The 115,343-nt window shown below is 71.2% G+C and carries 100 protein-coding genes and 1 pseudogene (1 of these 101 only partly in view); 65 read left to right on the top strand and 36 right to left on the bottom strand.

The genetic code is table 11. The features are described 5' to 3' along the window. Positions 1-665 carry the 3' portion of an SCO1664 family protein gene (locus tag ACIBAE_RS11625; RefSeq protein ID WP_399284120.1) on the top strand. It extends 235 nt beyond the left edge of the window, so only the last 665 of its 900 coding nucleotides appear in the window; its start codon lies beyond the left edge, outside the window; its stop codon occupies positions 663-665. Positions 666-801: 136 nt separating this feature from the next. Further along, positions 802-2,031 carry a cysteine--1-D-myo-inosityl 2-amino-2-deoxy-alpha-D-glucopyranoside ligase gene (gene mshC, locus ACIBAE_RS11620; protein WP_399284118.1) on the top strand — a complete coding sequence of 410 codons (1,230 nt, stop codon included), beginning with the start codon at positions 802-804 and terminating at the stop codon, positions 2,029-2,031. 171 nt (positions 2,032-2,202) lie between these two features. On the opposite strand, the gene ACIBAE_RS11615 is transcribed toward mshC, so the two are convergent. Next, positions 2,203-3,267: a PAC2 family protein gene (locus ACIBAE_RS11615; RefSeq protein ID WP_399284116.1), complete on the bottom strand. Its 1,065-nt coding sequence runs from the start codon at positions 3,265-3,267 to the stop codon at positions 2,203-2,205. A gap of 287 nt (positions 3,268-3,554) precedes the next feature. Here ACIBAE_RS11615 and ACIBAE_RS11610 point away from each other — a divergent pair, with 287 nt between their 5' ends. From ACIBAE_RS11610 to ACIBAE_RS11590, 5 genes are read left to right on the top strand one after another with little or no spacing between them, the layout of a single operon-like run. Next, positions 3,555-4,874 (top strand): enolase C-terminal domain-like protein, encoded by a 1,320-nt coding sequence (locus ACIBAE_RS11610; protein ID WP_399284114.1) that lies wholly within the window; start codon positions 3,555-3,557, stop codon positions 4,872-4,874. Continuing rightward, complete coding sequence (locus ACIBAE_RS11605) at positions 4,871-5,665, top strand: SDR family NAD(P)-dependent oxidoreductase (RefSeq protein WP_399284112.1); 795 nt, start codon at positions 4,871-4,873, stop codon at positions 5,663-5,665. Before ACIBAE_RS11610 ends, ACIBAE_RS11605 begins: the two co-directional genes overlap by 4 nt. A gap of 59 nt (positions 5,666-5,724) precedes the next feature. Then, positions 5,725-6,798, top strand: a complete 1,074-nt coding sequence (locus tag ACIBAE_RS11600) for a sugar ABC transporter substrate-binding protein (protein ID WP_399284111.1) — start codon at positions 5,725-5,727, stop codon at positions 6,796-6,798. Positions 6,799-6,800: 2 nt separating this feature from the next. Continuing rightward, on the top strand, positions 6,801-8,351 hold the full coding sequence (locus tag ACIBAE_RS11595) for a sugar ABC transporter ATP-binding protein (RefSeq protein WP_399284109.1): 1,551 nt from the start codon (positions 6,801-6,803) through the stop codon (positions 8,349-8,351). Continuing rightward, positions 8,348-9,376 (top strand): ABC transporter permease, encoded by a 1,029-nt coding sequence (locus ACIBAE_RS11590; protein WP_399284108.1) that lies wholly within the window; start codon positions 8,348-8,350, stop codon positions 9,374-9,376. Before ACIBAE_RS11595 ends, ACIBAE_RS11590 begins: the two co-directional genes overlap by 4 nt. Before the next feature lie 92 nt (positions 9,377-9,468). On the opposite strand, the gene ACIBAE_RS11585 is transcribed toward ACIBAE_RS11590, so the two are convergent. The 5 genes from ACIBAE_RS11585 to ACIBAE_RS11565 form a co-directional block, all read right to left on the bottom strand. Continuing rightward, a complete protein-coding gene (locus tag ACIBAE_RS11585) occupies positions 9,469-10,140 on the bottom strand; it encodes a FadR/GntR family transcriptional regulator (RefSeq protein ID WP_399284107.1) in 672 nt (223 codons plus the stop codon). 140 nt (positions 10,141-10,280) lie between these two features. Then, a complete protein-coding gene (locus ACIBAE_RS11580) occupies positions 10,281-11,891 on the bottom strand; it encodes an FAD-dependent oxidoreductase (protein ID WP_399284105.1) in 1,611 nt (536 codons plus the stop codon). A gap of 50 nt (positions 11,892-11,941) precedes the next feature. Further along, complete coding sequence (glpK, locus tag ACIBAE_RS11575; RefSeq protein WP_399284104.1) at positions 11,942-13,486, bottom strand: glycerol kinase GlpK; 1,545 nt, start codon at positions 13,484-13,486, stop codon at positions 11,942-11,944. Between the two features lie 58 nt (positions 13,487-13,544). Beyond that, entirely contained in the window at positions 13,545-14,336 is a 792-nt protein-coding gene (locus tag ACIBAE_RS11570) for an MIP/aquaporin family protein (protein WP_399284102.1), read from the bottom strand. A 224-nt stretch (positions 14,337-14,560) separates the two neighbouring features. After that, on the bottom strand, positions 14,561-15,325 hold the full coding sequence (locus ACIBAE_RS11565) for an IclR family transcriptional regulator (RefSeq protein WP_399284101.1): 765 nt from the start codon (positions 15,323-15,325) through the stop codon (positions 14,561-14,563). A gap of 242 nt (positions 15,326-15,567) precedes the next feature. Here ACIBAE_RS11565 and metH point away from each other — a divergent pair, with 242 nt between their 5' ends. The 3 genes from metH (at position 15,568) to ACIBAE_RS11550 (ending at position 22,146) form a co-directional block, all read left to right on the top strand. Next, positions 15,568-19,089 carry a methionine synthase gene (gene metH, locus ACIBAE_RS11560; protein WP_399284098.1) on the top strand — a complete coding sequence of 1,174 codons (3,522 nt, stop codon included), beginning with the start codon at positions 15,568-15,570 and terminating at the stop codon, positions 19,087-19,089. 243 nt (positions 19,090-19,332) lie between these two features. After that, positions 19,333-20,034, top strand: a complete 702-nt coding sequence (locus ACIBAE_RS11555) for an HAD family hydrolase (RefSeq protein WP_399284097.1) — start codon at positions 19,333-19,335, stop codon at positions 20,032-20,034. 504 nt (positions 20,035-20,538) lie between these two features. Next, entirely contained in the window at positions 20,539-22,146 is a 1,608-nt protein-coding gene (locus tag ACIBAE_RS11550; protein ID WP_399284095.1) for an ABC transporter substrate-binding protein, read from the top strand. A 110-nt stretch (positions 22,147-22,256) separates the two neighbouring features. Here ACIBAE_RS11550 and ACIBAE_RS11545 read toward each other — a convergent pair whose 3' ends face one another. Continuing rightward, the gene (locus ACIBAE_RS11545; protein WP_399284094.1) at positions 22,257-22,928 is read right to left on the bottom strand and encodes a response regulator; all 672 of its coding nucleotides are present in this window, start codon (positions 22,926-22,928) and stop codon (positions 22,257-22,259) included. Positions 22,929-23,068: 140 nt separating this feature from the next. Beyond that, positions 23,069-23,995, bottom strand: a complete 927-nt coding sequence (locus tag ACIBAE_RS11540) for a RecB family exonuclease (RefSeq protein ID WP_399284272.1) — start codon at positions 23,993-23,995, stop codon at positions 23,069-23,071. 24 nt (positions 23,996-24,019) lie between these two features. Here ACIBAE_RS11540 and ACIBAE_RS11535 point away from each other — a divergent pair, with 24 nt between their 5' ends. The 3 genes from ACIBAE_RS11535 to ACIBAE_RS11525 all read left to right on the top strand — a co-directional run bounded on the left by ACIBAE_RS11535 (position 24,020) and on the right by ACIBAE_RS11525 (position 27,401). Then, positions 24,020-25,300, top strand: a complete 1,281-nt coding sequence (locus tag ACIBAE_RS11535) for a site-2 protease family protein (protein WP_399284093.1) — start codon at positions 24,020-24,022, stop codon at positions 25,298-25,300. A 392-nt stretch (positions 25,301-25,692) separates the two neighbouring features. After that, positions 25,693-26,595: a tRNA (adenine-N1)-methyltransferase gene (locus ACIBAE_RS11530; RefSeq protein ID WP_399284092.1), complete on the top strand. Its 903-nt coding sequence runs from the start codon at positions 25,693-25,695 to the stop codon at positions 26,593-26,595. Positions 26,596-26,804: 209 nt separating this feature from the next. Beyond that, positions 26,805-27,401, top strand: coding sequence for a hypothetical protein (locus tag ACIBAE_RS11525; protein WP_399284090.1), 597 nt, complete (start codon positions 26,805-26,807; stop codon positions 27,399-27,401). Between the two features lie 56 nt (positions 27,402-27,457). Here the strand turns inward: ACIBAE_RS11525 and ACIBAE_RS11520 are convergent, their stop codons facing one another. Further along, positions 27,458-27,778: a ferredoxin gene (locus tag ACIBAE_RS11520; RefSeq protein WP_399284089.1), complete on the bottom strand. Its 321-nt coding sequence runs from the start codon at positions 27,776-27,778 to the stop codon at positions 27,458-27,460. Positions 27,779-28,031: 253 nt separating this feature from the next. On the opposite strand from ACIBAE_RS11520, the gene arc reads away from it, so the two are divergent. The 5 genes from arc to prcA all read left to right on the top strand — a co-directional run bounded on the left by arc (position 28,032) and on the right by prcA (position 33,725). Next, positions 28,032-29,798 (top strand): proteasome ATPase, encoded by a 1,767-nt coding sequence (gene arc / locus ACIBAE_RS11515; RefSeq protein ID WP_399284088.1) that lies wholly within the window; start codon positions 28,032-28,034, stop codon positions 29,796-29,798. Between the two features lie 254 nt (positions 29,799-30,052). Next, entirely contained in the window at positions 30,053-31,564 is a 1,512-nt protein-coding gene (gene dop, locus ACIBAE_RS11510; RefSeq protein WP_399284087.1) for a depupylase/deamidase Dop, read from the top strand. 134 nt (positions 31,565-31,698) lie between these two features. Beyond that, positions 31,699-31,917, top strand: coding sequence for a ubiquitin-like protein Pup (locus ACIBAE_RS11505; RefSeq protein ID WP_108147781.1), 219 nt, complete (start codon positions 31,699-31,701; stop codon positions 31,915-31,917). A gap of 145 nt (positions 31,918-32,062) precedes the next feature. Continuing rightward, positions 32,063-32,908, top strand: a complete 846-nt coding sequence (prcB, locus tag ACIBAE_RS11500; protein ID WP_399284085.1) for a proteasome subunit beta — start codon at positions 32,063-32,065, stop codon at positions 32,906-32,908. A 52-nt stretch (positions 32,909-32,960) separates the two neighbouring features. Beyond that, positions 32,961-33,725 (top strand): proteasome subunit alpha, encoded by a 765-nt coding sequence (gene prcA / locus ACIBAE_RS11495; RefSeq protein ID WP_399284083.1) that lies wholly within the window; start codon positions 32,961-32,963, stop codon positions 33,723-33,725. 159 nt (positions 33,726-33,884) lie between these two features. Here the strand turns inward: prcA and ACIBAE_RS11490 are convergent, their stop codons facing one another. Further along, a complete protein-coding gene (locus tag ACIBAE_RS11490; protein ID WP_399284082.1) occupies positions 33,885-34,910 on the bottom strand; it encodes a LacI family DNA-binding transcriptional regulator in 1,026 nt (341 codons plus the stop codon). Positions 34,911-35,146: 236 nt separating this feature from the next. Here ACIBAE_RS11490 and ACIBAE_RS11485 point away from each other — a divergent pair, with 236 nt between their 5' ends. The 12 genes from ACIBAE_RS11485 (at position 35,147) to ACIBAE_RS11430 (ending at position 47,475) form a co-directional block, all read left to right on the top strand. Further along, complete coding sequence (locus tag ACIBAE_RS11485; RefSeq protein WP_399284080.1) at positions 35,147-36,406, top strand: MFS transporter; 1,260 nt, start codon at positions 35,147-35,149, stop codon at positions 36,404-36,406. Positions 36,407-36,415: 9 nt separating this feature from the next. Next, on the top strand, positions 36,416-37,777 hold the full coding sequence (gene pafA, locus ACIBAE_RS11480) for a Pup--protein ligase (RefSeq protein WP_399284078.1): 1,362 nt from the start codon (positions 36,416-36,418) through the stop codon (positions 37,775-37,777). Between the two features lie 223 nt (positions 37,778-38,000). Further along, the gene (locus ACIBAE_RS11475; protein WP_399284077.1) at positions 38,001-39,008 is read left to right on the top strand and encodes an FKBP-type peptidyl-prolyl cis-trans isomerase; all 1,008 of its coding nucleotides are present in this window, start codon (positions 38,001-38,003) and stop codon (positions 39,006-39,008) included. A 43-nt stretch (positions 39,009-39,051) separates the two neighbouring features. Further along, entirely contained in the window at positions 39,052-39,423 is a 372-nt protein-coding gene (locus ACIBAE_RS11470; RefSeq protein ID WP_399284076.1) for an FKBP-type peptidyl-prolyl cis-trans isomerase, read from the top strand. A gap of 121 nt (positions 39,424-39,544) precedes the next feature. Beyond that, entirely contained in the window at positions 39,545-40,501 is a 957-nt protein-coding gene (locus ACIBAE_RS11465) for a helix-turn-helix transcriptional regulator (RefSeq protein WP_399284074.1), read from the top strand. 17 nt (positions 40,502-40,518) lie between these two features. Continuing rightward, entirely contained in the window at positions 40,519-41,565 is a 1,047-nt protein-coding gene (locus tag ACIBAE_RS11460; RefSeq protein ID WP_399284073.1) for a helix-turn-helix transcriptional regulator, read from the top strand. A gap of 26 nt (positions 41,566-41,591) precedes the next feature. After that, positions 41,592-41,852 carry a hypothetical protein gene (locus ACIBAE_RS11455; protein WP_399284072.1) on the top strand — a complete coding sequence of 87 codons (261 nt, stop codon included), beginning with the start codon at positions 41,592-41,594 and terminating at the stop codon, positions 41,850-41,852. A gap of 19 nt (positions 41,853-41,871) precedes the next feature. Next, complete coding sequence (locus ACIBAE_RS11450) at positions 41,872-42,069, top strand: hypothetical protein (RefSeq protein WP_399284070.1); 198 nt, start codon at positions 41,872-41,874, stop codon at positions 42,067-42,069. Between the two features lie 282 nt (positions 42,070-42,351). Then, a complete protein-coding gene (gene tatA, locus ACIBAE_RS11445; RefSeq protein WP_399284069.1) occupies positions 42,352-42,642 on the top strand; it encodes a Sec-independent protein translocase subunit TatA in 291 nt (96 codons plus the stop codon). Between the two features lie 43 nt (positions 42,643-42,685). Next, entirely contained in the window at positions 42,686-43,636 is a 951-nt protein-coding gene (gene tatC, locus ACIBAE_RS11440; RefSeq protein WP_399284067.1) for a twin-arginine translocase subunit TatC, read from the top strand. A gap of 49 nt (positions 43,637-43,685) precedes the next feature. Then, the gene (locus tag ACIBAE_RS11435; RefSeq protein ID WP_399284065.1) at positions 43,686-44,591 is read left to right on the top strand and encodes a diacylglycerol kinase; all 906 of its coding nucleotides are present in this window, start codon (positions 43,686-43,688) and stop codon (positions 44,589-44,591) included. Between the two features lie 55 nt (positions 44,592-44,646). Further along, entirely contained in the window at positions 44,647-47,475 is a 2,829-nt protein-coding gene (locus ACIBAE_RS11430; protein WP_399284063.1) for a DEAD/DEAH box helicase, read from the top strand. 66 nt (positions 47,476-47,541) lie between these two features. Here ACIBAE_RS11430 and ACIBAE_RS11425 read toward each other — a convergent pair. The 3 genes and pseudogenes from ACIBAE_RS11425 to ACIBAE_RS11415 form a co-directional block, all read right to left on the bottom strand. After that, positions 47,542-48,011, bottom strand: a pseudogene (locus ACIBAE_RS11425) (ADP-ribosylglycohydrolase family protein); the annotation flags it as partial. 72 nt (positions 48,012-48,083) lie between these two features. Beyond that, complete coding sequence (locus tag ACIBAE_RS11420) at positions 48,084-48,737, bottom strand: fasciclin domain-containing protein (protein WP_399284062.1); 654 nt, start codon at positions 48,735-48,737, stop codon at positions 48,084-48,086. A gap of 72 nt (positions 48,738-48,809) precedes the next feature. Continuing rightward, complete coding sequence (locus ACIBAE_RS11415) at positions 48,810-50,477, bottom strand: molybdopterin-dependent oxidoreductase (protein WP_399284060.1); 1,668 nt, start codon at positions 50,475-50,477, stop codon at positions 48,810-48,812. 159 nt (positions 50,478-50,636) lie between these two features. Here ACIBAE_RS11415 and ACIBAE_RS11410 point away from each other — a divergent pair, with 159 nt between their 5' ends. The 5 genes from ACIBAE_RS11410 (at position 50,637) to ACIBAE_RS11390 (ending at position 56,233) form a co-directional block, all read left to right on the top strand. Then, a complete protein-coding gene (locus ACIBAE_RS11410; RefSeq protein ID WP_399284059.1) occupies positions 50,637-51,947 on the top strand; it encodes an NAD(P)/FAD-dependent oxidoreductase in 1,311 nt (436 codons plus the stop codon). Then, positions 51,944-52,678, top strand: a complete 735-nt coding sequence (locus tag ACIBAE_RS11405; protein WP_399284057.1) for a DUF1365 domain-containing protein — start codon at positions 51,944-51,946, stop codon at positions 52,676-52,678. Before ACIBAE_RS11410 ends, ACIBAE_RS11405 begins: the two co-directional genes overlap by 4 nt. A 149-nt stretch (positions 52,679-52,827) precedes the next feature. Continuing rightward, positions 52,828-54,087 (top strand): class I SAM-dependent methyltransferase, encoded by a 1,260-nt coding sequence (locus ACIBAE_RS11400; protein WP_399284055.1) that lies wholly within the window; start codon positions 52,828-52,830, stop codon positions 54,085-54,087. Beyond that, positions 54,084-55,433: a class I SAM-dependent methyltransferase gene (locus tag ACIBAE_RS11395; protein WP_399284053.1), complete on the top strand. Its 1,350-nt coding sequence runs from the start codon at positions 54,084-54,086 to the stop codon at positions 55,431-55,433. The genes ACIBAE_RS11400 and ACIBAE_RS11395 overlap by 4 nt, the downstream gene beginning before the upstream one ends. Further along, positions 55,430-56,233 carry a DUF1295 domain-containing protein gene (locus ACIBAE_RS11390; RefSeq protein WP_399284052.1) on the top strand — a complete coding sequence of 268 codons (804 nt, stop codon included), beginning with the start codon at positions 55,430-55,432 and terminating at the stop codon, positions 56,231-56,233. The genes ACIBAE_RS11395 and ACIBAE_RS11390 overlap by 4 nt, the downstream gene beginning before the upstream one ends. Positions 56,234-56,243: 10 nt before the next feature. On the opposite strand, the gene ACIBAE_RS11385 is transcribed toward ACIBAE_RS11390, so the two are convergent. The 7 genes from ACIBAE_RS11385 to ACIBAE_RS11355 all read right to left on the bottom strand — a co-directional run bounded on the left by ACIBAE_RS11385 (position 56,244) and on the right by ACIBAE_RS11355 (position 63,535). Then, entirely contained in the window at positions 56,244-56,705 is a 462-nt protein-coding gene (locus ACIBAE_RS11385) for a MarR family winged helix-turn-helix transcriptional regulator (protein ID WP_399284051.1), read from the bottom strand. Next, the gene (locus ACIBAE_RS11380) at positions 56,702-58,564 is read right to left on the bottom strand and encodes an MFS transporter (protein ID WP_399284049.1); all 1,863 of its coding nucleotides are present in this window, start codon (positions 58,562-58,564) and stop codon (positions 56,702-56,704) included. Before ACIBAE_RS11380 ends, ACIBAE_RS11385 begins: the two co-directional genes overlap by 4 nt. Before the next feature lie 236 nt (positions 58,565-58,800). Then, complete coding sequence (locus tag ACIBAE_RS11375; protein ID WP_399284047.1) at positions 58,801-60,165, bottom strand: cryptochrome/photolyase family protein; 1,365 nt, start codon at positions 60,163-60,165, stop codon at positions 58,801-58,803. Between the two features lie 10 nt (positions 60,166-60,175). Then, positions 60,176-60,931: an anti-sigma factor domain-containing protein gene (locus ACIBAE_RS11370; RefSeq protein WP_399284046.1), complete on the bottom strand. Its 756-nt coding sequence runs from the start codon at positions 60,929-60,931 to the stop codon at positions 60,176-60,178. Then, a complete protein-coding gene (locus tag ACIBAE_RS11365; protein ID WP_399284044.1) occupies positions 60,928-61,512 on the bottom strand; it encodes a sigma-70 family RNA polymerase sigma factor in 585 nt (194 codons plus the stop codon). Before ACIBAE_RS11365 ends, ACIBAE_RS11370 begins: the two co-directional genes overlap by 4 nt. A 224-nt stretch (positions 61,513-61,736) precedes the next feature. Beyond that, on the bottom strand, positions 61,737-62,579 hold the full coding sequence (locus tag ACIBAE_RS11360) for a siderophore-interacting protein (protein ID WP_399284042.1): 843 nt from the start codon (positions 62,577-62,579) through the stop codon (positions 61,737-61,739). 50 nt (positions 62,580-62,629) lie between these two features. After that, a complete protein-coding gene (locus ACIBAE_RS11355; RefSeq protein WP_399284271.1) occupies positions 62,630-63,535 on the bottom strand; it encodes a 5'-3' exonuclease H3TH domain-containing protein in 906 nt (301 codons plus the stop codon). Positions 63,536-63,814: 279 nt separating this feature from the next. Between ACIBAE_RS11355 and ACIBAE_RS11350 the strand changes: the two genes are divergently transcribed. The 3 genes from ACIBAE_RS11350 (at position 63,815) to ACIBAE_RS11340 (ending at position 68,538) form a co-directional block, all read left to right on the top strand. Further along, on the top strand, positions 63,815-64,951 hold the full coding sequence (locus ACIBAE_RS11350) for a glycine betaine/L-proline ABC transporter ATP-binding protein (RefSeq protein ID WP_399284040.1): 1,137 nt from the start codon (positions 63,815-63,817) through the stop codon (positions 64,949-64,951). Continuing rightward, on the top strand, positions 64,944-67,574 hold the full coding sequence (locus ACIBAE_RS11345; protein ID WP_399284038.1) for an ABC transporter permease/substrate binding protein: 2,631 nt from the start codon (positions 64,944-64,946) through the stop codon (positions 67,572-67,574). The genes ACIBAE_RS11350 and ACIBAE_RS11345 overlap by 8 nt, the downstream gene beginning before the upstream one ends. A gap of 244 nt (positions 67,575-67,818) precedes the next feature. Beyond that, the gene (locus ACIBAE_RS11340; RefSeq protein ID WP_399284036.1) at positions 67,819-68,538 is read left to right on the top strand and encodes a methyltransferase; all 720 of its coding nucleotides are present in this window, start codon (positions 67,819-67,821) and stop codon (positions 68,536-68,538) included. A 119-nt stretch (positions 68,539-68,657) separates the two neighbouring features. Here ACIBAE_RS11340 and asnB read toward each other — a convergent pair whose 3' ends face one another. Then, positions 68,658-70,508 carry an asparagine synthase (glutamine-hydrolyzing) gene (gene asnB / locus ACIBAE_RS11335; protein ID WP_399284034.1) on the bottom strand — a complete coding sequence of 617 codons (1,851 nt, stop codon included), beginning with the start codon at positions 70,506-70,508 and terminating at the stop codon, positions 68,658-68,660. Between the two features lie 251 nt (positions 70,509-70,759). On the opposite strand from asnB, the gene ACIBAE_RS11330 reads away from it, so the two are divergent. Both ACIBAE_RS11330 and ACIBAE_RS11325 read left to right on the top strand, forming a co-directional pair. Beyond that, entirely contained in the window at positions 70,760-71,317 is a 558-nt protein-coding gene (locus ACIBAE_RS11330) for a helix-turn-helix domain-containing protein (RefSeq protein WP_399284032.1), read from the top strand. Between the two features lie 8 nt (positions 71,318-71,325). Next, positions 71,326-72,042 (top strand): helical backbone metal receptor, encoded by a 717-nt coding sequence (locus ACIBAE_RS11325; RefSeq protein ID WP_399284030.1) that lies wholly within the window; start codon positions 71,326-71,328, stop codon positions 72,040-72,042. Here ACIBAE_RS11325 and ACIBAE_RS11320 read toward each other — a convergent pair. After that, positions 71,981-73,162 (bottom strand): TDT family transporter, encoded by a 1,182-nt coding sequence (locus tag ACIBAE_RS11320; RefSeq protein WP_399284028.1) that lies wholly within the window; start codon positions 73,160-73,162, stop codon positions 71,981-71,983. The two genes, ACIBAE_RS11325 and ACIBAE_RS11320, sit on opposite strands and share 62 nt — an antisense overlap. A gap of 70 nt (positions 73,163-73,232) precedes the next feature. Between ACIBAE_RS11320 and ACIBAE_RS11315 the strand changes: the two genes are divergently transcribed. Further along, entirely contained in the window at positions 73,233-74,171 is a 939-nt protein-coding gene (locus ACIBAE_RS11315; RefSeq protein WP_399284027.1) for a LysR family transcriptional regulator, read from the top strand. A 208-nt stretch (positions 74,172-74,379) separates the two neighbouring features. On the opposite strand, the gene ACIBAE_RS11310 is transcribed toward ACIBAE_RS11315, so the two are convergent. From ACIBAE_RS11310 to ACIBAE_RS11300, 3 genes are all read right to left on the bottom strand, one after another. Beyond that, positions 74,380-75,087: a gamma-glutamyl-gamma-aminobutyrate hydrolase family protein gene (locus ACIBAE_RS11310; RefSeq protein ID WP_399284025.1), complete on the bottom strand. Its 708-nt coding sequence runs from the start codon at positions 75,085-75,087 to the stop codon at positions 74,380-74,382. A gap of 83 nt (positions 75,088-75,170) precedes the next feature. Then, on the bottom strand, positions 75,171-76,646 hold the full coding sequence (eat, locus tag ACIBAE_RS11305) for an ethanolamine permease (RefSeq protein ID WP_399284023.1): 1,476 nt from the start codon (positions 76,644-76,646) through the stop codon (positions 75,171-75,173). A gap of 244 nt (positions 76,647-76,890) precedes the next feature. Beyond that, on the bottom strand, positions 76,891-77,628 hold the full coding sequence (locus tag ACIBAE_RS11300) for a FadR/GntR family transcriptional regulator (RefSeq protein ID WP_399284021.1): 738 nt from the start codon (positions 77,626-77,628) through the stop codon (positions 76,891-76,893). Between the two features lie 78 nt (positions 77,629-77,706). Between ACIBAE_RS11300 and ACIBAE_RS11295 the strand changes: the two genes are divergently transcribed. From ACIBAE_RS11295 to ACIBAE_RS11285, 3 genes are read left to right on the top strand one after another with little or no spacing between them, the layout of a single operon-like run. After that, the gene (locus tag ACIBAE_RS11295; RefSeq protein WP_399284020.1) at positions 77,707-79,077 is read left to right on the top strand and encodes a glutamine synthetase family protein; all 1,371 of its coding nucleotides are present in this window, start codon (positions 77,707-77,709) and stop codon (positions 79,075-79,077) included. A gap of 8 nt (positions 79,078-79,085) precedes the next feature. Beyond that, on the top strand, positions 79,086-80,465 hold the full coding sequence (locus tag ACIBAE_RS11290) for an aldehyde dehydrogenase family protein (RefSeq protein ID WP_399284018.1): 1,380 nt from the start codon (positions 79,086-79,088) through the stop codon (positions 80,463-80,465). 5 nt (positions 80,466-80,470) lie between these two features. Further along, a complete protein-coding gene (locus ACIBAE_RS11285) occupies positions 80,471-81,262 on the top strand; it encodes a 3-oxoacyl-ACP reductase (protein ID WP_399284016.1) in 792 nt (263 codons plus the stop codon). A 56-nt stretch (positions 81,263-81,318) separates the two neighbouring features. On the opposite strand, the gene ACIBAE_RS11280 is transcribed toward ACIBAE_RS11285, so the two are convergent. After that, positions 81,319-82,521, bottom strand: coding sequence for an amino acid deaminase/aldolase (locus ACIBAE_RS11280; RefSeq protein ID WP_399284014.1), 1,203 nt, complete (start codon positions 82,519-82,521; stop codon positions 81,319-81,321). Positions 82,522-83,143: 622 nt separating this feature from the next. Between ACIBAE_RS11280 and ACIBAE_RS11275 the strand changes: the two genes are divergently transcribed. Next, positions 83,144-83,935 carry a hypothetical protein gene (locus tag ACIBAE_RS11275; protein WP_399284013.1) on the top strand — a complete coding sequence of 264 codons (792 nt, stop codon included), beginning with the start codon at positions 83,144-83,146 and terminating at the stop codon, positions 83,933-83,935. 83 nt (positions 83,936-84,018) lie between these two features. Then, entirely contained in the window at positions 84,019-85,197 is a 1,179-nt protein-coding gene (gene mycP, locus ACIBAE_RS11270; protein WP_399284270.1) for a type VII secretion-associated serine protease mycosin, read from the top strand. A gap of 99 nt (positions 85,198-85,296) precedes the next feature. Here the strand turns inward: mycP and ACIBAE_RS11265 are convergent, their stop codons facing one another. Then, on the bottom strand, positions 85,297-85,953 hold the full coding sequence (locus ACIBAE_RS11265; protein WP_399284011.1) for a serine hydrolase: 657 nt from the start codon (positions 85,951-85,953) through the stop codon (positions 85,297-85,299). 41 nt (positions 85,954-85,994) lie between these two features. Between ACIBAE_RS11265 and ACIBAE_RS11260 the strand changes: the two genes are divergently transcribed. Further along, the gene (locus ACIBAE_RS11260) at positions 85,995-86,726 is read left to right on the top strand and encodes an SseB family protein (protein WP_399284010.1); all 732 of its coding nucleotides are present in this window, start codon (positions 85,995-85,997) and stop codon (positions 86,724-86,726) included. Between the two features lie 55 nt (positions 86,727-86,781). Here the strand turns inward: ACIBAE_RS11260 and ACIBAE_RS11255 are convergent, their stop codons facing one another. Further along, positions 86,782-87,165: a DUF1844 domain-containing protein gene (locus tag ACIBAE_RS11255; RefSeq protein WP_399284009.1), complete on the bottom strand. Its 384-nt coding sequence runs from the start codon at positions 87,163-87,165 to the stop codon at positions 86,782-86,784. Positions 87,166-87,525: 360 nt separating this feature from the next. Here ACIBAE_RS11255 and infC point away from each other — a divergent pair, with 360 nt between their 5' ends. From infC to ACIBAE_RS11205, 10 genes are all read left to right on the top strand, one after another. Continuing rightward, positions 87,526-88,221, top strand: a complete 696-nt coding sequence (gene infC / locus ACIBAE_RS11250; protein ID WP_399284007.1) for a translation initiation factor IF-3 — start codon at positions 87,526-87,528, stop codon at positions 88,219-88,221. 125 nt (positions 88,222-88,346) lie between these two features. Continuing rightward, positions 88,347-88,541 carry a 50S ribosomal protein L35 gene (gene rpmI / locus ACIBAE_RS11245; protein WP_388552261.1) on the top strand — a complete coding sequence of 65 codons (195 nt, stop codon included), beginning with the start codon at positions 88,347-88,349 and terminating at the stop codon, positions 88,539-88,541. 103 nt (positions 88,542-88,644) lie between these two features. Next, positions 88,645-89,031 carry a 50S ribosomal protein L20 gene (gene rplT, locus ACIBAE_RS11240; protein ID WP_114626556.1) on the top strand — a complete coding sequence of 129 codons (387 nt, stop codon included), beginning with the start codon at positions 88,645-88,647 and terminating at the stop codon, positions 89,029-89,031. 153 nt (positions 89,032-89,184) lie between these two features. Further along, positions 89,185-90,018, top strand: coding sequence for a TrmH family RNA methyltransferase (locus ACIBAE_RS11235; protein ID WP_399284005.1), 834 nt, complete (start codon positions 89,185-89,187; stop codon positions 90,016-90,018). Positions 90,019-90,109: 91 nt separating this feature from the next. Then, on the top strand, positions 90,110-91,300 hold the full coding sequence (locus tag ACIBAE_RS11230) for an ATP-binding protein (protein ID WP_399284003.1): 1,191 nt from the start codon (positions 90,110-90,112) through the stop codon (positions 91,298-91,300). Between the two features lie 115 nt (positions 91,301-91,415). Then, complete coding sequence (pheS, locus tag ACIBAE_RS11225; RefSeq protein WP_399284001.1) at positions 91,416-92,552, top strand: phenylalanine--tRNA ligase subunit alpha; 1,137 nt, start codon at positions 91,416-91,418, stop codon at positions 92,550-92,552. Then, the gene (gene pheT, locus ACIBAE_RS11220; RefSeq protein ID WP_399283999.1) at positions 92,552-95,080 is read left to right on the top strand and encodes a phenylalanine--tRNA ligase subunit beta; all 2,529 of its coding nucleotides are present in this window, start codon (positions 92,552-92,554) and stop codon (positions 95,078-95,080) included. The genes pheS and pheT overlap by 1 nt, the downstream gene beginning before the upstream one ends. A 307-nt stretch (positions 95,081-95,387) precedes the next feature. Then, positions 95,388-96,524, top strand: a complete 1,137-nt coding sequence (locus tag ACIBAE_RS11215; protein ID WP_399283997.1) for a PP2C family protein-serine/threonine phosphatase — start codon at positions 95,388-95,390, stop codon at positions 96,522-96,524. A gap of 301 nt (positions 96,525-96,825) precedes the next feature. Next, positions 96,826-98,166: a transcriptional regulator gene (locus ACIBAE_RS11210; protein ID WP_399283995.1), complete on the top strand. Its 1,341-nt coding sequence runs from the start codon at positions 96,826-96,828 to the stop codon at positions 98,164-98,166. Positions 98,167-98,218: 52 nt separating this feature from the next. After that, on the top strand, positions 98,219-98,749 hold the full coding sequence (locus tag ACIBAE_RS11205) for an NUDIX hydrolase (protein WP_399283993.1): 531 nt from the start codon (positions 98,219-98,221) through the stop codon (positions 98,747-98,749). Between the two features lie 128 nt (positions 98,750-98,877). Here the strand turns inward: ACIBAE_RS11205 and ACIBAE_RS11200 are convergent, their stop codons facing one another. Then, positions 98,878-99,738, bottom strand: coding sequence for a 3-hydroxybutyryl-CoA dehydrogenase (locus ACIBAE_RS11200; RefSeq protein WP_399284269.1), 861 nt, complete (start codon positions 99,736-99,738; stop codon positions 98,878-98,880). A 259-nt stretch (positions 99,739-99,997) separates the two neighbouring features. On the opposite strand from ACIBAE_RS11200, the gene ACIBAE_RS11195 reads away from it, so the two are divergent. Next, a complete protein-coding gene (locus tag ACIBAE_RS11195; RefSeq protein ID WP_399284267.1) occupies positions 99,998-101,254 on the top strand; it encodes a glycoside hydrolase family 10 protein in 1,257 nt (418 codons plus the stop codon). A 197-nt stretch (positions 101,255-101,451) separates the two neighbouring features. Here the strand turns inward: ACIBAE_RS11195 and ACIBAE_RS11190 are convergent, their stop codons facing one another. Next, complete coding sequence (locus tag ACIBAE_RS11190; RefSeq protein WP_399283991.1) at positions 101,452-102,348, bottom strand: DMT family transporter; 897 nt, start codon at positions 102,346-102,348, stop codon at positions 101,452-101,454. On the opposite strand from ACIBAE_RS11190, the gene ACIBAE_RS11185 reads away from it, so the two are divergent. Both ACIBAE_RS11185 and ACIBAE_RS11180 read left to right on the top strand, forming a co-directional pair. Next, complete coding sequence (locus tag ACIBAE_RS11185) at positions 102,347-103,783, top strand: PLP-dependent aminotransferase family protein (protein WP_399283990.1); 1,437 nt, start codon at positions 102,347-102,349, stop codon at positions 103,781-103,783. The two genes, ACIBAE_RS11190 and ACIBAE_RS11185, sit on opposite strands and share 2 nt — an antisense overlap. Positions 103,784-103,879: 96 nt before the next feature. Beyond that, complete coding sequence (locus tag ACIBAE_RS11180) at positions 103,880-104,455, top strand: histidine phosphatase family protein (RefSeq protein WP_399283988.1); 576 nt, start codon at positions 103,880-103,882, stop codon at positions 104,453-104,455. Between the two features lie 190 nt (positions 104,456-104,645). Here ACIBAE_RS11180 and ACIBAE_RS11175 read toward each other — a convergent pair whose 3' ends face one another. After that, positions 104,646-105,686, bottom strand: coding sequence for an NAD(P)-dependent alcohol dehydrogenase (locus ACIBAE_RS11175; RefSeq protein WP_399283987.1), 1,041 nt, complete (start codon positions 105,684-105,686; stop codon positions 104,646-104,648). Between the two features lie 94 nt (positions 105,687-105,780). Between ACIBAE_RS11175 and ACIBAE_RS11170 the strand changes: the two genes are divergently transcribed. Beyond that, positions 105,781-106,404 (top strand): TetR family transcriptional regulator, encoded by a 624-nt coding sequence (locus ACIBAE_RS11170; protein WP_399283985.1) that lies wholly within the window; start codon positions 105,781-105,783, stop codon positions 106,402-106,404. A 243-nt stretch (positions 106,405-106,647) separates the two neighbouring features. On the opposite strand, the gene recQ is transcribed toward ACIBAE_RS11170, so the two are convergent. The 3 genes from recQ to ACIBAE_RS11155 form a co-directional block, all read right to left on the bottom strand. Next, the gene (gene recQ, locus ACIBAE_RS11165; RefSeq protein WP_399283983.1) at positions 106,648-108,519 is read right to left on the bottom strand and encodes a DNA helicase RecQ; all 1,872 of its coding nucleotides are present in this window, start codon (positions 108,517-108,519) and stop codon (positions 106,648-106,650) included. A gap of 401 nt (positions 108,520-108,920) precedes the next feature. Beyond that, the gene (locus ACIBAE_RS11160) at positions 108,921-109,079 is read right to left on the bottom strand and encodes a hypothetical protein (protein WP_399283980.1); all 159 of its coding nucleotides are present in this window, start codon (positions 109,077-109,079) and stop codon (positions 108,921-108,923) included. 772 nt (positions 109,080-109,851) lie between these two features. Next, positions 109,852-110,613 (bottom strand): LysR family substrate-binding domain-containing protein, encoded by a 762-nt coding sequence (locus tag ACIBAE_RS11155; RefSeq protein ID WP_399283978.1) that lies wholly within the window; start codon positions 110,611-110,613, stop codon positions 109,852-109,854. Between the two features lie 59 nt (positions 110,614-110,672). Here ACIBAE_RS11155 and ACIBAE_RS11150 point away from each other — a divergent pair, with 59 nt between their 5' ends. Beyond that, entirely contained in the window at positions 110,673-111,065 is a 393-nt protein-coding gene (locus ACIBAE_RS11150) for a DUF5997 family protein (RefSeq protein WP_399283976.1), read from the top strand. 118 nt (positions 111,066-111,183) lie between these two features. Here the strand turns inward: ACIBAE_RS11150 and ACIBAE_RS11145 are convergent, their stop codons facing one another. Then, positions 111,184-111,990 (bottom strand): class I SAM-dependent methyltransferase, encoded by an 807-nt coding sequence (locus tag ACIBAE_RS11145; RefSeq protein WP_399283974.1) that lies wholly within the window; start codon positions 111,988-111,990, stop codon positions 111,184-111,186. A 156-nt stretch (positions 111,991-112,146) separates the two neighbouring features. On the opposite strand from ACIBAE_RS11145, the gene ACIBAE_RS11140 reads away from it, so the two are divergent. Next, complete coding sequence (locus tag ACIBAE_RS11140; RefSeq protein WP_399283972.1) at positions 112,147-112,725, top strand: helix-turn-helix domain-containing protein; 579 nt, start codon at positions 112,147-112,149, stop codon at positions 112,723-112,725. 147 nt (positions 112,726-112,872) lie between these two features. On the opposite strand, the gene ACIBAE_RS11135 is transcribed toward ACIBAE_RS11140, so the two are convergent. Beyond that, positions 112,873-113,739, bottom strand: a complete 867-nt coding sequence (locus ACIBAE_RS11135; protein ID WP_399284266.1) for a class I SAM-dependent methyltransferase — start codon at positions 113,737-113,739, stop codon at positions 112,873-112,875. Between the two features lie 47 nt (positions 113,740-113,786). Here ACIBAE_RS11135 and ACIBAE_RS11130 point away from each other — a divergent pair, with 47 nt between their 5' ends. Both ACIBAE_RS11130 and ACIBAE_RS11125 read left to right on the top strand, forming a co-directional pair. Continuing rightward, positions 113,787-114,098, top strand: a complete 312-nt coding sequence (locus tag ACIBAE_RS11130; protein WP_399283970.1) for a hypothetical protein — start codon at positions 113,787-113,789, stop codon at positions 114,096-114,098. A gap of 400 nt (positions 114,099-114,498) precedes the next feature. Continuing rightward, on the top strand, positions 114,499-115,068 hold the full coding sequence (locus ACIBAE_RS11125) for an SMI1/KNR4 family protein (protein WP_399283968.1): 570 nt from the start codon (positions 114,499-114,501) through the stop codon (positions 115,066-115,068). Positions 115,069-115,343 lie beyond the last annotated feature (275 nt).

Genomic DNA, 115,343 nt, shown 5'->3' with positions numbered 1-115,343 from the left:
TCTCCGAGGCGACCGGCTGGGCCCTCGTGCCGCCGACCGTCCTGCGGGACGGCCCGTACGGCCAGGGCATGTGCCAGCTGTGGATCGAGACGGCGGGATCCCCGGCAGAAGCCCCGGATCCCGCGGATCCCGCCGGTCCCGCGGATCCCGCAGAGGGAACGGACCCCGACGGCGCCGGCCCCGCGCCGCTGCTCGCGCTCGTCGAGGGCGAGGAGCCGGGCGAGGGCTGGAAGGCCGTCGGCTTCGCCGAGGTGGGCGAGGGCAGAACGGCCCTGCTGGTGCACGCCGACGACGAGCGGCTGCGGCGCCTCGCCGTCCTCGACGCCGTCATCAACAACGGCGACCGCAAGGGCGGCCACCTGCTGCCGGCCCCCGAAGGGCCGCTGTACGCCATCGACCACGGCGTCACCTTCCACGTGGACGACAAGCTGCGCACCCTGCTCTGGGGCTGGGCGGGCGAGCCGCTGACCGCCGAAGCGCTGGAGGTGGTGGCCCGGCTGGACGCGGCGCTGGAGCGGGGCGAGCCTCTCGCCACCCGGCTGGCCGAACTCATCACCCCGGCCGAGACCGAGGCCCTGCGGTCCCGGGTCCGGCGACTGCGCGTCACAGGAGTTCATCCGGAGCCCTCCGGCCAGTGGCCGGCCATCCCCTGGCCCCCGGTGTGAGGGGCTCCCTCCCTTCCCGTCCCGAGGCCGGCCGGACCCCCTGAACAGGTTCCGGCCGGACACGCAAGGGTGCCCAATCGGCCAGGACCACCCATCCGGTTCGTATCCGGAACATCCGTCCGGTTACGCTCATGACATGCATGCCTGGCCCGCTTCCGAAGTCCCCGCCCTGCCTGGCAAGGGCCGCGACCTCAGGATTCACGACACCTCGACCGATGGCCGAGTCACCCTTGAGCCCGGTCCCGTCGCCCGTATCTACGTCTGCGGTATCACGCCGTACGACGCGACCCACATGGGTCACGCGGCGACCTACAACGCGTTCGACCTCGTTCAGCGCGTGTGGCTCGATACGAAGCGGCAGGTTCACTACGTCCAGAACGTGACCGACATCGACGATCCCCTGCTGGAACGCGCGACGCGCGACGGGGAGGACTGGGTCGCACTCGCGGAGCGCGAGACGGCGCTGTTCCGGGAGGACATGACCGCGCTGCGGATGCTGCCGCCCCAGCACTACATCGGCGCCGTCGAGGCCATACCCGGCATCGTGCCGCTGGTGGAGCGGTTGCGCGAGACCGGCGCCGCGTACGACCTCGAAGGCGACGTCTACTTCTCGGTGGCGGCCGATCCGCGCTTCGGCGAGGTCTCCGGCCTCGACGCCGAGGCCATGCGGCTGCTCTCGGCCGAGCGCGGCGGCGACCCCGACCGGCCCGGCAAGAAGAACCCCCTCGACCCGATCCTCTGGCTGGCCGCCCGCCCGGGCGAGCCGAGCTGGGACGGGGGCAGCCTCGGCCCCGGCAGGCCCGGCTGGCACATCGAGTGTGTCGCCATCGCCCTCGACCACCTGGGCATGGGCTTCGACGTCCAGGGCGGCGGGAGCGATCTGGCCTTCCCGCACCACGAGATGGGTGCCTCGCACGCCCAGACGCTGACCGGTGAGCATCCCTTCGCCCAGGCCTACGTGCACGCCGGCATGGTCGCCCTGGACGGCGAGAAGATGTCCAAGTCCAAGGGCAATCTCGTCTTCGTGTCGGCGCTGCGCCGCGACGGCGTGGACCCGGCGGCCATCCGGCTCGCCCTGCTCGCGCACCACTACCGCTCCGACTGGGAGTGGACGGACCAGGTGCTCCAGGACGCGGTGGACCGGCTGGAGCGCTGGCGGGCCGCCGTCTCGCGCCCTGACGGCCCTTCGGCCGAGGCGCTCGTGGAGGAGATCCGCGAGGCGCTGGCGGACGACCTGGACGCGCCGGCGGCGCTCGCCGCGGTGGACCGCTGGGCGGCGCTGCAGGACTCCACGGGCGGCACGGACGAGGGCGCGACCGGTGTCGTGTCCCGCTCGGTCGACGCGCTGCTCGGCGTCGCACTCTGAGCGGCTGTCACGGGCCGCGCCGCACCACGTGATTCGGCCAAACACCCCGCGCGGGTGACCGGACACCCCGCACCGCGAAAGGGGCGGCGCCCGAAGGCGCCGCCCCTTTCCGATCGTTCCCGATCATTCCCCGGTCCGGCGCGCGGTCACGGCCGACCCCCGGGGGGCGTCTCAGTCGTCCGACGAATCCCCTTCGCCGTCCGGCCCGGGGCCCTGCTCGGGGCCCTGCTCGGGCTCGGAGTCCTGCTCCGGCTCGGGGCCCTGCTCCGGGTCCGTACCCGCCTCGGGCCCGCGCTGCGGCCTCTGCGGGCGGCCCAGACCGCCCGACGGGTCCCGTCGGTACGACGGGCCGTCACCGCTCTCCGTCGCGTGGCCTCCCGGCGCCTGTCCAGGACCGCCGTCCCGCCGGCGCAGATACCGCTCGAACTCCCGGGCGATGGCTTCGCCGGACGCCTCGGGCAGCTCCGCGGTGTCCCGCGCCTCCTCCAGCGACTGGACGTACTCCGCCACCTCGCTGTCCTCGGCGGCCAGTTGGTCCACGCCCAGCTGCCAGGCCCGCGCGTCCTCCGTCAGCTCACCCAGCGGGATCCGCAGGCCGATGAGGTCCTCCAGGCGGTTGAGGAGAGCCAGCGTCGCCTTCGGGTTGGGAGGCTGTGACACGTAGTGCGGCACGGCCGCCCACAGGCTCACCGCCGGTACGCCCGCGTGCGTGCACGCCTCCTGGAGGATGCCCACGATGCCGGTCGGCCCCTCGTACCGGGTCTCCTCCAGGTCCATCGTCCTGGCCAGGTCCGCGTCCGAGGTGACACCGCTGACCGGCACCGGCCGGGTGTGCGGCGTGTCGCCGAGCAGCGCGCCCAGGATGACGACCATCTCCACACCGAGCTCATGGGCGAAGCCCAGCAGCTCGTTGCAGAACGAACGCCACCGCATGGACGGTTCGATACCGCGGACCAGCACCAGATCGCGGGGTTTCTCCCCGCCCACCCGCACCACGGAGAGCCGGGTGGTCGGCCAGGTGACCTTCCGTACGCCGCCGTCCAGGTAGACCGTGGGCCGGTTGACCTGGAAGTCGTAGTAGTCCTCGGCGTCGAGCGCCGCGAACACCTCGCCCTTCCACTCCCGGTCCAGATGCGCGACCGCTGCGGAGGCCGCGTCGCCCGCGTCGTTCCAGCCCTCGAACGCGGCCACCATGACCGGGTCGATCAGCTCGGGAACCCCCTCGAGCTCGATCACCCAGTGCCTCCTTCCGAAGTTCCCTTTCGTACGGACCAACCTTACGGCTTTCCCGGTCTCCGGCCGCAGCTCTGTGCACGCCCGGGTGAACTTCGTCGTCGGCGGGCATAGGTCGGAGAGCCAAACCTTCCTCTGCCATCCCTCTGTCGTCCCGCTGCCAGCAGATTCATCCGAGCTGTGATCGAGATTTTCGGTCCTGCCCCTGGACGATCAGGCGTCAACGACGCTATACATCGGATGACCTAATGAGGTCCGATGTTCTGTACAGGTCTTTACAGGGGGCATGCATGAGTCAGACCGTCACGGGGTTCGAGGTTCACGACATCCGTTTTCCCACCTCGGAACAGCTCGACGGCTCCGACGCCATGAACCCGGACCCCGACTACTCGGCCGCCTACGTGGTGCTGCGTACCACGGACGGCGCCGAGGGACATGGATTCTGCTTCACCATCGGACGCGGCAACGAGGTCACCGCCGCCGCGATCGAGGCGCTGCGTCCCTACGTCGTCGGGCGCCCGGCCCCGCACAGCGCGGCCGATCTCGCCGCGCTCTACTTCGAGCTGACCCACGACTCGCAACTGCGCTGGCTCGGACCGGAGAAGGGCGTGATGCACATGGCGGCGGGCGCCGTCGTCAACGCCGCCTGGGATCTGGCCGCCAAGCACGCGGACAAGCCGGTCTGGGAGTTCCTGGCCGGCATGACGCCCGAGGAGCTCGTCTCGCTCGTCGACTTCCGCTATCTGACCGACGCGCTCACCCCGGACGAGGCGCTGGACATCCTGCGCGCCGCCGAGCCGGGCCGCGCCGAGCGCGCCGGACGGCTGCGCGCCGAGGGATATCCCGCGTACACCACCTCGCCCGGCTGGCTCGGCTACTCCGACACCAAGCTGACCACGCTCGCCGAACAGGCGGTGGCCGACGGCTTCACGCAGATCAAGCTCAAGGTCGGCGGTGATCTCGACGACGACGTACGGCGCATGAAGCTCGCCCGCGCCGCAGTCGGCCCCGGCATCAGGATCGCCGTCGACGCCAACCAGCGCTGGGACGTCGCCGACGCGCTGCGCTGGATGGAGGCGCTCGCCCCGTACGAACCGCACTGGATCGAGGAGCCGACCAGCCCCGACGACATCCTCGGCCACGCCGCGATCAGAGCCGGCCAGCCGGTCAAGGTCGCCACCGGCGAGCACGTCGCCAACCGGGTCGTCTTCAAGCAACTGCTCCAGGCCGACGCCGTCGACTTCGTCCAGATCGACGCCGCGCGTGTCGCCGGCGTCAACGAGAATCTGGCGATTCTGCTGCTCGCCGCCAAGTACGGGGTGCCCGTCTGCCCGCATGCCGGGGGCGTCGGGCTCTGCGAACTCGTCCAGCATCTCTCGATGTTCGACTACGTCGCCGTCTCCGGCAGCTGGGAGGACCGGGTCATCGAGTACGTCGACCACCTCCACGAGCACTTCGCCGACCCCGTCGTGATCGACGCCGGGCGCTACACCACGCCGAGCTCCCCGGGCTTCTCCGCCCGGATGCTTCCCGCGTCGATCGCCGAACACAGCTACCCGGACGGGCCCGTCTGGCAGGCCCGCCGCACCACCGAGGAGATCAGTTCATGACAGCGGTACGCGACCCCCGTGGCCCCCGTGACTTCGCGGGGCTGAGCGCCCTGGTGACCGGCGGCGCCTCGGGTATCGGCGCGGCCATCGCGACGCTGCTGCTGGAGCGCGGCGCCCAGGTCGCCGTACTGGACCGGGAGACCGCGGGAGCGCCGGCCGGGACCCTGGCCCTCCAGGCCGACGTCACCGACGACGCGGCGGTACGCGGCGCGGTGGACGCGGCGGCGGCCGAGTTCGGCGCGCTGCACACCGTCGTCTCCAACGCGGGTGTCGGCGCCATCGGCACCGTCGTGGACAACGATGACGACGAGTGGCGGCGGGTCCTCGACATCAACGTCCTCGGCATGGTCCGTACGGCCCGGCACGCCCTGCCCCACCTGCGCCGCGCGGCGGCCGACCGGCCCGGCCGCGTCTCGATCACCCAGACCTGCTCCATCGCCGCCACGGCCGGACTGCCCCAGCGCGCCCTCTACAGCGCCAGCAAGGGCGCGATCCTCTCGCTCACCCTGGCGATGGCCGCCGACCACGTACGCGAGGGCATCCGGGTCAACTGCGTCAACCCCGGTACCGCCGACACCCCCTGGATCGGCCGGCTGCTCGGCCAGGCCCAGGACCCCGCGGCCGAACGCGCCGCCCTCGAAGCGCGCCAGCCCACGGGCCGGCTGGTCGGCGCCGACGAGGTCGCCGCGGCCGTCGCCTATCTGGCAAGCCCCGCCGCGGCCGCCGTCACGGGCACGGCGCTCGCGGTCGACGGCGGCATGCAGGGACTGCGCCTGCGCCCCGCCAACTGAGGCCGGTCGGTCCCCGACCGGCCCGTCCGAGCCGACATCCACCGAAGGACGGGACAACCATGCCGCGACAGACCGGGGGACGCCCCCCACTGAGCCGACTGCGTACGACCAGCGCCTCGGCCTGTGTCTTAATCCTTGCGGTCACCGCCCTGGCGGGCTGCAACCGCGACCAGGGGAGCAGCGCCGCCGGCGGCGGCAAGGTCGGGATCGACCTGCCGCGCAGCGACAGCGACTTCTGGAATTCGTACCAGGGTTACATCGAGAAGGGCGTCAAGGCCGGTGAGGTCGACGCTCTCTCGCTGACCAACTCGCAGAACGACATCGGAAAGCTCGTCTCCAACGTCCAGGTCTTCACCGATCAGGGCGCCAAGGCCGTCATCATGGCCCCGCAGGACACCGGTGCGATAGCCGAGACGCTCCGGACGCTGAGCGAGAAGAAGATCCCCGTCATCAGTGTGGACACCCGGCCGGACAAGGGCGACGTCTACATGGTCGTCCGGGCCGACAACCGCGCGTACGGCGAGAAGGCCTGCCAGTACCTGGGCGAACAGCTCCAGGGCAAGGGCAAGGTCGTCGAGTTCCAGGGCGACCTCTCCTCCATCAACGGCCGCGACCGCTCCGAGGCGTTCAAGTCCTGCATGAAGGAGAAGTTCTCCGGCATCCAGGTCTTCGAGCTGGCGACCGACTGGAAGGGCGACGTGGCCTCGGCCAAGCTCCAGTCCACCCTCGCCGCCCACCCCGACATCAACGGCATCTACATGCAGGCCGGCGGTGTCTTCCTGCAGCCGACGCTGGCCCTGCTGGAGCAGAAGAAGCTGCTCAAGGCGCCGGGGGCGGCCGGACACATCACGATCATCTCCAACGACGGCATCCCGGAGGAGCTCGACGCCATCCGGGCGGGGAAGATCGACGCCACGGTCTCCCAGCCGGCCGACCTGTACGCCAAGTACGCGCTGTACTACGCGAAGCAGGCCCTGGCGGGCAAGACTCCCAAGGCGGGGCCGACCGACCACGACTCCACGATCATCAAGATCCCGAACGGCTTCGAGGACCAGCTTCCCGCGCCCCTGGTGACCAAGGGGAACGTGGACGACCCGAAGCTGTGGGCCAACCAGCTGGAGAAGAAGAGCTAGCCATGGAGTCCACGGAATCCATGGAGCCGGGGGCCCCGGCCGCGGTCCACGCGGAAGGCATCGTCAAGCGCTTCGGTCCCACCGTGGCGCTCGACGGTGCCCGGCTCACCGTGCGGCCCGGTGAGTCCCACGCGCTCGTCGGACGCAACGGCGCGGGCAAGTCCACCCTGGTCGGCGTCCTCACCGGGCTGCACCGGCCGGACGCGGGCCAGGTCAGCTTCGGCGGCGAACCCGCTCCCGCCTTCGGGGACACCACGGCCTGGCAGTCCAGGATCGCCTGCGTCTACCAGAAGTCGATGGTCGTTCCCGATCTGACCGTCGCCGAGAACCTGTTCCTCAACAACTACGGCCTGGAAGGCTCCGGGAGCGGCCGCCGCCCCATCAGCTGGCGCCGGCTGCGCGCTCGGGCGCGTGATCTGCTCGCCGGGTACGGGGTCGACGTCGACCCGAACGCCCGCGCGAAGGATCTCCCGGTCGAGCAGCGGCAGTTCGTCGAGATCGCGCGGGCACTGTCCTTCGGCGCCCGGCTGATCATCCTCGACGAGCCCACCGCGCAGCTCGACGCCCGGGGCATCCAGCGGCTCTTCGACAAGCTCCGGGAGCTGCAGGGCAAGGGAGTGGCGTTCCTCTTCATCTCCCACCATCTCCAGGAGGTGTACGACCTGTGCACCGCCGTCACCGTCTACCGTGACGCCCGCCATGTGCTGACCGCCCCGGTCGCCGACCTGTCGAAGGCGGACCTGGTCTCGGCGATGACCGGGGAGTCCGCGGGCACGGCCGCCGCCTGGCACGCCGGGCGCGCGGCCGCCCGGGACACGGCGGCGGAGCCCGTGCTGCGGACCGAGGGGCTCTGCCTGGACGGGGAGTTCGAACCGCTCGATATCGCGGTACGGCCCGGTGAGGTGCTCGGCATCGCCGGGGCCGCCGCCAGCGGTGCCACCGCACTCGGCGAGAGCCTCGTCGGGATGCGGGCCGCGACCTCGGGGCGCGTCTCCGTACGCGGCCGTACGGTGAAGCCGGGCAGCGTCCCGCACGCCCTGGACGCCGGGATCGGGTACATCCCCGAGGACCGGCACCTGCAGGGGCTCGTCCTGGAGCGCAGCGTCGCCGAGAACGCCACGCTCACGGTCACCGACCAGCTCGGCCCGTGGGGGACCGTACTGCCCTCCCGTACGCGGGAGTTCGCCCGGTCCATGATCGAGTCGCTGGACATCAAGACCCAGGGCCCCGAGCAGCCCGTCTCGGGCCTGTCGGGCGGCAATCAGCAGAAGGTCGTGGTCGCCCGCGCCCTGGCGCGCGGACCCAGCGCGCTGATCGCGCTGCGGCCCACCGCCGGGGTCGACGTCAAATCGAAGGACTCGCTGCTCGGCGTGGTGCGCCGGGTGGCCGACGAAGGCAGCGCGGCCGTGATCATCTCGGACGAGCTGGACGATCTGCGGGTGTGCGACCGGGTGCTCGCCCTGTTCCACGGGCGCGTGGTGGCAACGTTCGACAGCGGGTGGACGGACCGGGAACTGGTCGCCGCCATGGAAGGTGTGGGGGAGCGGGAATGACCGGGACCATGAGTAAGCCGGTGGCCGAGGAGACCAGGAGCGCGAGCCCGCTCGGCCGGCTCCGGCTCATCCGGTGGAGCGACTTCTCGCTCGTACCGGTGATCCTGGTGCTGATGGTGATCGGCTTCATCGTCTCGCCGGTCTTCCTCACCTCCAACAACCTGATCAGCGTCGTCCAGCAGTCCTCCGAGCTGAGTCTGCTGGTGCTCGGCCAGGCGCTGATCCTCATCTGCGGCCGGATGGACCTGTCGCTGGAGTCGACGATCGGCATCGCGCCGGTCGTCGCGATGTGGCTGGTGCTGCCCGCCGAGGGCGGCCGGTTCGGCGGCCTCGACGTGCTGCCGGTCTGGACGGCCATCCCCGTCTGTCTGCTGGTCGGTCTGGCCATCGGCGCGGTCAACGGCTTCCTGATGCTCAAGCTGCGGGTCAACGGCTTCATCGCCACCCTCGGCATGCTCACCATGCTGCGCGGCCTCCACATCGGCATCACCGAAGGCAAGTCGATCACCGACGTCCCGGAGTCCTTCCGCTACCTCGGCAAGACCGACTGGCTGGGCGCTCCGGCCGCCGTCTGGATCTGTCTGGCGCTGTTCGCCGCCGGCGGCGCGGCCCTGGCGTGGCTGCGGCACGGCCGTTCGCTGTACGCCATCGGCGGCAACCCGGAGGCGGCCCGGGCCGCCGGGATCCGGGTCGACAGGATCACCTGGATCGTGCTGGCCGTCGGCGGGCTGCTGGCGGCCTTCGCCGGCATCCTCTACACCGGCCACTACGGCTCGGTCGCGGCCACCCAGGGCAACGGCTGGATCTTCCAGGTCTTCGCGGCGGCCGTCATCGGCGGCATCAGCCTCAAGGGCGGGCGGGGCACGCTCTTCGGCGCGCTGACGGGTGTGCTGACCCTGCAGCTGGTGGTGAACGTGATGACGCTCGGGGGTGTGCCCGCGCTCTGGAACCAGTTCCTCAACGGCGCGATCATCATCGTGGCGCTCGTCATCTCCCGTTTCGCGAGCGGCGAGAAGCAGGACTGATCACGTCCGCCCCGGAGCCCGTACCGCTCCGGAAGCCGACGCCGGCCCCCGGAGCTGAGGCTCCGGGGGCCGGTCTGTCTCGACGCCCTGTTTCAGAGGGTCGACCTCAGCCACATCTCGACGCTCGCGATGTGTACCGTCGCCCAGGATCTCGCCGCCTCCGCGTCCCGGTCCCGCAGCGCCGCCAGGATCGCCCGGTGCTCGTGGATCGTGCGGCTGACGGCGTCCTCCTGCGTCAGACCGCGCCAGACCCGGGCCCGCGTGGTGGGCCCTGAGAGCCCGTCCAGGAGCGAGCAGAGGACCGAATTGCCCGAGGACTGCACGATTCCCCGGTGGAAGTCGAGATCCGAGGCGACCAGCTGCTCCACCGAGGGATCCGGCCCCAGGGCGTCCAACTGGGCCGCGAGCTTGTCCAGTTCGGCCTCCGTGATCCGGGCGCTGGCCATCGCCGTGGCGGCCGGCTCCAGGATGCGCCGTACCGCGAGGAACTCCAGCACCGTGTCGTCGCGGTGGAAGTCCACGACGAAGCTCATCGCCTCCAGCAGCAGTTGCGGATCGAGGCTGGTGACGTACGTGCCGTCGCCCTGGCGTACGTCGAGGATGCGGATGAGCGACAGCGCGCGCACCGCCTCGCGCAGCGAGTTGCGGGACAGCCCCAGCTCGGCGGCGAGCTCGCTCTCCTTGGGGAGCCGGTCGCCCGGGCGCAGCGCGCCGGAGACGATCATTTCCTTGATCTTCTCGATGGCCTCGTCGGTGACAGCCACGGGCGACCTCCAGACATCCGATGTATCGGCCTCCATTATGCGTCCAGGAAGGTGCGTGTGGTCCGTTTCCGTACGATCGGGAAAGGGCGGCCTCCCCGGTGGGAGACCGCCCCTGCGGACAGCGGGAAACCGGTGCGCCGTCAGCTCCGTCGGGCCAGCAGATCCTCGACCCCGCCGCGGATCTCGTCGGTCGCCAGACCCCGGATCGTCAGCGTCGTACGGCGGCGCAGGACGTCGTCCGCCGTCTCGGCCCACTCGTGGTCACGGGCGTAGACGACCTGCGCCCAGATCTCCGGGGCGTCCGGATGGATCCGCGCCGCCAGCTCCGGGCGCTCGTTGGCCAGCCGCACGACGTCGAAGGACAGCGAGCCGTAGTGCCGGGCGAGATGACGGGCGGTGTCCGGCGCCATGGACGGGCCCGACCCGCCGCCGTCGATCAGTAGCCGGTGGGCGACCGCGTTCGGGTTGGAGATACCCGGCAGCGGGAGCTTCTTCGGCAGCTGCGAGATCGGCTCCACGTTGTCGCCGAGCGGGTGCCCCGGCAGGGCGGCCAGCTTGTTCATCACCATGCGGCCGATGTGGCGGAAGGTGGTCCACTTTCCGCCGGCGACCGACAGCATGCCGCCGCGTCCCTCGGTCACGACCGTCTCGCGCTTGGCCTTCGTGGTGTCGCCGGGACCGCCGGGCAGCACCCGCAGACCGGCGAAGGAGTACGTGATCAGGTCCCGCGACAGCTGCTGGTCCCGGACGGAGAGCGAGGCCTCGTCCAGGATCTGGTGGATGTCCCGCTCGGTGACCGCGACCTCGCCCGGATCGCCCTCGTACTCCTCGTCCGTCGTACCGAGCAGCAGCATGTCCTCCCAGGGGAGGGCGAAGGTGATGCGGTACTTGTCGATCGGGGTCGCGAGCGCGGCCTTCCACGGGGCGGTGCGCCTGAGGACCAGGTGCGCGCCCTTGGAGAGCCGGATGGAGGGCGCCGCGCCCGCGTCCTCCATCGTGCGCAGATGGTCGACCCAGGGCCCGGTGGCGTTCAGCACCAGCCGGGCGTCGACACCGAACTCCGCCCCGTCCATCCGGTCGCGCAGCTCCGCGCCCGTCACCCGGCCCCGCGTGAAGCGCAGTCCGGTGACCTCGGCGTGGTTGAGGACGGTGGCGCCCGACTCGACGGCCGCGCGGACCGTCATCAGCGCCATCCGGGCGTCGTTCATCTGGTCGTCGCCGTACACGGCCACGGCCTTGAGGTTGTCCGTACGCAGTTCGGGCACGGCCCGCCGCGCCCTGGCCGGACTGATGACGTGTCCGACGCCGTCGCCGAACGCGGAGAGCGCGGAGTAGGCGAAGACGCCCGCTCCGAGCTTGGCCGCGCCGTGCGGTCCGCCTCGGTGGACCGGCAGATAGAAGGTGAGCGGGTTGGCCAGATGCGGTGCCACCTGTGTGGACACCGCCCGCCGCTCGAAGTGGTTCTCCGCCACCAGCCTCACCGCGCCGGTCTGCAGGTAGCGCAGTCCGCCGTGGAGCAGCTTGGAGGAGGCGGAGGAGGTGGCGCCGGCGAAGTCGCCGCCGTCCACCAGGGCCACCCGCAGTCCCGACTGGGAGGCATGCCAGGCGACGGAGATGCCCAGAATGCCGCCGCCGATCACCAGGAGGTCGTACGTCGCCTTCGACAGCTGTTCCCGGGTCTCGGCGCGGCTCGGCAGGGATCCGCCGGCCGGGTGCGTCCCCAGGGCGGGGGCGCTCTGCAGGGTGCTCATGCTTGCTCCTCTTCGGCTTGCGCCGTCTTCTTCGGCTCGTCAGCTGTCCGTCAGCTGTCGTCGTCGAGCCAGCCCTTGGTCCGCTCGACGGCTTTGAGCCAGTTCTTGTACTCGCGGTCGCGGGTCGCCGCCTCCATCCGGGGCGTCCACTCCGCGGCCCGGCGCCAGTTGGCGCGCAGCGTCTCGGTGTCCGGCCAGAAGCCCACGGCCAGACCGGCCGCGTAGGCGGCGCCGAGGCAGGTGGTCTCGGAGACCATGGGGCGCACCACGGGCGCGTCCAGGACGTCGGAGAGCGTCTGCATCAGCAGGTTGTTGGCGGTCATGCCGCCGTCGACCTTGAGCGCGGTCAGTTCGACGCCGGAGTCCTTGGTCATGGCGTCGCTGATCTCGCGGGTCTGCCAGGCCGTGGCTTCCAGCACGGCGCGGGCGATGTGCGCCTTGGTGACGTAGCCGGTCAGGCCGGCGATGACACCACGGGCGTCGGAGCGCCAGTGCGGAGCGAAGAGCCCGGAGAAGGCGGGCACGAAGTACGCGCCGCCGTTGTCCTCGACGGAGGAGGCCAGGGTCTCGATCTCGGGCGCGGAGCTGATCAGGCCCATCTGGTCGCGCATCCACTGGACCAGCGAACCGGTGACGGCGATGGCGCCCTCCAGCGCGTACACGGCCGGTTCGTCGCCGATGCGGTAACCGACGGTCGTCAGAAGGCCGTTGTACGAGTTGACCGGCTTGTGCGCGGTGTTCATCAGCATGAACGTGCCGGTGCCGTAGGTGGACTTGGCCTCGCCCTCGGCGAAACAGGTCTGGCCGAACAGCGCGGCCTGCTGGTCACCCAGCGCCGAGGCGACCGGGATGCCGTCCAGGACACCGCCCTTGGCGGTCCCGTAGACCTCGGACGAGGAGCGGATCTCCGGCAGCATGTTCTGCGGTACGCCGATCGAGGCACAGATATCCGGATCCCACTGGAGGCTGTCCAGCCGCATCAGCATCGTGCGGGAGGCGTTGGTGACGTCCGTGACGTGCACGCCGCCGTTCGTGCCGCCGGTCAGATTCCAGATGACCCAGGAATCCATGGTCCCGAAGAGGATGTCGCCGCGCTCGGCGCGCTCGCGCAGCCCCTCGACGTTGTCCAGCAGCCAGCGTGCCTTCGGTCCGGCGAAATAGCTCGCCAGCGGCAGACCGGTCTCGCGGCGGAAACGGTCCGGGCCGACGTTGCGGCCGAGTTCCTTGCAGAGCGCGTCGGTGCGGGTGTCCTGCCAGACGATCGCGTTGTGGACGGGCTCACCGGTGTTCTTGTCCCAGAGCATCGTGGTCTCGCGCTGGTTGGTGATGCCGATCGCCAGGACATCGGCGGAGGTGATGCCCGCCTTCTCGATGGCGCGGTCCACGACTTCCTGGACATTGGTCCAGATCTCGTTGGCGTCATGTTCCACCCAGCCCGGCTTGGGGAAGATCTGGGCGTGCTCCTTCTGGTCGACCGAGACGATGCGTCCGTCGACGTCGAAGACGATGCACCGGCTGGAGGTGGTGCCCTGATCGATGGCCGCGATGAACGGCCCTGGTCCGTGGGAGGAGGTTCCGGTGCTGGTGTCGCTCACGGTGTCAGCTCCTGCTCGGTGCGAACTCGGTGCGAAAGGGGAGACGAGCCTGCCCGGCTCACTTGAAGACCCAGTTGTAGTAGCCGGCGGCCGCCGCCGCGCCGATGATCGGCGCGACGACCGGGATCCAGGCGTAGCTCCAGTCGGAGCCGCCCTTGTTGGGCAGCGGCAGGAGCGAGTGCACGATGCGCGGGCCGAGGTCACGGGCCGGGTTGATGGCGTACCCCGTGGGGCCACCGAGCGAGAGGCCGATGCTCACCACGACGAAAGAGGTGATGAGGACGCCGAGAGTGCCGAGACCGTTGCCGGCGTTGTTCAGACCCTCGGTGAGGATCGCGATGACCAGGACGAACGTGCCGATGATCTCGGTCAGCATGTTCTGCGCCACGTTCCGGACCTCAGGGCCGGTGGAGAAGATGCCGAGGACCGGTCCCGCCTTCGGGGCCGTCTTCTGGTCGACGAGCCCCTCGACCTCGGGCTGCGCCCCGATGATCTCCGGGTCGGTCAGGTGGGCCGTGAACTGGCCCGCGTACGCCACCCAGACCAGAAAGGCGCCGGCCAGGGCGCCGCCCAGCTGGGAGCCGATGTACAGGGGCACGTTGACCCAGGTGATGCTGCCCGCGATGGCGAGACCGATGGTCAGCGCGGGGTTGAGCAGGGCACCGGAGACACCTGCCGAAAGGTAGGCGCCGACCATGACGGCGAAGCCCCAGCCGAAGCTGATGGCCAGCCAGCCGGCATTGCGCGCCTTGGAACGTTTGAGGACAACGGCGGCGACCACGCCACAGCCGAGCAGGACCAGCAAGGCGGTACCCGTGAACTCGCCGATGAAGATGTCGAAGCTGGACACCCGAGACTCCTTCGTCCAGGGGGGAGGCGCACCTCCGGCTCTCACCGGCGGTACGCGCCCTCAGGTAAGGGCGTACCGGCCCTCGGCGCTGTCGAACTCTATCCGTATTACCGAAATGTGTTCGACAATGCCGACCGATGCACGGCAGTTTTGTCCTGTGGTCAACACGCCGTCAAGGGTTCGGGACCGAAACCTCGATCAATACAGATGATCTGCCATCGGGTTCAGAACCGCCCGGCGCCGATGTCCCTGGAGACCGCGCGAGCGCACTCCCGGACCGCCGAAATCAGCTCGGAGCGCGGCTCTCCGGCGGGGGAGATCCGTTCCACCGCACCGGTGATGGCGATTGCTCCAACCGGCATCCGCCGCCGGTCGTGGATGGGGGCCGCCACCGCGGCCACCCCCTCCCAGGTCTCCTCGACGTCCGCGGCCCAGCCGCGCGCCCTGGTCAGATCGAGCACCGCCTCGAATTCCTCCAGACCGGTGACGGTCCGTGGAGTGAGGGCCGGACGATCGCCCTCGACGGCCTCGCTGTGCGCCACCGGGTCGTACGCCGAGAGCACCTTTCCCAGCGCGGTGGAGTGCAGCGGCTGCATCGCGCCCACCTCCAGCACCTGCCGGGAGTCGTCCGGCCGGAAGACGTGGTGGACGATCAGGACGCCCTGCTGGTGCATGACCCCCAGATGGACGCTCTCGCCGCTGGAACGGGCCAGATCATCCGTCCAGACCAGCGCGCGGGAGCGCAGCTCGTGCACGTCCAGATAGCTGTTCCCGAGCCGCAGCAGCTCGGCCCCCAGCTGATAGCGGCCGGACGCCGCGTCCTGCTCCACGAAGCCCTCCGCCTGAAGGGTCCGCAGGATGCCGTGCGCCGTCCCCTTGGCCAGGCCGACCGTGGAGGCGATGTCCGACAGGCCGAGCCGGCGCTCGCCGCCGGCGAGCAGCCGCAGCATCGCCGCCGCCCGTTCCAGCGACTGGATGTTCTTCGCCATCGGACCCGGACCTCCACCATGTTCGGCAGTGCTGAACAGTATCGGCCCATGCCGACTCCGTGCCGTGGAGTGAGTCTGCCAGGACCGCGTCACCTCATGATCCACCGGCGGGATGCGGACAGGATGCCGTCCATCGGCCGGGATGCCGCCCCGTAAGCGGCCCCGCACGGCTAGGCTGGCCGGGTGCGCCCGCCATCAGCGGGCGCAAAGCCGACAGCCGTCGCAGCCCCGGGAGAACTTTCATGTCCTCGTCGCCGACCCCTTCCCTCGACAGCCGGACCCGTATCGACGCCCTCCGCGAGGCGCTCGCCACCCGTGTGGTGGTGGCGGACGGCGCGATGGGCACGATGCTCCAGGCACAGGATCCGACTCTGGAGGACTTCCAGGACCTGGAAGGCTGCAACGAGATCCTGAACGTGACACGCCCGGACATCGTCCGTTCCGTGCACGAGGAGTACTTCGCGGTCGGCGTCGACTGTGTGGAGACCAACACGTTCGGCGCGAACCTCGCCGCGCTGGGGGAGTACGACATCCCCGAGCGGGTCTTCGAGCTCTCCGAGTCGGGAGCCAGGATCGCCCGCGAGGTGGCCGACGAGTTCACCGCCTCCACCGGTCAGCAGCGCTGGGTGCTCGGCTCGATGGGCCCCGGCACCAAGCTGCCGACCCTGGGCCACGCCCCCTACACCGAGCTCCGCGACGCCTACCAGCAGAACGCCGAGGGCATGATCGCCGGCGGCGCGGACGCGCTGCTGGTGGAGACCACCCAGGACCTGCTGCAGACCAAGGCCGCCGTCCTCGGCGCCCGCCGGGCGCTGACAGCCACCGGCACGAGCCTGCCGATCATCTGCTCGGTGACGGTCGAGACCACCGGCACCATGCTGCTCGGCTCGGAGATCGGCGCGGCCCTGACCGCGCTGGAACCGCTGGGCATCGACATGATCGGCCTCAACTGCGCCACCGGCCCCGCCGAGATGAGCGAGCACCTGCGCTACCTCGCCCGGCACTCCAGGATCCCGCTCTCCTGCATGCCCAACGCCGGCCTCCCGGTGCTCGGCAAGAACGGCGCGCACTACCCGCTCTCGGCGGGCGAACTGGCCGACGCCCAGGAGACCTTCGTCCGCGAGTACGGCCTCTCCCTGGTGGGCGGCTGCTGCGGTACGACCCCCGAGCACCTGCGCCAGGTCGTCGAGCGGGTGCGCGGAGCAGCCGTCACGGCGCGCGAGCCGCACCCCGAGCCGGGGGCCGCGTCCCTGTACCAGACGGTGCCGTTCCGCCAGGACGCCTCGTTCCTCGCCATCGGTGAGCGGACCAACGCCAACGGGTCGAAGAAGTTCCGCGAGGCCATGCTGGAGGGCCGCTGGGACGACTGCGTGGAGATGGCCCGCGGCCAGATCCGCGAGGGCGCCCACCTGCTCGACCTCTGCGTCGACTACGTCGGCCGGGACGGCGTCGCCGACATGGCCGAGCTGGCCGGCCGGTTCGCCACCGCCTCCACCCTGCCGATCGTGCTGGACTCCACCGAGCTGAACGTCCTCCAGGCCGGCCTGGAGAAGCTCGGTGGCCGCGCCGTCATCAACTCGGTCAACTACGAGGACGGCGACGGCCCCGAGTCGCGCTTCACCAAGGTCACCGAACTGGCCGTCGAACACGGCGCCGCGCTCATCGCGCTGACCATCGACGAGGAGGGCCAGGCCCGTACCCCCGAACACAAGGTCGCCATCGCCGAGCGGCTGATCGACGACCTGACCGGCAACTGGGGCGTGCACGAGTCGGACATCCTCATCGACACCCTGACCTTCACCATCTGCACCGGTCAGGAGGAGTCCCGCAAGGACGGCATCGCCACCATCGAGGCGATCCGCGAACTCAAGCACCGTCACCCCGACGTCCAGACCACGCTGGGCCTGTCCAACATCTCCTTCGGCCTCAACCCCGCCGCCCGTATCGTCCTCAACTCCGTCTTCCTCGACGAGTGCGTCAAGGCCGGTCTGGACTCGGCGATCGTGCACGCCTCGAAGATCCTGCCCATCGCGCGGCTGGACGAGGAGCAGGTCAAGGTCGCTCTCGACCTGATCCACGACCGGCGGGCCGAGGGATACGACCCGCTGCAGAAGCTCATGGAGCTGTTCGAGGGCGTCAACACCCAGTCCATGAAGGACGGCCGGGCCGAGGAACTGCTCGCGCTGCCGCTGAACGAGCGCCTGGAGCGGCGCATCATCGACGGCGAGAAGAACGGCCTGGAAGCCGACCTCGACGAGGCGCTCCGCACCCGGCCCGCTCTCGACATCGTCAACGACACGCTGCTGAACGGCATGAAGGTCGTCGGTGAACTGTTCGGTTCCGGCCAGATGCAGCTGCCGTTCGTGCTCCAGTCCGCCGAGGTCATGAAGACGGCCGTGGCGCATCTCGAACCGCACATGGAGAAAGTCGCCGACGGCGAGGAGGAGGTCGGCAAGGGCACCATCGTGCTCGCCACCGTGCGCGGCGACGTCCACGACATCGGCAAGAACCTTGTCGACATCATCCTCTCCAACAACGGCTACAACGTCGTGAACCTGGGCATCAAGCAGCCCGTCTCCGCGATCCTGGAGGCCGCCGAGGAGCACAAGGCGGATGTCATCGGCATGTCCGGCCTGCTGGTGAAATCGACCGTGATCATGAAGGAGAACCTGCAGGAGCTGAACCAGCGGAAGATGGCGGCCGATTACCCCGTCATCCTCGGCGGCGCGGCACTGACCAGGGCGTACGTCGAGCAGGACCTGCACGAGATCTACGAGGGCGAAGTCCGCTACGCCCGCGACGCGTTCGAGGGGCTGCGCCTGATGGACGCCCTCGTCGCCGTCAAGCGCGGTGTCCCCGGCGCCACCCTTCCCGAGCTCAAGCAGCGCCGGGTCAGGGCCACGGCCGGCGTGGTCGTGGAGGAGCGCCCCGAGGAGGGCGCGGTCCGCTCGGACGTCTCCGTCGACAACCCGGTCCCGACGCCGCCCTTCTGGGGAACCCGTGTCGTCAAGGGCATCCAGCTCAAGGAGTACGCCTCCTGGCTGGACGAGGGGGCGCTCTTCAAGGGCCAGTGGGGCCTGAAGGAAGCACGCAAGGGCGGCCCCAGCTACGACGAACTGGTGGAGAGCGAGGGCCGGCCCCACCTGCGTGGCTGGCTGGAGCAGATGCACACGCGGAACCTGCTGGAAGCCGCCGTCGTCTACGGCTACTTCCCCTGCGTGTCCAAGGGCGACGACCTCATCCTCCTCAACGAGGACGGCTCCGAGCGCACCCGCTTCACCTTCCCGCGCCAGCGCCGCGGCCGCCGGCTCTGCCTGGCCGACTTCTTCCGCCCGGAGGAGTCCGGGGAACGCGATGTGGTCGGCCTCCAGGTCGTCACCGTCGGCTCGAAGATCGGTGAGGCCACCGCCGAGCTGTTCGAGGCCAACGCGTACCGCGACTACCTCGAACTGCACGGCCTCTCCGTCCAGCTCGCCGAGGCACTCGCCGAGTACTGGCACGCCCGGGTCCGCTCCGAACTCGGTTTCGCCGGCGAGGACCCGTCCGAGGTCGAGGACATGTTCGCCCTGAAGTACCGGGGCGCCCGCTTCTCGCTCGGCTACGGCGCCTGCCCCGACCTGGAGGACCGCGCGAAGATCGCCGAACTGCTGGAGCCCGAGCGGATCGGCGTACACCTCTCCGAGGAGTTCCAGCTCCACCCCGAGCAGTCCACCGACGCCATCGTCATCCACCACCCCGAGGCGAAGTACTTCAACGCGCGGTGACCCGGTCCGGGCGTGCGGTGACCCGGTCCGGGCGTGCGGTGACCCCGTCCGGCGTGCGGTGACCCGGTCCAGCTCGCGCCGCCCCGGTCCGGACCGGGGCGCCGTAACCGGTTCGCTCCGAGATCGTCGTTATGGGCGGATGAGTCGTACACTGGTCGGTCCAGCGCAGGCCGGTCGCCTGTCCCGAGGGGAAACCCGTCGGGCAGGCGACCGGCCTTCTCGTCCCTCTTGGAGGTGTGCCGGATGACCAGTACGGTCCCCGCGTCCCTGACCCGAACGGCCGAAGGTTCAGCCCTGCAGGCAGTCCTCCTCGACATGGACGGCACCCTGGTCGACACCGAGGGATTCTGGTGGGATGCCGAGGTCGACGTCTTCAAGGACCTCGGATACGTCCTCGACGAGGCATGGCGCGAGGTGGTCGTGGGCGGTCCCATGACCCGCAGTGCCGGCTTCCTCATCGAGGCCACCGGTGCCACCGTCACCCTCGCCGAGCTGACCGTGCTGCTCAACGACAAGTTCGAGGAACGCATCGGGCGCGGGGTGCCGATGATGCCCGGCGCGGCGAGACTCCTCGCCGAGCTGTCCGCGCACGGCATGCCCACCGCCCTCGTCTCCGCCTCGCACCGGCGCATCATCGACCGGGTCGTGGACTCGCTCGGGCCCGAGCACTTCGCGCTCACCGTGGCGGGCGACGAGGTACCCCGGACAAAACCGCACCCCGACCCGTATCTGATCGCCGCACGCGGGCTGGGCGCGGCCCCGTCCGGCTGCGCCGTGATCGAGGACACCGCCACCGGGGTGGCCGCCGCCGAGGCCGCCGGCTGCCGGGTGGTCGCCGTGCCGTCCGTCGCCCCGATCGCACCCGCCCAGGGCCGCGTGATCGTCCGGTCGCTCGAAGAGGTCGACCTGGTATTTCTGCGGGGCCTGATGACACGCGGCAACTGATCCGTACACCGAGAGTCGCCCGCGAATGCGACTGGAAACTCTCGGCATTGGCCCGTGTATTTTCCGTGACCCCGGCGCCCGCAATCGCGATCTCCACAAAAGGCGCCGGGGGTGAGCTTTATCACGTGCGACCTCGTCGACAGGGGCGGCCGAAACTGATCCACGCCCAGCTGAGGGGGGCTCGGCCGAGGCTTTGTGTCCCGGTTGGTGAAGGCGTGTACGAAACATTCCGGAGTCCGTATATCCAAGTGCCGCGATAAGCGATCACCGTGCGATTACGTTTCAACTCGGTCCCGGTCCAGCATTCTTGGCGGCCCGGACTAATCTCATGAACGAGTACTTCGCCGCATCAACGACGTGTCCCGACGGCCATCGAGTCGCCATCCACACGGGACCGATCGCCCTGTATCCCGGCCCGATCACGCTGCCCCGAACAGGCGGACGCGGCGGAGTCTCCCAAGCACACCGCTGTATCTCCGTGCCGGATGAGGGAGTACGTCCAGGATGAACCGCAAGACTTTGGTGCTGTCGGCCGTGATCGGCCTGCTCGCGCCCGTGCTCGCCGGCTGCGGCGACTCGGAGGGTGGCTCCGGCGGCGGTGAGGCCATTGTCGTGGGCACCACGGACCAGTACATCGCCACGAAGGACGGTCCGGCCCCCCTGGACCCCGCCTTCGCGTACGACATCGGTTCCTGGAACGTGCTCCGCCAGACCCTGCAGACGCTGATGCACGTGCCGCGCGGGGGTGGTGAGCCGGTGCCCGAGGCCGCCTCCAAGTGCTCGTTCACGGACCGCGAGAACGAGAGCTACCGCTGCACCCTGCGCGAGGGACTCAAGTTCGCCGACGGCAGCGCTGTCACCGCCGACGACGTGAAGTTCTCCATCCAGCGCGTCCTCGACATCGACGACCCCAACGGCGCGACCGGTCTGCTGATCAACATCGACACGATGGAGACCAACGGCGACTCCGAGATCGTCTTCCATCTCAAGACACCTGACGCGACCTTCCCGTACAAGCTCTCCACCCCGATCGCCGGCATCGTCAGCCCGAAGGTCTACGACGGGAAGAAGCTCCGCGCCGGCTTCGAGATCGACGGCTCCGGCCCGTACACCTTCAAGGCCGAGGTCAAGGATGACGCGGTCGTCAAGGCGGTCTTCACGAAGAACCCCAACTACAAGGGCGACCTCAAGGTCCAGAACAGCAAGGTCGAGCTCAAGAGCTTCCCCGACGCCAATGCCATGGGCGCGGCGCTCGACGGGAGCGAGATCGATGTCATGACCCGTGCCATGTCACCCGAGCAGATACAGGACCTGGTCGAGAAGCCCAAGGAGGGTATCCAGCTCACCGAGACACCGGGCCTCGAAATCCGCTACCTCGTCTTCCAGACGGACACCGAGCCCGTGAAGGACAAGGCGGTGCGCCAGGCCATCGCGCGCATCATCGACCGCGGCCAGATCGTCACCAAGGTGTACGGCGCCATGGCCGAACCGCTGTACTCGCTGACCCCCTCGAGCATCGCCACGCACACCAACTCGTTCTTCAACAAGTACGGCGACCCGAACCCGGCGGAAGCGGCCAAGCTGCTGGAGGGGGCCGGCATCGAAACGCCGGTGAAGTTCACCCTGCACTACACGACGGACCACTACGGCGAGGCGACGGCCAAGGAGTTCGAGACCATCCGGGATCAGCTCAACGCCACCAAGCTCTTCGACGTCAGCATCGAGGGCGCGCCGTGGAAGACCTTCGTGCCGGAGCGTACGAAGGGTGAGTACACGGCCTACGGCAGCGGCTGGTTCCCCGACTTCCCGGATCCCGACAACTACGTGGCGCCCTTCCTCGACAAGGACAACTTCCTCAACACGCCGTACGTCAACAAGACCGTGCGCGACAAGCTGATCCCGGAATCACGCCGCGAGGCCGACCGCAGCGCCGCCACGGACACCTTCGCCAAGATCCAGGACATCGTCGCCGAGGACGTGCCGATGCTGCCGCTCTGGCAGGGCAAGCAGTACATCGCGTCCCGCGACGACATCGCGGGTGTCGAGTGGGCGATCAACCCCTCCGCCGAACTTCTCGTCTGGGAACTGCGCCGAGGCTCGGGAACGTCCTGAACCGCTCCGGCCGCGCGGGCACCCGCCCGCGCGGCCGGCCACACGTTCCTGCCCGCTGACGCCGCCTCACCGCCGAACGCGTACCCGCCGTGTCACCGGTGTCACCGCTGTCACTGGCCGCCGGGGCGCACCAGGCCGCTCTCGTACGCGTACACCGCGGCCTGCACCCGGTCGCGCAGCCCCAGCTTCGTCAGCACATGGCCCACATGCGTCTTGACCGTCGTCTCGCTGACGAAGAGATCCGCGGCGATCTCCGCGTTGGACAGCCCCCGGGCGACCAGCTTGAGGACCTCGACCTCCCGCTCGGTCAGCGTGTTCAGTGCGTCCGGGACCTGCTCCTCGCCGGACGGCAGATGATCCGCGTACTTGTCGAGCAGCCGGCGCGTGACGCTGGGCGCCAGCATCGCCTCACCGGCCGCGACGACGCGGATGGCCTGCACCAGCTCATGGGCCGGGGCGTCCTTCAGCAGGAAGCCGCTGGCCCCCGCGCGCAGCGCCTCCACCACGTACTCGTCGAGGTCGAAGGTCGTCAGCACCAGTACCTTCGCCGGACCGTCCCGGCCAGGGCCGGTGATCTGGCGGGTCGCCTCGACCCCGTCCATCCGCGGCATCCGGATGTCCATCAGCACCACATCGGGCTGCAACGCCCGGACCTGCTCGATGGCCTGGAGACCGTCCCCGGCCTCACCGACGACCGCGATCTCGAACTCCGCCTCCAGGATCATCCGGAAGCCGGTGCGCAGCAGCGGCTGGTCATCGACCAGTAGGACACGGACAGTCACGGGGAACTCCTAGCCGGGAGAGGCACTGGACCGGCCCCATTCTGCCCTGCCCCACAGGGCCGGGCCCCGGTGGGCGGGAGCGGGCCCTACACCGCCTCCACGGCGGTTTAGGGCCGGGCCCCGGTGGGCGGGAGCGGGCCCTACACCGCCTCCACGGCGGTTTCCTCCGGAGTTTCCGCGGGGGTCTCCCCGGCGGAAACCCGGACCGGCGGAACGCTCAGCGGATACACCGGCGGCGTGCCGCCGAACTCCGGACACAGCGCCTGATGGTCGCACCAGCCGCACAGCTTGCTGGGCCGAGGCCGCCAGTCACCCGTCTCGGTGGCGAGTTTGATCGCGTCCCACAGCGCCAGCAGCTTGCGCTCCACCCGCTCCAGGTCCGCCTCCACCGGGTCGTACGTCACCACCTCGCCGCTGCCGAGGTACACCAGCTGCAGCCGGCGCGGCAGCACCCCCTTCAGCCGCCTGACCACCAGGGCGTAGAACGTCATCTGGAACAGCGCCCCCGCCGCGTACTCCGGGCGAGGTGCCTTGCCCGTCTTGTAGTCGACGATCCGCACCTCGCCGGTCGGTGCCACATCGACGCGGTCGATCACCCCGCGCAGCCGCAGCCCCGAATCCAGCTCCGTCTCGACGAACAGCTCACGCTCCGCCGGTTCCAGACGTGTCGGATCCTCCAGCGAGAACCACCGCTCGACCAGCCCCTCCGCCTCCGCCAGCCAGCGGGTCAGCCGCTCACCCTCCGTGTCCCGCCCGAACAGCTCGGCCAGCTCCGGCCGCGACTCCAGCAGCCGGTCCCACTGACCCGGGACCAGCGCCCTGGCCCGTGGCGCCGTGCGCTCGGCCGCCGGGGCGTCGAAGAGCCGCTCCAGCACGGCATGCACCAGCGTGCCGCGCGTCGCCGCCTCGCTCGGCTTCTCCGGCAGCTTGTCGATCACCCGGAACCGGTACAGCAGCGGGCACTGCATGAAATCGCTCGCACGCGACGGCGACAGCGAGGAGGGCGGCAGGCTCGTACTCATGACGCAGACCCTACGGCCCTCCACCGACAGCGAGCCGAATACCATCGACCACAGAGCCTCTCGCACCGCATGATCGAGCGAGCGGCACTGCCGCGACGAAGGGAACACGTGAAAGAGGACGACGAGAGCGGCGAGAGCGGGCGGCCCGGACCCGGCAAGGGGGAGGACGGCCCCGGCGGGAAGCCGTCGAAGCGCCAGGACCCCGGCGGCGGCATCCTCATGGGCCGCCCCTTCGGCGTGCCCGTGTACGTCGCACCCAGCTGGTTCGTGGTGGCCGCGCTCATCACCTGGATCTTCGGCGGCCAGCTCGACCGGGTCCTGCCCGAACTGGGCAACCTGCGCTATCTGGTCTCCCTCTTCTTCGCGGTCGCCTTCTACGCCTCCGTGCTCGTGCACGAACTGGCCCACACGGTCGCGGCCCTCCGCTTCAAGCTGCCGGTGCGCCGGATCCAGCTGCAGTTCTTCGGCGGGGTCTCCGAGATCGAGAAGGAGTCCGAGACGCCGGGCCGCGAGTTCGTCCTCGCCTTCGTGGGGCCCCTGCTGTCGCTGGTGCTCTCCGGGGTCTTCTACCTCGGCCTGCTCGCCGTCGAACCCGGTACGGTCCCCGGCGTCCTGCTCGCGGGACTCATGGTCTCGAACCTCATCGTCGCCGCCTTCAACCTGCTGCCCGGCCTTCCGCTGGACGGCGGCCGGATGCTGCGCGCCGTCGTTTGGAAGATCACCGGCAAACCCATGAGCGGCACCGTCGCCGCCGCCTGGACCGGCCGCGCGCTCGCCGTCGCCGTACTCATCGGCCTCCCGCTGCTCACCAGGACCGGCGCCCTCGGCACCTCACCCGCCGACATCAGCGGCACGGAGACCGTCACCGACGCGCTGCTCGCCGCCGTCCTCGCCGCGATCATCTGGACCGGTGCGGGCAGCAGCCTGCGGATGGCCAGGCTCCGCGAACACCTCCCCGAACTCCAGGCCCGCGCCCTCACCCGGCGCGCGGTACCCGTCGAAGCCGGCACCCCCCTCTCCGAGGCGTTGCGCCGCGCCAACGAGGCAGGCGCCCGCGCCCTCGTCGTCGTCGACGGCCACGGTGACCCGACGGGCCTCGTCCGGGAATCCGCGATCGTCGGCGTACCCCAGCACCGCCGCCCCTGGGTGGCGGTCAGCGGACTCGCGCAAGACCTCAACGACGGTATGAAGGTCCCCGCCGAACTGGCCGGAGAAGCCCTCCTCGACCGCCTCCGGGCCAGCCCCGCGACGGAGTACCTGGTGCTGGAGGAGAACGGCGAGATCTACGGCGTCCTGTCGACGGCCGATGTGGAGAAGGCGTTCGTAGCGGCCATGGCACGACCGTCATAAGGGGGCCGGTCTTTTTTGGGGCTCGGTTCGCCTCCGGGGCGCTTCGAGACCCCGCCGACAGTCGATCGTGCTCGGCCGCTCGTTCCTCACAGCCTCCGCGCGTTCTCCTTTTCGACGGGGCCGCGCCCCTTCGGCTCACTCGCCGGCCCACCGCCGGAAGGCCCCCCGCACACCCCAGGGAGCCCGTGTGTCGAGCCGACCAGGCCCGCACGCCCGCCGCCGGCGAGTGAGCCGAAGGGCGCGCCGCTGTCTAAGGGAGAGCGCGCGGAGGCCCCGAGGGACGAGGGGGCGAGCACGGTCGACCGTCGACAGGGGCATAAAGCGCCCGGAGGCGAACCGAGCCCCAAGAAGGAACGAACGGAGCCTCCAGAAAAAGCGGCTAAGCTTCAAACATGTCCGAACCGACCGGTGCCGCCCGTCGTCGCGGCCCCCTCAAGGTCGGGGACCAGGTCCAGCTCACCGACCCCAAGGGACGCCACCACACCTTCACGCTCGAAGCCGGGAAGAATTTCCACACCCACAAAGGGTCCTTCTCGCATGATGAGCTGATCGGTGCTCCCGAGGGCAGTGTTGTCCGCACCACGGGAAACGTCGCCTATCTCGCGCTGCGCCCCCTGCTCCCCGACTACGTCCTGTCCATGCCCCGCGGCGCCGCCGTGGTCTACCCGAAGGACGCCGGCCAGATCCTGGCCTTCGCCGACATCTTCCCCGGCGCACGCGTCGTCGAGGCGGGTGTGGGCTCCGGCTCGCTCAGCAGTTTCCTGCTGCGCGCCATCGGCGACCAGGGCATGCTGCACTCCTACGAGCGCCGCGAGGACTTCGCCGAGATCGCCCAGCGGAATGTGGAGCGCTACTTCGGCGAACCGCACCCCGCCTGGCAGCTGACGGTCGGTGACCTTCAGGACAATCTGTCGGACACGGACGTCGACCGCGTGATCCTGGACATGCTCGCCCCCTGGGAGTGCGTCGAGGCCGTCTCCAAGGCGCTCGTCCCCGGCGGCATCCTGTGTGCCTACGTCGCGACCACCACGCAGCTGGCCCGTACGGTGGAGACCATCCGGGAGTTCGGCACGTTCAACGAGCCGTCCGCCTGGGAGTCGATGATCCGCAACTGGCACGTCGAGGGTCTGGCCGTACGTCCGGATCACCGGATGATCGGCCACACCGGCTTCCTGGTGACCGCCCGGCGTCTCGCGGACGGCGTCGAGGCGCCGCAGCGCCGCCGCCGCCCCTCCAAGGGTTCGTACGGTGACGACTACGACGGCCCCGGCAAGGAGCTCGGCTCCCGAGGCTGATCCGAGCGCCGCGGCGCCCCCGCGGCGCCGCCCGCCAACACGATGACACCGCTGCCGAGTTCCCCGCTCAGACCGGGGAAGTCGGCGGCGGTTTCTTTATGTTGCCCTACGGACCCCCTGGTTCCGGGGCACTGTGACGTGTGGCACGATGCTGTCTCCCTCCCACCGTTGGTTGCCCGCCGGCACCGCCTTCCGAGGAGACATCCCGCGTGCAGATCCCCGACGTCCCCGGCCTCGCGCACACCAGGTCCGGCCCGCTGCACTGGCTCGCGACAGCGGGTGCGACGGCCGCTGTGGTGGCTCTGGCGGGTCTGGTGCAGCCCGGCGCCGCCACGGCGTCCCAGGGGGGCCCAGGGCCCGCCTCGACGGCCGCCCCGGGCGGTGCGCCGGTCGCCGCCCCCGATCCGGCCGGGGTGGACTTCCCGCTCGAATGCGGGGGAGCGGCCACGGTCGTGACGAAGACGGCCACGGGAGACCTCGACGGGAGCGGTACCCCGGAGACGGTGGCCGTGGTCCGCTGCGAGGCGGGGTCCGGCACCCCGCCCGATGGCGTGTATGTGCTGGCCGCGACCAAGGCGGACCAGGGGAACAGGCCGCGGGTCGTGGCCACCCTGGTGGACCCGGAGGACAAGCGGACCGTCGGCCCCGACTTCGCGGTACGCGACGGGGAGGTCCTGGCCACCCTGCTCGGCTACTCGGATCCGGATGTGCCGAGCTGCTGCCCCGACCAGGAGCAGCGGGTCTCCTGGAAGTGGCGGAACGGGGCGTTCGTCCGTAGCGAACAGCCCGGCGCGCGGAGCATGTGAGCACCACCGCGCCGAGCGTGTGAGCAACCCCTGGAGGGCCCGGGCCTCCGCCCGGCTCAGCCGGCGTCGGGGCCGTACACCTCGACCCTGTCCGAAACGCGCCGTACATGGATGCAGTCGCCCGGGCATTCCTTGGCCGAATCGACGACGTCACGCAACAGGGGAAGCGGTACGCGGGTGGTGGCGCCGGGGGACTGGAGCAGTTCGTCCTCCGGACTCTTCACATAGGCCAGGCCATCGATGTCCAGCTCGAAGACCTCGGGGGCATACTGGGCACAGATCCCGTCCCCGGTGCAGAGGTCCTGGTCGATCCAGACCTCCAGCGGTTCACCGGTTTCGGTGAAGCCTTCGGTGGGAGCCTCCTGCTGCACGGTCATCTCTCCTGCCGTTTACTGCGCCGGATGGCACGATCTGAAGTAAGTCGCGCCAGCCCTGACGGGTGTTGAACACTTCGACGATACAACCGGCCGCTTTCCGATGTTGATCGGTGGGTATTCCCCTGGCGTGAGGGAGAGCGCAAGGGTGAAGATCGGACAGACCTCGACAGTCTTTGTGATCTAGGGGTTTCAATCAGCACCCACCCAGGTAGGGTCAGGAAGCGTCCAGCTCCCCTTGGAGGAGGTGAGGACCGTGGCAGCCCACGACGACGACAACAACCGCGGCATCCGGCCCGTGCGGGGGTCAGAAGACCCAGCCGGCCAGGTTGCCTATCTCGAGCAGGAAATCGCCGTCCTGCGACGTAAGCTCGCCGACTCTCCGCGGCATACGAGGATTCTCGAAGAGCGGATCGTCGAGTTGCAGACGAACCTGGCGGGTGTGTCCGCGCAGAACGAGCGGCTCGCCAATACGCTCCGTGAGGCCCGCGATCAGATCGTGGCCCTCAAGGAGGAAGTCGACCGGCTCGCTCAGCCGCCGGCCGGCTTCGGGGTTTTTCTGCAGGCCAATGAGGACGGCACGGCCGATATCTTCACCGGGGGCCGCAAGCTCCGGGTGAACGTCAGCCCAAGCGTCGAGCTCGACGAGCTCAGGCGTGGCCAGGAAGTCATGCTCAATGAGGCGCTCAACGTGGTCGAGGCCATGGCGTACGAGCGGGCCGGGGACATCGTCACCCTCAAGGAGATCCTTGAGGACGGCGAGCGCGCCCTGGTGATCGGGCACACCGACGAGGAACGGGTGGTGCGGCTCGCCGAGCCTCTGCTGGACATCACCATCCGCCCCGGCGACGCCCTCCTGCTCGAACCCCGCTCCGGCTACGTCTATGAAGTGGTGCCGAAGAGCGAGGTCGAGGAGCTGGTCCTCGAAGAGGTCCCGGATGTCGACTACACCAAGATCGGCGGTCTGGGCGGCCAGATCGAGATGATCCGCGACGCGGTCGAGCTTCCGTACCTCTACCCGGACCTGTTCAAGGAGCACGAGCTGCGGCCGCCGAAGGGCATCCTGCTCTACGGTCCGCCCGGCTGCGGAAAGACACTGATCGCCAAGGCCGTGGCCAACTCCCTGGCCAAGAAGGTCGCCGAGGTGACCGGACGGCCGGCGGGGAAGAGCTACTTCCTCAACATCAAGGGCCCCGAGCTTCTCAACAAGTACGTCGGTGAGACCGAGCGGCACATTCGCCTGATCTTCCAGCGTGCCCGGGAGAAGGCGAGCGAGGGCACCCCCGTCATCGTCTTCTTCGACGAGATGGAATCCCTCTTCCGCACCCGCGGGACCGGTGTCAGCTCGGACGTGGAGAACACCATCGTCCCGCAGCTGCTCGCCGAGATCGACGGTGTGGAGGGCCTGGAGAACGTCATCGTCATCGGCGCCTCCAACCGCGAGGACATGATCGACCCCGCGATCCTGCGGCCCGGCCGGCTCGATGTGAAGATCAAGATCGAGCGTCCGGACGCGGAGGCCGCGAAGGACATCTTCGCCAAGTACCTGACCTCCTCGCTGCCGCTGCACGTGGACGACGTCTCCGAGCACAAGGGCTCGAAGGACGCCGCGACGCACGGCATGATCCAGTCCGTCGTCGAGCAGATGTACGCGGAGTCCGAGGAGAACCGCTTCCTCGAGGTCACGTACGCCAACGGCGACAAGGAAGTCCTCTACTTCAAGGACTTCAACTCCGGCGCGATGATCCAGAACATCGTCGACCGGGCCAAGAAAATGGCCATCAAGGCATTCCTCGACCACAACCAGAAGGGTCTCCGGGTCTCCCATCTCCTCCAGGCTTGCGTGGACGAGTTCAAGGAGAACGAGGACCTGCCGAACACCACCAACCCGGACGACTGGGCCCGTATCTCCGGTAAGAAGGGCGAGCGGATCGTGTTCATCCGCACCCTGGTGACCGGAAAGCAGGGCGCGGACTCGGGACGCTCCATCGACACGGTGGCGAACACCGGTCAGTACCTGTAAAAGCGCGGACCGGCTGCGGATGTCCGGACGGGCATCCGCAGCCGGTCGTTTTCCACGCACCGTCCATCACACCGGGCCGATGACGGACATGATGTCCCCGTCATCGCGGAGGCGTCTGGTGCCCCGACCGGCACTAGGCTCTTTCGTACCGCCGCGTCGCGCAGTGCGGGGACGGGCACCGCACACGCACAGGAGAGACAGCGGTACTTGAGCGCCGCTCCCGGAGGGGAGCGCCGCCGGGCAAGGAGGGCCGCATGACCGTACGGCGAGTAATGGGCATCGAGACGGAGTACGGCATCTCCGTCCCGGGCCACCCGAACGCCAATGCCATGCTCACCTCGTCCCAGATCGTCAACGCCTACGCGGCGGCGATGCACCGGGCGCGTCGCGCCCGCTGGGACTTCGAGGAGGAGAACCCGCTGCGGGACGCCCGCGGCTTCGACCTCGCCCGCGAGACGGCCGACTCCAGCCAGCTCACCGACGAGGACATCGGCCTGGCCAACGTGATCCTCACCAATGGCGCGCGGCTGTACGTGGATCACGCGCACCCCGAGTACAGCTCCCCCGAGATCACCAACCCGCGGGACGCCGTCCTCTGGGACAAGGCCGGCGAGCGGATCATGGCCGAGGCGGCCGAGCGCGCGGCCCAGCTCCCGGGTGCCCAGCCCATCCACCTGTACAAGAACAACACCGACAACAAGGGCGCGTCCTACGGCACGCACGAGAACTACCTGATGAAGCGGGAGACCCCCTTCTCGGACATCGTGCGCCATCTGACGCCGTTCTTCGTCTCCCGGCAGGTCGTCACCGGTGCGGGCCGGGTCGGCATCGGCCAGGACGGCCATGAGCACGGCTTCCAGATCAGCCAGCGCGCGGACTACTTCGAGGTCGAGGTGGGTCTGGAGACGACCCTCAAGCGCCCCATCATCAACACCCGGGACGAACCGCACTCGGACGCGGAGAAATACCGCCGGCTGCATGTGATCATCGGCGACGCCAACCTGTCGGAGATCTCCACCTATCTCAAGCTCGGGACGACCTCGCTCGTCCTTTCCATGATCGAGGACGGTTTCATCAAGGTCGACCTCGCCGTCGACCAGCCGGTCCGCACGCTCCACCAGGTCTCGCACGACCCCACGCTGGCGCGGCTGATCACGCTCCGCAGCGGCCGGACACTCACCGCTGTCCAGCTCCAGATGGAGTACTTCGAGCTGGCCAGAAAATACGTCGAGGAGCGGTACGGCGCCGACGCCGACGAGCAGACCAAGGACGTCCTGGGCCGCTGGGAGGACACGCTCAACCGGCTGGAGAGCGATCCCATGAGCCTGTCCGGCGAACTCGACTGGATCACCAAGCGGGAGATCCTGGAGGGCTACCGACGCCGGGACGGCCTGGACTGGGACTCGGCACGCCTGCACCTCGTGGATCTGCAGTACGCCGACGTACGGCCCGAGAAGGGCCTCTACAACCGTCTGGTGGCCCGCGGCAAGATGCGGCGGTTGCTGGACGACCAGGACGTCGAGCGGGCCAGGACGAAGCCTCCTGAGGACACCCGGGCGTACTTCCGGGGCCGCTGTCTGGAGCAGTACGCGGACGACGTGGCCGCCGCGTCCTGGGACTCGGTCATCTTCGACCTGCCGGGCCATGACTCGCTGCAACGGGTGCCCACGCTGGAGCCGCTGCGCGGTACCCGTGAGCACGTCGAGGGACTGCTCGACCGGTGCCGGACCGCGGAGGAACTGGTCCGGGTGCTCTCCGGAGGCTGAAATGGCCTCCGTCCGGGAATCATGGAGGTGGGCCTCGTGCGTTGCGAGAAGTACGGGGCCGATGTCGGACCCTGCTTGTAGGGTCGGATCTTGAAGGTCACATCGAGCGGGGCGAACCGAGCGGGGTGAGGGATATGGCGACCAAGGACACCGGCGGCGGTCAGCAGAAGGCGACGCGTTCCACGGAGGAGGTCGAGGAGCAGGCGCAGGAGGCGCAGGCTTCCGAGGACCTCAAGGAGCGCCAGGAGAAGCTGTCCGACGACGTCGACTCCGTCCTGGACGAGATCGACGACGTCCTCGAAGAGAACGCCGAGGACTTCGTTCGCTCCTTCGTCCAAAAGGGCGGCGAGTAGCGGCTCTTGTCCGTCCCGGTATCTCCGGCGAAAGCCGGACGCACCGGGGCGGATGAGCGGCGACGGCGCGGGTAAGGTCCGTGCACAGATCCAAAGATCGGCCCGGCCGTCAGCGGCGGGCCGCCGCCCATCCGGAAGGAAACGTGTGGAAGCCAACCCTCGTAGCACCGGGCGTCTGCCGGCAGCCTTCCTGACGCCCGGCTCGTCCTCGTTCATGGACTTCCTGTCCCAGCAGTCGCCGGACATGCTTCCCGGCAAGCGTTCGCTGCCGCCCCTGCAGGGGGCGATCGAGGCGCCGCACGGCACGACGATCGTCGCGGTGACGTTCCCCGGTGGTGTGGTCCTCGCCGGTGACCGGCGCGCGACCATGGGCAACATGATCGCGCAGCGCGACATCGAGAAGGTCTTCCCGGCCGACGAGTACTCGGCCGTGGGTATCGCCGGCACCGCCGGTCTCGCCGTGGAGATGGTCAAGCTCTTCCAGCTGGAGCTGGAGCACTTCGAGAAGGTCGAAGGCGCGCAGCTCTCCCTGGAGGGCAAGGCCAACCGGCTCTCCACGATGATCCGCAGCAACCTGGCCATGGCCATGCAGGGACTGGCCGTCGTGCCGCTCTTCGCGGGCTATGACGTGGATCGCGAGCGGGGCCGCATCTTCTCGTACGACGTGACCGGCGGCCGCTCCGAGGAGCTGGGCTACGCGTCCACCGGTTCCGGCTCGATCTTCGCCCGTGGAGCGATGAAGAAGCTCTACCACGGGGAGCTGACGGAGCAGCAGGCCACCACGCTCGTCATCCAGGCGCTGTACGACGCCGCGGACGACGACTCGGCGACGGGCGGCCCCGACGTGGCCCGCCGGATCTACCCCATCGTCACCGTCATCACCGAGGACGGTTTCCGGAGGCTGACCGAGACGGAATCCTCCGAGATCGCCCGGGCGATCCTGGAGCGCCGGATGGAGCAGCCCGACGGCCCGCGCGCCGCGCTGCTCTGATACCGCCCTCTTCTGAATAAACATGCCACTGACAGAAAGGGACGGATAGCCGGTGTCGACGCCGTTCTATGTCTCACCCCAGCAGGCGATGGCCGACCGGGCGGAATACGCCCGTAAGGGCATCGCCCGCGGTCGCAGCCTGGTTGTGCTGCAGTACGCCGACGGCATTGTCTTCGTCGGTGAGAACCCGTCCCGCGCGCTGCACAAGTTCAGCGAGATCTACGACCGGATCGGTTTCGCGGCCGCCGGCAAGTACAACGAGTACGAGAATCTGCGGATCGGCGGCGTCCGCTACGCCGATCTGCGCGGATACACCTATGACCGTGACGATGTGACGGCCCGTGGTCTGGCCAACGTCTACGCCCAGACGCTCGGCACGATCTTCTCCAGTGCCGGTGAGAAGCCGTACGAGGTGGAGCTGGTCGTCGCCGAGGTCGGCGCCACGGCGGACGGCGACCAGATCTACCGGCTGCCCCACGACGGCTCGATCGTCGACGAGCACGGCTCGGTCGCGGTCGGTGGCAGCTCGGAGCAGATCAGCACCTTCCTGGACCAGCAGCACCGTGAGGGCATGTCGCTCGCCGAGGCGCTGAAGCTGGCGGTCCAGGCACTGTCCCGGGACACCAACGGCAGTGAGCGGGAGATCCCCGCCGAGCGGCTCGAAGTGGCGGTCCTGGACCGCACACGGCCGCAGCAGCGCAAGTTCAAGCGGATCGTCGGCCGCCAGCTCGCCCGCCTGCTGGAGGCGGACGGCGCCGCGTCCACCCCGACCGACGCCCCCTCCGACATCGAGGAGGCGGCGGACACCGACGACTGACCGGTGCCCGCAGTGCCCGCCCGTGCCCCGGCCCGCCCACGCGCTCCGGGGCACCGGCATGTCCGGGGCAGCTCCGTCCGGGGCACACGGCCTGTCCGGGCGGCCTGTCCGGGCACGGCCGTGACCGGGTAACCCGGGTGCCGGTGCCGTGAAGCGACCTCAGGGGCGTCCGGCGGCCGAGGGGGGCGCTGTCGAGCCGCGGACCACCAGGGAGACCGGCAGCTCGCTGTCCTCGGGCTCCCGGCCGTCCAGGACGGCCAGCAGCGCCGTCATGCCGCGCTCGCCCACCTGTTCGGCCGGCAGTCGTACCGTCGTCAGCTCCGGCTCCACCGCCCTGGCGAGTGCCAGGTCGTCGTAGCCGGTGACGGAGACGTCCTCCGGCACCCGCAGGCCCAGCCGCCGTACCGCCTTGCAGGCACCCGCCGCCAGGATGTCGCCGTCGCAGACCAGTGCCGTGGGCCGGGGCCCCGGGCCGGTCAGGGCGTGTTCGGCGGCCGCCCGCCCGGCGTCCACCTCCAGCGGGGCGGACACCGTTCGCAGGATCGCGTCCGGCACACCTCGTACGGCGGCGGCCAGCGCCCCGGCGCGGACGTCGAAGGTCCAGGAGGGCACGGCCGAGGCGAGATGGACGAGGCGCCGGTGGCCGAGGTCCAGCAGATGCTCCGTCACCTGCCGCATCCCGTCGGCGATGTCGAGGTTGACCCGGGCCGCGGCCCCCGGCGCCGCAGGGTCGCTGTCCAGCATCACCAGTGGCAGATCGGCGCCGCGTATCGCGTCCAGCGCGTCGGTCGCCATCGAGGACGCGATCACCCCGTCCAGTGCGGCCCGAGCCGAGGCGAAGGGGTCCGTGGCGGGCCCGATCCCGGCGGGGGAGGGATAGAGGACCACCCCGAAGCCGTGCTCCGCGGCGACCTCGGCCGCCCCCGTGTAGACCCGGGCGAAGAACTCGTTGGTCAGCGCGGGCACGACCAGGAGGGCCGTCCTGGTCCGGCCCAGGCGCAGATTGCGGGCCGCGAGATTGGGCCGGTAACCGAGTGAGAGCGCCGCCTCCCGAACCAGCCCGGCCGTCCGCTCCGAGACCCGTCCCGGCCACTTGTCGCCGAGGACGAGCGAGACCGTGGCCTGGGACACGCCCGCGGCCCGCGCCACGTCCCTGCTGGTCGGTCTCGCGGGCTGCGCTGTCATGGGTACCGCTCTCCGTGGTGTTCGTCATCGGTGTTCGTGATCGGTGTTCGCCGCGTTCGTGGTGTTCATCGCGTTCGTCGGCAGGGCGGCACCGGCTCTTCGTCGGAGGCCATCCCGGTTCGCCCGGGCCGTCCGGCGTGACGCCGGGGGTGGACCCGTGGGCTGCGCACATGGTACGTATGACGACGACGTTATACGTAAAACCCCGGTCGAACGCCGGAGAAGAGAGGCGGGACATGGCCGCGGGATACGCAGACATCCTCAAGGCGCCCCATGCCACACGGCTGCTCGCCGGCACGCTGGTGGGCCGGCTGCCGAACGCCACGGCCCCGATCGCCATCGTGCTGCTCGTCCGGGCGGCCGGCGGGAGCTACAGCCTGGCCGGCGCCCTCGCGGCGGTGTACGGCATCGCCAACGCCGTGGGGCAGCCGCTGCTGGGCCGGGCCGTGGACCTCTACGGCCAGCCACGGGTGCAGCTGCCCGCGGCCGTCGTCTCCGCCCTGGGCGCGGTCCTGCTCGTCGTCGCCGGGACCGGATCGCCGGGGTTCGCCTACATCGCCGTGGCGGTCGCGGGCCTCTTCACCCCGCCCCTCGAAGGCGGTCTGCGGGCCCTGTGGCCGAACATCCTGGGGGGCGAGGAACGCGTCCACCGGGCCTACGCGATGGACGCCGTCGCCCAGGAAGTGATGTTCACGGTCGGCCCGCTCCTCGTCACCCTGCTGGTCGCGCTCCGGTCCCCTGCCGCCGCGCTGCTCGTCCTCAACGCGATCGGCGTACTCGGCGCCCTGTCCGTGGTCCTGTCCGAGCCCTCCCGTACCTGGCGCTCGGCGCCCCGTGAGGCGCACTGGCTCGGCGCCCTGCGCTCACCCGGGCTGCTCGCCCTGCTCGGCGCGTTCCTCTTCGTGGGCATCGCGCTCGGCTCGATCACGGTGGCGGGCGTCGCCTACGCCGACGACCACGGCCGCGCCTCCGTGTACGGCTGGCTGATGGCCGCCCTCGGGCTCGGCGCGCTGATCGGCGGGTCGGTGTACGGCGCCCGGCAGTGGTCCGGCACCCCCGAGCGCAGACTCCGCGTCATCGTCGCCCTGCTGGCCCTCGGCTATCTGCCGCTGATACTCACCCCGGGGGTCGTCGCGATGACCGCGCTCGCCGTCCTCGCGGGTGTCTTCCTCGCACCGGCCATCGCCTGCGCCTTCATCGTCGTCGACCGGCACGCCCCGCGAGGCACCGTCACCGAGGCCTTCTCCTGGCTCGTCACCACCTTCGGCGTCGGCGCGGCACTGGGAACGGCGGTGGCGGGCCCCGCCGTCGAATTCGGCGGAACCTCCGCGAGTTTCGCGGTCGCGGGGGCCGGCGGAATCGCCGCTCTGCTGGTGCTGCTGGCCACCCAGCGGGTCCTCGTGGCTCCCGTACGTCCTTCTGAAGACATCACCCGAACGGAAAATGATCGAAACGGTGCGGCCCAACCCGGTTTCAGCTCAGGTCATCAGGCGTAATGTTCAGACATGGACCGCCGCATTTTCGGGCTGGAGAACGAGTACGGCGTCACGTGCACGTTCAGGGGACAGCGCCGACTGTCACCTGACGAAGTGGCGCGCTACCTCTTCCGCCGTGTTGTCTCATGGGGCCGCAGCAGCAATGTCTTCCTGCGGAACGGCGCCCGCCTCTACCTGGACGTGGGTTCGCACCCGGAGTACGCGACTCCGGAATGCGACGACGTGACCGAACTGGTCACCCACGACAAGGCCGGCGAGCGCATTCTCGAGGGTCTGCTCGTCGATGCCGAACGACGCCTGCACGAGGAGGGGATCGCGGGCGACGTCTATCTCTTCAAGAACAACACCGACTCGGCGGGAAACTCCTACGGCTGCCACGAGAATTACCTCGTCGCCCGCCATGGGGAATTCTCCCGGCTCGCGGACATCCTCATTCCCTTCCTCGTCACCAGACAGCTCATCTGCGGGGCGGGCAAGGTGCTGCAGACCCCCCGGGGCGCGGTCTACTGCGTCAGCCAGCGTGCCGAGCACATCTGGGAGGGCGTCAGCTCCGCCACCACCCGCTCCCGTCCGATCATCAACACCCGGGACGAGCCGCACGCCGACGCGGAGCGCTACCGCCGTCTGCACGTCATCGTCGGCGACTCGAACATGTCCGAGACGACCATGCTGCTCAAGGTCGGGGCCACCGACCTCGTGCTGCGCATGATCGAGGCGGGCACGGTGATGCGTGACCTCACCCTGGAGAACCCCATCCGGGCGATCCGTGAGGTCAGCCACGACCTCACCGGCCAGCGCAAGGTGCGCCTGGCGAGCGGCCGTGAGGCCTCCGCCCTGGAGGTCCAGCGGGAGTACTACGAGAAGGCCGTGGACTTCGTGGATCGCCGGGGTATCCGCACCGGCACCGTCGCGCAGGTCCTGGAGCTCTGGGGTCGCACGCTCGACGCGATCGAGGCCGAGGACCTCGACCGGATCTCCACCGAGATCGACTGGGTGATGAAGTACCAGCTGATCGAGCGGTACCGGGCCAAGCACAACATGACCATGTCGCATCCGCGGGTCGCTCAGATAGACCTCGCCTACCACGACATCCACCGCCGTCGTGGCCTCTACTACCTGCTGGAGAAGAAGGGCCAGGCCGCCCGGATCTGCAACGACCTGAAGATCTTCGAGGGCAAGTCCGTGCCCCCGCAGACCACCAGGGCGCGGCTGCGCGGCGACTTCATCCGCCGGGCCCAGGAGCAGCGCCGGGACTTCACCGTGGACTGGGTGCATCTCAAGCTCAACGACCAGGCGCAGCGCACGGTGCTCTGCAAGGACCCGTTCCGTTCCGTGGACGACCGGGTGGAGAAGCTGATCGCCGGCATGTGACCGGTGGGACACGGCCGGGCCCCGTACGTACCTGTACGGGGCCCGGCCGCGTCCCCTGGGAGGATGAAGCCCGGGCACGCGCGGGGAACCCCCGGCGCCGCGGCCGCGCGTGCCGGGTGCGGGATCCGGGTGGTCGCCGCCGGAGACGCTCGCCCTGGCCGGTCCGGCGGCGCGGAGACGTAGAGTGACCGCACAGACCTCTCCGCCTACCCCGAGGACCACCGTGCGACGCCGACTCGCTGCCCTGCTGATCGTGCCCGCTCTGGCACTGACCGCCGCCTGCGGAGGTGAGGGCTCGAAGAAGGACGACGACTCCTCGCCCTCGCCCTCCGCCTCGGCGTCGCAGGCCCCCGTTCCCAAGCCCGTCGACTCGGCGTCCCCGATGCCCGAAGTCAGCGGAGCCGCCGGCAAGAAGGCGGACATCAAGATCCCCAAGGGCGACCCGAGCGGTAAGTTCGTGGTGCACACGGTGACCGCGGGCTCCGGCGCCGTGGTGAAGAAGGGCCAGCTGGTCGTCGCCCACTTCACCGCCAAGATCTGGAAGAGCGGCAAGGACCTCGGCAGCTCCCACGACGAGGGGGCCGCCCCGCAGGTCATCGACGCCGGCTCCGCCAAGGTGATCCCCGCCTTCGCCGAGTCCGTCGTCGGCAAGAAGATCGGCAGCCGCATCCTGGTCGTGGCGCCGCCCGCCGCCGCCTTCGGCTCGGCCGGCCAGCAGCAGCTCGGCGTCGCGCCGGACGACACGCTCGTCTTCGTCCTGGACCTCGAGAGTGTGATCCCGAACAAGGCCGAGGGCACCCAGGCCCCGATCCCCTCCGACCTGCCGCAGATCAAGGCGGACAAGGACGAGCCCGCCACCATCACGGTCCCGAAGAACGACCCGCCGACCAAGCTCGTCGACAAGGTCCTGATCGAGGGCAAGGGCCCCGAGGTCAAGAGCGGTCAGACCGTCTACATGCAGTACAGCGGCGCCACCTGGAAGCCCAACGAGGGCAAGGCCAAGGCCACCCTGTTCGACAGCTCCTGGAACACCGGGGCCCCGTTCACCACGGTCATCGGCCAGGGACAGGTCATCGAGGGCTGGGACAAGGGCCTCGTCGGCAAGAAGGTCGGCAGCCGGGTCCTGCTGGTCATCCCGCCGGCCCAGGGCTACAAGGACCAGGCCCAGGGAGACCAGATCCCGGCCAACTCCACGCTGGTCTTCACCGTGGACATTCTCGCGGCAATGTAAGACTGTCCCGGTTGCACCGTTCATCAGTTAGAGGAGCAGTTCAGTGAGCATCGAGAAGCCCGAGATCGATTTCCCGGGTGGCGAGCCGCCGGCAGGCCTGGAGATCAAGGACATCTGGGTAGGCGACGGCGCCGAGGCCAAGGCGGGCGACTCCGTCTCCGTCCACTACGTGGGCGTGGCCTTCTCCACCGGCGAGGAGTTCGACGCCTCCTGGAACCGCGGTACCCCGCTTCAGTTCAAGCTGGGCGTCGGCCAGGTCATCTCCGGCTGGGACCAGGGCGTGCAGGGCATGAAGGTCGGCGGCCGCCGCCAGCTGATCATCCCCGCGCACCTCGCGTACGGCGACCGTGGCGCCGGTCGCGCCATCGCGCCGGGCGAAACGCTGATCTTCGTCTGCGATCTGGTCGCTGTCTGATCACATCCGGACACCCGAGGGCCCATGCCGACCGGCATGGGCCCTCGGCTTTTGCCCCCACACCCCGGGACGGTACGGTCGACGAGCGGAGCCCGGACGATCAAAGGGGAGCACAGCGTCGATGGCGATTGCCAAAGCCGAGCGGTTGATGAATCTGGCGCTCTGCCTGCTCGGGACGCGCCGCCCGCTCAGCAAGCGTGAGCTGCGCGGCTCCATCGAGGCCTATCTGGAGGCGGGCACCGACGAGTCCTTCAACCGCATGTTCGAGCGGGACAAGGACGATCTGCGCGAGCTCGGCCTGGTCATCGAAACGGTGGAGAATCTCGACGGCGAGACCGGCTATCTCGCCCGCCGCGACAGCAACCGGCTGCCCGCCATCACTCTCGACGCCGAAGAGGCCGCGGCCCTGGGTCTCGCCGCCAAGGTCTGGCAGCAGGCGCGGCTGGCCGGCGCGGCGAACGGCGCCCTGCAGAAGCTGCGCGCCGCCGGGATGCCGGAGGCTGAGGACGCGTACGAGGCACACCACAGCGCCCTCGAACCGCGCATCCCCGTCCACGAGGCCGCCTTCGAACCGCTGATGCTCGCCTGCCGTGACCGGCGCCCCGTCGTGTTCGACTACCGCAAGGCCAACGCGGCCCGCCCCGAACAGCGCCAGGTCGAGCCGTGGACCCTCGAATGCTGGCGCGGTCACTGGTACCTGGCCGGCTGGGACCGTGACCGGGGTGCCGAACGGGTCTTCCGGCTCTCCCGGATCACCGGCCGCGTCCGTTCCCGCGCCGGGGCCTTCAGCGCCCCCGTGCCCGACGTGGTCACCGTGCGCGAGACCGTGGAGAGCTGGGCGGGGGAGACCGCGACCCGCTCGGCGCTGATCCAGCTGCGCACCGGAGCCGGCTACCCGCTGCGCTCCAGGGCGCTCTCGTCGCGGGAGCTGGCCGACGGCTGGGACGAGCTGGAGATCCCGTACGGACACGGCCTGGACGCCTGGCTCGTGGAGTTCGGCCCGGACGTGGTCGTACTGGAGCCCGCGGATCTGCGGGCCGATGTCGTGGACCGGCTGCGCGCCGTGGCCAAGGGCTGAGGGGACTTCGTACAACCATGGCAGCCAACGCGATCGACCAGACCCGGCGGATGCTCTCGCTGGTGACCTATCTGCGGGAGCGCCCCGGCGCGCACGTCAGCGATGTCGCCCGCGCCTTCGGCATCACCGAGGACGAGCTGATCTCCGACCTCGACGTCCTCCCCATGTGCGGAACGAGCTTCCGGGGCGGCGACCTGCTGGACATCGACACCGACGGCGACCGCATCTGGTGGCACAACGCGGACGATGTCGCCGAGCCGCTCCGGCTCGCCGCCGACGAGGCGACCGCGCTCCTCGTGGCCGCCCGGGCCGTCGCGACCCTCCCCGGACTGCGCGAGAGCGACCGGCAGGCGCTGCTGCGTGCCACCGCGAAGCTGGAGGCGGCCGCGGGGGAGGCCGCGGGGGCCAGCTCCCGGCTCTCGGTGACCTTCGAGTCGGAGGGCGGGGTGTTCGCCGAGGTCGACCGGGCTATCTCCGAGCGCCGCAGGCTGTGGCTGCGCTACTACTCCCCGGCGCGCGACGAGCTGACCGAGCGCGAGGTCGACCCGATCCGGCTGTTCGCCGTCGGGCACACCTATATGGAGGCGTGGTGCCGGCTGTCCGAGGCACGGCGTACGTTCCGGCTCGACCGGGTCGCCGAGATCAGACTGCTGGACGCCCCGGCCGCGCCCCCGGAGGTGGAGCTCAGGGATCTGTCGGAAGGGCTGGTGCAGCCGTCGGCCGAGGACCCCGAGGTCGTGATCGAGGTCGGGCCCGGCGGCCGGTGGGTGGCGGAGTACTACCCGCACGACAGCGCGGACGAGCTTCCTGACGGTGGCTTGCGCATCACGCTGCGCACCCCGGCGCCGGCCTCGCTGCGACGGCTCGCGCTGCGACTCGGCGGGGACGGGCGGATCGTCTCGCCGCGGTCCCTCGCGGACAGCGCGCGACTGGCGGCGGACAAGGCGCTGGCGGCCTACGACGCCGCGTCGTACGACAGTGACGTCCACGAGAGTGCCACCTCCGGCGGCACCGCCTCGGGCGGCACGGTCCACGACGTCACGGTCCACGACGGCACGGAATGAACAGCCCGGAAGGAGAATCTCAGAACATGTCCGCGATATCCGGGCTGTCCGACCTCTCGACGGTCGCCCCGGTCCTGTTCAGAGCGGCCTGCCCCGAGTGCCGGGCCCGTTTCGAACTCTCCGCGGGCGCGCTGCGCCTGGCGATAGGGTCCAGCCGGAGCACCACGTTCTACTCCTTCACCTGCCCCGAGTGCGAGAGCGCGGTGCGCAGGCCCGCCGGTGAGCGCATCGTCGAACTCCTCACGGGCGGCGGGGTGCGGACGCTGCGCCTCCACTCCACTCATTAGAACGGTTTAGGCTCTGCCCATGTTCTGGCCCATGCTCGCCGTCGCCCTGGGTTTCTGCGGTATCGCCGTGCTCGGGATCCTGGCGATCCGTGTCTTCCTGGAAGCCCAGCGGCTCGGCCGCCAGGTCGCCGCCACCACGGAGCGGATCAACCGGGCCGCCGAGGATCTGGAGCACGCTGCCACCCGGCTGGCCGCCACGGGGAACACCCTGCCCTAGGGTCTCTCGTCCGGATCTTGCCGGGCTCGTCAGATCCGAACGAAAGACCCTCGCGGACACGCCCCCTTCGGTGTCGGCGGGCCGGACGATACGCTGACGGTCACCGACCCGGACAAGTGACGCGCGGCGGAACAAGAGGTACGGGCCACTACCCGGAGTGTGCACAGGCATTGCCCCGCGTTTACCCCTGCGGGTTACGATCGCCCCGGCACGATGGCCGGACAGCCCGTCCGGTAGCACCGGCTGCTTCGTCCAGCCGCCTCAGTGATAAGGAAGTCGCACATGATCGGCAATCTGAAGCCCCTCGAGATCGTTCTGATCATCGTTGTCGTTCTGCTGCTCTTCGGTGCCAAGAAGCTTCCCGACATGGCGCGCTCGCTCGGCAAGTCGGCCCGCATCCTCAAGAGCGAGGCCAAGGCCATGAAGAAGGACGACGAGACGACCGCCCCCGCGGCCGACCCCGTCGCCGACCAGACCGCCCCGCAGCAGGCCGCGCGGACGATCCAGGCCGCCCCCGGTGATGTCACCAGCTCCCGTCCGGTCAGCGAGCCGAACCGCACCACCCAGAGCTGACGCACTCCGCCGACGGCTGCCGTAACGAGACGAGGGACGTGGGTTGCTCAAGTCTGCCCGCAAGCAGGAGAAAGACGTGGAGGGGCGCATGCCCCTCGCCGAGCACCTGCGTGAACTGCGAAACCGCCTGCTGAAGTCCGTTCTGGCGATCATGATCGTCACCATCGTCGCTGCGTTCTACAACAAGGACCTGATGGCCTTCATGATGAGGCCCATCCTTGACTCGGTCGGCTGCGTCGGCGGATCCCTGACGCAGAAGAACGGTTCCCCGTGCGCCGACATGACCGTGAACGGTCTGATCGCGCCCTTCTCCATCGCGCTGAAGGTCTCCCTCGTCGCGGGCCTGGTGGCCTCCACGCCCGTGTGGCTCTACCAGCTCTGGGGCTTCCTCGCCCCTGGCCTGCACCGTCACGAGAAGAAGTACGCCCTCTCCTTCGTGGGGATCGGCGTACCGCTGTTCCTCGCCGGCGCCGTCCTCGCCTACAAGATCCTTCCCCAGACGGCCTCGATCCTGCTCGAATTCACCCCGGACAACGCGCGCAACCTGCTGCCGGTCGACGAGTATCTCGACCTCGTGGTGCGTATGGTGATCGTCTTCGGGATGGCCTTCGAGCTGCCCCTGCTGCTCGTCCTGCTCAACTTCACCGGGGTGCTGACCGCGAAGCGCCTCGGGTCATGGTGGCGTGTCATGGTGCTGGGCATCACGGTCTTCGCGGCCTTCGCGACCCCGACCGGTGACCCGCTGACCATGCTGTCGCTGGCGGCCCCCATCGTCCTGCTCTACTTCCTCGCCCTGGGCGTCTGCTTCCTCAACGACCGGCGGCGCAGGCGGAACAACCCGGACGCGGACCTGGACGACGACGAGGCGTCCGACCTCGACCTGACCCCCGAGGCCGTCGGGGGCATCGAACCGGTCTCCACGCCGGCCGCCCTGCCCGAGCAGTCCGACGGCAGCCGGGCGAACCGGTTGAACGGTTACGACGACATCACCTGACCTTGCAGGGCCTGACCTTGTAGGGGCCCGACCTTGTAGGGTCCGCCGGGTGAGCAGCGAGATCACCCTCTTCGTCAATCCCACCGCGGGGCGCGGCCGGGGCGCGCACGCCGCGCAGCCGGCCGCCGCCGCTCTGCGGGACGCCGGGTTCTCCGTCCGGACGGTCCTCGGCTCCGACGCGGCCGACGCGGCGCGGCGGGTCCGGGCGGCCGTCGACGCCGGCACCGGTGCGCTGATAGCCGTCGGCGGGGACGGCATGATCTCCCTCGCGCTCCAGGCCGTCGCCGGCACCCCGACCCCGCTCGGGGTGATAGCCGTCGGGACCGGCAACGACTTCGCCCGCGCACTGGGCCTGCCCGTACGGGACCCGGCCGCCGCCGGGCGACTGGCCGCCGAGGCCCTCCTGCACGATCGCACCCGCGCCGTGGACCTGGGGCGGGTCGGGGGGACCTGGTTCGGCACCGTCCTCGCCTCCGGTTTCGACTCCCGCGTCAATGACCGGGGCAACCGGATGCGGTGGCCGGGCGGACGTTTCCGGTACGACCTCGCGATGCTCGCCGAGCTGGCCGCCTTCCGGCCCGTGCCGTACCTGATGACGCTCGACGACGGCAGCGTGCGGGAGATCGAGGCGACGCTCGTCGCCGTCGGCAACGGCTCCTCGTACGGAGGCGGGATGCGGATCTGCGCGGACGCACGGCTGGACGACGGACTCTTCGATGTGACCGTCGTCGGCGACTGCTCCCGTACGACCCTGCTCACGGTCTTCCCGAAGGTCTACCGGGGGACGCACCTGAGCCATCCCGTGGTGAGCGTCCACCGTGCCGCCAGGGTCACCCTGTCCGCCCCCGGACTCACGGGCTACGCCGACGGGGAGCCGCTCGGCCCGCTGCCGCTCACCGCGGCGTGCGTGCCGGCGGCGGTGCGGGTGCTCTGCGAAGCGGCGGGTGCTCTGTGAAGCAGAGGAAAGTCCGGGCTGACTGTCGGAGGTGACGGGTAGGCTCGACAGCAAGATGACAGAGGACCTCTCCCCAGCCGAGCGGTACGCCGCTGCCCGGATCCGCGCCGCAGAACAGGCCACGGCGCTCGCTCCTTTCCGCGAGATGTACGACTTCGGTCTGGACCCCTTCCAGATCGAGGCATGCCAGGCCCTGGAAGCCGGAAAAGGCGTGCTGGTGGCCGCGCCCACCGGCTCGGGTAAGACGATCGTCGGCGAATTCGCCGTGCACCTGGCCCTTGCCGAGGGCCGCAAATGTTTCTACACCACGCCCATCAAGGCGCTGTCGAACCAGAAGTACGCCGACCTGGCGAAGCGCTACGGCGCCGACAAGGTGGGCCTTCTGACCGGGGACAACAGCGTCAACTCCGACGCGCCCGTGGTGGTCATGACCACCGAGGTGCTCCGCAACATGCTCTACGCGGGCTCCCGGTCGCTCCTCGGGCTCGGCTATGTGGTGATGGACGAGGTGCACTACCTCTCCGACCGTTTCCGGGGGGCGGTGTGGGAAGAGGTGATCATCCACCTCCCCGAGTCGGTCACGCTCGTCTCGCTCTCGGCGACCGTCTCCAACGCCGAGGAGTTCGGCGACTGGCTGGACACCGTCCGTGGCGACACCGAAGTGATCGTCTCCGAACACCGGCCGGTGCCGCTCTGGCAGCATGTGATGGCCGGGCGCCGGATGTACGACCTCTTCGAGGAGGAGACCGATCACGGCGGCCGGGGCGCCGGCAAGCGGGAGACCAATCCCGATCTCGTCCGGCTCGCCCGGATGGAGAACCAGCGCGGATACAACCCGCGCGACCGCCGGCGCGGAAAGATGGTCCGCGAGGCGGACCGCGAGCGCGAGCGCCGGCAGCGCAACCGGATCTGGACGCCGTCCCGCCCCGAGGTCATCGAGCGTCTCGACGCCGAGAACCTGCTGCCCGCGATCACCTTCATCTTCAGCCGTGCCGCCTGCGAGGCCGCCGTACAGCAGTGCATGCACGCGGGGCTCCGGCTCAACAACGAGGACGCGCGCCGCCGGGTCCGCGAGATCGTCGAGGAACGCACGGCGTCCATCCCGGGTGAGGACCTGCACGTCCTCGGCTACTACGAGTGGCTGGAAGGGCTGGAGCGGGGCGTCGCCGCGCACCACGCCGGGATGCTGCCGACCTTCAAGGAGGTCGTCGAGGAATTGTTCGTCCGCGGCCTGGTCAAGGCGGTCTTCGCCACCGAGACACTGGCGCTCGGCATCAACATGCCGGCCAGGTCCGTGGTGCTGGAGAAGCTCGTCAAGTGGAACGGCGAGCAGCACGCCGACATCACCCCTGGCGAGTACACCCAGCTGACCGGCCGGGCCGGCCGCCGGGGCATCGATGTCGAGGGCCACGCCGTGGTGCTCTGGCAGCGCGGCATGGACCCGGGCGCCCTCGCCGGGCTGGCCGGGACCCGGACATATCCGCTGCGCTCCAGCTTCCGGCCGTCGTACAACATGGCCGTCAATCTCGTGCAGCAGTTCGGCAGCCACCGCTCGCGCGAGCTGCTGGAGACCTCCTTCGCCCAGTTCCAGGCCGACAAGTCGGTCGTCGGGATCTCCCGGCAGGTCCAGAAGAACGAAGAGGGACTCGACGGCTACCGCGAGGGCATGACCTGTCACCTCGGGGACTTCGAGGAGTACGCGCGGCTGCGCCGCGACCTCAAGGACCGCGAGACGGAGCTGGCCAAGCAGGGCGTGTCACAGCGACGTGCCGCGGCCGCCGCGTCGCTGGAGAGGCTCAAGCCGGGCGACGTCATCCACGTGCCGACCGGGAAGTTCGCCGGTCTCGCGCTGGTGCTCGAGCCGGGGCTGCCGGCCGGACGCGCCAACGGTCACCGCGGCCTGGAGTACCAGGACGGGCCGCGGCCCCTCGTGCTGACGGCGGAGCGGCAGGTCAAGCGACTGGCGTCGATGGACTTCCCGGTGCCGGTCGAGGCGCTGGAGCGGATGCGGATCCCCAAGTCCTTCAACCCGCGCTCGCCGCAGTCGCGACGCGACCTGGCGTCCGCGCTGCGGACGAAGGCCGGGCACATCGTGCCCGAGCGGCACCGCAAGGACCGTGCGGCCGCCGCCGACGACCGGGAGATCGCCCGGCTCCGCGCGGAGCTGCGCGCCCACCCCTGCCACGGCTGCGACGAGCGCGAGGACCACGCCCGCTGGGCCGAGCGCTACCACCGGCTGCAGCGTGACACGCGGCAGTTGGAGCGCCGGATCGAGGGTCGGACGAACACCATCGCCCGCACCTTCGACCGGATCGTCGCCCTCCTCACCGAGCTGGACTACCTGCGCGGCGACGAGGTCACCCAGCACGGAAAACGGCTGGCCCGGCTCTACGGTGAGCTGGACCTCCTCGCGAGTGAGTGTCTGCGCGACGGCGTCTGGGAAGGCCTCAGCCCGGCCGAACTGGCCGCCTGCGTCTCTGCCCTGGTGTACGAGGCGCGTCAGTCGGACGACGCCCTGGCGCCCAAGGTCCCCTCGGGCCCGGCGAAGACGGCGCTCAGCGAGATGGTCCGCATCTGGGGCCGGCTCGACGCCCTGGAGGAGGACCTGAAGATCAGCCAGACGGAGGGAGTCGGGCAGCGCGAGCCCGATCTCGGCTTCGCCTGGGCGGTCTACATGTGGGCCTCGGACAAGGGGCTCGACGAGGTGCTGCGCGAGGCCGAGATGCCGGCCGGTGACTTCGTACGCTGGTGCAAGCAGGTCATCGACGTCCTCGGCCAGATCGCGGCGGCGGCGCCCCGCGAGAACAGCACGGTGGCGAAGAACGCCCGCAAGGCGGTCGACGCGGTGCTGCGCGGAGTGGTGGCGTACAGCTCGGTCGGCTGAGACCGGGCGGAAGCCGAGGACGGAAGCGTGGGCCCCGCCGGACGATCCGACGGGGCCTTCGCGGTGTCAGCCCGTCAGGGCCGGTGCCAGCGCCGTCAGTTCCGCCGCGCCCAGCACCCGGTCGCCGTGACCCCGCAGCGGCACACGCAGCGGCTCCGTCCAGCGCGGCGGGATCGCGGCGGAGCCATGGACGGCGCCCGCGAGGCCGCCGGTGACGGCCGCCACCGTGTCCGTGTCGCCGCCGAGGTCGATGGCGGCAGCCAGCGCCTCCTCGAACGAACCGGTCGTGCGCAGCGCCCAGAGTGCGGAGCCGAGACATGGCCAGACCGCACCGTTGAACTCCTTGGCCAGGTCCGGTGCCAGTCGGGTGCGAGCACGGTGGCCCAGCGCTCGCGCTGATACTCCCCTACCTGCGCGAGAGCATCCGGTACGGCCTCCGGAGGGCTCCCGCCGTTCAGGGCGACCCGTATCAGTTCATGAAGGACAGCGGTGCCCTCCCACGCCGCCCGGTTGCCGTGGGTGGGTGCGGCGATTCGGCCGGACGGGAAACGGCCGGAACCGGCCCGCGCCGAAGGGCGGACCGGTTCCGGTGGTGACGAGGGTGCGGGTCACATCTTCGGCATCAGGACCGAGTCGACGATGTAGACCGTGGCGTTGGCGGTGGAGACGTTGCCGCAGACGACGTTCGCCGAGTCGTTGACCTTGAACGACTCGCCCGAGCCCGAGGTCGTGACGGTGCCCTTCTCCAGGGTCGGGAAGGTGCCGCTCTCCAGCTGCTGGGGGGTCAGCTTCTCGCCGACGACGTGGTAGGTGAGGATCTTGGTGAGGGTCGCCTTGTCGGCGAGGACCTTGTCCAGGTCGGCCTTCGGGATCTTGGCGAAGGCGTCGTTGGTCGGGGCGAAGACCGTGATGTTCTGGGCGTTGTTGAGGGTGTCGACCAGACCGGCCTTCTTCACCGCGGTGACCAGCGTGGAGAGCGCCGGGTTGTTGGAGGCGGCGGTCGCGACCGGATCCTTGGACATGCCGTCGAAGCTGCCGGCGCCGTTCTCAGGAACCGAGGCGCAGGCCGAGCCGAAGGGCTTGTCCATCGAGCCCGCGGCGTCCGCGGCGGGCTTGGACTCCTGCGGGGTGGTCGCGGACGCGGAGTTCTTGCTGTCGCCGCTGTCGCCGCTGTCGTCACTGGAACAGGCCGTCAGGGCCAGCGGCAGTACGGCGGCGCCGACGAGGGCGATGGCGGCGCGCTGGAAACGGGTGGCGATCATTTCGTATCTCCTGGAAAGGGTGTGAAAGGACGGGTGAGAGGGAGGTCTTGATGGTTTTTGGGCGGGCGTCCGTCAGGTCACGGCGACCACCACCGAGTGCCAGCCGGTGGCGCCGTCGGGCACGGTCCCGACGCGCTTGTCCGTCTGCGTGTAGCCGTCCCGGTCCGTGGCCCGGACCTCCAGCGTGTGGTTGCCGCTGGTGGCCGGCCATTCCCACACCCACTGGCGCCAGGTGTCGGTGGTGTCCTGCGCCGCCAGCCGGGCGGTGTGCCACCGGCCGCCGTCGACCCGGACCTCGACGCGGGCGATGCCGCGACGCTGCGCCCAGGCCACTCCGGCGACCGGGACCGTGCCGGGCCGGGGACTGGCGAAGGGGCGGGGGGTGTCGATCCGCGACTCCGTCTTGATCGGCGCCTGCCGGGACCAGCCGCGCCGCACCCAGTAGGCGTCGTAGTCGTCGAACGTGGTGAGTTCGAGGTCCTGGAGCCACTTGCAGGCGGAGACGTAGCCGTACAGTCCCGGCACCAGCATCCGGACCGGGAAGCCGTGGTCGAAGGGGAGGGGCTCCCCGTTCATGCCCAGGGCGAGCATGGCGTCACGGCCGTCCATGACCGTCTCGACCGGTGAGCCGGTGGTCATGCCGTCCACCGAGCGACCCACGATCTGGTCGGCGGGGCCGCCCCGGGAAGGCGGCTTCACGCCGGCTTCGCGCAGCAGGTCGGCCAGCCGTACGCCGATCCAGCGCGCGTTGCCCACATAGGGGCCGCCGACTTCGTTGGAGACGCAGGTCATGGTGATGTCCCGCTCGATGAGTTCCCGCCGGAGCAGATCGTCGAAGCTGAGCGTCAGCGGCCGGGACACCCCCTTGCCGTGGATCTTCAGCCGCCAGCTGGTGGCGTCGATCCTCGGCACCACCAAGGCGGTGTCCACCCGGTAGAAGTCCTTGTTGCCGGTCGTGAAGGAGCTGAGGCCACGGATCCGCAGATCGGCCCCGTCCGGGACCGGCCGGGCCTGTGACGCCGGCGCCGGCAGGACGATGTCCTCGCGTGAGGCCGCGGCCTCGGCGGCCCCCGACGCGTTGAGTTCACGCCCCAGGACGCCCGCTCCGGCCGATGCCGCCACCGCCGCCGTCGCGGCGATCACGAAGCCGCGCCGGTCGAACGAACCGGCCGTCCCCGCGCCCGTGGAGGAGGCCGTCCCGACCTCCGTGGAACCGGCCGTCCCCGCCCCCGTGGGGGACGGCCGTATCGCCAGCCGCCCGGTCAGCAGGTACAGCACACCGGCGGCCACCAGAGCGCCCACCACCGAAGGCCAGGCGTCCGGGAGGCCGCCGTCCGGCCGGTTCACCGCCGCCACCGCTCCGAGGGCGCCGAAGGCCAGCACCGCCGCGGAACCGACCCGCCGGTGACGCAGCGCGATCACGCCGACCCCCATGGCGAAGACCGCCAGGACGGCCAGGATGCCGATCCGCAGCACCAGCTTGTCGTTGGTGCCGAAATTCCGGACGGCGAAGTCCTTCAGCCACGGCGGGGTGAGGTCGATCGCCGCACCGCCGACGGCGGTCACGGGGCCGGCCTCGGGCCGCACCGCCACCGCGACCAGTTCGGCGACGGCCAGTGCCGACAGCCCCGTGATCAACCCGCTGAGCGCGCCCAGCAGGGCACGCACCAGACGGGCCGTCGGACCGGGGCTACCGGTCTCCGGCGTCGCGACTTTCGGATCTTCGCTCACACCGGCCATTCGGTGCCGAACCGAAGGCGGATTGGTCACTCACCCATACGAAGGAAAAATCGCACCGCCGGAAGAAAGATCGCACCGGACACCAATCCTCTGCGCCCGCCGCCTCGAATGTTCAGTGAGGGGCTGTGCCCGGGGCAGGACATGAGGGAGCGCGACGGTATGAGTGGCGAACGCCGGCGGACGGCCGTGGTGGGCAGCGGGGTGGCGGGACTGACCGCCGCGTACGTCCTGCGCCGTTCGCACGAGGTGGCGCTGTACGAGGCCGACGGCCGGCTCGGCGGCCACGCCCACACCCACGACCTGCCGTCCACCGACGGCCGGGTGCACCGCGTCGACTCCGGTTTCATCGTGCACAACGAGCGGACCTATCCGTTTCTGCTGAGGCTGTTCGAAGAGCTGGGGGTCGCCACGCAGGAATCGGAGATGAGCATGTCCGTGCGGTGCGACGGCTGCGGGCTCGAATACGCGGGCGCACGCGGCCCGGCCGGTCTCCTGGCCCAGCCGCGCAACGCCCTGAGCCCCCGCTACCTGCGGATGCTCACCGAGATCCCCGTCTTCCACCGCCGGGCCCGCGCGCTCCTCACCTCACAGGACGGTCAGCGGGGCCGGCAAGGCCGTGACGGCGAGGGGAGCGCTGTCGCGGACAGGACGCTGGGGGAGTTCATCGCGGAGGGCCGCTTCTCCCCGTACTTCACCTCCCATTTCATGACCCCGCTCGTCTCCGCCGTCTGGTCCTGCGACGCCGGGACCGCGCTGCGCTACCCCGCCCGCTACCTCTTCCGCTTCATGGCGCACCACGGCATGCTCGCGATCAGCGGCTCACCCGTTTGGCGGACCGTGACCGGTGGTTCGCGCGCGTACGTGGAGCGCGTCGCCAAGCAGCTGGGGACCGTACACACCGCCACGCCGGTACGGGCCGTACGCCGCCACGCGGACGGCGTCGAGATCGTCGCCGACGACGGCTCCGTCCAGCGGTACGACTCCGTGGTCATCGCCGTCCACCCCGACCAGGCGCTGCGGCTGCTCGCCGACGCCACCGAGGAGGAGCGCCGGGTCCTCGGCGCGTTCCGCTACTCCCGTAACCCCACCCAGCTGCACACCGACACCGGAGTGCTGCCGCGTGCCGCGAAGGCCCGCGCCTCCTGGAACTACCTCATGCCCACGTGCGACGCAGGCGCCGACACCGTACGGGTCAGCTACGACATGAACCGTCTCCAGCGCCTCGACGCCCCCGAGACCTACGTGGTCACCCTGAACGGCGCCGACCGCGTAGACCCGGACCGGGTCCTCGCCCGCATGGTCTACGAACACCCCGTCTACACGCCGGAATCGGTCGCCGCCCAGCAGCGGCTGCCCGCGCTCAGCGGCCCCGTCACCGCCTACGCGGGGGCCTACCACGGCTGGGGATTCCACGAGGACGGCTGCCGCTCGGGCGTCGAAGCCGCCGCGGCCCTGGGGGTGACCTGGTGACCACCACCGTCCCGGCCCTCTACCCCTGCACGGTCAGCCATGTGCGGACCGCGCCCAGCCGGTACGCCCTGCGCCTGCGCACCTACATGTGGCTGATCGACCCCGACCGGCCGCCACGGCTGCCCCGGCTGCTGCGCCCCCTCGCCCGGTTCGACGCCCGCGACCACTTCGGCGGCGCGCGCCCGACGATCAGGGCGGGACTGGAGTCCTTCCTCGCCGCCCACGGGATCGACCTGGCCGGCGGGAGGGTCACGATGCTCGCCCACGCCCGGGTGTTCGGCCACGTCTTCAACCCGCTCAGCCTCTTCTGGTGCCACGGACCCGACGGCGAACCGCTCTGCGTCGTCGCCGAGGTGCACAACACGTACGGGGAACGGCACTGCTATCTGCTGCGTCCCGACGACGCCGGCCGGGCCACGGTGAAGAAGGAGCTGTACGTCTCCCCGTTCTTCCCGGTCGACGGCGGCTACACCATGCGGCTGCCGGAACCGGACGAGCGCCTGAGCCTGACGGTCCATCTGGACCGGGCCGGGGGAAGGCCGTTCACCGCGACCGTCCGGGGCGAGCGCCGCCCCGCCACGTCCCGCGCCCTGGTGCGCACCGCACTGCGGCACCCGTGGTCCACCGCCGTCGTGTCCGCCGGAATCCGGCTGCACGGCATCCTGCTCCACCTGCGCGGACTGCCCGTGCAGCCTCGTCCCCGTCACCGGCCCCAGGAGGGTGTGAAGTGAGCGTGTCCGTGTCCCCGGCGTCCCCCGGTTCTCCGGGGTCCCCCCGGTCTCCCCAGCCCGCGCAGGCTCCCGAGCCCGCGCGGACTCCCCGGTCCGCGCAGACTCCGCCGTGCGCGCAACCGTCCGAGACGTCCCGGTCCTCCGCGCCGGTGGCCGCACCGGTGGCCGTGCCGGAGTCCACCGGCACCGACGCCGGGCGCTGGCCCGACGTGGCCCGCCCGCCGCGTACCTCCTGGCTGCGTACGGCCATCGCCGAGCGGATCCTCCGGCACTCCCTCGGCGGGCTCCCGCTGCGGGTCCGTCTCGGCGGCGTCGAGACGCTCGGACTCGGCGGCCCGCTCCTGGAGGTACGGGATCCGGACGCGTTCTTCCGGCGCATCGGCGCCGGCGGACTGATCGGCTTCGGCGAGTCCTACATGGCCGGCGAATGGGAGGCCCGCGACCTCGTCGGGGTCCTGACCGTGCTGGCCGACCGGGCCGCGAGCCTCGTCCCCGCCCCGCTGCAGAAGCTGCGCTCGGCCTGGGCGCTCAAGCAGCCGTCCACCCAGCGCAACACCCCCGAGGGCTCCCGCGACAACATCAGCCACCACTACGACCTCTCGAACGAACTGTTCGCCCTGTTCCTCGACGAGACGCTGTCGTACTCCTCGGCCCTCTTCCGGGGCTTCCCCGCCGATCTGTCGCTGCTGGCGGCGGCCCAGCACCGCAAGATCGACCGGCTGCTCGACGAGGCACGCGTCGGTCCCGGCACCCACCTGCTGGAAATCGGCACCGGCTGGGGTGAACTGGCCCTCCGTGCGGCGGCGCGCGGCGCCCGCGTGCTCACCGTGACGCTCTCCCAGGAACAGCGGGAGCTGGCACGGACCCGCATCCGCGCCGCCGGGTACGAGGACCGCGTCACCGTCGAACTACGCGACTACCGGCGGGTCCAGGGCACCTTCGACGCCATCGTCAGCGTCGAGATGATCGAGGCCGTCGGCGCGGAGTTCTGGCCGGAATACTTCATGACGCTGGACCGGCTTCTCGCACCCGGCGGCCGGGTCGCCCTCCAGGCGATCACCATGCCGCACGACCGGATGCTCGCCTCCAAGGACACCTTCACCTGGATCCAGAAGTACATCTTCCCCGGCGGGCTGCTGCCGTCGACGGAGGCCATCGAGTCGGTCACCGCCGAGCACACCGCGCTGCGCGTGGCCGGCCGTGACGGCTTCGGACCGCACTACGCCGAGACACTGCGTCTGTGGCGCGAACGCTTCACCGAACAGGCCCCACAGGTCGCCGCGCTCGGCTTCGACGAGACCTTCCGCCGCCTGTGGACCTTCTACCTCGCCTACTCCGAAGCGGGCTTCCGCTCGGGCTATCTGGATGTGCAGCAGATGCTGCTGACCAAGGAGGAAACCTCCCGATGACGGTCCCTCAGATCCCGCCGTCCCGGGGCACCGACTCCCGGCCGCGTCCCCGGCAGTCGCCTGCCGGAGCGGCGCAGCAGCTCTTCCCGCTCGCCGAACAGCTCCTCGGCGGCCGGCTGCCGCTGCGGCTGCGCGCCTGGGACGGCTCCACGGCCGGTCCGCGGGATGCCCCCGTCGTCGTGCTCCGCTCGCGCCGCGCGCTGCGCAGGCTCGTCCGGCAGCCCGACGAACTCGGCCTCGCCCAGGCGTACATCACCGGTGAACTCGACTTCGAGGGTGACCTCGCGGACGGCCTGCGCACCATCTGGAGCGCCGTACGCGAACGCGGCCTGCGCCCGCCGAAGCTGACCCTGGCGGACCGTGCCCGGGCGGGGGTCACCGCACTGCGCCTCGGCGCCGTCGGCCCGCGCCTGCCCGCTCCCGTCTCACAGGCCCGGCTGAACGGTTCCCCGCACAGCAGGGCCCGCGACCGCGCCGCGATCAGTCACCACTACGACCTCTCCAACGACTTCTACGCCCTGCTGCTCGACGAGACGATGGCGTACTCCTGCGGCTACTGGACGAGTGAGGAACCCGGCTACGGCCCGGCCGACTCCCAGCGCGACAAGCTGGAACTGATCTGCCGCAAGCTCGAACTGCGCCCGGGAGCGCGGCTGCTGGACATCGGCTGCGGCTGGGGCTCCCTCACGCTGTACGCGGCCCAGCAGCACGGGACGCGGGTCACCGCCGTGACCCTGGCCGCCGAACAGGCCGCGTACGTGCGGAGCCAGGTCAAGGAGCGCGGCCTGGAGGAACTGGTCGAGGTGCGGCTGTGCGACTACCGCGACATCCGGGGCGGTGACTACGACGCGGTGTCCACGATCGAGATGGGCGAACACGTCGGCGACGCCGAGTACCCCGGCTTCACCGCCACCCTCTACGGGATGCTCCGGCCCGCCGGCCGGGTGCTGGTCCAGCAGATGTCCCGGGGCGCCGTCGCACCCGGCGGCGGCGCCTTCATCGAGTCGTACATCGCCCCGGACATGCATATGCGTCCACTCGGCGACACCATCTCGCTGCTGGAGGGCGCGGGCCTGGAGGTGCGGGCGGTGGAGTCGATGCGCGAGCACTACACCCGTACGGTCAGCGCCTGGCACCGCACCCTGGAGGACCGCTGGGCCGAATTCACCGCGCTGGTCGGCGAGGAGACCGCGCGGGTCTGGCGGCTCTACCTGGTCGGCGGAGCGCTCGCCTTCGAGGAGCGCCGGATGGGCGTCGACCAGATCCTCGCCGTACGCCCGACGGAGGCGGGCGCCGCCGCGATGCCCGCCACTCTCCACGACTGGTACGCCGGGGCCGCGCGGTGAGCGGATACCCCTGGGCGGCTTTCGGGGAGGGCGTCGGCCTCGCCGCTGCCGCCGCCCTCACCGTCATGCTCATCACCTTCGCGATCGCTGTCGCCAGAGGCCTGCACCGGATCATCGACATCGCCTGGGGCGTCGGCTTCACGGCGGTCGCGGTGGTCTCGTACGCCGCCTCCGCGGGGCAGGGGGACGAGGTGCGGCGGATCCTGGTCACCGTGCTGACGGGTGTCTGGGGGCTGCGGCTGGCGGGGCACATCGCGCTGCGCGGGCGGGGCCACGGGGAGGACGCCCGGTACGAGAAGATGCTCGCCAAGGCGCCGGGCAACCGGAATCTGTACGCCCTGCGAATGATCTACCTCCTCCAGGGCGCGCTCGTCCTGCTGATCTCGCTGCCCGTGCAGGCGGCCATGTACCTGCCGGGCGAGGTCGGCCCGGTCGCCTACGCGGGATGCGCGCTCTGGCTGGTCGGGCTGTTCTTCGAGGCGGTGGGGGACCGGCAGCTCCACCGGTTCACGGCGGACCCGGCGAACAAGGGCCGCATCATGGACCGGGGCCTGTGGAGCTGGACCCGGCACCCCAACTACTTCGGTGACTTCTGCGTCTGGTGGGGACTGTTCCTCCTCGTCTGCGACGACCCGGTGGTGGCCGCGGCGACCGTGGTGAGTCCGCTGCTGATGAGCTACCTCCTGATCAACGGAAGCGGGAAGCGGCTGCTGGAACGGCATATGGCAGGCCGCCCGGGATACGCCGAATACACCGCCCGCACCAGCGGCTTCTTCCCGCTGCCGCCCCGCCGGAGTTAGTCCGCCGGGGTCAGGAAGGATCTTCGGACCGTTCGGACAGCGCCTCCAGCGCGGGCACCGCCGCGTGCAGGGAGCGCTGCTGGGCGGCGGGCAGCCGGGTGATCAGCTCGGTCAGGCGGCTGGTCGTCTCCCGCCGCATGGTGTCGAGCAGGAGCCGTCCCGCGTCATTGACGGCGATCAGGCTGGCCCGCTGGTCCCGGGGGTCCGGATTCCGGTCGATCCAGCCGTGCTCGTCGAGCACATCCACCATGCGGGAGGTGGTGGACAGGGCGATGCCCATCCGGGTGGCGAGGTCGCTGATGCGCAGCGGCCCGTGGGCGGTGAGCGTCGCCAGCGCCGCCCGCCGGCTGGGTGTCAGGTCCCGCTGGGTGCTCCGGTCGCGCAGGACGGGCAGGAGGTGCTGGATCGCCGTGCGGAGCTGTTCGGCCAGCTCCGCCGGCGGCGGGGGACCGGAGTCGGCGGCGGTCGTCATGGCCCCTCGGGCCGCTTGGCAGACGGGTGCGGTGCCGACGGGTGCGGTGCCGACGGCATCGGCGCGGGGGAGGAACCCGGCGGGTCCGGCTCCGGGCGCGGTCCGCGCGGTGCGGCCGGTGTTGCCGGCGTGTCCTGCCGGCCCCCCGCCCGGTCGTCGTGGATGTACGTCCCGCCGCGCAGCAGGGAGGCGACGGCCGCGACGAGACAGGCGGCGATCGCGAAGTCGAAGGCGATGGAGAGACCGTCCGAGAAAGGCCCGGAGATCAGCTGCGGGAAGAAGGAACGCCCGGTCAGGTAGTCGGCGTGGCCCGGCGGCAGGCCGCCCAGCACCTGGGGGCCGAGCAGGCTCCTGATCGGGTTGAAGCCCAGGAGAGAGGCGAACAGCACGCCCACCGGCGGGAGGGCCGCGACCTTGGCCGCGTCGCCGGGATGCACCCCTTGGGCGGTCAGGCCGTGGGTGAGCGCGGTCGGCAGCGACGAGGACAGCCCCGCGATCATCAGCGAGAAGAAGATGCCGATGGACAGGACCGTGGCGGAATTCTGGAACGTGGTGCTGATCCCCGCGCCGACCCCGCGCTGGTCGGCCGGCAGGCTGTTCATGATGGCCGCCCGGTTGGGCGACGCGAACAGGCCCATGGCCACCCCGTTGAGCAGCAGGATCAGGGCGAACATCGGATAGCCGAAGTTGACCGGCAGCATCTCCAGCGCGACGAACGTGCCGGCGGCGAGCAGCATGCCGCCGGTGGTGAACACCCGGGCCCCGAAGCGGTCGGAGGCCCAGCCGGAGAACGGCCCCGCGATCAGGAATCCGATGGTCAGCGGGAGCATGTAGATACCGGCCCACAGGGGCGTGCGCTCGAAGCTGTAGCCGTGCTGGGGCAGCCAGATCCCCTGGAGCCAGATGATCAGGATGAACATCAGGCCGCCCCGCCCGAGCGAGGCCAGCAGATTGGCCACGTTCCCCGCCGTGAACGCCCGGATCCGGAACAGCCGCAGATGGAACATGGGGGCCGCGACCTTGGTCTCCACCACGCAGAAGACGGCCAGCACCACGAGCCCGCCGAGGATGGCGGTGAGCACCCAGGGACTGGTCCATCCCATGGTGTGGCCGCCGTACGGCTGGATGCCGTACGTGATGCCGGCCAGCACCGAGATCAGACCGGCCGCGAAGGTGAGATTGCCCCATTTGTCCAGCCGGGCCGGGGTGCGCATCCCGGTGTCGTGCAGTTTCAGGTACGCCCACACCGTGCCGAACACGCCGATGGGTACGGACACTAGGAACACCAGCCGCCAGTCCACGGGCCCCAGCAGACCGCCGAGCACCAGGCCGATGAAGGACCCGGCGATGCCCGCGACCTGGTTCAGGCCGAGGGCGAGGCCGCGCTGCCGGGCGGGGAAGGCGTCGGTGAGGATGGCACTGGAATTCGCCATGAGCATCGCCCCGCCGACGCCCTGCAGAACCCGCATGCCGATCAGCCACAGCGCCCCTCCGGTCCCCTGCAGCCAGGTCACCGAGAGCAGCACCGAGAACACGGTGAAGACCGCGAAACCCATGTTGTACATCCGGACCCGGCCGTACATGTCACCGAGACGGCCGAAGCTGACCACCAGGACGGCCGTGACCACCAGATAGCTCATGATCAGCCAGAGCAGCAGGCTCGTGTTGCCGGGCTGGAGCGGATCGACCCCGATGCCGCGGAAGATGTCGGGCAGCGCGATCAGCAGGATCGACTGATTGACCGTCGCGATCAGTACACCCAGGGTGGTGTTCGTCAGCGCGATCCACTTGTAGTTCGGCCCGGGCCCGTGGCGGCGGACCGGCCCTCCGGCAGCCGGTCGCGCGGCTGTCCTTCCCATGAAGAACCACTCCCGTCGGGAGTTACTTGCATGACATCAACCAATCTAAATCGGCTGCCCGGGAATGGCCACGGCGCGGGATCGGAATCCCGCCACCTGGGCGGGCCGGGAGCAGCGCGCTCCGGGCATCGTCCACGTACGTCCGGTACGAGCACGATCCTCCGCCTCGCGTCGCACGCACCAGACGCCGTGAGCCCCGCCTTTCGGGGCGGACGGCGCTGCTTTCGCAACAGGTCCTAGGCGCGTCCACGGGCCCGGGCGAACCGGTCGCGCCCCTCGGCGAGGTCCACGACCGGGTCCGGATAGTCGAGGCGGGCCCGGTCCGGGCCCGCCAGCTGCCACGGCTGATGGACGGCCGGCCCCTCCAGACCGGCCAGCTCCGGCACCCAGCGCCGTACATAGTCCCCGCGCGGGTCGAACCGCTTGGCCTGGGTCAGCGGATTCAGCACCCGGTTGGGCCGGGTGTCCGTGCCGGTCCCCGCCGTCCACTGCCAGTTGAGCTGGTTGTTGGCGATGTCCCCGTCCACCAGCAGCTCCAGGAAGTGACGCGCGCCGACGCGCCAGTCCACGTACAGGGTCTTGGTGAGGAAGCTCGCCACCAGCAGCCGGCCACGGTTGTGCATCCAGCCCTCGTGCCGCAGCTGGCGCATGGCCGCGTCGACGACCGGATATCCGGTGCGCCCCGCCCGCCAGGCGGCGGCCTCCGGCCCGTCCGTACGCCAGTGGTCGCCGCGCGTACGGTAATCCGACCACGACGCCTCCGGCCGGGCCGCGAGGACCTGGTGATGGAAGTCGCGCCAGGCCAGTTGGCGTACGAAGGCTTCCGCGCCCGGGCCGCCCGCGTGCCGGGCCCGGTGCACGAGCTCCACCGGGGAGAGAGCACCGAAGTGGATGTAGGGCGAGAGCCGCGACGTCGCGTCGCCGGGCAGATCGTCGTGGCGGTCCTCGTAGGAGCCGATCCCGTCGGCGAGCCACGCCGAGAGCAGCCGCCGGGCCACCTGCTCGCCGCCCCGGGCGAGACCGGGGGAGACCCCGTCCACCGCGTCGCGCCCGGGCAGCGGGTCGCTCCGCACCGGGGGCACCCGGAGCGTCCGTGGCGCGGGCATCACCCCGCGCGGGCCGGCGTCCGCCCAGCGGCGGAAGTACGGCGTGAAGACCGCGAAATGGTCCTTGCCGCCCGAGGGGACGACCCGTCCGGGGGGCAGGGCCGTGATCACCGCGTCATGGACACGCAGCTCGCACCCCGTGCTCCCCAGCTCCGTACGCAGCTGTTCCTCCCTGCGCAGCGCGTACCGGCTGACCCCGCCCGCGACATGGACCTCCCCGGCGCCACTCTCGCGCACCACCCGGCAGACCTCTTCGACGACCTCACCCGTACGGATGACCAGCCGGCCGCCGCGCTCCCGCAGTCCGGCGTCCAGCGACGCCAGGCAGTCGGCCAGGAAAGCCCGGCGGTTGGGGGCGTCGAAGCCCGCTGCCGCTATGCCCTGATCACGGACGAACAGCGGTACGACCTCGTCGGCGGCGCGCAGTGCGGCGCGCAGTACCGGTTGGTCATGTACCCGCAGATCGGAGGTGAAGAGCACCACGGCAACGGTCATCTGTGTCTCCCTACGCGGTCGGGAAATTCATCAGGGCCAGCGGGGCGGAGGTGGGCCGTGCCGAGCCGCCCGCCGGTTCCACCGTGATGCCCATACCCGAGGCCGCGCCGACGGGACCGGCCATCAGGACGGCATCCGAGCCGCCCGTGGGATCCAGCAGACCGGCGCCGCGCATCGTCCCGCCGTCGTTGTACCAGAGCTGATAGACCTTGCCGCCGGGCGGTTTGGGCATCCCGGACGCGATGAACGCGGCCTTGTTCTGCTCCCGGGACACCACCACCGTGCCGGTCGCACCATCCGTCAGCCTCCCCGTGGCGACCTTGGCGTCCGGGGCGGCGAGCACCGACGCCAGCGCCTCGGACCGCTGCTGGGAAGCCTGCGCCGACTGCCGGGCGTCCCGCGCTTCCTGGTGCTGCCACACCGCGACCCCGCCGAACCCGGCCGCCACGGCGAGACACGCCGCCAGCGTGAAGCGGGACATCGCGCGACCCCGCGCCGCGCCGCCACCACGGCGGGACTGCGGGGCGATCCTCGGCGGGTCCTGCCGCTCCGCCGCGATCCGCCGGAGCACCTGCTCCTTCAGCGCGGCCGGCGGTGTCACCGCCACGGCCTGGCCCAGCCGGGCGGCCGTGGCGGCCAGTTCCCGTACCTCCTGCGAACAGGCCTGGCACGCCTCCAGATGCCGTTCGAACGCGGTGCGCTCCTGCGGCGCCAGCGCGTGCAGCGCGTACGCGCCGGTCAGCGTGTGAAGATCCGCGGTGGTCATGCGCTCACCCCCAAGCAGTCGCGCAGCCGGATGAGTCCGTCGCGCAGTCGAGTCTTGACCGTGCCCAGCGGGACCGAGAGCAGCTCGGCCACTTCGCGGTAGGACAGTCCCTGGTAGTACGCCAGTGTCACGGACTGGCGCTGAAGTTCGGTGAGGGTACGCAGACAGCGGCGCACCTGCTCCCGTTCGAGGCTGGCCTCGACCTGCTCGGTGACCTCGTCGAAGGCCGGAGTCCGGTCCAGCAGCGCGGCCCGGTACTCCCGGTCGCTGGACGCCTGAGCCGAGCGCACCCGGTCCACCGCCCGCCGGTGCGCCAGCGTGAGCACCCAGGTCATGGCGCTGCCACGGCTGGGCTGGAAGCGGGCGGCGGTGCGCCACACCTCCAGCAGGACCTCCTGCGTCACCTCTTCCGACTGGGCCGGGTCACGCAGTACGGAGCGCACCAGACCGAGGACGGGCCCGCAGACCATGTCGTACACGCGGGAGAAGGCGTCCTGGTCACCCCGGGCCACCTGGCCCATCAGTTCCTGCAGATCAGGTCCCGCCGAAGCGGGTCCGCCGATGTGTACGGCCTCTTTCACGCGGCTTTCCTCCACGGTGCGGACCCTCCCGGTACGGTCAGGCGGCCCGGCTTCATTCGAGCTGGTTGGCGAGTCATCCGAACAGACTTCACCGGTGATTCGGAGCCGGTGCCCTGGCGGATTGGTCGTGATGAGCACGGGTACGCCGAGATTTCCATGGCCGGGGAACGGCGAAACCCCGGCCGGGCCGAAGCCCGTGCCGGGGTCGCGTGGTGGGGTGCGGGTCAGGCCGCGCTCTCCTGCTCGCGCTCCACCCGCTCGTTCCACTCGCGCTTGACGGCCCGCCACGCCTCGTCGGTCTGGCCGAGCCGCCAGTAGCCCGAGATCGACAGCCGCTCGCGCGGGATGTTCCGCTCGACGCGCAGATGACGGCGCAACTCCTTCACGAAGCCGGCCTCGCCGTGCACGAAGGCGTGGACGTCGCCGGCGGGGAAGTCCAGCGCGCGGACGGCGGCGACCAGGGCCTCGCCCACCGGGCGGTCCCCCCGGTGCAGCCAGGTGATCCCGACGCCGTCCGGCGCCGCGATCTTCTGCTCCTCCTCGGGGCCCGGGACCTCGACGAAGGCGTGCACGGTGGCGCCGGCCGGCGCGCGCTCCAGGGACGCGGCGATCGCGGGCAGGGCGCTCTCGTCACCGGCCAGCAGATGCCAGTCCGCCGCCGGGTCCGGCGCGTAGCCCCCGCCGGGGCCGAGGAACCGCACGGTCTCGCCCACCCGGGCCCCGGCGGCCCACGGGCCGGCCAGGCCCTCGTCGCCGTGCACCACGAAATCGACGGTCAGCTCCCGGGTCTCCGGGGCCCAGGCGCGCACGGTGTACGTACGGGTGGTGGGCCATTGCTCGCGGGGGAACTCCGCGCGGATCCGGTCCATGTCGAAGGGCTCGGGGTACGTCACGCCCTCGGCCGCGAACAGCACCTTGATGTAGTGATCGGTGGCCTCGCCGGTCCCGAAAGCGGCCAGCCCCTCACCGCCCAGCACGAGACGCACCATGTGGGGGTTGATCCACTCGGTGCGCACGACCTGTGCCTCGTGGGCCTTCGGTGCCTTGCGGGCCGGCTGTTCTGCCACGGTGGTCTCCCCTGACTCTCGCGCTGCTTAGGCTTGCCTAAGTTAGCACCTCAGTGCTGGAGGGTGACGAGGAGACGCCCCAGCGCGCCGCCGAGCCCCCAGCGCGTGGCGAGCGCGTCGAGCAGGGCGGGATCGCGCGGCTCCGCGGGCAGCGCGGGGTCGAAGCCCGGCAGGGGTACGTCACCGGCGACCCGCACCACCGTCGGCGCGACCGCCACGTAGGCGCGGGCCTCGTCGAGACGCCTGCGCTGCGAAGGAGTCAGCTTCGAGCGCGGATCGTCGACCGCCGCCATGATCCCCGCCAGATCCCCGAACGCGTCCAGCAGCTTGGCCGCGGTCTTCTCGCCGATCCCGGGCACGCCGGGGAGTCCGTCGCTCGGGTCACCGCGCAGCAGGGCCAGATCGACATAGCCCGGTCCGTCCACCCCGTACTTCTCCCGCAGCGCCGCCTCGTCCATGAGCTGGAGCGTCCCGACGCCCTTGACGGGGTACAGCACCCGCACGCCCCGGGCGTCGTCGATCAGCTGGTACAGATCGCGGTCGCCGGTGACGATGTCCACCGGGCCGGCGGCCCGGCCCGCGAGGGTGCCGATCACGTCGTCCGCCTCGTACCCCGTGACACCCACCCGGGCGATCCCCAGCGCGTCGAGCACCGCCTCGATGACCGGGACCTGGGGCGCGAGCGTGTCCGGCGTCGCCTCCTCGTCCGGGCCCTCCTCATGGATCTCCGCCACCCGGTGGGCCTTGTACGAGGGGATCAGGTCCACCCGCCACCGGGGCCGCCAGTCGGCGTCCATGCACGCGACCAGCTCGTCGGGGCGGTGGTCCTGGACCAGCCGCCCGATGAAGTCCAACAGGCCGCGCACCGCGTTGACCGGAGTGCCGTCCGGGGCTCGCACGGAGTCGGGGACCCCGAAATAGGCCCGGTAGTAGAGGGAGGCGGTGTCGAGGAGCATCAGGCGTCGCGTCACATCCCCGATCATGCCGCATACCACCGACAGTCACCGAAAGTCACGGGGTGACATCGGAAGCACGCTCCGCACCTGGGGTTTTCGCTCCCGGTGACCTGGGACACGTAGGTGTTTGGTCGGTGTGAACCTGGGCAGGCGCGCTCCCGGAGCGGACTCCGTGGCGGTCACAGCGACCGGCACGGACGAAGCGGGCCGAACCCGTCCCGCTCCACGGCCCGCCCGCGGGGGTGTCGGGCCGTCTTCCGTTCAACGCGTGAGGTGTATGTGTCCAGGCTGCAAGCCGATCACCTGTACAAGGTCTTCGGCAGACGACCAGACGAAGCCGTGACGAAGCTCGAAAGCGGTACCGACCGCGACGAGCTGCGCACCGACGGTACGACCGCAGCGGTGATCGATGCCTCGTTCTCGGTCGAGCCCGGCCAGATCTTCGTCGTGATGGGTCTCTCCGGATCCGGCAAGTCCACGCTGCTGCGCATGCTCAACGGACTCCTGGAACCGACCTCCGGACGCGTGCTCTTCGACGGTCAGGACCTGACCGCCCTGAGCCCCGCCGACCTGCGCGACGTCCGCTCCACCAAGATCAGCATGGTATTCCAGCACTTCGCACTCTTCCCGCACCGCAGCGTCCTGGAGAACGCCGCGTACGGGCTCGAAGTACAGGGTGTTCCCCGCGCCGAGCGCGAGAAGCGCGCCGCCGAGGCGTTGGAACTCACCGGCCTGGGCGGCTGGGAGAAGTCCTGGCCCGACGAGCTCTCCGGCGGTATGCAGCAGCGGGTCGGCCTGGCCCGCGCGCTCGCCACCGACGCGGACCTGCTGCTGATGGACGAGTCCTTCAGCGCGCTCGACCCGCTGATCCGGCGTGACATGCAGGATCAGCTGCTGCAACTGCAGAAGCGGCTCAAGAAGACCATCGTGTTCATCACCCATGACCTCAACGAGGCCATGCGTCTCGGTGACCGGATCGCGGTGATGCGCGACGGCGAGATCGTCCAGCTCGGCACCGCCGAGGACATCCTCGTCACCCCGGCCAACGACTACGTCGCGTCCTTCACCCAGGATGTCGACCGCTCCCGCGTGCTCACCGCCGGCGCGATCATGGCCGACCCGGAGACCGCCTTCGGCACCCTGACGGACGGCGGTCTGGAGCTGCGGACCGCTGCCGAGGTCCTCGACCTGGCGCCCGCCCGGGTCCCCGGGTCGACCCCGATCATCGAGCTGTTCACGCCCTGCTCCACCAGCGCCGTCCCGGTCGCCGTCACCGGCGACGACGGCGAACTGATCGGCGTCGTCCCCCGGGCCAGGCTGCTCGCCGTCCTCGGTGAGCCGATGACCCCCACGGCGCCCGCCGGCGTCCCGGGCGGGACCCCGGTCTCCGCCGGCCAGGCGGTGGCCCGTGCCTAGGCTTCAGCTCGGCGACTGGGTCGACGGCGCCGTCGACTTCCTCCAGCGCCACCTCTCCTGGCTCTTCGACGCCATCGGCTCGATCGTCTCCGGCATGTACGAGGGCATCGACGCGGTGCTCTCCGCGCCGGAGCCGCTGCTCCTCGCGGGCATCCTCGCCGTCCTCGCGTGGTGGCTGCGCAGCCTGGTCGCGGGTGTCCTCACCTTCGCGGGCTTCGCGCTGATCGACTCCATCGAGCTGTGGGAAGACTCGATGGCGACCCTGTCGCTGGTGCTCGTCGCGACGATCGTGACGCTGCTCATCGCCGTCCCGCTCGGCATCTGGGCGGCGCGCTCCAAGGCCGTCAGCTCCGTGACACGGCCGGTGCTCGACTTCATGCAGACCATGCCCGCCATGGTCTATCTGATTCCCGGCGTCTTCTTCTTCGGCGTCGGCGTCGTCCCCGGCATCATCGCGACGATCATCTTCTCGCTGCCGCCCGGCGTCCGGATGACCGAACTGGGAATCCGCCAGGTCGACGGGGAACTGGTCGAGGCGGCCGAGGCGTTCGGCACCAGCCCGCGCAACACCCTGCTCCGCGTCCAGCTGCCGCTGGCACTCCAGACGATCATGGCCGGTATCAATCAGGTCATCATGCTGGGCCTTTCCATGGTGGTCATCGCCGGCATGGTCGGCGGCGGCGGTCTCGGTGGCGCCGTCTACCGTGCCATCGGCAACGTCGACATCGGCCTCGGCTTCGAGGCGGGCGTCTCCGTCGTCATCCTGGCGATGTACCTGGACCGGATCACCGGCTCGCTCAGCCTGCAGGTCTCGCCGCTCGGCCGCCGCGCGCTGGCCAAGGCGCGCGAGCTGGCCGGCGGACCGAAGATCTGGAACCACCGTCCGGCCCCCGTCGTCGCTCTCGCCGGCGTCGTCGTCCTCGCGCTCGTCGCGGGCGGCCTGGGCCTGTTCGGCGGCACCTCGCCGGCCACCACCGCCCCGGACGCCGGCAAGGTCGGCCAGGGCAAGAAGATCAGCATGGGGTACATCCCCTGGGACGAGGGCATCGCCTCCACCTTCCTCTGGAAGGAGTTGCTGGAACAGCGCGGCTACGAGGTCGACGCCGGGCAGTACGAGGCCGGCTCGCTCTACACCGGCCAGGCGGGCGGCCAGATCGACATCCAGACCGACTCCTGGCTGCCGGTCACCCACGCCACCTACTGGGCGAAGTACCAGGACAAGCTGGAGGACATGGGGGCCTGGTACGACCAGACCTCCCTGGAGCTCTCGGTGCCCTCGTACGTCAAGGGCGTCGAGTCCCTGGAGGACCTCAAGGGCAAGGCGTCCACCTTCAAGGGCCGCATCATCGGCATCGAACCGAGCGCGGGCGAGACGGCGCTCCTCAAGGACAAGGTCCTCAAGGAGTACGGCCTGGACAGCGAGTACAAGCTGGTCGACGGCTCCACGCCCGGGATGCTCGCCGAGCTGAAGCGGGCATACGCGAAGAAGGAGCCGATCATCGTCGTGCTCTGGTCGCCGCACTGGGCGTACGACACGTACGACCTGACCAAGCTGAAGGACCCCAAGAAGGCCTTCGGCGCGGAGAGCGACGGCGTCCACACCCTGGCCCGCGAGGGCTTCACGGCCGACAACCCGCGGGTGGCCTCCTGGCTGAAGAACTTCACGATGAGCGACGAGCAGCTCACCAGCCTTGAGGCGAAGATCCAGTCGACCGGTAAGGGCAAGGAGCAGGAGGCCGTACGCGCCTGGCTCCAGGACAACCCGTCCCTCGCGGACACGTGGACCCCGGTCGGCGGGGCGGGCCGGGCCGAGGGCGGCGAGGACGAGCGGAAGCGGCCGCTGGAGGTCGCGTGGTTCCCGTGGGAGGAGGACATCGCCGCCACGTATCTGTGGAAGGCGGTCCTGGAGGAGCGCGGGTACACGATGAACCTCAAGCAGTTCGAGGTCGGACCGATGTACGCCGCGATGTCCCGAGGTCAGATCGACGTCCAGTTCGACGGCTGGCTGCCCCACACGCAGAAGCGCTACTGGGACACGTACGGCGACAGCCTCGCCGATCTCGGATCCTGGTACGGGCCGACCTCCCTGGAGATCGCCGTTCCCTCGTACGTCAAGGGCGTCGACTCCCTCGACGACCTCAAGGGGCGCGGGGACGAGTTCAAGGGCCGGATCGTCGGGATCGAGCCCGGCGCCGAGACCATGAACATCCTCAAGGACAAGGTCCTGCCCGGCTACGGGCTCAAGGGGGAGTACGAGGTCGTCGACAGCTCCACGCCCGGCATGCTCGCCGAGCTGAAGCGGGCGTACGCGAAGAAGGAACCGATCGCGGTCATGCTCTGGACCCCGCACTGGGCCTACAGCGAGTACGACCTGACCAAGCTGAAGGACCCCAGGAAGGCGTTCGGGGAGGGTGACCGGATCACCACGGTCGCCAACAAGGACTTCCCGAAGGACTACCCGCGGCTGACGAAGTGGCTCAAGGACTTCACGCTGAGCGAGGAGCAGCTCGCCGGCCTGGAGAACGAGATCCAGAAGCGCGGTATGGGGCACGAGGACGAAGCCGTGAAGGCCTGGATGGCGAAGAATCCGGGCATGGCGGACGCGATGGCCCCGCAGGCGTAACCGCAGGCGTAGCACCGCGACAGGTACGCGCGGTACGTGCGCGCTGTCCGTACGCCCACTCTGTCAGGGGTGAACCTCGCCGGTGGGCGAGGTTCACCCCTGACGTATGCGGCGCACCCCACGGAAACCACTCCTTCGGGGTGTTTATCCGCGCAAGACCCCTGATCCAGGCGCCGGTGGTGGATGGCGTGGGGGAGCATGACCCGCGATACGGGCAGGGTCGGTGACAGAGGATCAGCGGGACATGACAACAGAAATCGATGACGCGAGTGACGTTCTCGGCGATCCGTACGCGGCGGGTCTGCGACTGGTCCAGCAGCACGGGACGGCCGCCGTCCGGCCGGAGGAATTCGACCTGCTGGGCCTGCGCTGGGACCTGCTGCCCGGCGTCTTCGCCCCCACGCGCACCGCGTCGACGGAGCTGTTCAGCGACTGGCTGCCGTACCCCGCCGGAGGCCGCTTCCTGGAGATCGGCAGCGGCACGGGGGTGACGGCGGTGACGGCGGCGCTGCGCGGGTGCGCGCGGGTGAACGCCACCGACATCGCGGCCGCCGCCGTCGACAACACCCGGCTGAACGCGGCCCGGCACCAGGTGGCGGACCGCGTCCAGGCGCTGCGGAGCGACCTCTTCGACGGCCTGGCGCCCGGCGAGCGGTACGACGTGATCTTCTGGAACTCCAATGTCGTCGAGGCGCCGGACGACTTCGAATACGTCGACGACATCCAGTGGGCGATCTTCGACCGCGGCTACACCCTGCACGAGCGTTATCTGCGGGACGGCATGGCCAGGCTGACCAGGACGGGACGCCTCTTCCTCGGCTTCAACAGTCTCGGCAACGTCCCCCTCCTGACCGGCATCGCGGACCGGCTCGGGCTGCGGATCGTCCCCCTGGCCCGCACGACCCGCCGCGCGGGAGCCTTCCCGGTGGAGTTCCAGCTCCTGGAACTCCACCGGGAGGAATAGTCCGGCGCGGAAGAGCCCGGAAGGTGCAGCCCGGTGAACAGCGCGCACGGAACAGCCCGCGACAGCCCACAAGAGACAGCCCGACACGGAACAGCCCGACACGGAACAGCCCGGCGGTCTCAGATCGCCGTCGTCACCTCGTAACGGCGCAGCCAGGCGTCCAGGCCGAGGACGAGTTCCGCCCCCGGCCGGATGTCCGTCATCGCGCCGTCCGCCGCCGCCCGGGCCGCCCCGGCGGTGTCCAGCAGCGGCCTCACCGGCGCGTTCGCGTCGCTGAGGACCTCCCGCAGCCGGTCCCGCAGCGCCTCGCCGTAGCGCGGGTCCTGGGTGCTCGGGTACGGGCTCTTCACCCGGTCGGCGATGGCGTCGGGGAGCGTGTCCCGGGTGGCGGCGCGCAGCAGTGATTTCTCCCGGCCGTCGAAGGTCTTCATCGCCCAGGGGGTGTTGAAGACGTACTCGACCAGGCGGTGGTCGCAGAACGGCACGCGGACCTCCAGCCCCACCGCCATGCTGGCCCGGTCCTTGCGGTCCAGCAGGATCTGGACGAAGCGGGTGAGGTGCAGATGGCCGATCTCGCGCATCCGCCGCTCCAGGGCCGTATCGCTGTCCAGGCGGGGGACCTCGGCGAGTGCCTCGCGGTAGCGCCGGTCCTGGTAACCGGCCACGTCGAGTTTCTCGCACAGCCCGGCGTCCAGCAGCCCGTCGCGGGCGCCCCGGCTGCCGGAGAACCCGGACGCCACCCCGCCGGCGATCCACGGAAACGTATCGGCGGCCACGGTCGCCGGGTCGTGGAACCAGCGGTAGCCGCCGAAGACCTCGTCCGCCGCCTCCCCGGAGAGCGCGACCGTGGAGTGCTCACGGATCGCCTGGAAGAGCAGGTGGAGGGAGGTGTCGCCGTCGCCGAACCGGGTGGGCAGGTCGTGCGCGGCCAGCACGGCGGCCTGGTGACCGGGGTCGGTGAGATCCGCCGTGTCCAGCATGATCTCCTGGTGATCGGCGCCCACATGCGCTGCCATGGCACGGGCGTACGGGCCGTCCGGGGTCCCGCGCAGCCCGTCGGCGTGGAAGTTCTCGGCGTGGCCGGCGAAATCGACGGCGAAGGAACGCAGCGGCCCGCCGCCCCGGGAGCCGAGCAGCCGGGCGGCCAGGGCCGTGACGGCCGAGGAGTCCAGGCCGCCCGAGAGCAGGGTGCACAGCGGTACGTCGGCGATGAGCTGCCGGGCGACGATGTCGTCGAGGAGTTCCCGTACCCGCTCGATGGTGGTGCCGAGGTCGTCGGTGTGCTCGCGGGCCTCCAGGGCCCAGTAGCGCCTGACCGCGATGCCCCGCCTGCTGACCCGCGCGGTGTGGCCCGGGCGCAGCTCGTACATCCCCTGGTAGACGGCGTGGCCGGGGGTCTTGGCGAAGGAGATCAGCTCCGCCAGGCCCTCGGCGTCGACGACGGCGGAGACCGAGGGGTGGGCGAGGATCGCCTTCGGCTCGGAACCGAAGAGGACACCGTCGGGGGTCGGCCAGTAGTAGAGCGGCTTGATGCCCATCCGGTCGCGCACCAGGAGCAGCTCCTGCTCCCGTGGGTCCCAGAGGGCGAACGCGTACATGCCGTTGAGACGCCGCGTGAAGTCCTCGCCCCACTGGAGATAGGCGCGCAGGACGACCTCGGTGTCCCCGCTCGTGCGGAAGGCGTGCCCCAGGGACTCCAGCTCCGCGCGCAGCTCGCGGTAGTTGTAGACCTCGCCGCTGTACGTGGTGACCAGCAGCGTCCGGCCGTCGTGCTCGACCGTCATGGGCTGCCGGCCGCCCGCGATGTCGATGACCGCGAGGCGGCGGTGGCCGAGCGCCGCGTGGGTGTCGAGCCACATCCCGGCCCCGTCAGGACCGCGAGGGGCCATGGTCCCCGTCATCGCCCGGAGCGTTCCGACCTCGGTGGAGAGGTCCCGTTCGTAAGAGATCCATCCACTGATTCCACACATGACTGCCGCTCCTCGTGACTGGCGACCGCGTGATCGGCCACGGTGACCAACGACGGCCCGGCGGCCCGGGTCACGGCGGCCCGAGGCCCTTCGCCGACGCCGGGGGGAGTGCATCATTGACTCCGGAGGCGGACCCGCTCCGGCAGCGGTCGGCAGCGGTCACCGAGGATCGGTGGCGGGTGCGGCAGGACAGCTCCTGCACCGGCGTCAACTCTGAGAGGATGACGATCCGGTCGGGAGGGAGCCCAGTGATGGACGACAAGGAAGCGCTCAGGGTGGGCGCGGCCGTCCGCAGGCGGCGCAGGTCCCTCGGCCTGACCCTGGCGGCGGTCGCCGCCCGCAGCGGATTGTCCGTACCCTTCCTCAGCCAGATCGAGAACGAACGGGCCAGACCCAGTGTCCGGTCCATGGAGCGGGTCGCGGAGGCCCTGGAGACGACCACCGCGCGGCTGCGGGCGGCCGCCGACTCGGCGCGCACGGTGGATGTCGTACGGGGCGGAGGCGACGGCGGTGGCGGGCCCGGGGTGCGCCGGGTGGTGCGCGGCGGACACCAGCTGAACGCCAAGGAGTACACCGGCGAGCAGGACACCGGCCGGGAGTACCAGCACCGCAACGACGAGGTGATGTACGTCGCCGACGGCGCCGTCGAGGTGGAGGCCGAGGGGCGCGCGTACCGGCTGGAGCGCGGCGACACCCTGTATCTGTCCGGTGGCGTACGGCACCGCTGGCGGGCCACCGAGCCCGGCACCCGCATCCTGGTCGTGGCCGTCGCCGAACACATCGACGCGACCGTCGACCCCCGGCGCTGATCCGCGCGATGCCGGTACGGCGGGTCGTCTCGCTCGTCCCCTCCCTCACCGAAGCCGTCGCGGTCACCGCGCCGGGACTGCTGGTGGGCGCGACCGACTGGTGCGTCCGTCCCGCCGGTCTCGACGTCGTACGGATCGGCGGCACGAAGAATCCGGACGTGGCGGCCGTCACGGCCCTGCGGCCCGATCTGGTCGTCGCCGACGAGGAGGAGAACCGTGCCCCGGATCTCGCCGCGCTCCGGGCGGCCGGACTCGATGTGCTGGTCACCCGGATCAGAACGCTCGACCAGGCGTTCGCCGAGCTGGAACGGATGCTGGTCACGGGCTGCGGCGTGACCGCGCCACGCTGGCTGGACGACGCCCGCGCGGCCTGGGACGCGCTCCCGCCGTCCCCTCGCGCCCGGCGGGCCGTCGTACCGATCTGGCGCCGGCCCTGGATGGTGCTCGGACGCGACACCTTCGCCGGGGACCTGCTCGCCCGGCTCGGCGTGGAGAACGTCTACGGGGACCACCCCGAGCGCTACCCACGGATCCCGCTCGACCAGCTGCGGGCGGCGGGCGCCGAGCTGGTGGTGCTGCCCGACGAGCCGTACCGCTTCACCGCCGACGACGGCCCCGAAGCGTTCCCCGGGCTGCCCGCCGCACTCGTCGACGGGCGTTTCCTCACCTGGTACGGGCCGTCACTGGTCCGCGCACCGGCGGAGCTGCGAGCAGCGCTCCGCTGACCAGTCCGCGCAGCGTGCCGTACGCGGCCGCCGCCCACGCCGTCAGCAGCAGCGCGAACAGGCCCGCCGCCGTCCACTCCAGCGCCACCAGCCCCGTGTGCCGCGCCAGCCCCGCCGCACCCGTCACGCAGGTGCCGACCGGGAAGGTGAAGGCCCACCACGTCATCGTGAACCGCATCCCGCGCCGGGCCGCCCGCACCGCCAGGGCCGCCGCCAGAGCCAGCCACAGCAGCGCGAATCCCGTCACCGGCACGCCGTACACCACGGCGAAGGCGCCCAGAGCGCGCGCGTACGGTCCGCCGATCGCCCCGGGCGCCGCGTCGGCCAGCTGCCCCACCGCCGTGACCGACTGGCCGAGCGGGCCGAGGACGAGAAAGAGCAGCGGGGTCAGCGCGAGCGGCGGGGGCCCGTGCAGCACCAGCCGGCCGAAGATCAGCGGCAGCATCGTCAGCGTGGCGAGCAGGCTCAGCCCGAAGAGGGCGTAGCAGCCGAGCAGCAGCGCCTCGCGGCCCTGTCCGGCCGGCACGTACGGCACCAGGAGCGGGCCGACCGCCGCCGAGACCATGGGCGCCACCACCGGCAGCAGCCAGGCCGGCGACACGTCGGCCGGCCGCACGCGATGACGGACGACCAGCAGATACGGGATCGTCACGGCGACAGCGAGGCCGAGCAGCGTCCCGATCCCGAACAGCGCCGCGTCCACGGCGACCGCCGCCCGCTCGCCGAGCACGTCACGGCCCACCGTGAGGGTGGCGCCCCCGACGGCCAGCAGCGCCATGGGCGGGCAGCCGTGAAAGGGGGCCATGGCCGGGTCGAGGAGATGGGCGCGCGCCTGGTCGCGATGGAGCAGCCAATGCCCGGCGCGGGCGGTCAGCACGACGGCGAGCAGTGTCGCCGACAGCGCCCAGATCGCCACGGCGGCGGCCCGCTGCCCGGGGACGTCCACGGGGAGCCCGGCGCCCGCGCTCGCGACGATCGCGGTCCCCATCACCGGCGCGTACCAGTTGGGCCCGAGATACCGGAGCGAGGGCATCCGCCTCCCGGAGGCGCCGGCCGGGGAGGGGGGCTGCGCCAGGGTGGGGACGACGGGGTGCGCGGGGGCCTGCGCGAGGGTGACCATGCTGTCACTGTCGCCCCCGCGTACCGCCCCCACCAGCCCCGTTCTCCCTATGGGGTCATAACCTGGACTGATGACCGATGCGCCGCTCGCCCACCGCGTGCCCGACCTCGGCGCGCTGGAACTGCTGCTCGCCGTCGCCCGGCTGGGCAGCCTCGGACGGGCCGCCCGCGAGATCGGCATCTCCCAGCCCGCCGCCAGCGGCCGGCTGCGGGCCATGGAACGGCTGCTCGGGGTGGCGCTGGTGGACCGCTCGCCGCGCGGCTCCCGGCTGACCGAAGCCGGGACGCTGGTCACCGACTGGGCCGGGCGCGTCGTGGAGGCCGCCGAGGCGTTCGACGCGGGGGCGCAGGCGCTGCGCGACCACCGGGACTCGCGGCTGCGCGTCGCGGCCAGCATGACCATCGCGGAGTATCTGCTGCCCGGCTGGCTGATAGCGCTGCGCCGCGCCCGGCCCGGTACCGCCGTCTCCTTGTCCGCGGGCAACTCGGTCGCGGTCGCCCGGCAGGTGCTCGCCCACGAGGCGGACCTCGGCTTCGTGGAGGGCCTGGCCGCGCCGGACGGCCTGGACTCCGCCGTGATCGGCCAGGACCGGCTGCTCGTGGTCGCCGCCCCCGGCCACCCCTGGGCCCGCCGCCGTACCCCGCTCGACCCCACGGAGCTCGCCGCCGCCCCGCTGATCCTGCGCGAACCCGGCTCCGGCACCCGGCAGGTGCTGGACGCCGGGCTCGCCGCGTACGGCGGCCTCGCCGAGCCCCTGCTCGAACTGGCCTCCACCACCGCGCTCAAGGCAGCGGCCGTCAGCGGGGCGGGACCCTGTGTGCTGAGCGAACTCGCCGTCGGCGAGGAGCTGGCAGCCGGTCGGCTCGTCCGGGTGCCGGTGGAAGGGGTACGGCTGCGCCGCGATCTCCGCGCGGTGTGGCCGGCCGGCGCCCGGCCGGCGGGCCCGGCCCGCGACCTGCTGTCCCTGACGCGGGGCCTGACGGCAGACCGGGAGCCGGACACCCCCTAGGAGCGGGCCCCGGCGGCCCCAGGCCAGGAGTGGCCCCCGGCCAGGAGTGGCCCCCGGCCGGGAGTGGCCCCCGGCCGGGAGTGGCCCCCGGCCGGGAGTGGCCCCCGGCCGGGAGTGGCCCCCGGCCGGGAGTGGCCCCCGGCCAGGAGTGGCCCCCGGCCAGGAACCGCTCCAGGCCAGGAGCGGCCCCGGCTAGGAGCGGCCCCGGCTAGGAGCGACCCCCGGTGGCGGCCCGCTCCCGCGCGGCCCGGACCAGCGCGGTCATCACCCGGGTGTCCTCCCCCATCTCCGGATGCCACTGGACACCCAGCGCCCACCGCGGACCGGGCAGTTCGACCGCCTCGACCGTGCCGTCCGCCGCGAACGCCGAGACGGTCAGATCCCTGCCGAGCCGGTCCACGGTCTGGTGATGGTGTGTCGGCACGTCGAACTCCTCCGGCACCAGATCGCCGTACCGCGTGCCCGGCACCGGTGTCACCGGATGCCCGCCGAAGGCGCCGACGACCGGTGAGCTGTGCCCGTCGACGTGCTGGACGAGCGTCCCGCCGAGCGCCACGTTGAGCAGCTGCATCCCCCGGCAGATCCCCAGCAGCGGGGTGCCGGACGCCAGGGCCGCCTCGATCAGGGCCAGTTCCCAGGCGTCCCGCTCCCTGGCCGGCGGCCCGGTACGGGGGTGCGGCTCGGCTCCGTACCGTACGGGCTCCACGTCGGGCCCGCCCGCGATCACCACCCCGTCGAGCCGGGCCACCACCTCCGCCGCCGAGGCGGGGTCGTCGGGCGGGAGCATCGCGGCCAGCGCGCCGGCCCGCTGGACGAGTCCGGGGTAGGCGGCGGGAAGCAGTGCGGCGGGCAGCTCCCAGATACCCCAGGCGGCGGACGCCTCCAGATAGGTGCTGACGCCGATGAGCGGCTTCACAGATCGGTCCTCCGTGGTGCGCGGTGCTCGTGCTTCGTGTTTCGCGCTGCTTGGTGCTGCTCGGTTCTTCGGTCCGGGGTCCGTCAGTCGCGTTCGAGTTCGGCCTCGGCCTCGGCCAGTGCCGCGAACTCCTCCTCGGGGGCCGCCGCGACCAGCCGGTGCCGACTGTAGAAGGTGAAGTAGGCGAGGGCGACGACATAGACGCCCAGCGCGATGAACGCCGCGTCCTGGTCCACCAGGAAGGTCGCGACCAGCGCCGACAGGGCCAGCACGAACGCCACACCGGAGGTGAGCATGCCGCCGGGCGTGCGGTAGGGGCGGGGCAGCCCGGGCTCACGGCGGCGCAGCACCAGATGGGACAGGGCCATCAGGGCGTACGAGATGGTCGCGCCGAACACCGCGACGTTCAGCATCCGTCCGCCGTCCCCGGTGCCGGCCGCGAGCGCGAAGCCGAGCGCGCCCGGGATCAGCAGCCCCAGGTACGGCGCCTTGCGGCTGCTGGTCAGGGAGAGGAAGCGCGGCAGATAGCCCGCCCGGGAGAGTGCGAAGAGCTGCCGGGACCCGGCGTAGATGAGCGAGAAGAAGGAGGCGACGAGACCGGCGAGACCCGCGTAGTTCACGAACCGGCTCAGCGCTGTCGGACCGCCGTCCCCCTGGAGCGCGACCACCAGCGGATTGCCCGCCTCCCGCACGGCCGCCGAGCCGTGCGCGCCGGTCGCCGCGAAGAAGGTGATCAGCGCCAGCAGCACCAGCACGCCCATGGAGATGGACAGCGCCTTCGGCATCGAACGCACCGGGTCCTTGGCTTCCTCGGCTGCCAGCGGCACGCCCTCCACACCGAGGAAGAACCACATGCCGAAAGGGAACGCCGACCAGATGCCCAGCACGCCGAACGGCAGCCAGGAGCCGGAGCCGAAGGCGTCGTGGTCCACGGGGATGTCGTTCAGCCCGTTCGCGTCGAACTCGGTGAAGGCACCGACCGCGAAGATCAGCAGCGCCGCCACCGCGATGGCCGTCACCACCAGACTGAAGCGCAGCGCCTCGCCGACGCCCCAGAGATGGATCCCGATGAAGATGACGAAGCAGGCGAGGTAGACCGGCCAGCCGGCCGTCAGGCCGAAGAGGTGGAGCGACTCGACGTACTCGCCGATGAAGATCGAGATGGCGGCAGGCGCCAGGATGTACTCGATGAGGATGGCCGTACCGGTGAGGAAGCCGCCCCAGGTGCCGAGCGCGCGCCGGGCGAAGCCGTAACCGCCGCCCGCGGTGGGCAGGATGGCGGACAGCTCGGCGAGCGAGAAGACGAGACAGGCGTACATCACCCCCATCAGCAGCGTGGCGATCGCGAGGCCGCCGAAACCGCCTTCGGAGAGGCCGATGTTCCAGCCCGAGAAGTCGCCGGAGACGACATAGGCGACCCCGAGTCCGGTGAGCAGCAGCCAGCCGGCGCTGCCCCGGCGCAGCGCGCGCCGTTCGAGGTAGTCGGCGTCCCGTGCGGCGGCGCCGTCGCCGGTGGCCGCGGGGGGTGGTGGGGTGCGCGAGTCCGTGGATTCGGACATGATCCGCTCCTGCCTCGGGGTAATGGTGTGGTGGCATACCATTGCGGGCCGGATGGCCGCGCGCAAGGCCCGTGCGTTAAACGGCTGTTACGGATGGGGCCGACGCGTCGGACGGCTCCGGCTCCCGCCGGGCCCCGGCGACGGCCCGCCAGGTCTCGGCCCCTGGCGACGGCCTGTCCGGTCTCGGCCCGGTGACGGCCCGCCAGGCGACGTCCCCCGGCCCGCGCCCCCGGCTCCCGGCCCGTCAGGTGAGGAAACCCCGCAGCAGCGCCGCCGTACCCGCGCAGTGCTCGCGCGCGATCTCCCGCGCCCCGTCCGCGTCCCCGTCCAGCACCGCCCCGACCAGCGCGGTGTGCTGCTGCTGCGAGTGCTCCAGATTCCTGACGAGCAGCGGGATGCAGTCCAGCAGGTCGTTCACCGTCGCCCGTACACCGGCGTACTGCGCGGTCAGGGTGGCGGAGCCGGCCAGCTCCGCCACCGTGAGGTGCAGCAGTGTGTCCAGCCTGCGGTACTCCGTCAGCGGCGCGTCGTGCGTCGCGGCCAGCGCGGACCGGAGCCGTCCCGCCTGCTCCCCGGTGAGTCCGTGCACCGCGCACAGCCCCGCCGCGCCCACCTCCAGCACCTCGCGGAAGCGCAGGACGTCCTCGATGTCCACCGCCGCCACCCGCCGCCGCAGTTCCGCCCCGGCGCCGACGGCCGGGGTGCCGGGCCGGGGCCGTACGAAGGTCCCGCCGTACCGGCCGCGCCTGCTCTCCAGCAGTCCCTGGTCCTGGAGGACCCTGAGCACCTCGCGCAGTGTGACCCGGCTGATCCGCAGCCGCTCGGCCAACTCCCGCTCGGCGGGCAGCCGCTCGCCGTCCGCCACCAGGCCGAGCCGTAGCACCTGGAGGATCTGCTCCAGTGCCTCCTCGAAGCCGTTCCCGGCCCGCACGGGCCGCAGTACCGGCGTCAGCGGGTCCAACGGCTCGTTCTTCCGCGCCACGTGGCCGTTTCCCCTTCCCAAGCAAAGGTCTCCAGGAATACCTTATGGCTTCCGGCTGACCGAAGGAGGAGTAATCCCGTGGCAGACCGCACACCCCCGCTCGCCGTCGAGGAACTGCGCATCCTCGTCGAGAGCGGCGAGATCGACACCGTCGTCCTGGCCTTCCCCGACATGCAGGGCCGGCTCCAGGGCAAGCGCTTCGCCGCGACGTTCTTCCTCGACGAGGTCCTGGAGCACGGCACCGAGGGGTGCAACTACCTCCTGGCCGTCGACACCGAGATGAACACCGTCGGCGGATACGAGATGTCCTCCTGGGAGCGCGGCTACGGCGACTTCGCCATGCGCCCCGACCTCTCCACGCTGCGCCGTCTCCCCTGGAACGAGGGCACGGCCATGCTCGTCGCCGACCTCGCCTGGAACGACGGCTCGCCCGTCGTCGCCGCCCCCCGCCAGATCCTCCGCCGCCAGCTGGAGCGGCTCGCCGGACACGGCTACACCGCGCACGCCGGCACCGAGCTCGAATTCATCGTCTTCAAGGACACCTTCGAGCAGGCCTGGGACAGCCACTACCGGGACCTGACCCCCGCCAACCAGTACAACATCGACTACTCCGTCCTCGGCACCGGCCGCATCGAGCCCCTGCTGCGCCGGATCCGCAACGAGATGGCCGCCGCCGGACTGACCGTCGAGTCCGCCAAGGGCGAGTGCAACCCCGGCCAGCACGAGATCGCCTTCAAGTACGACGAAGCCCTCGTCACCTGCGACCAGCACGCCGTCTACAAGACCGGCGCCAAGGAGATCGCGGCGCAGGAAGGTGTCTCGCTCACCTTCATGGCCAAGTACAACGAGCGCGAGGGCAACTCCTGCCACATCCACCTCTCGCTCCAGTCCCTCGACGCCCCAGGCACCAGCGTCATGGCCGGTGACGGGCCCGGCGGGATGTCCCCGGTGATGCGCCACTTCCTGGCCGGCCAGCTCGCCGCCCTGCGCGACTTCTCCCTTCTGTACGCGCCGAACATCAACTCGTACAAGCGGTTCCAGCCCGGCTCCTTCGCCCCCACCGCCGTCGCCTGGGGATACGACAACCGCACCTGCTCGCTCCGGGTGGTCGGCCACGGCCGGTCCCTGCGCTTCGAGAACCGGCTGCCCGGCGGTGACGTCAATCCGCACCTCGCCGTCGCCGGCCTGGTGGCCGCCGGCCTGTACGGCATCGAGAACGAACTGGAACTCCCCGAGCCCTGCGCGGGCAACGCCTACGACGCCGACTACGCGCATGTCCCGACCACCCTGCGCGAAGCGGCCGACCTGTGGGAGAACAGTCCCATCGCCCGCGCGGCCTTCGGTGACGAAGTCGTCGCGCACTACAGCAACATGGCGCGCGTCGAGGTGGACGCCTTCGACGCCGCGGTGACCGACTGGGAGCTGCGCCGCTCCTTCGAACGCCTGTGAGGAACCACGTGCCCGAACAGTCCCCCACCGCCGGACACCAGGTCCTCAACCCCGCCACCGGGGAGGTCGTCGCCACCGTCGCCACGACCACCCCGGCGCAGGTCGACGCCGCGGTGCGGCGGGCGGCTGCGGCGCAGCGCGGCTGGGCCGCAGCCGCCCCCGCGGACCGCGCCCGGCTGCTGCGCCGCTTCGCGACCGTGGTCGACGCGCACACCGAGGAACTGGCCCGGCTGGAAGTCGCCGAAGCGGGACACACCCTCGGCAACGCCCGCTGGGAGGCCGGCAACGTCCGCGATCTCCTGGACTACTCCGCCGGGGGAGTGGAGCGGCTGACGGGCCGCCAGATCCCGGTGGCCGGCGGACTCGACATCACCCTGCTGGAACCGCTCGGCGTCGTCGGGGTGATCGCGCCCTGGAACTTCCCGATGCCGATCGCCGCCTGGGGCGCCGCCCCCGCCCTCGCGGCCGGCAACGCGGTCCTCCTCAAACCCGCCGAGACCACCCCGCTCACCGCCCTGCGGCTGGCCGAACTCGCCCTGGAGGCGGGTCTCCCCGAGCACCTCTTCCAGGTCCTGCCCGGCGCGGGCCCGGTCACGGGCGACGCGCTGGTCGAGCACCCGGGCGTCGCCAAGATCGTGTTCACCGGCTCCACCCGCGTCGGCAAGCGGATCATGGCCAAGAGCAGTGATCTCGTGAAGCGCGTGACGCTCGAACTCGGCGGCAAGAGCCCCAACATCGTCTTCGCCGACTCCGATCTCGAACAGGCCGCCGCCACCGCGCCGATGGCCTTCCTCGACAACGCGGGCCAGGACTGCTGCGCCCGTACCCGCATCCTCGTCCAGCGCGAGGTCCACGACCGGTTCCTCGAACTCCTCGCCCCCGCGATCGAGTCGGTCGTCGTCGGCGACCCGTCCGACGAGCGCACCCAGATGGGCCCGCTGATCTCGGCGGTCCAGCTGGACCGCGTACGGGCGTACGTCCCCGACGGCGCGAAGGGCATCCGGGGCACCGCGCCCGCCGGCCCCGGCTTCTGGTTCCCGCCGACCGTCCTCACCGACGCCGCCGCCGACTCCCCGGCCGCCACCGAAGAGATCTTCGGCCCGGTCGCCGTCGTCCTGCCCTTCGACGACGAGGAGGACGCGGTCCGGCTGGCCAACGCCACCGACTACGGCCTCGCCGGATCGATCTGGACGCGCGACCTCGGCCGCGCCCTGCGCGTCTCGCGCGCGGTCGCCGCCGGGAACCTGTCCGTCAACTCCCACAGCAGCGTCCGCTACGGGACCCCGTTCGGCGGCTACAAGCAGTCCGGACTCGGCCGCGAACTGGGCCCCGACGCCCTCGCCGCCTTCACCGAAACCAAGAACGTCTTCATCAGCACGGAAGGCTGACCGCCATGACCGACCCCACCAGCGACACCGTCTGCCGCCGACTCGTCGGCCGCACCGCCGTCATCACCGGAGCCGGCAGCGGCATCGGCCTCGCCACCGCCCGCCGGCTCGCCTCCGAGGGCGCGCACGTCGTCTGCGGGGACATCGACGAGACCGCCGGCAAGGCCGCCGCCGAGCAGGCCGGCGGGACCTTCGTCCGGGTCGACGTCACCGACGCCGACGAGGTCGACGCGCTGTTCCGGATCGCGCACGAGACGTACGGCAGCGTCGACATCGCCTTCAACAACGCGGGCATCTCGCCGCCCGACGACGACTCGATCCTCACCACCGGACTGGACGCCTGGCGGCGGGTCCAGGAGGTCAACCTCACCTCGGTGTACCTGTGCTGCAAGGCCGCCATCCCCTACATGCGGCGCCAGGGCAAGGGCTCCATCATCAACACGGCGTCCTTCGTGGCCCGGATGGGCGCGGCGACCTCGCAGATCTCCTACACAGCGTCCAAGGGCGGGGTACTCGCCATGTCCCGCGAGCTGGGCATCCAGTTCGCCCGGGAGGGCATCCGCGTGAACGCGCTCTGCCCGGGGCCGGTCAACACCCCGCTGCTGCGGGAGCTGTTCGCCAAGGACCCGGAGCGGGCGGCACGCCGCCTCGTGCACATCCCGGTCGGGCGGTTCGCCGAGGCGGACGAGATCGCGGCGGCCGTCGCCTTCCTCGCGAGCGACGACTCGTCCTTCGTGAACGCCACGGACTTCCTCGTCGACGGCGGCATCTCCGGGGCGTACGTCACTCCCCTGTAGGGCGTATGTAGGGCGTACCCACCGCCCCCGGCACGGGCCGTACGTCCCCGCAGGACTCAGAGGAACGTACGGCCCTCGCCCCGGTACGTGGGGACGGCCGCCACCACGCGGTCGCCCTCGACCAGGTGCAACGCCGCGAACCGCTCGCACAGTTCACCGGCCTTCGCATGCCGGAACCACACCTTGTCGCCGATCAGCAGATCGTCGGCGGCCGACCCCAGCAGCGGTGTCTGCACTTCGCCGGGCCCCTCCCGCCCGTCGTACCGCAGCCCCTCCGGCAGATACGGAACGGGCAGCCGGTCCCGGCCCGGAGCCCCCGACGCCGGATAGCCGCCGCCGAGCACCGTCACCACCCCGACGCCCGGCCTGCGCACCACCGGCTGGGCGAACAGCGCCGCCGGACGGCCGCTGAACGAGGTGTAGTCGTCGAAGAGCCGTGGCACGTACAGCCCCGAGCCGGCGGCTATCTCGGTCACCGCCGCCTCGGCCGCCGTGTGCTGCACGCTGCCCGTACCCCCGCCGTTGACGAATTCCAGCTCCGGCGCCACGGCCCGCACCGCGCGCACCACCGCCGCGCGCCGCTCCGCCAGCTCCCCGCGGGCCACCGCCTGCATCAGCCGTACCGCCCGCGACCGCACCGGCCGCCCCGCCGGACTGTCGCCGACCCCGGCCACATGACCCTCGTACGCCATCAGCCCGACCAGCCGGAAACCGGGGCGGCGGACGACCGACCTGGCCAGCTCGGCCAGCTGCGCCGGCTCGCGCAGCGGGGAGCGCAGGGCACCGATCCGCATCCGGCCGCCGAACAGCCGCAAGGCGGTGTCCATTTCCAGGCAGACCCGGATCTCCGCACGGCCGCGACCGCGTGACGCGTCGATGAGGTCCAGGTGCGCCGGGTCGTCGATCATCACGGTGACGGCGGCGGCGAGTCCCGGATCGGCGGCGAGCTCCCCGTACGCGGCGCGGTCCGCCGACGGATACGCGAGGAGTACGTCCCCGAACCCGGCCCGGGCCAGCCACAGCGATTCGGCGAGCGTGAACGACATGATCCCCGCGAAGCCGTCCCGGGCCAGGACCCGTTCCAGCAGGGCCCGGCAGCGCACCGACTTGCTCGCCACCCGGACCGGCTTGCCGCCGGCCCGCCGGACGAGATCGTCGGCGTTGGCGTCGAACGCTTCGAGATCGACGAGGGCGAGCGGGGCGTCGAGATGAGCGGTGGCCCGGTCGTACCGGGCCCGGTCCGAGGCACGCGGAGTCATGGACCGAGCTTGCCAGAGACGATTACCGGACGGTAGGGGGATGATTTGGGCAGATCCTTCCGGGCCTGACGGCCCGTTCCCGCCGGGCCCGCCCCAGCCCGTAGAGTGACGGGCACGCGGCGCCGAACGGGCTCTCCCCGGAGGGCGATCGGCGACCGGACCAGTCTGTAGAGGCGGGACAGGGGGGCGGATGAGCACCGACGCGCGGCGCGCTCCGCTACCACCACCAGCGGCCCCGGCGACACCGCCGGCCGTGCCCGACCCGGCGGTACCCGCGCCGGCCATGCCCGCGCCGGCCGCCCCAGCTGTCCGGCCGCCCGCGCAGGCCCCGCCCATGCAGGCCCCGCCCGCGCCGCACGCCCCGGCTCCGCGGTCGCCCCGTCCGCCGTCCGCCGTATCCGCCCCGCCGTCGGTTCCGCCGCGTCCCGGCGCTCCGGCGGAGGACGGCGGGAACGTCCGGAGCGCCGAGACGACCGTCCAGTTGCGGATCGTGCCGCTCCCCCCGGCCGCGCGGGTCGCGCCACCGGCGCCCGCCGTGCCGTTCGTGCCACCGGCGCCGCTCCTGCCGCCCGCCGTACCCCCACCACGTCAGCCCTGGGCGGGTGCGCCTCCCGAGACCCCCATGGAGACCACCACCCAGCTGCGGATCGTGTCCGTCCGCCCCCCGAGGAGGACCGCCGGCGCCGTGGTCTGCGCCGTCCTCGGGCTCGGACTGATCGGGGGCGCCGTCACCGGCAGCTGGCTGACCGGCGACTCGGCGGAGCGGCCCGCCGCCCGGAACGCGTACGACACGGCCCACAACCTCTGGCACAGCGTTCCCGTCGACACCCTCTTCCCGCGCACCCTGGCGGGCGACGGAGCCGGGCCCGGCGGCGCGGACCGCGCTTGGACACGGACCGGCGTCGCGCCCGACAGCGGATGCGCCGGCACACTCGACCCGCTGCTGCTGCGCACGGTCCGCCCGGTGGGGTGCGGGCGGGTGCTGCGCGCCACGTACACCGACGCCACCTCCAGCAGCGTCACCACCGTCGGGCTGGTCTTCACCCAGGGCGACCCCGCCGCGATGAACGCCCTCCGCGCCCGCTTCACCACCGAGGGCCTGGGGCGGCGCTCCGACCTGATGCCCCGCACCTTCCCCGTCAGCGGCACGGTCGCCGCCGGATTCGGCGACGCCCAGCGCGCGAGCTGGACGGTGAACGTCCTCACCGACGCCCCCGTCATGGTCTACGCCGTCTCCGGCTTCGCCGACGGGCGCCGCGTCAGCGCTCCGGAGCCCGCCGACAAGGCCATGGTCAAGGGCGCCACGTCCGCGCCCGCGCAGGCGGGCCTGGGGCACGAGGCCAAGGGCATAGCGGACCGGATCGAGCGGGGGCTGCGCGCGAGCGTCGCCGCCGGGACGGCGGCCCCCCGATGACCCCGGACATCACGAAGGCGACCCACGGGACCCGTGCGGCCCGGACGGCGTCCCGGGGGATACCAGCACCCCCGCGCACGGCGATGCCCCGTGGCCGCGCCGTCGCCGCGCTCGCCGCCGCCGCTTCCCTCGTCCTGCTCGTCCCGGCGGCCCCGGCGCACGCCGACGGGATCCGCGCCCAGCAGTGGGCCCTCGACGCCCTCCACACCGACCAGGCCTGGCGCACCGCGCAGGGGAAGGGCGTCACGGTCGCGGTTCTCGACACCGGTGTCGACGGCGACCATCCCGACCTCGAAGGCCAGGTACTTCCGGGCAAGGACCTCGTCGGCTTCGGCGCCGTCAGCGGCGACCGCTCCTGGGCCCGGCACGGCACCGCCATGGCCGGGATCATCGCGGGCCACGGCCATGGTTCCGAGCGCACCGAAGGGGTCCTCGGCATAGCGCCCGAGGCGAAGATCCTGCCCGTCCGGGTCATTCTCGAAGGCACCGACCCGGCCCGCGCCAAGGCCCGCACGTCCCGGGGCGGCGCACTGGCCGACGGCATCCGCTGGGCCGCCGACCACGGCGCGGACGTCATCAACCTCTCCCTCGGGGACGACAGCGAGTCCGCCCACCCCGAACCGGGTGAGGACGAGGCCGTCCAGTACGCGCTCGCCAAGGGCGCCGTCGTCGTCGCCTCGGCGGGCAACAGCGGCGAGAAGGGCGACCACATCTCGTACCCCGCCGCCTATCCCGGGGTGATCGCGGTGACGGCCGTCGACCGCTACGGCACGCACGCCCCCTTCTCCACCCGCCGCTGGTACGCCACCGTCAGCGCCCCGGGCGTCGACGTCGTCATCGCCGACCCCGACCGCCACTACTACGAGGGCTGGGGCACCAGCGCCGCCGCCGCGTTCGTCTCCGGCGCGGTCGCGCTCGTCCGCTCCGCCCACCCCGGCCTCACGCCCGCGCAGATCAAGAAGCTCCTCGCGGACACCGCACGCGAGGTCCCCGAGAGCGGCCACGACGACGCGCGGGGATACGGCCTGGTCGATCCGGCCGCCGCCATCGCGGCCGGTGCGAAGGTACCCCGGACGGCTCCGGCCGGAGAGGCGGCCGGCTACGGCGAGCGGTACTTCGGCGACGGCCCCGACGCCCCGCCCGCGCTGTCCGAACCGGCGACCTGGCTCGCCCCGGCGGCCGGCGCGGCCGGAGCGATGCTGCTGGTGTGCGCGGTGGCCCTGTGGCGCGGCGGTCCCGGCCGGCGCGGCTCCCGGCGCTGAGAGCGGGCCCGCGATACCGGGCCCGCGACACCCGGCCCGCGCACGCCCGGCCCGCGACACCCCGCCGCGTGCCCGCCGTGTGCCGGGCACGCCGCCCCCTCACCCCCGCCCGGGGCGCTCCTGGAGAAACCGCTCCACGGCGGTGACGGCCGCCTCCTCGACCCGGGCGACGCCGTCCTCCTTCGTCGCGTGGCCCGCCGAGAGCACCGCGACGAGGCAGCCCCGTACCCGCCCGACCGAGTGGACGACCCACAAGCCGGAACCGGACCGTGGCAGCCAGCCGTTCTTCAGCGCCCAGTCGCCGCCCGCCGCCGACACCCCCCACGCCTGCCCCGGCACCACCCGCTCCATCAGTCCGGCGGCGAACCGGCGCGCTCGCCCGTCCAGCTCGGGACCCCGGCCGAACACCGCCCTGAGCAGCGTCAGCTGATCGCGTGCGGTGGTCCGGGTGAGTCCCCAGGCGGGCGCGCCGGACGTCCGGGTCATGCCGAGCCGCGCGTGCGCCGCGTCCAGCCCCGCCACGCCCCCGAGCGCCGCCCGCAACGCCGTCGCCGCGTCGTTGTCACTGTGCCGGATCATGGCCGCGGCGAGGTGCTCCTCCTTCGCCGTCAGCCACCGGCCGGTGTCCCCCGCGCGCAGCAGCAGTGCCACCAGCACGGCGACCTTCACCACACTGGCGGTGACATACGTCCGGTCCTCGCCGTGCCCCGCCCCGCGCCCACCGGCGATGTCGCCCACCGCGACCGAGAGATCCACCCGACGACCGTACGTCCGCCGTGCGCGGTTAGGCTCGACCCGTGGCGCTCAAGAACATTCCCGACCCAGGTTTCTCCGACGACGACGGCACCGCCGATCCCGCGCTGACGGCGGCCCTCGCCGCCTGGGCCGTGGACCGCGCGGCCGAGCCGCGGGTGCTGGCGGCGCTGCGGGGCGCCAGGCTGCTGGTCCCCGTCGTCGCCGTCCTCGGCGAGAGCGAGGAGGACGAGAACGGCCTGCGCCGCGAGAAGACCAGCGACATGGCCGTCCCCACGCTCCAGGCGGGCGACCGGCGCGCGCTGCCCGCGTTCACCTCCATCGCGGCGCTGGCCCGCTGGAATCCGGAGGCCAGGCCCGTCGCCGTACCGCTGCACCAGGCGCTCCAGGCGGCCGCCCACGAGCGGGCCGACACACTGGTGCTCGATCTCGCGGGGCCCGTCGCGTACCAGCTCACCGGGAGCGCGCTGCTCGCCGTCGCCGAGGGCCGTACCAGCACCGATCCGCTCGACGACCCGGCCGTCACCGAGGCGGTACGGTCCGCCGTCGCCGCCGAGCCCGCCGTGCTGCGGGCCCATCTCGGTCCCGGCAGCGCGGACGGCACCCTCGCGCTCGTGCTCGCCCCGGACGCGTCCCCGGCACCGACGGTCCGCCGTATCGCCGAGGCGCTCGCGGCCGACGACGTACTGAGGGCCCGCCTGGTACGCGGACTCGACCTGGCTCTGCTGCCGGCCGAGGCCACGCCACCCGGCGAGCCCCTTTTCGTACGTCGGTGAGTCCGGGCGCCGGGCCGGCCGTCGAGCCGGCCCCGGCAGCCGTGGACCGGGTCCGTCAGCCGTAGACCGGGCCCGTGTACTTCTCGCCCGGGCCCTGGCCCGGCTCGTCCGCCACGACCGACGCCTCGCGGAACGCCAGCTGGAGCGACTTCAGACCGTCCCGCAGGGGCGCCGCGTGGAACGAGCTGATCTCCGTCACGCTCGCGTCCAGCAGCCCGGCCAGCGCCGTGACCAGCTTGCGCGCCTCGTCCAGGTCCTTGTGCTCGTCGCCCTCCTCGGTCAGACCGAGCTTCACGGCGGCGGCGCTCATCAGGTTCACCGCGACCGTGACGATCACCTCGACAGCGGGGACTTCCGCGATGTCACGGGTCATGGCGTCGAAGTCGGGGGACTCCTGGGGGGTTTCGGGGGACTCCTGAGGGGAGGTCGCGTCACTCATGCCCCACACGATATGCCCCGATGGAGTGACGTCCGTCCACCGCCCGGACGGACGTCGGTTAGCCCCTCCGGGCGGTTGCTGCTAACCTGGAGTAACGACCGGCCGGACACGTATGTGCCCGGCCCACAAGTGGAGGCTCCGCTCTCCCACCTGGCCGCCCCTCGGGGTGGCGGGTCACCGGTCAGGTGGCGCCCATCGTTCCGTACGGACGATGGAGCCGCCCGATGCGCCCCGTGTACGCACACGGCGGTGCTCCGGTTGTTATGGAGCTCCTGCCTGTGTGCCGTCCGGGGCATTTTTTCGTGTTCCGCCGCGGTTGGTCTGAGAAACAGACGTTACGCGGCTGTCTGCCAGACAGTCGTGTGGTGCTACCGAGGAGGATCCATCAGCGCCGAGCCCCGCATTAACGACCGGATTCGCGTTCCCGAGGTCCGACTCGTCGGTCCCAGCGGCGAGCAGGTCGGCATCGTGCCGCTTGCCAAGGCCCTGGAACTGGCGCAGGAGTACGACCTTGACCTGGTCGAGGTCGCGGCGACCGCACGTCCGCCCGTGTGCAAGCTCATGGACTACGGGAAGTTCAAGTACGAGTCGGCCATGAAGGCCCGTGAAGCGCGCAAGAACCAGGCGCACACGGTCATCAAGGAGATGAAGCTCCGGCCGAAGATCGACCCGCACGACTATGACACCAAGAAGGGTCACGTCGTCCGGTTCCTCAAGCAGGGTGACAAGGTCAAGATCACGATCATGTTCCGTGGTCGTGAGCAGTCCCGCCCCGAGCTTGGGTTCCGTCTGCTCCAGCGTCTCGCCTCGGATGTCGAGGATCTCGGCTTCATCGAGTCGAACCCGAAGCAGGACGGCCGGAACATGATCATGGTTCTTGGCCCGCACAAGAAGAAGACCGAAGCCATGGCCGAGGCCCGCGAGGCGCAGGCCGCCCGCAAGGCCGAGCGTCAGGGCTACGCCACCGAGGACTCGGCGGAGTCCACGGACACGGAGACCGAGGCCCCGGCCGAGGTCCCCGCCGAAGCTCCGGCCGAGGCACCTTCCGAAGCGTGACCCGCGGGGCGCCAACCAGGCGCCCACGGCTCCGGTCCGGAACCACACACCCAGAGATCTGACGCTCCCGTCGCGCCGGTTTACGGACCGGTGGGGAGCGCCACTGACGAGGAGAGAACGGCGCTATGCCGAAGAACAAGACGCACAGTGGTGCCAGCAAGCGCTTCAAGATCACCGGCTCCGGCAAGGTGCTGCGCGAGCGGGCCGGCAAGCGCCACCTGCTCGAGCACAAGCCGTCCAAGCTGACGCGTCGCCTCACCGGCAACGCCGAGATGGCCCCGGGCGACGCCAAGAAGATCAAGAAGCTTCTCGGCAAGTGATGTCGGTGCCCCCGGTGACCGGGGGCACGACACCAGGACCGGGACCCATTCGTTTCCGGGCCGTGTGATTCCACACCACGGCCCCGCTACAAGGAGTTAACAAGTGGCACGCGTCAAGCGGGCAGTCAACGCCCACAAGAAGCGCCGGGCAATCCTCGAGGCGGCCAGCGGTTACCGCGGCCAGCGCTCGCGCCTTTACCGGAAGGCGAAGGAGCAGGTCACCCACTCCCTCGTTTACAACTACAACGACCGCAAGAAGCGCAAGGGCGACTTCCGTCAGCTGTGGATCCAGCGGATCAACGCCGCTGCCCGCGCCAACGGCATCACCTACAACCGCTTCATCCAGGGTCTGAAGGCCGCCAACGTCGAGGTGGACCGCAAGATCCTCGCCGAGCTGGCCGTGAACGACGCGAACGCGTTCGCCGCGCTCGTCGAGGTCGCCCAGAAGGCCCTCCCGAGCGACGTCAACGCTCCGAAGGCCGCCGCCTGATCTCCGTCAGGCCGCATTCGCTTTCCGCCGGACCCGCAGGCGCCACGCCTGCGGGTCCGGTGCGTTCCGCGACAGCCCGAGTCCCGCGACAGCCCCAGTCCCGCGACAGCCCCACCCCGTACCTCCTGATACGAGAAGTGAGAGCCGCCTCCCATGGGCACCCCCGAGCTGATCTCCCCGCGATCCCCGCGCGTCCTGGCCGCGAGGAGACTCGCCAGGCGCGCCTTCCGCGGCAAGGAACGCCGGTTCATCGCCGAGGGCCCGCAGGCCGTACGGGAAGCGGTGGCCCATCGCGGTGACGACGGGGAGCCGACTCTCACCGAACTGTTCACCACCGTCGAGGCCGCCGAGCGGTACGCCGACATCATCGACGCGGCCCGCGACGCCGGCGCCCGCGTCCACTACGCCCCAGACACGGTGCTCGCCGACGTCTCCCAGACCGTGACCCCCCAGGGGCTCCTCGGCGTCTGCCGCTTCCTCGACTCGCCGTTCGAGGACATCGTGCGGGCCCGCCCCCGGCTCGTCGCCGTCCTCGCGCACGTCCGCGACCCCGGGAACGCCGGTACGGTGCTGCGCTGCGCCGACGCGGCGGGCGCCGACGCCGTCGTCCTCACCGACGCCTCCGTCGACCTCTACAACCCGAAGTCGGTCCGCGCGTCCGTCGGATCGCTCTTCCACCTCCCGGTCGCCGTCGGTGTCCCCGTCGAGCAGGCCGTCCAGGGGCTCCAGGACGCGGGCGTCCGCATCCTCGCCGCCGACGGCGCGGGCGAGCGGGACCTGGACGACGAGCTCGACGCGGGCACCATGGGCGGGCCCACCGCCTGGATCTTCGGCAACGAGGCATGGGGGCTGCCGGAGGAGACCCGCGCCCTCGCGGACGCCGTGGTACGCGTACCGATCCACGGAAAAGCCGAGAGCCTGAACCTCGCGACGGCCGCCGCCGTATGCCTCTACGCCTCGGCGCGCGCCCAGCGGGCCCGCGGGTGAACGCTGAGGGGGTCCGCCCCGTCACTTTGAGCGAGTAGTGTGTGCGCCTTCGGGGACCCACTGAGCTACGCGGAAGAGGTGGGGTAGGGGGATGACTGTCGGGACGAGCGGACCCGCCGCGGTCCAGGGGCCGGTTCCGGGTGCTTCCGGTGAGGCCGTGACGGGCGCGGGTGAGGCCGTCACGGGCGAGGCCGTGAACGTGCCGGGGACCGGATCCGGCGCGTCCGCGATCGATCCTGACGACCTGCCCGACGGACTGGTCGTCGCCGACGCGACGGGCCGGGTGATCTGCTTCAACGCCGCCGCCGCCCGCATCACCGCCGTACCGGTCCCGGACGCCCTCGGGCTGCCGCTGGACCGGGCCCTGCCGCTGACGGACCTGGAAGGCCACCGCTGGTGGACGCTGACCGATCCGTACGGCGGGCTCGCCACCCGGGTGGGCCAGCCGGAGCGCAATCTGCTGCTCCCCGGCGGCCGGGAGGTCCTGGTCTCCGCCCGCTACGTGCGCGCGTACCCGCAGGGCCCCGTCCAGCGGCTGGTCATCTGCATCCGTGGCACCGAGGCGCGGCGCCGCACCGAGCGCAGCCACGCGGAGCTGATCGCCACCGTCGCGCACGAGCTGCGCTCCCCGCTCACCTCGGTCAAGGGCTTCACGGCGACGCTGCTCGCCAAGTGGGAACGTTTCACCGACGACCAGAAGCGGCTGATGCTGGAGACCGTCGACGCCGACGCCGATCGCGTCACCCGGCTGATCACGGAACTGCTCGACATCTCCCGGATCGACTCGGGCCGGATGGAGGTGCGCCGCCAGCCGGTCGACATCGGCGCGGCGATCGGCCGCCATGTCCAGGCCCACGTCGCGTCCGGGCAGTCGGCGGACCGTTTCCTCGTACGCGTCCTGCAGCCGCTGCCCGATCTCTGGGCGGACCCTGACAAGATCGACCAGGTCCTCGGCAACCTGCTGGAAAACGCGGTGCGCCACGGGGAGGGAACCGTCACCATCGAGGTGGCAGCCGCGTACATCCAGCACGCGGAGAACGTGACGAAGGGAACGGCCGTCACCGTGTGCGACGAGGGCCCCGGCATCCCCGAGGAGTCGATGGGCCGTGTCTTCACCCGCTTCTGGCGGGGGAGCAAGCGCGGCGGGACGGGCCTCGGCCTGTATATCGTCAAAGGCATCGTCGAGGTGCACGGCGGGACGATCACCGTCGGCCGAGGACCCGGCGGCGGTGCCCAGTTCCGATTTATCCTGCCCGTCGGCGCTCCGGCCTATCTGACCTGAGCGGCCCGCGGGCTTCTTCACCTTCGTACGGCCTTTAGACTCGACCTTTGGCACCTTTGCGCCCTCAGCGATCGAGCAGGGTCGTTTCGCCAGCCAAACGGAAGTACGGGAAGAGATGTCGGCACCCAACAAGTCGTACGACCCAGTCGAGGTCGAGGCACTGAAACCGGAAGAGATCGAGCGCCTGCGGGACGAGGCGGTCGCCGCCTTCGCCGCCGCCGGTGACCTCGACGCGCTCGCTCACGCGAAGACCGCGCACACCGGAGGTACCTCGCCGCTCGCCCTCGCCAACCGCGAGATCGGCGCGCTGCCGCCGCAGGCCAAGGCCGAGGCGGGCAAGCGCGTGGGCCAGGCCCGCGGCGCCGTCAACAAGGCCCTCGCCGCCCGCCAGACAGAGCTGGAGGCGGACCGAGACGCCCGCGTGCTGGTCGAGGAGGCGGTGGACGTCACGCTGCCGTACGACCGCGTCCCGGCCGGCGCCCGCCACCCGCTGACCACGATCATGGAGCGGGTCGCGGACGTCTTCGTGGCCATGGGCTACGAGATCGCGGAAGGGCCCGAGGTCGAGGCGGAGTGGTTCAACTTCGACGCCCTCAACTTCCTCCCCGACCACCCCGCGCGCCAGATGCAGGACACCTTCTTCGTCCAGGGATCCGGCGCGGGGACCGGCGACGCCGCCGACGGCTCCGGTGTGGTGCTCCGTACGCACACCTCGCCGGTCCAGGCCCGCACCCTGCTCGACCGCGAGCCGCCCGTGTACGTCGTCTGCCCGGGGCGGGTCTACCGCACCGACGAACTCGACGCCACGCACACCCCGGTCTTCCACCAGATCGAGCTGCTCGCCGTCGACGAGGGCCTCACCATGGCCGACCTCAAGGGCACCCTGGACCACATGGTCCAGGCGCTCTTCGGCGCGGACATGAAGACCCGGCTGCGCCCGCACTTCTTCCCCTTCACCGAGCCGTCCGCCGAGATGGACATGGTCTGCTACGTGTGCCGTGGCGCCTCCGTCGGCAACCCCGACCGGCCCTGCCGCACCTGCGGCAGCGAGGGCTGGATCGAGCTGGGCGGCTGCGGCATGGTCAACCCCAAGGTGCTCGTCGCCTGCGGCGTCGACCCCGAGAAGTACAGCGGATTCGCCTTCGGGTTCGGCATCGAACGGATGCTGATGTTCCGCCACAACGTCGAAGACATGCGAGACATGGTCGAGGGTGACGTCCGTTTCACCCGGCCTTTCGGGATGGAGATCTGATGCGCGTCCCGCTTTCCTGGCTGCGGGAATACGTCGACCTGCCGGCCACCGAGACCGGCCGCGACGTGCAGGCCAAGCTCGTCTCCGCCGGTCTGGAGGTCGAGGCCGTCGAGCAGCTCGGCGCCGGCCTCAAGGGCCCCCTCGTCGTCGGCAAGGTGCTCACCATCGAGGAGCTGGAGGGCTTCAAGAAGCCCATCCGCTTCTGCACCGTCGACGTCGGCACGGCCAACGGCACGGGTGAGCCGCAGGAGATCGTCTGCGGCGCCCGGAACTTCACCGTCGGCGACAAGGTCGTCGTGGTCCTGCCCGGCGCGGTCCTGCCCGGCGACTTCGCGATCGCCGCGCGCAAGACGTACGGCAAGACCTCGCACGGCATGATCTGCTCCGGCGACGAGCTGGGCATGGGCGACGACGGCTCGGGCGGCATCATCGTCCTGCCGCCGGAGCACGAGGCCGGCACCGACGCCATCGCGCTGCTGGAACTGGTCGACGAGGTCCTCGACATCGCCGTCACGCCCGACCGGGGCTACGGCCTCTCCCTGCGCGGAATCGCCCGCGAGACCGCCACCGCGTACGGCCTGCCGCTGCGCGACCCGGCGCTCCTCGACGTGCCCGCACCGAACTCCTTCGGCTACGGCGTGAAGATCGCCGACCCGATCGGCTGCGACCGCTTCACGGCCCGCACGGTGACCGGACTCGACCCCGAGGCCCGCTCGCCGATCTGGCTGCGCCGCCGGCTGCAGAAGGCCGGGATGCGCACCGTCTCGCTCGCCGTGGACATCACCAACTACGTGATGCTGGAGCTGGGCCAGCCCCTGCACGCGTACGACCGCAGCCGGCTCGACGGGCCCATCGGCGTCCGCCGTGCCGAGGCCGGCGAGAAGATCACCACGCTCGACGGTGTCACCCGGGTCCTGGACGCCCAGGACCTGGTCATCACCGACGACCGCGGGCCGATCGGCCTCGCGGGCGTCATGGGCGGCGCGCACACCGAGATCGCCGACCCCGAGACCGACCCGGAGACGGGCGCGGTCAGGGGCACCACCGACGTGGTCATCGAGGCCGCGCACTTCGACGCGATCTCCATCGCCCGCACCGCGCGCCGCCACAAGCTGGCCTCCGAGGCGTCCAAGCGCTTCGAGCGCGGCGCCGACCCCGAGGCGGCGGCCGCCGCCGCACAGCGGACCGTCGACCTGCTGGTGCTGCTCGCCGGCGGTTCCGCCGAGGCCGGCGTCACCGAGATCATCTCGCCCTCCGCGCCGCACACGATCACCATGCCCGCCGACCACCCCGACCGCGTCGCGGGTGTCCGTTACGGCCGGGAGATCGTCGTACGCCGCCTCCAGGAGGTCGGCTGCGACGTCTACGGACAGGACGAGCTGGTCGTCACCGTGCCGTCCTGGCGCCCCGACCTCGGCGTGCCCAACGACCTCGCCGAGGAGGTCATCCGCCTGGAGGGGTACGAGAACCTCCCCTCCACCCTGCCGACCCCGCCCTCCGGCCGCGGGCTCACCGAGCGGCAGCGCCTGCACCGCCGCGTCGGCCGCGCCCTGGCCGGCGCCGGATACGTCGAGGCACTGAACTACCCGTTCACCGGCGACGCGGTACTGGACGCCTTTGGCCTGCCCGCCGACGACGCCCGGCGCCGTACCGTCAAGCTGGTCAACCCGCTCTCCGACGAGGAACCGGCGCTGCGCACCACGCTGCTGCCGGGCCTGCTCGGCGCGCTGCGCCGCAACGACGGCCGCGGCTCGCACGATCTGGCGCTCTTCGAGACCGGTTCGGTCTTCCGGCCGACCGGTGACGAGACCGTGCCGGTACGGCTGCCCGTCGACCGCCGCCCGACCGAGGCGGAAGTGGCCGCTCTCGACGCCGCGCTGCCGCGCCAGCCGCGCCGCGCCGCCGTCGTCCTGACCGGTGCGCGCGAACAGGCCGGCTGGTGGGGCAAGGGCCGCCCGGCCGACTGGGCGGACGCCGTCGAGGCGGCCCGTACCGTCGCCCGCGAGGCGGGCGTCGACCTCGTCGTCCGCGCCGACCGGTACGAGCCGTGGCACCCGGGCCGGTGCGCGGCGCTGTTCGCCACGGTGAACGGCGAGGAGACGCTCGTCGGCCACGCCGGAGAGCTGCACCCGCGCGTCGTCAAGGCGCTCGGCCTGCCCGAGCGCACCTGCGCCATGGAGGTCGAACTGGACCTGCTGGAGCAGGCGGGTACCGGCGCGCTCCAGGCGCCGCGCATCTCCAGCTACCCGGTCGCCACGCAGGATGTGGCGCTCGTCGTCGCGTCCGACGTGCCGGCCGCCGAGGTGGAGAAGGCGCTGCAGGAGGGCGCGGGGGCACTCCTTGAGTCCCTTCGGCTGTTCGACGTGTTCACCGGCGAGCAGATCGGGGAGGGACGCAAGTCCCTCGCGTACGCGCTCCGCTTCCGCGCCCCGGACCGCACGCTGACGGTCGAGGAGGCCACGGCCGCCCGCGACGCCGCGGTGGCGCTCGCGGCCGAACGTACGGGAGCCGCGCTGCGCGGGGCCTGATCAGCGCTGTCGGCGCTGTCGGCACCGGCAGGGTTGTCAGCGCGTGAGTGGTGTCAGCACTGTTGGCGTTCGCTCGCGTGAGCGATGACCACGGAGGGGCGTGTCCGGTTTTCCGGACACGCCCCTCACTCGTTCGGGTGGGAAGTCCCGGCGGGGTACGCCGACGGGCACGGGAGATCGGACAATCGATCCGGCCACGGCGGTCATCGACACCATCGATCCGGCCCGTACGGTCATCGACACCAACGATCCGGCCGCAACGGTCGACGTACGCCTGGCGGCCAGGCGGCCGAAAGGGGCCGACGGCATGATCGGCTTGATCCGTTTCAGGGCTGTCCGTACGAGGACCGTCCGTACCAGGGCCGGACGTACGGGGGCCGCCCGCACCGGGGCGGAAGCGGACGGCGACGCATCCTCCGGCGCACCGCCCGCCCGGCGCCTCACCGACTGGGCGGGCCCCGGCCTCTGGCTCGCGCTGGTGGTCGCCTGGGAGCTGACCTGCCCCTTGGCCGGGCATGACAGCCTCGCCTGGCGCCTCGTGACCTGCGCGGCGTTCCTGCTGGTGGTGGGATGCCTGCTGATGGGCGTACGGCGCGGTCCCGTCCGGGAGTTGCGGGAGGCGCGCGCTGTCGCGCAGGCCGCCCAGGAGGTACTGATCCGACCGCTGCCGCCGCTCCTCGGCGGGCTGACGCTCGCCGCCCGCCAGCTCTCCGCCTCCCGTGGCGCCGAGGTCGGCGGTGACCTGTACGAGGCGGTGGCCACGCCGTACGGTGTCCGCGTCGTCATCGGGGACGTACGCGGCCACGGACTGGCCGCGATCGGCGCGGTGGCCGCCGTCCTCGGCAGCTTCCGGGAGGCCGCCCACGACGAGGCACGACTCGACGGCGTCCTGCGCAGGCTGGAGCGCGCGCACCAGCGCCATGTGCGGGACCTGGCGCGGCGGGAGCCGGACCGCCCGACGGCCGAGGAGTTCGTGACCGTCCTCCTGCTGGAGATCGGGGACGACGCGGCCGTACGGGCCCTCAACTGCGGGCATCCGTGGCCCTACCGGCTCGGCGAGCGCGCCGTACCGCTGACCACCGGGGAGCCGCTGCCGCCCCTGGGCGCCTTTCCGCTGCCCGCCGTGCTCCCGCCGCACCGCTGCGGGCAACTGCGGCCCGGCGAGACGCTGTTCCTGCACACCGACGGGGCGGAGGACGCCCGGGACCCGTCGGGACGTTTCTTCGGCCTCCGGGAAGCACTCGTGGAGCTGGCTTCCAGCCCACCGCTGTCCCCGGCGGCCGTGGTGCGTCAGGTGCACACGGACCTGCTGCGGCACACCGGCGGGCGGCTCACCGACGATGTGGCGTTGCTCGTCCTGCGCAACGACCGCTCGCCGACGCCGGTCCGGTCCGGCGGGGCGGCGACGCGCCGGCGGACCCGCCGGGCGATCTCCCCCCGGTAGCGGTGGTATCGCCGGTGGCCGGTATCGGTGGGGCCCTTGCCGGTGGTGGCCGGTGCGGCCGGCGTCGTCTGCCCCGCCACGGAGTGTCGGGCAGGTCAGCAGGACAGACGACGCGGTTGCGGGCCGCCGCACTGTACGAGGGGGAGCCGGCGGCCCGGCCACCTCTTGCGAGGTGCTTCAGTCAACCGGCTCCGAGGGCTCCGGTGACAGGGTGTGCGGGACGCGGATACGGGCATCGCGTTCACACCCCGTGTGTTTCCCGTTCCACTACGCTGAGTCGGCCGAGCCACCGGAGGGGCACATGCAGCCCAACAGCCTGCTCGATTCCCTGCTCGACGAGGCAGGCGTCTCCCACGCCGGTCTCGCCGCCCGGGTCAACCAGGCGGGCCGGGCCCGGGGCCTCGCCCTGCGGTACGAACACACCGCCGTCGCACGGTGGTTGAAGGGGCAGCGGCCGCGCGGCCAGGTGCCCGATCTGATCTGCGCGGTCCTCGGTGACCGGCTGGGCCGCCCGCTCGCCCTCGACGACATCGGACTCGGGGTACCCGGGCAGTCGCCCGCGCCGGGCGCCACCCCGCTCGCGGGTTTCATGGAACGCGCCACCGCGTTGTGGCGCTGCGACGAACAGCAACGGCCGCACATAGTGGGGGCGCCCGCCGTCACCGGCACCCCCGCCGTCATGCCCGTCTGGGAGTGGGAGAACCCACCGGAGGACTCCGACGTCTCGCGGACCGGCCGGGCCACGGTCGGCCCCGCCGACATCGAGCTGCTGCGGTCCGCCAGGGCCCACTACGAGCTGATGTACCGGAGGACGGGCGGGGTCGCGACCCGCGCCCGGATCGTCGGCTTCCTCAACGCCGAGACCGCGCCCCTGCTGCGCGGCGGATACAGCGACGCCCTTGGCCGGCAACTGCACCGCGCCACGGGCGGCCTGGTCGCGGTGGCCGGTATCTGCGCGTACGACTCCGACGCCCCCGGTCTCGCCCAGCGCTACTTCCACCAGGCGCTGCGGCTGGCCAAGGCCAGCGGCGACCGGGGATTCGGCGCGTATGTGATCGCCCTGCTCGTCAACCAGTCGCTGTTCATGGACGAGCACCGCCAGGCCGTCGCCTTCGCCGAGGCCGCGCTGCGGACCGCCGGGCGCCAGATCACCCCCGCGCTGGCCGCGGATCTGCACGCGATGCAGGCCAAGGCCTACGCGCGGCTCGGCGACGGCAGCAGCGCGCTGCGCTGCATCCGGCGCGCGGAGACGGAGGCGGAACGCATCCGGCCGGGCCACGAGCCGGCCGAGACCGGCTACGTCCAGCCGGGCCTGGTGAACGTACAGGTCGCGGAGGCGCTGCTCGGTCTCGGGGAGCTGCCGGCCGCGCGTACGCACGCCACGGCGGCCGTCGACACCCCCGCGCACGACCGGGGGCGGGTCCACCGGCTCGCCATGCTCAGCCATATCGAGCTGCGTCAGGGCGAGGCGGACCGGGCCGCCAGGACGGCGGCCGAGATGGCCGAGCGGGCCAGGGGGATGGAGTCGCGGCGGCTGCGGGACCGGCTGCGGGAGGTACGGGACCAGCTGGCGGTCAGCGGATCCGCCGACGCGGTGGAGACGGCCGAACGCATCGGGGAGGCGCTGCGCGTTCCGGTCTGAGTGGACCTGCTGCTGCGATGTTGCCACCAACGCGTCGGAAGGTGGCAGAAACGTGCAGTGGTCGAAGCTAAGTGAACAAACCGTCTATGAAAACCGGTGGTTCCGGGTCAATCTGGCAGACGTCGAACTCCCCGACGGCCGTCACCTGGACCACTACCTCATCCGGCTCCGACCGGTCGCCGTCGCGACGGCGGTCAACGCGGCCAACGAGGTGCTGCTGCTCTGGCGGCACCGCTTCATCACCGACAGCTGGGGCTGGGAACTGGCGGCCGGGGTCGTCGAGGACGGCGAGGAGATCGAGAGCGCGGCCGCGCGCGAGATGGAGGAGGAGACCGGGTGGCGTCCCGGCCCGCTCCGGCATCTGCTCACGGTCGAGCCGTCCAACGGTCTGACCGATGCCCGCCACCATCTCTACTGGGCGGAGGAAGCCACGTACACCGGACCTCCGCAGGACGACTTCGAGTCCTCCCGCCGGGAGTGGGTCCCGCTCAAGCTGGTGCCGGACCTGATCGCCCGGGGCGAGATCCCGGCGGCCAACATGGCGGCCGGCCTGCTGATGCTCCATCACATACGGCTGGGATAGCTGCCGTCCGGGCCGGCGGTGGTACGGAGACGTACCGCTGCCGGCCCGGGATCGTCGGAGGGCTGCGGGGGGTCAGGGCTCGCACACTCCGGTACTCAGGCACTCCGGTACTCCGGGGCTGGGAGCTTTCAGGAGTACGGGTAGAAGCCCGCGCCCGTCTTCCGGCCGAGGCGGCCCGCGTCGACCATCCGCTGGAGCAGCGGGGGAGCGGCGTACAGCGGCTCCTTGTACTCCGCGTACATCGAGTCGGCGACCGAGGCCACCGTGTCCAGGCCGATCAGATCGGACAACTTGAGCGGGCCCATCGGATGGGCGCAGCCCAGCTCCATGCCGTTGTCGATGTCCTCGCGGCTCGCGATGCCCGACTCGAACATCCGGATCGCGGAGAGCAGATACGGGATGAGCAGCGCGTTCACCACGAAGCCCGAGCGGTCCTGGGCGCGGATCGGGTGCTTGCCGAGCACGCGCCGGACCACGGTCTCGGCCCGCTGGACCGTCTCGTCGGAGGTCGTCAGGGCGGGGATCAGCTCGACGAGCTTCTGCACCGGGGCCGGGTTGAAGAAGTGGATCCCGATGACCTGGTCGGGGCGGGAGGTCGCGACGGCCAGCTTGACCAGCGGGATGGACGAGGTGTTGGAGGCCAGGATCGCGTCGGGGCGGGTCACCACCTGATCGAGCACCCGGAAGATCTCGGTCTTGACCTGCTCGTTCTCGACGACGGCCTCGATGACGAGGTCGCGGTCGGCGAACTCCCCGAGGTCGGTGGTGAAGCTGAGCCTGCCGAGGGTCGCGTCCCGCTCCGCCTCGGTGATCTTGCCGCGTTCGGCGGCCTTCGAGAGCGAGTTGTGGAGCCGGGTGCGGCCGATCTCCAGGGCTTCGCCGGTGGTCTCGGCGACCTTCACCTCAAGGCCGCTGCGGGCGGCGACCTCCGCGATGCCTGCGCCCATCTGGCCGCAGCCCACCACTCCTACGCGGGCGATGTCGGTCAGGGAGTCGGTCACATCGTGCCTTTCGCTGGTCCGTGTCCCGGCAGGTCCCCCGCATGGTTCCGGCGCCCGCCTCGCCGCACGACGTTACTCCGCCGGGGTGTGTGGACCACGGGCCGGGGCGGGCATGCTCAGCGGACACGGCGGGCCGCCCGCAGCCGGAACGGTCCGCGCCGGCCTCACACCGAACAAGGGACAGCGCATGGGACAGGGCGTGACACAGGGCGCGACACAGGGCGCGACACAGGGCGTGGCGAGGGACATCGGGCGGATCGGCCGCAGAAGCCTGGTGGCGGCCGCGGCGGGAGTGGTGGCCTCGGCGCTGGCCGCCGACGCCGCCGTGGCGGCCCCCGGCCACCGCACTCCGGGACCCCGGCACCACGCCCCGCGCCCCGGACTGCGCGGCGTGTGGCTGGCGACCGTCGCCAATCTGGACTGGCCGTCGAAGCCCGGGCTGACGGCGAGTCAGCAGCGTGCCGAGCTGGTCAGGCACCTCGACACCGCCGTGGCCCGCAAGCTGAACGCCGTCGTCTTCCAGGTCCGGCCGGCGGCGGACGCGCTGTGGCCGTCGCCGTACGAGCCCTGGTCGGAATGTCTTACCGGCACCCAGGGCAAGGACCCCGGCTGGGACCCGCTGGGTACGGCGGTACGCGAGGCGCACGCGCGCGGGCTGGAGCTGCACGCCTGGTTCAACCCGTACCGCGTCGCGAACCACACCGATCCGTCGCTGCTGAGCAAGAAGCACCCGGCCAGGCTGCACCCGGAGTGGGTCCTGCCGTACGGCGGGAAGCTCTACTACAACCCCGGCCTGCCCGAGGTCAGGAGCTTCGTGCAGGACGCCATGCTGGACGCCGTCCGGCGCTACGACATCGACGCCGTGCACTGGGACGACTACTTCTACCCGTATCCGGTCGCCGGGCAGGTCTTCGCGGACGACGCGGCGTACAAGCGGTACGGCGCGGGCTTCCCGGACAAGGCGGCGTGGCGGCGGGACAACACGGACCGGCTGGTGCGGGAGACCGCCGAACGGATCAAGAAGATCAAGAAGGACGTGCGCTTCGGGATCAGCCCGTTCGGGGTGTGGCGCAACGCGGCCACCGACCCGGCCGGCTCGGACACCCGGGCCGGTGTGCAGACCTATGACGATCTGCACGCCGACACCCGCGCATGGGTCAAGCACGGCTGGATCGACTACATCGCCCCGCAGGTGTACTGGAACATCGGTTTCGCGGCCGCCGATTACGCGAAACTCGTGCGCTGGTGGGACGGGGTCGTCCGGGGGACGGGCGTCGATCTGTACATCGGTGAGGCGCTCTACAAGGCCGGGGACCCGGCTCAGCCGGCCGCCTGGCAGGATCCGGCCGAGCTGTCCCGTCACCTCACCCTCGCCAAGAAGTTCCCAGGGGTGCGCGGCCACTGCTACTTCTCCGGGAAGGAGGTCCGCGCGGACCCGATCGGGGCGATGGCGAGGGTGGTCGCGGACCACTACGGCAAACCGGCGCGGGTGTCGGCCGGTTAGGGAGCGCCGGGGCCCCGGCGGCCCGGCGGCCCGGCGGCCCGGCGGCCCCGGCGGCCCGGCGGCCCCGGCGGTAGGTATGGGACGGCGGGAGGTGCGGCCCCCGGCCTGCCGGGCGTACGGCGGTCGCCGGGCTCGGGGCGGCGGCCAGGCGTACGACTGCACCGGGTGTACATCGGAGGTCGGGCGTACGGGGGCGGTCAGGTCCCGGCCCGCTGGGTGACCGCGATGCAGACCAGCACGGCCACCGCCGCCACCGTCGCCGCGAGCGTGAGGTGTTCACCGAGCAGCAGCACCGACCAGACCAGTGTCAGCAGCGGCTGGGCCAGCTGGAGCTGGCTGGCTCTGGCGATGCCGATCGCCGCCATCCCCCGGTACCAGACGTAGAGACCGAAGAAGGTCGAGCCGGCCGCGACCCAGCCGAGCCCGAGCAACCCGTGGGCCGTCAGCCGTACCGGCTCGAAGGACAGGGCGGTCACCGCGCCCGCCACCGAGAGCGGCAGACACCCGATCAGCGCCCAGCCGATCACCTGCCAGCCGGGCATGAACCGGGCCAGCCTGCCGCCCTCCGTATAACCCGCCGCGCACACCAGCAGCGCGCCGAAGAGATACAGATCGCCGCCGGAGAGCGCTCCGCCGCTCTGCTGGACGGCGAAAGCGATCACGACGGCCGCGCCGGCGAGGGCGGCCAGCCAGAAGGTACGGGAGGGCCGGCCGCCCGTGCGGACGGCGGCGAACGCGGCCGTGGTGAGCGGCAGCAGCCCGACCACCACCGCCGCGTGCGAGGTGGTGGACGTCTCCAGCGCCAGCGTCGTCAGCAGGGGGAAACCCACCACCACGCCACCGCCGACCACGGCGAGTCCGGCCCAGTGCCGGCGTGCGGGGACCGGGACGCGCAGCGTCAGCAGAAAGCCGCCCGCGAGGAGCGCGGCGAGCGCGCCGCGGACGGCGACGAGGGACCAGGGGCCGAAGCTCTCCAGGCCCCAGGCGGTGGACGGGAAGGTGAGCGAGAAGGCGACGATGCCCAGTGCCGCCATGAGGGTGCCGCCGCCGACCGCTATCGAGCCGTCACGAGTAGCGCTATCCTGTGCTGTCATGCAAGAGCGTAGCAGCGTGGCCGAGTTGGCGAACTCCCTGAAAAATGAGCTGAATCGCTACTCGCCCGGTGGAAAGCTGCCATCGAGCAGAGAGCTGGTCGAGCGCTACCGGGTCTCCCCGGTGACCGTCTCCCGCGCCCTCGCCCGACTCGCCGCACAGGGCCTGGTCGTCACCCGCCCCGGCGCCGGAGCTTTCCGCGCGCCCGCCAGGCCCGACACCCCGCCGCCCGGCGACACCTCCTGGCAGGAGGTCGCCCTCAGCGCCCACGCCGCCACCGAACTCGTCCCGCGCACCGTCGACGCCTCCGGCGTCCTGGTCACGCTCGCCGCTCCGCCGCCCGGCGTCATCGAGTTCAACGGCGGCTATCTGCACCCCTCGCTCCAGCCGGAACAGGCGATGGCCGCCGCCCTGGCCCGGGCGGGCCGCCGTCCGGGCGCCTGGGGCCGGCCCCCCACCGACGGACTCCCCGAGCTGCGCGAATGGTTCGCCCGGGGGATCGGCGACACCCGGGCACCCTCCGAAGTCCTCGTCACCGCGGGCGGCCAGAGCGCCCTGACCACCGCGCTGCGGGCGCTCGCCCCGCCCGGCGCGCCCGTCCTCGTCGAATCCCCCACCTACCCGGGGATGCTGGCGATCGCCCGCGCCGCCGGCCTGCGGCCCGTACCGGTGCCGGTGGATCCCGACGGGGTACGGCCGGAACTGCTCGCCGCCGCCTTCCGGGCCACGGGCGCGCGGGTCTTCGTCTGCCAGCCGCTCTTCCAGAACCCCACCGGCGCCGTCCTCTCCCCGGCCCGCCGCCCGGAAGTGCTGCGGATCGCCCGGGAGGCCGGGGCCTTCATCGTCGAGGACGACTTCGCGCGGCGGATGGCGCACGCGGACGCGGGCCCGCTGCCCGCGCCGCTCGCCGCCGACGACCCGGACGGGGTCGTCGTGCACGTCTGCTCGCTCACCAAACCGACCTCCCCGAGTCTGCGGGTCGGCGGGCTCGTGGCGCGCGGCCCGGTACGGGAGCGGCTGCGTGCCATCCATGTCGTCGACACCTTCTTCGTCCCGCGCCCGCTGCAGGAAGCGGTACTGGAACTGGTGGGATCCGCCGCCTGGAACCGCCATCTGCGCGCCGTCTCCGCCGCGCTGAAGACCCGCCGGGACACCCTGACCGCCGCCTTGCGCACCGAACTGCCCGAGCTGGCGCTCCCGTACGTCCCGTCCGGCGGCTACCACCTCTGGGTCCGTCTTCCGGACGGCACCGATGAGCGGGCCGTCGTCTCCGACGCCCTGCGCGCGGGCGTCGCCGTCGCCCCGGGACGCCCCTACTTCGGCGCGGAGCCGCCCGCCGCCCACCTGCGGCTGAGTTTCGCGGCGGCGGCGGGGCCCGCCGAACTCACCGAGGGGGTGAGGCGGCTCCGTACCGCCTGCGAGGAGACGCTCGGCTGACCGGGCCCGTGGGCCCCGCAGCGCTTTGCCAACCGTTGGCCCACGGTCCGTCACACGCCTCTTGACCGGCACCGCTTTCGGATCCACGATCACGCCATGGGTGTTCGGGTCACGTTGGTCGCCGCCGCTCGCAGCTCGGATCTGTACGACGAGCGCTTCGACGACGACCGTCCCCTCGACCGGGCCGGCTGGCACGACATGCAGCGGGTCGCCCACGCCCTGATCCCGCTCGCCGCCGCCGACCTCCGCTACTGCTCGCCGACGCTGCGCAGCCGCGCCACCGGCGACGCCCTCGGCTACGCGCCGCTCGTCCAACCGGCCCTGCGCGACTGCGACATGGGCCGCTGGCGCGGCTTCACCTTCTCCGAGGTGGCGGCCCGTGAACCCGCAGCGCTCGACGCCTGGCTCGCCGACCCGCGCGCCGCCCCGCACGGCGGCGAACCCCTGCTGGCCTTCATCTCGCGGATAGGGGGCTGGCTGGACACCCGGCCCGCCGAGGACATCACCGCCATCGTCGCGGTCGCCGAACCGGCCGTCGTACGGGCCGCCTTGGTGTACGCGCTGAAGGCACCGCCCCGTACGTACTGGTACGTGGACGTCCGCCCCCTGTCGACCGTCACCCTGACCGGTGCCCCGGGCCGCTGGAACCTGCACCTGGGCGCGGGCGGATGAGGGCTGCCCGGCTGCCCGGGCACCCGGCGGGGCGCTGCTCCGGGCGAGGACCGGGGCGGACGGCGCGACGTCGTCGGGCGGCGCTCGGTGCCGGGACCGCTCCCGCCGCCGTCCGGCCCCGCTCCCGCCGCCGTCCGGCTCGCACGCGCCGCCGTCCGGCCCGCACGCCATGGCCCGGCCGACCGTCTCTTCAGTCCAGGTCGGACATGTCGAGCACGAAGCGGTAGCGGACGTCGTTGCGCCGGAGGCGGTCGAGTGCCGTGTCCACCTGTGACGACGGGAGTACTTCGATGTCGGCGGCGATGCTGTGGTCGGCGCAGAATTGGAGCATCTCGGCCGTCGCCGAGCGGCCTCCGCTGCCCGCGGAGCTGAGCTTCTTGCGGCCGATGAGCAGGTCCGTGGCCTCGACGGTGACGGGGCCCAGGTACCCGAGGAGGCTGAGGGTGCCGTCCATCGCCACCAGCTTCAGATACGGGGCGAGGTCGTGAGGGGCGGAGATGGTGTCGATCACGACGTCGAAGGTGTCGCGTGCCGTGGCCATCCGCTCGGTGTCGGTGGAGTCGATGAGGTCGTGGGCACCGAGTTCGCGGGCGTCGTCGCGCTTGTCCTGGGTGCGGCTGATGACGGTCGTGGTGGCGCCGAGTGCCACGGCCATCTTGACCGCGAGGTGGCCCAGGCCGCCGAGCCCGGCCACGGCGACGCGACTGCCGGGGCCCACGCCGAGGTGGCGCAGGGGTTCCCAGACGGTGACGCCGGCGCACATCAGCGGGGCGGCTGCGGCCGGGTCGAGGCCGGAGGGGAGCGGGTAGGCGAAGGTGTCGCGCACGACGTACTCGCGGGAGTAGCCGCCCAGGGTGGTCGACCCGTCCTGACGGTCGGTGCCGCCGTAGGTCAGAGTCGGGAAGGAGTGGCAGAAATTCTCCTGTCCGGCTTCGCACATGGCGCACACGCCGCAGGAGTCGACGATGTTGCCCACCGCGACGCTGTCACCGACCGAGAAGGTGGTCACCTCCGATCCGATCCCGGCCACCACGCCGGTGAATTCGTGACCGGGCACCAGGGGCGCGTTCGTGTGCTGGTCGTAGTCGTGCAGGGCGTGCAGGTCGCTGTGGCACACGCCGCAGTAGTCGACCCGCACCGCGATGTCGTCCGGGCGCAGGTCACGGCGCTCCAGCGACGTGCGCCGCAGCGCCGTCGGGCCGGCCGCCCGCCATCCGGTGGTCGTTCGCATACGTGACTCCTTAAACAGACTGTTCGGTCTGCCGCAGCTTAAACGGGCCCGTGCGGCAAGGCAAACCAACTGTTCTGTTTGATAAGATGCGGTCATGCCGGAACAGCCCCAGACCTCGCGAGGCGCCGCGACCTACCAGCGCATCCTGGACGCCGCCACCGAAGAATTTGCCCAGCACGGCATCGCCGGGGCACGCATCGAACGCATCGTGACGGCAGCGCGCACCAACAAGGCGCAGCTCTACGCCTACTTCGGCGACAAGGAACGACTCTTCGACGCGATCTTCCTCAGCTCGCTGGAGCGCATCACCGACGTCGTGCCCATCGACGCCGACGATCTCGCGGAGTGGGCCGTGCGTCTCTACGACGAATACCTGCGCCGCCCCGACCTCATCCGGCTGGCGACCTGGACACGACTGGAGCGCCGGCCTGCCGGGCACCTCGTCGAGACCCACCAGCACTACGACGACCGCAAGCTCACGGCCATCGCCGAAGCCCAGGACGCCGGGCGGGTCCGCGCGGGTGACCCGTTCGACATCATGGCCATGGTCATCGCCATGTCCATGGCCTGGTCACCGGTCAGCAACGTGTACGCGGCCAGCAGCCGAGAACCCGATGACGTGCATGACCGGCGCCGCGCCCTGCTCCGCGACTGCGTCCGCAGCGCCACCGTCCGCAGCGCCACCGCGACCGGCAGAGGCGACGCATCCCCCTCATGACTGCCACCAACCCCTGGTGACACTCACGCACGGTGCCTGGGCTCCGGCCAGGACCGGAGCCCAGGTCTCACGCCGGGACTGCGGCTGCTTCCTCCTGCGGGGCGCGCGGGCCCGGTACCGTCGCCCGGATGTACAGGTCCCGTTCGAGGCGATCCCGCCCCTGGAGCCGGGCCCACCGGACCTCGACCGACGGCAGCGGCCACACGGCGCATCGGTCACGTCGCGATCGGCCGTGGCCGCGGCTCAGGCGGCCGTGCCGAGTGTCTCCAGGATCTGCTCCCCGTACTTGTCCAGCTTGTTCTCGCCGACCCCGGTCACCGTGCCCAGCTCCGCCAGGGTCGACGGAGCCAGGACCGCGATCGCGCGCAGGGTCGCGTCGTGGAAGATGACATACGCGGGCACGCCCTGCTCCTTCGCCGTGGCGCCCCGCCAGGCGCGCAGCGACTCGAACACCGGCAGCGCCTCCTCCGGCAGATCCACCGGCGCCGACCGCTGCTTGGACGTCTTCTCCGCACGCGCCGGCCGGGCCGCCTTCTCGGGCTCGCGGCGCAGCACGACGGGACGCCGCCCGCCCAGTACCTCGCCGCTGTCGTCGGTCAGGACCAGCGTCCCGTAGTCGCCCTCGACGGCGATCAGCCCCTGAGCCAGCAGCTGCCGCGCCACGCTCCGCCACTCCGCCTCGCTCAGCTCCGAACCGATACCGAACACACTGAGCGCGTCATGATCGAACTGGATGACCTTCGCCGTCTTCCTGCCGAGCAGGATGTCGGTGATCTGGCCCGCGCCGAACTTCTGGTTGCGCTCGCGCTTCAGCCTGACCACCGTCGACAGCAGCTTCTGCGCGGGGACCGTACCGTCCCAGGATTCGGCGGGCGTGAGGCAGGTGTCGCAGTTGCCGCACGCGGTGCTCTTCTGGCCGAAGTACGCCAGCAGCTGGACACGACGGCACTCGACCGTCTCGCACAGCGCGAGCATCGCGTCGACATGCGCGCTCAGCCGCCGCCGGTGCGCCTCGTCGCCCTCCGAGGTCTCGATCATCTTCCGCTGCTGGACCACGTCCTGGAGCCCGTACGCCAGCCAGGCCGTGGACGGCAGCCCGTCCCGCCCGGCACGTCCGGTCTCCTGGTAGTACCCCTCGACGGACTTCGGCAGGTCGAGATGGGCCACGAACCGCACGTCCGGCTTGTCGATGCCCATCCCGAACGCGATCGTCGCGACCATGACCATCCCGTCCTCCCGCAGGAAGCGCGACTGGTTCTCGGCTCGCGTACGGGCGTCGAGACCCGCGTGGTACGGAAGGGCGTCGACCCCGTTCTTGACGAGGAACTCGGCGGTCTTCTCCACGGATGCCCGGGAGAGGCAGTAGACGATCCCCGCGTCCCCCGGGTGCTCGGCGCGCAGCAGCTGCAGGAGCTGCCGCTTGGGGTCGTTCTTCGGCGCGATGCGGTACTGGATGTTGGGCCGGTCGAAGCTCGCGACGAAGTGCCGGGCGTCCTGCAGCTTGAGCCGGGACGCGATCTCCGCGTGGGTGGCTTCGGTGGCGGTCGCGGTCAGCGCGATACGCGGCACATCGGGCCAGCGTTCGTGCAGCGCGGACAGGGCCAGGTAGTCCGGCCGGAAGTCGTGCCCCCACGACGCCACGCAGTGCGCCTCGTCGATCGCGAACAGCGAGATCGTGCCGCGCTCCAGGAGCCGTACGGTCGACTCGACGCGCAGCCGCTCCGGCGCCAGATAGAGCAGATCCAGCTCACCGGCGAGGAATTCGGCCTCGACGAGCCGCCGTTCGTCCAGATCCTGCGTGGAGTTGAGGAACCCGGCGCGCACCCCGAGCGCCCGCAGCGCGTCCACCTGGTCCTGCATGAGCGCGATCAGCGGCGAGACGACGACGCCGACGCCCTTCCGCACCAGCGACGGGATCTGGTAGCACAGCGACTTGCCGCCACCGGTCGGCATGAGCACCAGGGCGTCGCCGCCGCCGACCACGTGGTCGATGATCTCCTGCTGGCTCCCCCGGAAGGAGTCGTATCCGAAGACGCGGCGCAGCACGTCCAGTGCGTCGCCGGTCTCAGGACCGAGGGCGGAGCCTGCAAGGAGGTCGGAATCGGGAGCGCTCATCCGCCGATTCTACGAGGCTCCCGGCGCACCCGTCCGGACGATCCGGATGACGGACGGCGGGAGGCCGGGGCGGCGGCAGGCCGGGCCTCCCGCCGCCGACCGGTCCGGCCGGCCCGTTCCGCCGGCCTCCCGCCACCGGTCGTTCCCGCCGGTCGTGCGCAGCGTGTCCAGCCCGCCGGTCAGACCGCGTAGCCCCGGATGACCTGCCGCGCCACGCGGGACCGGGCACCGGACAGCTCCCCGGCGATGGCCGCCGTCACGCCGTCGTCGAGCGGCACGCGCGCCGGACACGGCTCGCCCTCCGCGACGCGCCGGCGCCGCAGATGCGTCGGTGGGTGCGTCGGTGGGTGCGTCCTGTCGACGCTGTGCCCGCGCAGCGCGCCGGCCCGGCGCCGCCGCTCCTACTCCCGTTCCGGTACGGCCCCGACGTGCGCGGCGAGCCGCTCCCAGAGCCCCTCCGCGGCGCCGCCGGGACGCCGGCCGCCGATGCCCGTGTGCGCCGCGATCGACTCCCGGCGCAGCTCGTCGGCGATGCTGTCGGCGACGAGAAGCAGGTCCATGAGTTCGACGACCGCCGAGGTCCGGCGATGAACAGGCCGGCCGTGAAAAGATGCACGGCCAGTGCCAGCGCGTACGCGAGGACACCGGCCGCGTCACGGTGGGGGCGGACCACGGTCCCCTGAGCCGGCTCCGCCAGCAACTGCTCCCCATGGTGCCGCGCCAGGCGACGGCGCAGCATGTCCAAACGTCCGGTTCTCTCCTCGGGCGCACCGGGATCGATGTTCCAGCCGCACTCGTCGCACCAGGGGACGAAGCCGCTCTCCACCGGTACGTCCTCGGCGCAGTCGGGACACGATCTCGCCCGTGGCGCGGCAGCACTCCGCGTCTCCATGGGTTCCCTCCCCGTTCGAGCGGGTCCCTCCCCAGGGCCGCTCTCTCATGCGACCTGCCAGGACCCGCTGCGGGAACCCCGGCCGACCGTAGATCTACCAGACGCGGAGCCGTCTCCCCGTGGCCGGGACGCCGACCGCCGCTATCGTCCCCGGAGGTGCGACACGTCCGCTTCGCCGAGCGCGAGCCGCCCGGCCGCAGGCAGGTGTCCTCACGGTGAACACCGGGAGACGGCCGCCCCGGTTCATCGTCCGGATGCCACGCCGGCGCCCAAGGTCACGACCCCGGCCGCCGCGACCGGTACCACGAGGAGACGCGAGGGGCGGCGGCGGGCTCTCCCGTCGTCGCCGAGTCAGCTGGTCGTCGCCGGGTCAGGGTGCGGGGCGGTTGCCCGCCTTGTCCCCGGTGCCGCCCGGAGCCCGCAGAAGTATGCGGTCGGGGCTACGACCGTCGGCCGGGTTTGCCGCGCTTGCCACCCTTGGGGCCACCGGAACCGCTCCGGGGGTTCCGGCCGGCCGACTTGCCGGCCGCGGGCTTCCGCCGTGCGTCGGCGGTCTCGGTGCGCTTGCGCTTCGGCTGCGCCGGGGTCGGGGTGCGACCCCGGGAACTGTTGACGGTCCGCCCGCGGACGATGCCGATGAAGTCCTCCACCAGGTCGGTGGTTTCGTCCTCCGGCCACGACAGCGCGATGCGCGACTCGGGGGCGTCCGGGACCGGCCGGTAGGTGAGGTCCTTGCGGTGATGCAGGCGGGCGAGCGACTGCGGGACGACGAGCAGACCCACTCCCGCCGCCACCAGTTCGATGGCGTCCGCCGTCGTGGCGGGACGCTCGATCGCGGGCCGTCCCGGGCGGCGTTCCCAGACGAGGGTGTCGTCGAGGGGATGCAGCACGATGTCCTCGGCGAGATCCTCGGCGGACACCTCGTCGACCGCCGCCATGACGTGGTCCTTCGGGATCACGACCACGGTCGACTCGGTGTAGAGGGGGATCGCGCTGAGGTCGGTCCGGTCGATCGGCAACCGTACGAAACCCGCGTCGGCGCCGCGGTCCCGCAGCACGTCGGACGCTTCGGTGGCGGACACCGCGATGAGGGTCAGTGGGACCTCGCGCCGCCGCTCGTTCCAGATGCGCACCCACTTGGTGGGCGTCACCCCCGGGACATATGCGAGCCGGAACGAAGGGGGTACTTTCGAGCCTGTCACCCGGCCCAGGTTACCGGTCGTGGTCAGAGGGATCGCACACGCTCGCTACTCTTGACACCATGACGTCGCACCAGACCACCCAGACGATGAAGCCCGCGACCGCGGCGAAGAAGCTGGGTGTGTACCTCCAGGCCACCCCCACCGAGTTCCAGGAGGGTGTCGTCTCGCGCAGTGAGCTGAGTGCGCTGCAGGCCGATCCGCCCGAGTGGCTGCTGGAACTGCGGCGCAACGGCCCGCACCCCCGGCCGGTGGTCGCGGCGAAGCTGGGCGTCTCCATCGCCGGTCTCGCGCGTGGCGGTGTCACGGACGCCCTCACCACGGAAGAGATCGACGCGCTGAAGAGCGACCAGCCCGCGTGGCTGCGGCAGGAACGCGCCACCCAGGCCGAGGTCCGGAAAGAAGCGGTGCGTATCAAGGAGAGGAACGCGGCGCGAGCCGATCAGGCCCAGTAGTCCCGTTCCTGATCTCCGGCCCCGACGACATGCCGTGACGAGGCCGGGTTCAGGCTGAGTACGCGCCTCGCCGTCTTACGCGCCACAAGGGCCTCGTCCTCGCCTCACGAGCCGCTGTTCACGGCCGCCTGGCCGCCCATACGGTCCGCGCGGTGCGGACCGTGAGGTCGTCGCGCCGCAGGACACTGCCGGTCCCGTCGCTGTCGATCAGCGCGTCCAGCGTGGCCAGGTCGTCCGCGCTCATCCTGCCGTCGAGATGGAGACGGATGCGCCGCAGAGTCGCCTCGGCGTAACGGCCGGCGGAGGCTGGAAGCGGCGGTGTCAGGTTGATGGCGAAGGGGCGCTCGGCCTCGATGGTGAAACCTGCCCGGGACAGGCGCGAGCCCCAGTCGGAACCGAGATGCGGCAGCGCGGTGTCCCGGGCGCCGTTCAGGGCGGCATGGCAGCGCGCTTCGAGTCCGGGGCGGCCGAGGCCGAGGTCGTCGGGGAGAAAACGCGGGAAGGACTCCATCTCGGCCACCACCAGGAGGCCGCCGGGGCGGAGCGTGGCGAAGACCTCGGTGAGGACACGATCGGGGTCGGCCATGTGGTGCAGGGACGAGGACGCCCAGACCAGATCAACGGCGTCGACGGCCGGCCACGCCGCGTCGTCCAGGTCCGCCTGGACGGTCCGGACCCGGTCGGCCAACCCGAGAACACGTGCTCGGTTCCGGAGATGGCGCAGCATCGATGCGGATACGTCCAGGGCGATCGCGTCGGCCCGTTCGAAGCGCCGGAGCAGAGTGAAGGTGCCGGTACCGGTGCCGCTGCCCAGGTCGAGGATCCGGCGAGGCGGCTGATCGGCGGCCAGCTCGTCGATCCAGGCGCCCACCCCCGACAGGTACGCCTCCATGACCTCGGCGTCGAGGTCCAGGAGTTCGGCCATGGACGCCTCGCCGGCGGAGGCCGAAGTGTGGTCCGCAGGGCGGTTCTCAGGGCGGTTCTCAGGGCGGTGATGTTCGTGCCCCGCGTGGTGGTGGTGATCGGTTTCCATGACGGTCACCCTAAATGCGCCTTGCGCCACTGACATAGGATCTTGCGTATGACGCAAGACGGCGATCTCGACGGTCTGGTCCGCAAGCGGATCAGAGGGCTGCGTACGGCCCTGGGCTGGTCACTCGACGACCTTGCCGCCCGGTGTTACCTGAGTCCTTCCACCCTGAGCCGTATCGAGACCGGCCACCGGCGGATCAGCCTCGACCAGCTGAGCTCGATCGCTCGGGCCCTCGGGACCACTCTCGACCAGTTGGTGGAGTCCGTCGCCGACGACGACGTGGTGATCAGGCCGCAGCGCGACGCGGCCCGGGGGATGACCACCTGGATGCTGAGCCGGGAGCCGGGGCCGAACGGTGTGACCGTCGCCAAGATGCGTGTCACCAAGCCGGCGCCCCGGCGCGGCGCCGACGAGCTGAAGGTCCATCCCGGCAAGGACTGGTTCATCGTCCTCTCGGGGACCGTTGTGCTGCTGCTGGGGGAGCGGACCATCATGGTCGAGGCCGGCCAGGCGGCGGAGTTCTCCACCATGATTCCCCACGCCTTCGGGGCTCACGGCGGCCCGGCGGAGATCCTGGGCATCTTCGACCACGACGGACAGCACACCCATCTCCGGAAACTGTCATGACGCCCGCCAACGTTCGTTGCACGGACGTGCCGATGACCGTCCCACTCCGACGCCGCCGGCCGGGCCGACAGATCACCGGTCGGCCTGTACCCCACGAATGTGTCGAACGGGCGGTGCTTCACCCGAGGTGGCTGTTGACGGAAGAGGTCACGTAGCCGACGGAGAGGCCATCTCAGCGGCGGCTTTCCACCAGACGAAGACTTCGGTGCTCGGCTGTCGTTCGGAGAAGCGGCCCGACGGGGACGCTTCCCTCAGCAGTCGACGCAGGTCCGCCTCGAAGTCGTCGCGGCGTGTGCCGAACAGGTGGGGAGCCGAGGACGACATCGAGAACGCCCACGCGACGACATCGTCATCCGTGCGTTCCAGCGCCTGCCCGCCGGGAACGACATGGCGCTGGGGGCCGGAGAATCCCGCCCGGGTGAGCACCGCTGCCTCATCGCCCGGCGTTCCGTGCGGCAGCACCCCCCGGCCGGCGCGTCGGACCGGTCCCAGATGGTGCCTGACCAGCTCGTCCATCCCGGCGTAGGGCACCGCCGGATAAGAAAGACCGTCCACGGGCCGGTGCTCCGTCTTCAGGTCCGAGATGTGCACCAGCGCCCCGCCGGGCCGGAGCATGCCCTTGATGGTCGCCGCCACCAGGTCGCGGTTCATCCAGTGGAAGGACTGGCCGAAGGTCGCGGCGGTGAACGTGCCCAGACCCGCGGGCAGATCCTCGGCCCGAGCCCGCACCCACTGCGCACGCCGGGCCACTCCCGCCTCCGTAGCCCCGCGTCGGGCTTCGGCGATCATCCCGCCGTCCGGATCCACACCGACGATCTCGCGGAACAAGTGCGCCAGACCCAGGGCAAGGGTGCCCGGTCCACATCCCACGTCGAGGAGACGCCCTCGCCCGTCGAGCTTGAGGACCTTGGCGAGTACGCCCGCCAGTCCCGGGGCATAAGGCAGCCTCCCGCGCCCGTAGTAGGCGGACGCGCCCGAGAACAACGTCTCGTCCCACTCCCAGCCGGAAACCATATCCACCCACCCCCCTTCACGGCGTTACGTGCCTGCCCGGTTGCCCGATGATTCCACGGCTCGACTGTCTCTCCGTCGAGGACTTCGGCTATGCCCCGGAAGAGACGTTCGTGGAATGGTGCGGCGGCTACCTGACCCCGGATACGGCCGTCGTCACCCTGGGCGGTGAGGGCGAGGACGAGGACGAGCGGTTCCGCTACCACCTGGTCGAGGTGAGCACGGGTACGGTCGGCGGTGGGATCGCCATCGAGGCGACCAACCCGTACGAACGGGAGCCCCTGGGTGACGGCTCCTGGCTCACCGACGGCCCCGACGGTCACCCCGTCCGCTGGCCCCGCGCTCCGCACCCGGCGGGTTGAAGGGGCACCTCCATGCCGTCAGGGTTGCCCTCACCCTGCTGTCCCGGCTTCCCGAGTGGGAGTGGTCTCCGAGCCGATGCCCACGGTGAGCTGACGAGCGTAGTCGCTGAGCACGTACTGGCTGGGCCCGTCGGGCACAGCGGCCGTTTTTGTGAGGAGTTGGCGGGCGGTCACCTCGCCGAGCGGCCGGTCCTGCACCTCGGGCCACAAGGTGGTTGTGGGGGTGGCGGCAGGATGCCTGCTCGGAATACCATCCCCGCGAGGGTTTCCGGTCGGCGCTCCGCAACGGGGCTTTCTGCGCACGCGCTTCGGGATTTCGGCGCCCGGCATCGACGCTTCGAACGGTAACCCCCGCGGCGGCGCAGTCGTGTGGGGCATCCGTGTGAGAGGGCAGAGGGAGATGAGCGTGGTGGAGAGCTGGTCCGGCGTGATGAATCTTCTCCGACAGCACGCCCCGGCCGATCACGCGGATCTGCCTGGGCCCGCCACGGAACAGATGCTCGCGGCCGCCGAGGAACGGATGGGTATCCCCCTCCCTCAGGATCTGCGGGCGTGGCTGCTGCAGAACAATCTGGATCTTCCTGAGGAAGATGTGGACGACGATGTGGCATGTTGCGGCTTCGCCGGGTTCCCTGACGAGGGAAGCTTCTTTCTGGGCATCCGGGCGATGGAGAAGCTCTATGCGAACCGCTCCATGCCCGGTGGATTCGACCCGCCGGACCAGCCGGACAATCCGTTCTGGCGTAATGAGTGGATCCCGTTCCTGTCGGACCAGGACGGCTGGATGGGAAAGTTCATCGACGTGCGGGACGGGCGTATCGGCAGGTGGTTCGTGGGTGACATCACGATCACGGGTGAGTACGCGTCACTGGCTCACTATTTCGACTCCGTGGCGGAGATGCTGACGAAGATCGCCGATCGAAACCATCCGGTCTGTGAGGTCGCCGAAGGGCGACTCGTCTGGTCGTGAAGCAAAGATCCGCGTCAGCCCCAACGGGAGACCGTCATCGCCAGAGCCGTCCTCACCCTGGAGAGGCAACGGTGAGAACGCTCACTGTTGTGTGAGCGATTCCCGTCATCGATCCTCCGTGCCAGCCGCCTGCGTACTCGTGAGAACCGAGTTCGAGAACCTCGCCGCAGCGGCGGCCGATGACGATGATCGTCTCGTAGCCGTCCCGCAGGCCACGATCGCAGGGGTCGCGGGTCTCCGTGAGCCTACCCAGGTTGCTCTTCTCGGCGAGCGCG

Source organism: Streptomyces sp. NPDC051569, assembly GCF_044454085.1.
Lineage (GTDB): Bacteria > Actinomycetota > Actinomycetes > Streptomycetales > Streptomycetaceae > Streptomyces.
This window is presented reverse-complemented; position numbering and strand designations above follow the sequence as displayed.

Excerpts from the sequence above, each read along its gene's own strand:
- mshC (WP_399284118.1), top strand. The coding sequence starts at position 802 with ATGCATGCCTGGCCCGCTTCCGAAGTCCCCGCCCTGCCTGGCAAGGGC.
- ACIBAE_RS11610 (WP_399284114.1), top strand. The coding sequence starts at position 3,555 with ATGAGTCAGACCGTCACGGGGTTCGAGGTTCACGACATCCGTTTTCCC.
- ACIBAE_RS11605 (WP_399284112.1), top strand. The coding sequence starts at position 4,871 with ATGACAGCGGTACGCGACCCCCGTGGCCCCCGTGACTTCGCGGGGCTG.
- ACIBAE_RS11600 (WP_399284111.1), top strand. The coding sequence starts at position 5,725 with ATGCCGCGACAGACCGGGGGACGCCCCCCACTGAGCCGACTGCGTACG.
- ACIBAE_RS11595 (WP_399284109.1), top strand. The coding sequence starts at position 6,801 with ATGGAGTCCACGGAATCCATGGAGCCGGGGGCCCCGGCCGCGGTCCAC.
- ACIBAE_RS11590 (WP_399284108.1), top strand. The coding sequence starts at position 8,348 with ATGACCGGGACCATGAGTAAGCCGGTGGCCGAGGAGACCAGGAGCGCG.
- ACIBAE_RS11580 (WP_399284105.1), bottom strand. The coding sequence starts at position 11,891 with ATGAGCACCCTGCAGAGCGCCCCCGCCCTGGGGACGCACCCGGCCGGC.
- ACIBAE_RS11565 (WP_399284101.1), bottom strand. The coding sequence starts at position 15,325 with ATGGCGAAGAACATCCAGTCGCTGGAACGGGCGGCGGCGATGCTGCGG.
- metH (WP_399284098.1), top strand. The coding sequence starts at position 15,568 with ATGTCCTCGTCGCCGACCCCTTCCCTCGACAGCCGGACCCGTATCGAC.
- ACIBAE_RS11555 (WP_399284097.1), top strand. The coding sequence starts at position 19,333 with ATGACCAGTACGGTCCCCGCGTCCCTGACCCGAACGGCCGAAGGTTCA.
- ACIBAE_RS11550 (WP_399284095.1), top strand. The coding sequence starts at position 20,539 with ATGAACCGCAAGACTTTGGTGCTGTCGGCCGTGATCGGCCTGCTCGCG.
- ACIBAE_RS11540 (WP_399284272.1), bottom strand. The coding sequence starts at position 23,995 with ATGGTATTCGGCTCGCTGTCGGTGGAGGGCCGTAGGGTCTGCGTCATG.
- ACIBAE_RS11535 (WP_399284093.1), top strand. The coding sequence starts at position 24,020 with ATGATCGAGCGAGCGGCACTGCCGCGACGAAGGGAACACGTGAAAGAG.
- ACIBAE_RS11530 (WP_399284092.1), top strand. The coding sequence starts at position 25,693 with ATGTCCGAACCGACCGGTGCCGCCCGTCGTCGCGGCCCCCTCAAGGTC.
- ACIBAE_RS11520 (WP_399284089.1), bottom strand. The coding sequence starts at position 27,778 with ATGACCGTGCAGCAGGAGGCTCCCACCGAAGGCTTCACCGAAACCGGT.
- dop (WP_399284087.1), top strand. The coding sequence starts at position 30,053 with ATGACCGTACGGCGAGTAATGGGCATCGAGACGGAGTACGGCATCTCC.
- ACIBAE_RS11505 (WP_108147781.1), top strand. The coding sequence starts at position 31,699 with ATGGCGACCAAGGACACCGGCGGCGGTCAGCAGAAGGCGACGCGTTCC.
- ACIBAE_RS11490 (WP_399284082.1), bottom strand. The coding sequence starts at position 34,910 with ATGACAGCGCAGCCCGCGAGACCGACCAGCAGGGACGTGGCGCGGGCC.
- ACIBAE_RS11485 (WP_399284080.1), top strand. The coding sequence starts at position 35,147 with ATGGCCGCGGGATACGCAGACATCCTCAAGGCGCCCCATGCCACACGG.
- pafA (WP_399284078.1), top strand. The coding sequence starts at position 36,416 with ATGGACCGCCGCATTTTCGGGCTGGAGAACGAGTACGGCGTCACGTGC.
- ACIBAE_RS11465 (WP_399284074.1), top strand. The coding sequence starts at position 39,545 with ATGGCGATTGCCAAAGCCGAGCGGTTGATGAATCTGGCGCTCTGCCTG.
- ACIBAE_RS11460 (WP_399284073.1), top strand. The coding sequence starts at position 40,519 with ATGGCAGCCAACGCGATCGACCAGACCCGGCGGATGCTCTCGCTGGTG.
- ACIBAE_RS11455 (WP_399284072.1), top strand. The coding sequence starts at position 41,592 with ATGTCCGCGATATCCGGGCTGTCCGACCTCTCGACGGTCGCCCCGGTC.
- ACIBAE_RS11450 (WP_399284070.1), top strand. The coding sequence starts at position 41,872 with ATGTTCTGGCCCATGCTCGCCGTCGCCCTGGGTTTCTGCGGTATCGCC.
- tatA (WP_399284069.1), top strand. The coding sequence starts at position 42,352 with ATGATCGGCAATCTGAAGCCCCTCGAGATCGTTCTGATCATCGTTGTC.
- ACIBAE_RS11430 (WP_399284063.1), top strand. The coding sequence starts at position 44,647 with ATGACAGAGGACCTCTCCCCAGCCGAGCGGTACGCCGCTGCCCGGATC.
- ACIBAE_RS11420 (WP_399284062.1), bottom strand. The coding sequence starts at position 48,737 with ATGATCGCCACCCGTTTCCAGCGCGCCGCCATCGCCCTCGTCGGCGCC.
- ACIBAE_RS11415 (WP_399284060.1), bottom strand. The coding sequence starts at position 50,477 with ATGGCCGGTGTGAGCGAAGATCCGAAAGTCGCGACGCCGGAGACCGGT.
- ACIBAE_RS11410 (WP_399284059.1), top strand. The coding sequence starts at position 50,637 with ATGAGTGGCGAACGCCGGCGGACGGCCGTGGTGGGCAGCGGGGTGGCG.
- ACIBAE_RS11395 (WP_399284053.1), top strand. The coding sequence starts at position 54,084 with ATGACGGTCCCTCAGATCCCGCCGTCCCGGGGCACCGACTCCCGGCCG.
- ACIBAE_RS11385 (WP_399284051.1), bottom strand. The coding sequence starts at position 56,705 with ATGACGACCGCCGCCGACTCCGGTCCCCCGCCGCCGGCGGAGCTGGCC.
- ACIBAE_RS11380 (WP_399284049.1), bottom strand. The coding sequence starts at position 58,564 with ATGGGAAGGACAGCCGCGCGACCGGCTGCCGGAGGGCCGGTCCGCCGC.
- ACIBAE_RS11375 (WP_399284047.1), bottom strand. The coding sequence starts at position 60,165 with ATGACCGTTGCCGTGGTGCTCTTCACCTCCGATCTGCGGGTACATGAC.
- ACIBAE_RS11370 (WP_399284046.1), bottom strand. The coding sequence starts at position 60,931 with ATGACCACCGCGGATCTTCACACGCTGACCGGCGCGTACGCGCTGCAC.
- ACIBAE_RS11355 (WP_399284271.1), bottom strand. The coding sequence starts at position 63,535 with ATGCTCCTCGACACCGCCTCCCTCTACTACCGGGCCTATTTCGGGGTC.
- ACIBAE_RS11340 (WP_399284036.1), top strand. The coding sequence starts at position 67,819 with ATGACAACAGAAATCGATGACGCGAGTGACGTTCTCGGCGATCCGTAC.
- asnB (WP_399284034.1), bottom strand. The coding sequence starts at position 70,508 with ATGTGTGGAATCAGTGGATGGATCTCTTACGAACGGGACCTCTCCACC.
- ACIBAE_RS11330 (WP_399284032.1), top strand. The coding sequence starts at position 70,760 with ATGGACGACAAGGAAGCGCTCAGGGTGGGCGCGGCCGTCCGCAGGCGG.
- ACIBAE_RS11325 (WP_399284030.1), top strand. The coding sequence starts at position 71,326 with ATGCCGGTACGGCGGGTCGTCTCGCTCGTCCCCTCCCTCACCGAAGCC.
- ACIBAE_RS11320 (WP_399284028.1), bottom strand. The coding sequence starts at position 73,162 with ATGGTCACCCTCGCGCAGGCCCCCGCGCACCCCGTCGTCCCCACCCTG.
- ACIBAE_RS11315 (WP_399284027.1), top strand. The coding sequence starts at position 73,233 with ATGACCGATGCGCCGCTCGCCCACCGCGTGCCCGACCTCGGCGCGCTG.
- eat (WP_399284023.1), bottom strand. The coding sequence starts at position 76,646 with ATGTCCGAATCCACGGACTCGCGCACCCCACCACCCCCCGCGGCCACC.
- ACIBAE_RS11285 (WP_399284016.1), top strand. The coding sequence starts at position 80,471 with ATGACCGACCCCACCAGCGACACCGTCTGCCGCCGACTCGTCGGCCGC.
- ACIBAE_RS11280 (WP_399284014.1), bottom strand. The coding sequence starts at position 82,521 with ATGACTCCGCGTGCCTCGGACCGGGCCCGGTACGACCGGGCCACCGCT.
- ACIBAE_RS11275 (WP_399284013.1), top strand. The coding sequence starts at position 83,144 with ATGGAGACCACCACCCAGCTGCGGATCGTGTCCGTCCGCCCCCCGAGG.
- mycP (WP_399284270.1), top strand. The coding sequence starts at position 84,019 with ATGCCCCGTGGCCGCGCCGTCGCCGCGCTCGCCGCCGCCGCTTCCCTC.
- ACIBAE_RS11255 (WP_399284009.1), bottom strand. The coding sequence starts at position 87,165 with ATGAGTGACGCGACCTCCCCTCAGGAGTCCCCCGAAACCCCCCAGGAG.
- rpmI (WP_388552261.1), top strand. The coding sequence starts at position 88,347 with ATGCCGAAGAACAAGACGCACAGTGGTGCCAGCAAGCGCTTCAAGATC.
- ACIBAE_RS11235 (WP_399284005.1), top strand. The coding sequence starts at position 89,185 with ATGGGCACCCCCGAGCTGATCTCCCCGCGATCCCCGCGCGTCCTGGCC.
- ACIBAE_RS11230 (WP_399284003.1), top strand. The coding sequence starts at position 90,110 with ATGACTGTCGGGACGAGCGGACCCGCCGCGGTCCAGGGGCCGGTTCCG.
- pheS (WP_399284001.1), top strand. The coding sequence starts at position 91,416 with ATGTCGGCACCCAACAAGTCGTACGACCCAGTCGAGGTCGAGGCACTG.
- pheT (WP_399283999.1), top strand. The coding sequence starts at position 92,552 with ATGCGCGTCCCGCTTTCCTGGCTGCGGGAATACGTCGACCTGCCGGCC.
- ACIBAE_RS11215 (WP_399283997.1), top strand. The coding sequence starts at position 95,388 with ATGATCGGCTTGATCCGTTTCAGGGCTGTCCGTACGAGGACCGTCCGT.
- ACIBAE_RS11210 (WP_399283995.1), top strand. The coding sequence starts at position 96,826 with ATGCAGCCCAACAGCCTGCTCGATTCCCTGCTCGACGAGGCAGGCGTC.
- ACIBAE_RS11185 (WP_399283990.1), top strand. The coding sequence starts at position 102,347 with ATGCAAGAGCGTAGCAGCGTGGCCGAGTTGGCGAACTCCCTGAAAAAT.
- ACIBAE_RS11190 (WP_399283991.1), bottom strand. The coding sequence starts at position 102,348 with ATGACAGCACAGGATAGCGCTACTCGTGACGGCTCGATAGCGGTCGGC.
- ACIBAE_RS11180 (WP_399283988.1), top strand. The coding sequence starts at position 103,880 with ATGGGTGTTCGGGTCACGTTGGTCGCCGCCGCTCGCAGCTCGGATCTG.
- ACIBAE_RS11175 (WP_399283987.1), bottom strand. The coding sequence starts at position 105,686 with ATGCGAACGACCACCGGATGGCGGGCGGCCGGCCCGACGGCGCTGCGG.
- ACIBAE_RS11170 (WP_399283985.1), top strand. The coding sequence starts at position 105,781 with ATGCCGGAACAGCCCCAGACCTCGCGAGGCGCCGCGACCTACCAGCGC.
- recQ (WP_399283983.1), bottom strand. The coding sequence starts at position 108,519 with ATGAGCGCTCCCGATTCCGACCTCCTTGCAGGCTCCGCCCTCGGTCCT.
- ACIBAE_RS11160 (WP_399283980.1), bottom strand. The coding sequence starts at position 109,079 with ATGGACCTGCTTCTCGTCGCCGACAGCATCGCCGACGAGCTGCGCCGG.
- ACIBAE_RS11150 (WP_399283976.1), top strand. The coding sequence starts at position 110,673 with ATGACGTCGCACCAGACCACCCAGACGATGAAGCCCGCGACCGCGGCG.
- ACIBAE_RS11145 (WP_399283974.1), bottom strand. The coding sequence starts at position 111,990 with ATGGCCGAACTCCTGGACCTCGACGCCGAGGTCATGGAGGCGTACCTG.
- ACIBAE_RS11140 (WP_399283972.1), top strand. The coding sequence starts at position 112,147 with ATGACGCAAGACGGCGATCTCGACGGTCTGGTCCGCAAGCGGATCAGA.
- ACIBAE_RS11135 (WP_399284266.1), bottom strand. The coding sequence starts at position 113,739 with ATGGTTTCCGGCTGGGAGTGGGACGAGACGTTGTTCTCGGGCGCGTCC.
- ACIBAE_RS11130 (WP_399283970.1), top strand. The coding sequence starts at position 113,787 with ATGATTCCACGGCTCGACTGTCTCTCCGTCGAGGACTTCGGCTATGCC.
- ACIBAE_RS11125 (WP_399283968.1), top strand. The coding sequence starts at position 114,499 with ATGAGCGTGGTGGAGAGCTGGTCCGGCGTGATGAATCTTCTCCGACAG.